Origin of the sequence: Marinicauda sp. Alg238-R41 (assembly GCF_947331485.1) — a bacterium.
In the GTDB taxonomy this organism is placed as follows: Bacteria; Pseudomonadota; Alphaproteobacteria; order Caulobacterales; family Maricaulaceae; genus Marinicauda; species Marinicauda pacifica.
In genome coordinates this window covers 563,772-676,120 of sequence record NZ_CAMZOJ010000001.1, presented here as the reverse complement: position 1 = coordinate 676,120, position 112,349 = coordinate 563,772, and the positions used below count along the sequence as shown (strand labels likewise).

Annotated in this window: 108 protein-coding genes (1 of these 108 only partly in view); 57 read left to right on the top strand and 51 right to left on the bottom strand. The window is 65.6% G+C overall.

The genetic code is table 11. The features are described 5' to 3' along the window. From zapE to PGP17_RS03130, 7 genes are all read left to right on the top strand, one after another. A protein-coding gene (gene zapE, locus PGP17_RS03160; RefSeq protein ID WP_270374221.1) for a cell division protein ZapE crosses the window boundary here: on the top strand, positions 1-225 show its end. Its footprint begins 885 nt before the window's first position; the window shows 225 of its 1,110 coding nt (coding positions 886-1,110); the start codon falls outside the window, past its left edge; it ends in the stop codon at positions 223-225. Between the two features lie 76 nt (positions 226-301). Continuing rightward, on the top strand, positions 302-877 hold the full coding sequence (locus PGP17_RS03155) for a hypothetical protein (RefSeq protein ID WP_270374220.1): 576 nt from the start codon (positions 302-304) through the stop codon (positions 875-877). 88 nt (positions 878-965) lie between these two features. Then, a complete protein-coding gene (locus PGP17_RS03150; RefSeq protein WP_270374219.1) occupies positions 966-1,532 on the top strand; it encodes a hypothetical protein in 567 nt (188 codons plus the stop codon). Between the two features lie 141 nt (positions 1,533-1,673). Continuing rightward, positions 1,674-2,642 (top strand): malate dehydrogenase, encoded by a 969-nt coding sequence (mdh, locus tag PGP17_RS03145; RefSeq protein ID WP_135945492.1) that lies wholly within the window; start codon positions 1,674-1,676, stop codon positions 2,640-2,642. A 132-nt stretch (positions 2,643-2,774) separates the two neighbouring features. After that, positions 2,775-3,800: an aspartate-semialdehyde dehydrogenase gene (locus PGP17_RS03140; protein ID WP_270374218.1), complete on the top strand. Its 1,026-nt coding sequence runs from the start codon at positions 2,775-2,777 to the stop codon at positions 3,798-3,800. Between the two features lie 300 nt (positions 3,801-4,100). Beyond that, positions 4,101-6,509, top strand: coding sequence for a TonB-dependent receptor plug domain-containing protein (locus tag PGP17_RS03135; protein ID WP_270374217.1), 2,409 nt, complete (start codon positions 4,101-4,103; stop codon positions 6,507-6,509). A 106-nt stretch (positions 6,510-6,615) separates the two neighbouring features. Further along, a complete protein-coding gene (locus PGP17_RS03130) occupies positions 6,616-7,887 on the top strand; it encodes an aminotransferase class V-fold PLP-dependent enzyme (RefSeq protein WP_270374216.1) in 1,272 nt (423 codons plus the stop codon). A 53-nt stretch (positions 7,888-7,940) separates the two neighbouring features. Here PGP17_RS03130 and PGP17_RS03125 read toward each other — a convergent pair whose 3' ends face one another. The 3 genes from PGP17_RS03125 to PGP17_RS03115 all read right to left on the bottom strand — a co-directional run bounded on the left by PGP17_RS03125 (position 7,941) and on the right by PGP17_RS03115 (position 9,620). Further along, positions 7,941-8,267: a hypothetical protein gene (locus PGP17_RS03125; RefSeq protein ID WP_135945496.1), complete on the bottom strand. Its 327-nt coding sequence runs from the start codon at positions 8,265-8,267 to the stop codon at positions 7,941-7,943. Between the two features lie 138 nt (positions 8,268-8,405). Then, complete coding sequence (locus PGP17_RS03120; protein WP_135945497.1) at positions 8,406-8,936, bottom strand: carboxymuconolactone decarboxylase family protein; 531 nt, start codon at positions 8,934-8,936, stop codon at positions 8,406-8,408. A 132-nt stretch (positions 8,937-9,068) separates the two neighbouring features. Then, a complete protein-coding gene (locus tag PGP17_RS03115; RefSeq protein ID WP_135945498.1) occupies positions 9,069-9,620 on the bottom strand; it encodes a peroxiredoxin in 552 nt (183 codons plus the stop codon). A 153-nt stretch (positions 9,621-9,773) separates the two neighbouring features. On the opposite strand from PGP17_RS03115, the gene PGP17_RS03110 reads away from it, so the two are divergent. The 6 genes from PGP17_RS03110 to PGP17_RS03085 all read left to right on the top strand — a co-directional run bounded on the left by PGP17_RS03110 (position 9,774) and on the right by PGP17_RS03085 (position 15,779). Continuing rightward, entirely contained in the window at positions 9,774-10,694 is a 921-nt protein-coding gene (locus PGP17_RS03110) for a hydrogen peroxide-inducible genes activator (protein ID WP_270374215.1), read from the top strand. Beyond that, positions 10,691-11,518, top strand: a complete 828-nt coding sequence (gene dapF, locus PGP17_RS03105; RefSeq protein ID WP_270374214.1) for a diaminopimelate epimerase — start codon at positions 10,691-10,693, stop codon at positions 11,516-11,518. The genes PGP17_RS03110 and dapF overlap by 4 nt, the downstream gene beginning before the upstream one ends. Beyond that, entirely contained in the window at positions 11,515-12,108 is a 594-nt protein-coding gene (locus PGP17_RS03100) for a DUF4166 domain-containing protein (RefSeq protein ID WP_135945500.1), read from the top strand. Before dapF ends, PGP17_RS03100 begins: the two co-directional genes overlap by 4 nt. A gap of 159 nt (positions 12,109-12,267) precedes the next feature. Continuing rightward, on the top strand, positions 12,268-13,593 hold the full coding sequence (gene mtaB, locus PGP17_RS03095) for a tRNA (N(6)-L-threonylcarbamoyladenosine(37)-C(2))-methylthiotransferase MtaB (RefSeq protein ID WP_135945501.1): 1,326 nt from the start codon (positions 12,268-12,270) through the stop codon (positions 13,591-13,593). A 14-nt stretch (positions 13,594-13,607) separates the two neighbouring features. Continuing rightward, complete coding sequence (gene ftsY, locus PGP17_RS03090; RefSeq protein ID WP_270374213.1) at positions 13,608-14,939, top strand: signal recognition particle-docking protein FtsY; 1,332 nt, start codon at positions 13,608-13,610, stop codon at positions 14,937-14,939. 138 nt (positions 14,940-15,077) lie between these two features. Next, positions 15,078-15,779, top strand: coding sequence for an inner membrane-spanning protein YciB (locus tag PGP17_RS03085; protein WP_270374212.1), 702 nt, complete (start codon positions 15,078-15,080; stop codon positions 15,777-15,779). Here PGP17_RS03085 and arsC read toward each other — a convergent pair whose 3' ends face one another. Together arsC and PGP17_RS03075 are read right to left on the bottom strand one after the other, a co-directional pair. Beyond that, positions 15,780-16,142 (bottom strand): arsenate reductase (glutaredoxin), encoded by a 363-nt coding sequence (gene arsC, locus PGP17_RS03080; RefSeq protein WP_270374211.1) that lies wholly within the window; start codon positions 16,140-16,142, stop codon positions 15,780-15,782. Then, positions 16,139-17,023, bottom strand: coding sequence for an HpcH/HpaI aldolase/citrate lyase family protein (locus PGP17_RS03075; protein ID WP_270374210.1), 885 nt, complete (start codon positions 17,021-17,023; stop codon positions 16,139-16,141). Before PGP17_RS03075 ends, arsC begins: the two co-directional genes overlap by 4 nt. Positions 17,024-17,053: 30 nt before the next feature. On the opposite strand from PGP17_RS03075, the gene PGP17_RS03070 reads away from it, so the two are divergent. After that, the gene (locus PGP17_RS03070) at positions 17,054-18,631 is read left to right on the top strand and encodes a PfkB family carbohydrate kinase (protein ID WP_158291301.1); all 1,578 of its coding nucleotides are present in this window, start codon (positions 17,054-17,056) and stop codon (positions 18,629-18,631) included. 39 nt (positions 18,632-18,670) lie between these two features. Beyond that, entirely contained in the window at positions 18,671-19,813 is a 1,143-nt protein-coding gene (locus PGP17_RS03065; RefSeq protein ID WP_270374209.1) for a serine hydrolase domain-containing protein, read from the top strand. A 58-nt stretch (positions 19,814-19,871) separates the two neighbouring features. Here the strand turns inward: PGP17_RS03065 and PGP17_RS03060 are convergent, their stop codons facing one another. Continuing rightward, positions 19,872-20,084, bottom strand: coding sequence for a cold-shock protein (locus PGP17_RS03060; RefSeq protein ID WP_135945508.1), 213 nt, complete (start codon positions 20,082-20,084; stop codon positions 19,872-19,874). A 243-nt stretch (positions 20,085-20,327) separates the two neighbouring features. Between PGP17_RS03060 and PGP17_RS03055 the strand changes: the two genes are divergently transcribed. Then, positions 20,328-20,636: a hypothetical protein gene (locus tag PGP17_RS03055; protein WP_270374208.1), complete on the top strand. Its 309-nt coding sequence runs from the start codon at positions 20,328-20,330 to the stop codon at positions 20,634-20,636. On the opposite strand, the gene PGP17_RS03050 is transcribed toward PGP17_RS03055, so the two are convergent. Beyond that, positions 20,626-21,123, bottom strand: a complete 498-nt coding sequence (locus PGP17_RS03050; protein ID WP_135945510.1) for a TspO/MBR family protein — start codon at positions 21,121-21,123, stop codon at positions 20,626-20,628. The genes PGP17_RS03055 and PGP17_RS03050 overlap by 11 nt on opposite strands. Before the next feature lie 323 nt (positions 21,124-21,446). On the opposite strand from PGP17_RS03050, the gene PGP17_RS03045 reads away from it, so the two are divergent. From PGP17_RS03045 to PGP17_RS02995, 11 genes are all read left to right on the top strand, one after another. Further along, positions 21,447-21,668: a hypothetical protein gene (locus PGP17_RS03045; protein WP_270374207.1), complete on the top strand. Its 222-nt coding sequence runs from the start codon at positions 21,447-21,449 to the stop codon at positions 21,666-21,668. Positions 21,669-21,729: 61 nt separating this feature from the next. Continuing rightward, the gene (locus PGP17_RS03040) at positions 21,730-22,911 is read left to right on the top strand and encodes an alkaline phosphatase D family protein (protein ID WP_270374206.1); all 1,182 of its coding nucleotides are present in this window, start codon (positions 21,730-21,732) and stop codon (positions 22,909-22,911) included. A 210-nt stretch (positions 22,912-23,121) separates the two neighbouring features. Next, a complete protein-coding gene (locus PGP17_RS03035; RefSeq protein ID WP_270374205.1) occupies positions 23,122-23,655 on the top strand; it encodes a hypothetical protein in 534 nt (177 codons plus the stop codon). 109 nt (positions 23,656-23,764) lie between these two features. Beyond that, positions 23,765-25,021, top strand: coding sequence for an MFS transporter (locus tag PGP17_RS03030; RefSeq protein ID WP_270374204.1), 1,257 nt, complete (start codon positions 23,765-23,767; stop codon positions 25,019-25,021). Further along, the gene (locus tag PGP17_RS03025) at positions 25,018-25,338 is read left to right on the top strand and encodes a hypothetical protein (RefSeq protein ID WP_135945514.1); all 321 of its coding nucleotides are present in this window, start codon (positions 25,018-25,020) and stop codon (positions 25,336-25,338) included. The genes PGP17_RS03030 and PGP17_RS03025 overlap by 4 nt, the downstream gene beginning before the upstream one ends. A gap of 123 nt (positions 25,339-25,461) precedes the next feature. Then, positions 25,462-26,658: an ADP-forming succinate--CoA ligase subunit beta gene (sucC, locus tag PGP17_RS03020; RefSeq protein WP_135945515.1), complete on the top strand. Its 1,197-nt coding sequence runs from the start codon at positions 25,462-25,464 to the stop codon at positions 26,656-26,658. A gap of 5 nt (positions 26,659-26,663) precedes the next feature. After that, complete coding sequence (gene sucD / locus PGP17_RS03015) at positions 26,664-27,563, top strand: succinate--CoA ligase subunit alpha (RefSeq protein ID WP_135945516.1); 900 nt, start codon at positions 26,664-26,666, stop codon at positions 27,561-27,563. A gap of 201 nt (positions 27,564-27,764) precedes the next feature. Further along, positions 27,765-28,289 (top strand): GAF domain-containing protein, encoded by a 525-nt coding sequence (locus PGP17_RS03010; protein WP_270375003.1) that lies wholly within the window; start codon positions 27,765-27,767, stop codon positions 28,287-28,289. 118 nt (positions 28,290-28,407) lie between these two features. After that, entirely contained in the window at positions 28,408-31,395 is a 2,988-nt protein-coding gene (locus PGP17_RS03005; RefSeq protein WP_270374203.1) for a 2-oxoglutarate dehydrogenase E1 component, read from the top strand. A gap of 38 nt (positions 31,396-31,433) precedes the next feature. Next, positions 31,434-32,951: a 2-oxoglutarate dehydrogenase complex dihydrolipoyllysine-residue succinyltransferase gene (gene odhB, locus PGP17_RS03000; RefSeq protein ID WP_270374202.1), complete on the top strand. Its 1,518-nt coding sequence runs from the start codon at positions 31,434-31,436 to the stop codon at positions 32,949-32,951. 115 nt (positions 32,952-33,066) lie between these two features. Beyond that, positions 33,067-33,519, top strand: a complete 453-nt coding sequence (locus PGP17_RS02995) for a hypothetical protein (RefSeq protein WP_270374201.1) — start codon at positions 33,067-33,069, stop codon at positions 33,517-33,519. A 15-nt stretch (positions 33,520-33,534) separates the two neighbouring features. Here the strand turns inward: PGP17_RS02995 and PGP17_RS02990 are convergent, their stop codons facing one another. Then, the gene (locus tag PGP17_RS02990) at positions 33,535-33,801 is read right to left on the bottom strand and encodes a hypothetical protein (protein WP_270374200.1); all 267 of its coding nucleotides are present in this window, start codon (positions 33,799-33,801) and stop codon (positions 33,535-33,537) included. A gap of 199 nt (positions 33,802-34,000) precedes the next feature. Here PGP17_RS02990 and lpdA point away from each other — a divergent pair, with 199 nt between their 5' ends. The 4 genes from lpdA to PGP17_RS02970 all read left to right on the top strand — a co-directional run bounded on the left by lpdA (position 34,001) and on the right by PGP17_RS02970 (position 38,626). After that, the gene (gene lpdA, locus PGP17_RS02985) at positions 34,001-35,404 is read left to right on the top strand and encodes a dihydrolipoyl dehydrogenase (protein WP_270374199.1); all 1,404 of its coding nucleotides are present in this window, start codon (positions 34,001-34,003) and stop codon (positions 35,402-35,404) included. Positions 35,405-35,499: 95 nt separating this feature from the next. Next, positions 35,500-36,078, top strand: a complete 579-nt coding sequence (locus PGP17_RS02980) for a GNAT family N-acetyltransferase (RefSeq protein WP_270374198.1) — start codon at positions 35,500-35,502, stop codon at positions 36,076-36,078. 152 nt (positions 36,079-36,230) lie between these two features. Then, a complete protein-coding gene (locus PGP17_RS02975) occupies positions 36,231-37,373 on the top strand; it encodes an acyl-CoA dehydrogenase family protein (RefSeq protein WP_270374197.1) in 1,143 nt (380 codons plus the stop codon). An 86-nt stretch (positions 37,374-37,459) separates the two neighbouring features. Continuing rightward, positions 37,460-38,626 carry a hypothetical protein gene (locus PGP17_RS02970; protein ID WP_270374196.1) on the top strand — a complete coding sequence of 389 codons (1,167 nt, stop codon included), beginning with the start codon at positions 37,460-37,462 and terminating at the stop codon, positions 38,624-38,626. A 282-nt stretch (positions 38,627-38,908) separates the two neighbouring features. On the opposite strand, the gene rplS is transcribed toward PGP17_RS02970, so the two are convergent. The 10 genes from rplS to PGP17_RS02920 form a co-directional block, all read right to left on the bottom strand. After that, positions 38,909-39,310 carry a 50S ribosomal protein L19 gene (gene rplS, locus PGP17_RS02965; RefSeq protein ID WP_270374195.1) on the bottom strand — a complete coding sequence of 134 codons (402 nt, stop codon included), beginning with the start codon at positions 39,308-39,310 and terminating at the stop codon, positions 38,909-38,911. Beyond that, entirely contained in the window at positions 39,307-40,011 is a 705-nt protein-coding gene (gene trmD, locus PGP17_RS02960) for a tRNA (guanosine(37)-N1)-methyltransferase TrmD (RefSeq protein WP_270374194.1), read from the bottom strand. The genes rplS and trmD overlap by 4 nt, the downstream gene beginning before the upstream one ends. Then, positions 40,008-40,541, bottom strand: a complete 534-nt coding sequence (gene rimM / locus PGP17_RS02955; RefSeq protein WP_270374193.1) for a ribosome maturation factor RimM — start codon at positions 40,539-40,541, stop codon at positions 40,008-40,010. Before rimM ends, trmD begins: the two co-directional genes overlap by 4 nt. A gap of 120 nt (positions 40,542-40,661) precedes the next feature. Then, positions 40,662-41,156 (bottom strand): 30S ribosomal protein S16, encoded by a 495-nt coding sequence (rpsP, locus tag PGP17_RS14940; RefSeq protein ID WP_442915119.1) that lies wholly within the window; start codon positions 41,154-41,156, stop codon positions 40,662-40,664. Between the two features lie 24 nt (positions 41,157-41,180). Beyond that, entirely contained in the window at positions 41,181-42,719 is a 1,539-nt protein-coding gene (gene ffh / locus PGP17_RS02945; protein WP_270374192.1) for a signal recognition particle protein, read from the bottom strand. Positions 42,720-43,058: 339 nt separating this feature from the next. After that, a complete protein-coding gene (locus PGP17_RS02940) occupies positions 43,059-43,325 on the bottom strand; it encodes a hypothetical protein (RefSeq protein WP_270374191.1) in 267 nt (88 codons plus the stop codon). Between the two features lie 8 nt (positions 43,326-43,333). After that, positions 43,334-44,236: an SDR family oxidoreductase gene (locus PGP17_RS02935; RefSeq protein ID WP_270374190.1), complete on the bottom strand. Its 903-nt coding sequence runs from the start codon at positions 44,234-44,236 to the stop codon at positions 43,334-43,336. Positions 44,237-44,349: 113 nt separating this feature from the next. After that, on the bottom strand, positions 44,350-45,150 hold the full coding sequence (locus PGP17_RS02930) for a hypothetical protein (RefSeq protein ID WP_270374189.1): 801 nt from the start codon (positions 45,148-45,150) through the stop codon (positions 44,350-44,352). Then, positions 45,143-46,486: a DNA cytosine methyltransferase gene (locus PGP17_RS02925; RefSeq protein WP_270374188.1), complete on the bottom strand. Its 1,344-nt coding sequence runs from the start codon at positions 46,484-46,486 to the stop codon at positions 45,143-45,145. Before PGP17_RS02925 ends, PGP17_RS02930 begins: the two co-directional genes overlap by 8 nt. Positions 46,487-46,515: 29 nt before the next feature. Further along, positions 46,516-46,959 (bottom strand): very short patch repair endonuclease, encoded by a 444-nt coding sequence (locus tag PGP17_RS02920; protein WP_135945559.1) that lies wholly within the window; start codon positions 46,957-46,959, stop codon positions 46,516-46,518. A 242-nt stretch (positions 46,960-47,201) separates the two neighbouring features. Between PGP17_RS02920 and gshB the strand changes: the two genes are divergently transcribed. Together gshB and PGP17_RS02910 are read left to right on the top strand one after the other, a co-directional pair. Next, positions 47,202-48,149, top strand: a complete 948-nt coding sequence (gene gshB, locus PGP17_RS02915; protein ID WP_270374187.1) for a glutathione synthase — start codon at positions 47,202-47,204, stop codon at positions 48,147-48,149. A gap of 5 nt (positions 48,150-48,154) precedes the next feature. Beyond that, on the top strand, positions 48,155-48,919 hold the full coding sequence (locus tag PGP17_RS02910; RefSeq protein ID WP_270374186.1) for a hypothetical protein: 765 nt from the start codon (positions 48,155-48,157) through the stop codon (positions 48,917-48,919). Between the two features lie 22 nt (positions 48,920-48,941). Here PGP17_RS02910 and PGP17_RS02905 read toward each other — a convergent pair whose 3' ends face one another. The 4 genes from PGP17_RS02905 to PGP17_RS02890 all read right to left on the bottom strand — a co-directional run bounded on the left by PGP17_RS02905 (position 48,942) and on the right by PGP17_RS02890 (position 52,111). Next, entirely contained in the window at positions 48,942-49,259 is a 318-nt protein-coding gene (locus PGP17_RS02905; RefSeq protein ID WP_135945562.1) for a hypothetical protein, read from the bottom strand. Positions 49,260-49,317: 58 nt separating this feature from the next. Next, the gene (locus PGP17_RS02900) at positions 49,318-50,643 is read right to left on the bottom strand and encodes a dicarboxylate/amino acid:cation symporter (protein WP_270374185.1); all 1,326 of its coding nucleotides are present in this window, start codon (positions 50,641-50,643) and stop codon (positions 49,318-49,320) included. Between the two features lie 84 nt (positions 50,644-50,727). Then, on the bottom strand, positions 50,728-51,267 hold the full coding sequence (locus PGP17_RS02895) for a hypothetical protein (RefSeq protein WP_270374184.1): 540 nt from the start codon (positions 51,265-51,267) through the stop codon (positions 50,728-50,730). A 100-nt stretch (positions 51,268-51,367) separates the two neighbouring features. Continuing rightward, the gene (locus tag PGP17_RS02890; protein WP_270374183.1) at positions 51,368-52,111 is read right to left on the bottom strand and encodes a creatininase family protein; all 744 of its coding nucleotides are present in this window, start codon (positions 52,109-52,111) and stop codon (positions 51,368-51,370) included. Between the two features lie 155 nt (positions 52,112-52,266). Between PGP17_RS02890 and acs the strand changes: the two genes are divergently transcribed. From acs to PGP17_RS02865, 5 genes are all read left to right on the top strand, one after another. Continuing rightward, on the top strand, positions 52,267-54,213 hold the full coding sequence (gene acs / locus PGP17_RS02885) for an acetate--CoA ligase (protein ID WP_270374182.1): 1,947 nt from the start codon (positions 52,267-52,269) through the stop codon (positions 54,211-54,213). A 740-nt stretch (positions 54,214-54,953) separates the two neighbouring features. Further along, positions 54,954-56,057, top strand: coding sequence for a phenylalanine--tRNA ligase subunit alpha (pheS, locus tag PGP17_RS02880; RefSeq protein ID WP_270374181.1), 1,104 nt, complete (start codon positions 54,954-54,956; stop codon positions 56,055-56,057). Further along, positions 56,057-56,698, top strand: coding sequence for a hypothetical protein (locus PGP17_RS02875; protein ID WP_270374180.1), 642 nt, complete (start codon positions 56,057-56,059; stop codon positions 56,696-56,698). Before pheS ends, PGP17_RS02875 begins: the two co-directional genes overlap by 1 nt. A 28-nt stretch (positions 56,699-56,726) precedes the next feature. Further along, positions 56,727-59,123 carry a phenylalanine--tRNA ligase subunit beta gene (gene pheT / locus PGP17_RS02870; RefSeq protein WP_270374179.1) on the top strand — a complete coding sequence of 799 codons (2,397 nt, stop codon included), beginning with the start codon at positions 56,727-56,729 and terminating at the stop codon, positions 59,121-59,123. A 33-nt stretch (positions 59,124-59,156) separates the two neighbouring features. Next, positions 59,157-60,497, top strand: a complete 1,341-nt coding sequence (locus PGP17_RS02865) for an MFS transporter (RefSeq protein ID WP_270374178.1) — start codon at positions 59,157-59,159, stop codon at positions 60,495-60,497. Here PGP17_RS02865 and PGP17_RS02860 read toward each other — a convergent pair. Then, complete coding sequence (locus tag PGP17_RS02860; protein WP_270374177.1) at positions 60,494-61,108, bottom strand: DUF1134 domain-containing protein; 615 nt, start codon at positions 61,106-61,108, stop codon at positions 60,494-60,496. The genes PGP17_RS02865 and PGP17_RS02860 overlap by 4 nt on opposite strands. Before the next feature lie 192 nt (positions 61,109-61,300). Between PGP17_RS02860 and PGP17_RS02855 the strand changes: the two genes are divergently transcribed. Together PGP17_RS02855 and lepA are read left to right on the top strand one after the other, a co-directional pair. Then, positions 61,301-63,172 carry a monovalent cation:proton antiporter-2 (CPA2) family protein gene (locus PGP17_RS02855; RefSeq protein ID WP_270374176.1) on the top strand — a complete coding sequence of 624 codons (1,872 nt, stop codon included), beginning with the start codon at positions 61,301-61,303 and terminating at the stop codon, positions 63,170-63,172. Positions 63,173-63,253: 81 nt separating this feature from the next. Then, a complete protein-coding gene (lepA, locus tag PGP17_RS02850; protein ID WP_270374175.1) occupies positions 63,254-65,062 on the top strand; it encodes a translation elongation factor 4 in 1,809 nt (602 codons plus the stop codon). Here lepA and PGP17_RS02845 read toward each other — a convergent pair. The 8 genes from PGP17_RS02845 to mutS all read right to left on the bottom strand — a co-directional run bounded on the left by PGP17_RS02845 (position 65,059) and on the right by mutS (position 77,098). Continuing rightward, a complete protein-coding gene (locus PGP17_RS02845; protein WP_270374174.1) occupies positions 65,059-66,267 on the bottom strand; it encodes a type II restriction endonuclease in 1,209 nt (402 codons plus the stop codon). The two genes, lepA and PGP17_RS02845, sit on opposite strands and share 4 nt — an antisense overlap. 4 nt (positions 66,268-66,271) lie before the next feature. Beyond that, positions 66,272-66,718: a very short patch repair endonuclease gene (locus tag PGP17_RS02840; RefSeq protein WP_270374173.1), complete on the bottom strand. Its 447-nt coding sequence runs from the start codon at positions 66,716-66,718 to the stop codon at positions 66,272-66,274. Then, positions 66,711-67,970 (bottom strand): DNA (cytosine-5-)-methyltransferase, encoded by a 1,260-nt coding sequence (gene dcm, locus PGP17_RS02835; protein WP_270374172.1) that lies wholly within the window; start codon positions 67,968-67,970, stop codon positions 66,711-66,713. Before dcm ends, PGP17_RS02840 begins: the two co-directional genes overlap by 8 nt. A 144-nt stretch (positions 67,971-68,114) precedes the next feature. Further along, positions 68,115-68,717 carry a copper chaperone PCu(A)C gene (locus tag PGP17_RS02830; protein ID WP_270374171.1) on the bottom strand — a complete coding sequence of 201 codons (603 nt, stop codon included), beginning with the start codon at positions 68,715-68,717 and terminating at the stop codon, positions 68,115-68,117. A gap of 113 nt (positions 68,718-68,830) precedes the next feature. Next, positions 68,831-69,868, bottom strand: a complete 1,038-nt coding sequence (trpS, locus tag PGP17_RS02825) for a tryptophan--tRNA ligase (protein WP_270374170.1) — start codon at positions 69,866-69,868, stop codon at positions 68,831-68,833. Positions 69,869-69,946: 78 nt separating this feature from the next. Beyond that, a complete protein-coding gene (gene murJ / locus PGP17_RS02820; RefSeq protein WP_270374169.1) occupies positions 69,947-71,539 on the bottom strand; it encodes a murein biosynthesis integral membrane protein MurJ in 1,593 nt (530 codons plus the stop codon). A gap of 3 nt (positions 71,540-71,542) precedes the next feature. Beyond that, positions 71,543-74,371 (bottom strand): [protein-PII] uridylyltransferase, encoded by a 2,829-nt coding sequence (locus PGP17_RS02815; RefSeq protein WP_270374168.1) that lies wholly within the window; start codon positions 74,369-74,371, stop codon positions 71,543-71,545. A gap of 33 nt (positions 74,372-74,404) precedes the next feature. After that, on the bottom strand, positions 74,405-77,098 hold the full coding sequence (mutS, locus tag PGP17_RS02810; RefSeq protein ID WP_270374167.1) for a DNA mismatch repair protein MutS: 2,694 nt from the start codon (positions 77,096-77,098) through the stop codon (positions 74,405-74,407). A gap of 151 nt (positions 77,099-77,249) precedes the next feature. Here mutS and PGP17_RS02805 point away from each other — a divergent pair, with 151 nt between their 5' ends. Next, positions 77,250-79,562, top strand: a complete 2,313-nt coding sequence (locus PGP17_RS02805; protein ID WP_135945581.1) for an NADP-dependent malic enzyme — start codon at positions 77,250-77,252, stop codon at positions 79,560-79,562. A gap of 4 nt (positions 79,563-79,566) precedes the next feature. On the opposite strand, the gene PGP17_RS02800 is transcribed toward PGP17_RS02805, so the two are convergent. Further along, a complete protein-coding gene (locus PGP17_RS02800; protein ID WP_270374166.1) occupies positions 79,567-80,976 on the bottom strand; it encodes an AmpG family muropeptide MFS transporter in 1,410 nt (469 codons plus the stop codon). A 38-nt stretch (positions 80,977-81,014) separates the two neighbouring features. Beyond that, positions 81,015-82,910 (bottom strand): ATP-binding protein, encoded by a 1,896-nt coding sequence (locus PGP17_RS02795; RefSeq protein WP_270374165.1) that lies wholly within the window; start codon positions 82,908-82,910, stop codon positions 81,015-81,017. 184 nt (positions 82,911-83,094) lie between these two features. Between PGP17_RS02795 and PGP17_RS02790 the strand changes: the two genes are divergently transcribed. Next, positions 83,095-84,429, top strand: a complete 1,335-nt coding sequence (locus tag PGP17_RS02790; RefSeq protein ID WP_442915130.1) for a M28 family metallopeptidase — start codon at positions 83,095-83,097, stop codon at positions 84,427-84,429. A gap of 42 nt (positions 84,430-84,471) precedes the next feature. Here the strand turns inward: PGP17_RS02790 and PGP17_RS02785 are convergent, their stop codons facing one another. The 3 genes from PGP17_RS02785 to PGP17_RS02775 form a co-directional block, all read right to left on the bottom strand. After that, positions 84,472-86,010, bottom strand: a complete 1,539-nt coding sequence (locus PGP17_RS02785) for a YifB family Mg chelatase-like AAA ATPase (protein ID WP_270374163.1) — start codon at positions 86,008-86,010, stop codon at positions 84,472-84,474. 210 nt (positions 86,011-86,220) lie between these two features. Then, entirely contained in the window at positions 86,221-86,820 is a 600-nt protein-coding gene (locus PGP17_RS02780; RefSeq protein ID WP_270374162.1) for a BON domain-containing protein, read from the bottom strand. 136 nt (positions 86,821-86,956) lie between these two features. Further along, the gene (locus tag PGP17_RS02775; protein WP_270374161.1) at positions 86,957-87,352 is read right to left on the bottom strand and encodes a YraN family protein; all 396 of its coding nucleotides are present in this window, start codon (positions 87,350-87,352) and stop codon (positions 86,957-86,959) included. 78 nt (positions 87,353-87,430) lie between these two features. Between PGP17_RS02775 and PGP17_RS02770 the strand changes: the two genes are divergently transcribed. Continuing rightward, positions 87,431-88,816 carry a penicillin-binding protein activator gene (locus PGP17_RS02770; RefSeq protein WP_270374160.1) on the top strand — a complete coding sequence of 462 codons (1,386 nt, stop codon included), beginning with the start codon at positions 87,431-87,433 and terminating at the stop codon, positions 88,814-88,816. On the opposite strand, the gene hemW is transcribed toward PGP17_RS02770, so the two are convergent. Next, the gene (gene hemW / locus PGP17_RS02765) at positions 88,813-89,964 is read right to left on the bottom strand and encodes a radical SAM family heme chaperone HemW (protein ID WP_270374159.1); all 1,152 of its coding nucleotides are present in this window, start codon (positions 89,962-89,964) and stop codon (positions 88,813-88,815) included. The genes PGP17_RS02770 and hemW overlap by 4 nt on opposite strands. Beyond that, positions 89,961-90,584 (bottom strand): RdgB/HAM1 family non-canonical purine NTP pyrophosphatase, encoded by a 624-nt coding sequence (rdgB, locus tag PGP17_RS02760; RefSeq protein ID WP_270374158.1) that lies wholly within the window; start codon positions 90,582-90,584, stop codon positions 89,961-89,963. The genes hemW and rdgB overlap by 4 nt, the downstream gene beginning before the upstream one ends. Before the next feature lie 450 nt (positions 90,585-91,034). On the opposite strand from rdgB, the gene PGP17_RS02755 reads away from it, so the two are divergent. The 3 genes from PGP17_RS02755 (at position 91,035) to PGP17_RS02745 (ending at position 93,127) form a co-directional block, all read left to right on the top strand. After that, positions 91,035-91,595 (top strand): DUF2975 domain-containing protein, encoded by a 561-nt coding sequence (locus PGP17_RS02755; protein ID WP_233342183.1) that lies wholly within the window; start codon positions 91,035-91,037, stop codon positions 91,593-91,595. 13 nt (positions 91,596-91,608) lie between these two features. Continuing rightward, a complete protein-coding gene (locus PGP17_RS02750) occupies positions 91,609-91,839 on the top strand; it encodes a helix-turn-helix domain-containing protein (protein WP_135945589.1) in 231 nt (76 codons plus the stop codon). A 106-nt stretch (positions 91,840-91,945) separates the two neighbouring features. Beyond that, positions 91,946-93,127: an APC family permease gene (locus PGP17_RS02745; RefSeq protein ID WP_270374157.1), complete on the top strand. Its 1,182-nt coding sequence runs from the start codon at positions 91,946-91,948 to the stop codon at positions 93,125-93,127. Between the two features lie 7 nt (positions 93,128-93,134). On the opposite strand, the gene rph is transcribed toward PGP17_RS02745, so the two are convergent. Further along, positions 93,135-93,848 carry a ribonuclease PH gene (gene rph / locus PGP17_RS02740; protein WP_270374156.1) on the bottom strand — a complete coding sequence of 238 codons (714 nt, stop codon included), beginning with the start codon at positions 93,846-93,848 and terminating at the stop codon, positions 93,135-93,137. 131 nt (positions 93,849-93,979) lie between these two features. On the opposite strand from rph, the gene hrcA reads away from it, so the two are divergent. Together hrcA and grpE are read left to right on the top strand one after the other, a co-directional pair. Beyond that, entirely contained in the window at positions 93,980-95,047 is a 1,068-nt protein-coding gene (gene hrcA / locus PGP17_RS02735; RefSeq protein ID WP_270374155.1) for a heat-inducible transcriptional repressor HrcA, read from the top strand. A gap of 46 nt (positions 95,048-95,093) precedes the next feature. After that, positions 95,094-95,753 carry a nucleotide exchange factor GrpE gene (grpE, locus tag PGP17_RS02730; protein ID WP_270374154.1) on the top strand — a complete coding sequence of 220 codons (660 nt, stop codon included), beginning with the start codon at positions 95,094-95,096 and terminating at the stop codon, positions 95,751-95,753. 85 nt (positions 95,754-95,838) lie between these two features. On the opposite strand, the gene PGP17_RS02725 is transcribed toward grpE, so the two are convergent. The 4 genes from PGP17_RS02725 to PGP17_RS02710 form a co-directional block, all read right to left on the bottom strand. Next, the gene (locus PGP17_RS02725; protein WP_135945594.1) at positions 95,839-96,033 is read right to left on the bottom strand and encodes a YqaE/Pmp3 family membrane protein; all 195 of its coding nucleotides are present in this window, start codon (positions 96,031-96,033) and stop codon (positions 95,839-95,841) included. Between the two features lie 107 nt (positions 96,034-96,140). Then, complete coding sequence (locus PGP17_RS02720) at positions 96,141-96,509, bottom strand: YMGG-like glycine zipper-containing protein (protein ID WP_270374153.1); 369 nt, start codon at positions 96,507-96,509, stop codon at positions 96,141-96,143. Between the two features lie 92 nt (positions 96,510-96,601). After that, on the bottom strand, positions 96,602-97,216 hold the full coding sequence (locus tag PGP17_RS02715; protein WP_270374152.1) for an alpha-ketoglutarate-dependent dioxygenase AlkB: 615 nt from the start codon (positions 97,214-97,216) through the stop codon (positions 96,602-96,604). A gap of 89 nt (positions 97,217-97,305) precedes the next feature. Next, positions 97,306-97,668 carry a glycine zipper domain-containing protein gene (locus PGP17_RS02710; protein WP_135945597.1) on the bottom strand — a complete coding sequence of 121 codons (363 nt, stop codon included), beginning with the start codon at positions 97,666-97,668 and terminating at the stop codon, positions 97,306-97,308. A 385-nt stretch (positions 97,669-98,053) separates the two neighbouring features. Here PGP17_RS02710 and dnaK point away from each other — a divergent pair, with 385 nt between their 5' ends. The 3 genes from dnaK (at position 98,054) to dapB (ending at position 102,234) form a co-directional block, all read left to right on the top strand. Further along, complete coding sequence (gene dnaK, locus PGP17_RS02705) at positions 98,054-99,985, top strand: molecular chaperone DnaK (protein WP_135945598.1); 1,932 nt, start codon at positions 98,054-98,056, stop codon at positions 99,983-99,985. Positions 99,986-100,137: 152 nt separating this feature from the next. Further along, positions 100,138-101,316, top strand: a complete 1,179-nt coding sequence (dnaJ, locus tag PGP17_RS02700; protein WP_270374151.1) for a molecular chaperone DnaJ — start codon at positions 100,138-100,140, stop codon at positions 101,314-101,316. A gap of 90 nt (positions 101,317-101,406) precedes the next feature. After that, positions 101,407-102,234 carry a 4-hydroxy-tetrahydrodipicolinate reductase gene (gene dapB / locus PGP17_RS02695; protein ID WP_270374150.1) on the top strand — a complete coding sequence of 276 codons (828 nt, stop codon included), beginning with the start codon at positions 101,407-101,409 and terminating at the stop codon, positions 102,232-102,234. Between the two features lie 23 nt (positions 102,235-102,257). Here dapB and PGP17_RS02690 read toward each other — a convergent pair whose 3' ends face one another. Next, positions 102,258-102,566: a hypothetical protein gene (locus tag PGP17_RS02690; protein WP_270374149.1), complete on the bottom strand. Its 309-nt coding sequence runs from the start codon at positions 102,564-102,566 to the stop codon at positions 102,258-102,260. A gap of 391 nt (positions 102,567-102,957) precedes the next feature. Here PGP17_RS02690 and PGP17_RS14935 point away from each other — a divergent pair, with 391 nt between their 5' ends. Beyond that, positions 102,958-103,146: a hypothetical protein gene (locus tag PGP17_RS14935; protein ID WP_442915117.1), complete on the top strand. Its 189-nt coding sequence runs from the start codon at positions 102,958-102,960 to the stop codon at positions 103,144-103,146. Positions 103,147-103,183: 37 nt separating this feature from the next. Here the strand turns inward: PGP17_RS14935 and PGP17_RS02685 are convergent, their stop codons facing one another. The 4 genes from PGP17_RS02685 to PGP17_RS02670 are packed head-to-tail and all read right to left on the bottom strand — an operon-like array spanning position 103,184 to position 105,680. Continuing rightward, on the bottom strand, positions 103,184-103,648 hold the full coding sequence (locus PGP17_RS02685) for a VOC family protein (protein WP_270374148.1): 465 nt from the start codon (positions 103,646-103,648) through the stop codon (positions 103,184-103,186). After that, on the bottom strand, positions 103,648-104,208 hold the full coding sequence (locus PGP17_RS02680) for a hypothetical protein (RefSeq protein WP_135945602.1): 561 nt from the start codon (positions 104,206-104,208) through the stop codon (positions 103,648-103,650). The genes PGP17_RS02685 and PGP17_RS02680 overlap by 1 nt, the downstream gene beginning before the upstream one ends. 10 nt (positions 104,209-104,218) lie before the next feature. After that, the gene (locus tag PGP17_RS02675) at positions 104,219-105,076 is read right to left on the bottom strand and encodes a methylated-DNA--[protein]-cysteine S-methyltransferase (RefSeq protein ID WP_270374147.1); all 858 of its coding nucleotides are present in this window, start codon (positions 105,074-105,076) and stop codon (positions 104,219-104,221) included. 19 nt (positions 105,077-105,095) lie between these two features. Continuing rightward, a complete protein-coding gene (locus PGP17_RS02670; RefSeq protein ID WP_270374146.1) occupies positions 105,096-105,680 on the bottom strand; it encodes a DUF2244 domain-containing protein in 585 nt (194 codons plus the stop codon). 109 nt (positions 105,681-105,789) lie between these two features. Between PGP17_RS02670 and PGP17_RS02665 the strand changes: the two genes are divergently transcribed. Further along, entirely contained in the window at positions 105,790-106,563 is a 774-nt protein-coding gene (locus tag PGP17_RS02665; RefSeq protein ID WP_270374145.1) for a LolA family protein, read from the top strand. A gap of 9 nt (positions 106,564-106,572) precedes the next feature. Here PGP17_RS02665 and PGP17_RS02660 read toward each other — a convergent pair whose 3' ends face one another. Then, positions 106,573-107,259 carry a YggS family pyridoxal phosphate-dependent enzyme gene (locus PGP17_RS02660; protein ID WP_270374144.1) on the bottom strand — a complete coding sequence of 229 codons (687 nt, stop codon included), beginning with the start codon at positions 107,257-107,259 and terminating at the stop codon, positions 106,573-106,575. Here PGP17_RS02660 and PGP17_RS02655 point away from each other — a divergent pair. Continuing rightward, positions 107,253-107,930, top strand: coding sequence for a thiamine phosphate synthase (locus PGP17_RS02655; RefSeq protein ID WP_270374143.1), 678 nt, complete (start codon positions 107,253-107,255; stop codon positions 107,928-107,930). The genes PGP17_RS02660 and PGP17_RS02655 overlap by 7 nt on opposite strands. Here the strand turns inward: PGP17_RS02655 and PGP17_RS02650 are convergent. Both PGP17_RS02650 and PGP17_RS02645 read right to left on the bottom strand, forming a co-directional pair. Beyond that, positions 107,927-108,484 (bottom strand): NtrZ family periplasmic regulatory protein, encoded by a 558-nt coding sequence (locus PGP17_RS02650; protein ID WP_135945607.1) that lies wholly within the window; start codon positions 108,482-108,484, stop codon positions 107,927-107,929. The genes PGP17_RS02655 and PGP17_RS02650 overlap by 4 nt on opposite strands. 95 nt (positions 108,485-108,579) lie before the next feature. Beyond that, positions 108,580-109,788, bottom strand: coding sequence for a porin (locus tag PGP17_RS02645; RefSeq protein ID WP_270374142.1), 1,209 nt, complete (start codon positions 109,786-109,788; stop codon positions 108,580-108,582). Positions 109,789-110,142: 354 nt separating this feature from the next. On the opposite strand from PGP17_RS02645, the gene PGP17_RS02640 reads away from it, so the two are divergent. Genes PGP17_RS02640 through holA form a run of 3 tightly spaced genes read left to right on the top strand, consistent with a single transcriptional unit; the run spans position 110,143 to position 112,226 of the window. Next, the gene (locus PGP17_RS02640; RefSeq protein WP_135945609.1) at positions 110,143-110,631 is read left to right on the top strand and encodes a DUF3576 domain-containing protein; all 489 of its coding nucleotides are present in this window, start codon (positions 110,143-110,145) and stop codon (positions 110,629-110,631) included. A gap of 48 nt (positions 110,632-110,679) precedes the next feature. Continuing rightward, complete coding sequence (lptE, locus tag PGP17_RS02635) at positions 110,680-111,183, top strand: LPS assembly lipoprotein LptE (protein ID WP_270375002.1); 504 nt, start codon at positions 110,680-110,682, stop codon at positions 111,181-111,183. After that, complete coding sequence (gene holA / locus PGP17_RS02630) at positions 111,180-112,226, top strand: DNA polymerase III subunit delta (RefSeq protein ID WP_270374141.1); 1,047 nt, start codon at positions 111,180-111,182, stop codon at positions 112,224-112,226. Before lptE ends, holA begins: the two co-directional genes overlap by 4 nt. The last annotated feature ends 123 nt before the right edge of the window (positions 112,227-112,349 follow it).

The following is a 112,349-nucleotide window of genomic DNA, read 5'->3' as shown; positions in this document are numbered from 1 at the left end:
CGCGATGCGGCGGCCCGCTTCGTGACCCTGATCGACGCGCTTTACGAGATGAAGACCAAGCTGGTGATGAGCGCGGAGGCCGAGCCTGACGCGCTCTACCCCGCCGGCGACGGTGCGTTCGAGTTCCAGCGCACCGCCTCACGCCTGATGGAGATGCGCAGCCAGGATTATCTTGCCGCCCGTCACCCGGGTCAGGATGAGGGCAGCGACAGCGGCACCGCCTGAAGAGCGCGATTTGGGATGCGCGGCCAGCCGGCGAATGGCATCATGGGCTCCGCAGTCGCACAAGGGGGGCTCATCCATGAAACGACTCTGGCTCGCGGCCGGCCTGGCGGTCACGCTTTCAGCCTGCGCGCAGCAATATCCGCACGCCGTCCAGCCGTCCGGATTTGCCGCATCCTCCGGCAGCACGAACAGCGCGGGCGCGGCCCGCTGGGCCCCGGGCTATGACGTCTCCGGCCTCTACAGGCCTGCCATTGAAATCGACAATGCCAGCTGGCGCATCGACCACGTCTTCGTCGGCATGCCCGAGGAGTTCGACGCCTGGCGCGCACAGGGCAGCGAACGGTACGCCGTGCCGCTCTGGATCGAGTTTCATGCCACTGACGGGCCCGCGCGCACCAACGCCCAGGGTCGGGAGACGGCGGGCGAGCGCACCCGTGTCCACGCTCAGAGCTTCACCCTGGCCCCCGGCCGTTTTGCCTTTCGCGGCGCCAACGGCACGATTGGAGAGGTCGTCCTGTCCGGCCGGATCGACGCCCACACGCCGGGCCGCCGGGGCCGGGCCACGGACGAGCCGGCAGCCCTGAGGGCAGACACATCGATCGGCAACGAACGCGTCGGCGAGATCGTCTTCGTTCAAATCCCGGGCGAATAGGCGGGCCAGAAGGCCGAACCCGCGGACCCGTTTAAGGTTAACGCCACGCCCAGGCCGCCCTATAAGGACCGGCAGGGAGGATACAACCATGCAGATACTGACCACGATGGCCATTCTGGCCTTTGCCGCCGCCTGTTCGCAGGCAGAGGACAATTCGCCGCCGGCGCAGGCCGATACGGCCGAGGCACAGGCCGAAGCCGACTATGTCTGGACCATCAGCGTGGATCCCAGCGGCTTCTACCTGCCCTCGACCACGCTCTCTGCCAATGGCTGGACTGTCGATATGCTCGTCCTGCCGCGCGAATTCGAGTTCGAGGCCTGGCGCGCGGGCGATAGCGATTATGAGAATATCGCCCTCTGGATCGAAGCCTATCCCAACGATGCCGAGCCGCAGATCAATGCCATGGGGCAGGAATACTACCCTGACAGCATCCGGGTCCGCCCCGACCGGCTGATTATGGAAGACGGCCGCTTCGAGTTCTACGCGGCCGAGTCGCCGATGGGCGCGGTGTTGGTGTCCGGGCAAATCCGGGCGGAGCATCTCCAGGGCGACTCCATGGAGCCGCAGGCCGACGAGCCGGCGCTGATCGCCGGCGCGGAGATCGGCGGCGAGCGCCTGCGCAATGTCTCCTTCATGCACTGGCTCGGCCACTAGGCGACGACAAAAACCCGAGCCCGCCAAAGCGGCGCGCAGCGGATTGCTCTTCGAGCGCGAGAGGTTTATCCCTTCGCTCAGAACAGCTTCGCGCGTGCAGCATGGCGCGTGTGTGCGGCAGAACCCAAGACGGAGAACCCCATGGCTCGCAAGAAGATTGCCCTTATCGGCGCCGGCATGATCGGCGGCACGCTCGCCCATATCGCGGCGCGCGAAGAACTCGGCGATGTCGTCCTGATGGACCTGGCCGAGGGAACGGCCAAGGGCAAGGCACTCGACCTGTGCCAGGCCAGCCCGGTCTTCGGCATGGACTCGCACCTGACCGGCGGTTCGGTCGAGGATTACACCCCGATTGCCGGCGCGGACGTCTGCATCGTCACCGCCGGTGTGCCGCGCAAGCCGGGCATGAGCCGCGACGACCTGGTGGAGATCAACCTGAAGGTCATGAAGGCCGTCGGTGAAGGCATCGCCAAGCATGCGCCGAATGCGTTCGTGATCTGTATCACCAATCCGCTCGACGCCATGGTCTGGGCTCTGCGCGAATTCTCCGGCCTGCCGCAGGAGAAAGTCGTCGGCATGGCCGGCGTTCTGGATTCTGCGCGCTTCCGCTGGTTCCTGGCCGAAGAGTTCGGTGTGTCGGTCGAGGACGTGACCGCCTTCGTCATGGGCGGCCACGGCGATACGATGGTGCCGCTGACGCGCTATTCGACCGTTGCGGGCATTCCCGTTCCCGATCTGATCAAGATGGGCTGGTCGACACAGGCCAAGATCGACGAGATCGTTCAGCGTACCCGTCAGGGCGGCGGCGAGATCGTCAAGCTTCTCGGCAACGGTTCGGCCTTCTACGCGCCGGCCGAGAGCGCCATCGCCATGGCCAAATCCTACCTCCACGACAAGAAGCGCGTCTTCCCGTGCGCTGCCCATCTGACCGGCCAGTTCGGCGTCAACGACATGTATGTCGGCGTGCCGATCGTCATCGGCGAGAAGGGCGTGGAGAAGATTGTCGAGATTTCGCTCAACAGCGACGAGCAGGAGATGTTCGATCACTCCGTCGACGCGGTGAAGGAACTCGTGGCCGCCTGCAAGAAGCTCGACTCCTCGCTCGCGTAACGCCCCTGGCTGACAGCATTACAGCTGCAACCCCCGGGGCCGGCGCCCCGGGGGTTTTTCATGGGACTTTGTCCCTGCATGGTAGAGCGCGCGCCCGGCAGCGGGTCAAAGCGCGCGGATTGGAGACACGATATGGGTTTGAAAATTGCGGTTTACGGCGCCACCGGCGCGGTCGGCAAGGAGATGCTGACCATCCTGGAGGAACGCCTCTTCCCGGCCGAGGAAGTCTTCGCCCTGGCCACGCGCAAGTCGATCGGCCGCGAACTGTCCTACGGCGACCGCACGCTGAAGGTGAAGGACGCCGCGACCTTCGATTTCTCCAAGGTCGACCTCGTCCTGATGAGCGCGGGCGGAGATGTGTCGCGCGCCGAAGCGCAAAAGATTGCCAAGGCCGGCGCCATCGTGATCGACAACAGCTCCGCCTGGCGGATGGATCCCGACGTGCCCCTGATCGTGCCCGAAGTGAATGCCGACGCGCTCGAGTCCCGGCCGAAGAAGGGAATCATCGCCAATCCGAATTGCTCGACCATTCAGACCGTCGTCGCGCTCAAGCCCATACATGACCGCGCAAGGATCAAGCGTGTCTCCTGCGCGACCTATCAGGCGGTGTCGGGCGGCGGTCAGGCGGCGATGGACGAGCTGTGGCACCAGACGCGCGCCATCTACGTCAATGATCCTATCGAACCGGACGCCCTGCCCAAGCAGATCGCCTTCAACGTCATCCCGAAGATCGATGTCTTCATGGAGGATGGCGCGACGAAGGAAGAATGGAAAATGACGATGGAGACGAAGAAGATCCTCGATCCGTCCATCAAGCTGTTTTCCACCTGCGTGCGGGTCCCCGTTTTCGTGGGTCACTGCGTCGCAGCGCACCTGGAGCTGGAGGAGGAACTCTCTCCGGAAGAAGCCCGGGACATCCTGCGCGAGGCGCCCGGCCTGATGCTGATCGACCGCACCGACGAGGACGACCCGATGTACGTCACGCCGATCGAGTGCGTCGGCGAGTTCGCCACCTTCGTCAGCCGGGTTCGCAGCGACCCGACGGTCGAGAACGGTCTGGCGATGTGGATCGTATCCGACAATCTGCGTAAGGGCGCGGCACTCAACGCCGTGCAGATCGCGGAGGTTCTCCTCAACAAGGGCATCCTGAAAGCCTGACCGACCTGCGGTGGGTCCGGAGCAGTTATATGAGCTCCGGACCCATCGAAACTATCATGTAAAATTCACATAAATACATATTTTTCAATCATAAATCGACAATTTCCCCTCCCGCGCTTTTCGTCATCGCACTGTGATGAATTATTCATCGCGACGTCTTCGAAATGCCGGTTCACCGTCATCACTGCTGCCTAAAGGCCCTCTGTGTCGAACCCTGCATCCGGGGGACGGACATGTACGGCGCGCGCATTCGGCGCGCGCTGGCGGCACCGGTTCGGCGTCTAAGGAGGGATATTCTCAATGCGCACGATTCTTCTCGCCGGCACGGCGTTTGCCGCGCTGGCCCAACCCGCACTTGGCCAGACGGATACCGAAATCCAGACCCGCCCGGTCGAGGACACGATCATCGTCACCGGGACACGCGGCCAGAGCCGTACCGCGATCGAGTCCCTGGCGCCGGTCGATGTCATCACGGCCGACGCGATCGACACGGTCGTGTCCGACGAGCTGGTGGATTCGCTTGCCGCGTTGAACCCGGCCTTCTCCGTCCAGCGCCTTCCCATGGCCGACGGTGCGATCTACGTCCGCCCGGCGCGCCTGCGCAGCCTGTCGCCGGATCAGACGCTGGTGCTGGTCAACGGCAAGCGCCGCCACCGCGCCGCGCTGCTGGGCCGACGCGGGGCGCAGTCGGCGGACCTGGCCACGGTGCCGTCTTTCGCGATCAGCCGTGTCGAAGTGCTTCGCGACGGGGCCTCGGCCCAGTACGGCTCGGACGCGATCGCCGGTGTCATCAACATCATCCTGGACGAGACCGAGGGTCTTCGGGCCTTCGCCCAGACCTCGCAATACTTCGAAGGCGACGGACAGCAGGACCAGCTCGGCGCTCAGCTCGGCTTTGAGCTCGGTGATGGCGGCTTTGCCACCGCCACGCTGGAATACACCACCGCCGAGCCGACCTCGCGCAGCCGTCAGCGGCCTGACGCCATCGCGTTCGAAGAAGCAACCGGCATCCAGGTCGACGACCCGGTCCAGAACTGGGGCCAGCCCGAACGCGAGGCCGTCAAGTTCGCCTTCAACGCCGCCGCGCCGATCACCGGCGCCATCGAATTCTACAGCCACGCAACCTATGCCCAGGGCCAGGGCGTAAGCGACTTCAACTGGCGCAACCCGGCCTTCACGACCGCTTACCAGACCACGCCGCTCGACCCGGACTATGACCTGTCGCAGATCTTCCCGGCCGGTTTCAGCCCGCAATTCGGTCAGGAAGACCAGGACTACGAAGTCGTGGCCGGCCTGCGCGGCGAGGTGCTTGACGGTCTGGAGTGGGATCTGAGCGCGGGCCGCGGCCGCAACGAGATCGACTACTTCATCTACAACACGATCAACGCCTCGCTGGGCTCGAACAGCCCGACCAGCTTCAATGCCGGCGTGCTGGCCCAGGAAGAGACCAACTTCAATCTGGACTTCGTCTACGGCTGGGATACCGGCCGGTTCGAAGCACCGGTCAGCATCGCCTTCGGCCTGGAGGCGCGCGAAGAGACCTATGAAATCGAGGCCGGTGACGAAGCCTCTTACGCGGTCGGGCCGCTCGCTGTCGAAGGCCTGCCGTCCGGCTCGAACGGCTTCCCCGGCTATTCAGACCTGCAGGCGGGCAGCTTCTCCCAAGACAGCTATGCCGGCTATGTCGATGTCGAGCTACCAGTCACCGAACAGCTGACAGTCGCCGGCGCCCTGCGTTACGAAGACTTCTCCGAGTTCGGCTCGACGACGGACTACAAGCTTTCGGGCCGTTTCGCTGTTACCGATGCGCTCGCCTTCCGGGGCACGGTCTCGACCGGCTTCCGGGCGCCGACGCCGGGCCAGATCGAGTCCGAACGTACCTCTCAGGGCCTGAACTCCACCACGCTCGTCCTGGTGACGTCCGGGCGGTTCAGCCCGACCGGCCCGGTGGCCGACATCATCAATGCGCGCGCGAACGGCCCGCAGATCCGGCCGCTCGACGCGGAGACCTCCCAGAACTACTCGCTGGGGATGACCTATTCGCACGATAGCGGGCTGACCGCGACGGTCGATGTCTACCAGATCGATGTCGACGACCGCTTCTCGACCCTGGGCAGCTTCACGCTCACCGATGCCGAGCGGGCGCAGCTGGCGGCGCTCAACGTCCCGGGCGGCGAGAGCATCACCCAGGTCTCCTTCTTCCAGAACCAGTTCGACACCCGCACACGCGGCATTGATGTGGTCGCCACCTACGGCTTCGATCTCGGCCAGGGCGCGATGAGCGTGACCGGGGCGTACAGCTACAACGAGACCGAGGTGACCGGCGAGGCGGCCAGCGGCGTGTTCAACGACGTCTCGCGCACCGTGTTCGAGGAAGGCCTGCCCCAGCACAATGTCGTGCTGACGGCGGACTATATGCTCGGGCGTTTCACGCTGAATGCCCGCGCGCGCTACTACGGCGAATGGACAGATACCGACGACAGCGCCGACGTGATCTTCCAGAACTTCGGATCGGAAGTCTTCGTCGATCTCGGCCTTCGCGCCGATATCAACGAGAACTTCGCGGTCCGGGTCGGGGCGGAGAATATCTTCGACACCTATCCCGACGGATCGCGCCGTCAGGCCAATCGCGGCCTGATCTATTCGCGCAACGCCCCCTACGATACCGATGGCGGGAAATACTATCTGCGCCTGGAAGCGAGCTTCTAGGCCAGCCTCCCGGTTCGGGCGGGCCGATGCCTTGCGCACGGCCCGCCCGCGCCAACCGCCCGGTCTTACCCTGCCGGGTTTTCTATGAATGAGAGGACGGATCGCGATGCCATCCCTGACCCGCCGTTCCATGCTGACCGCCGCCGCGGGCAGCGTAGCCCTGGGTGCCTCGGCCCGCGCCCTTCCCTCCACCTCCGAGGATGCCCAACGTGCCGCGCAGGACGAAGCGTTCTGGAGCGCGGTCGCCGGGCTCTACGATGTGACCGGCGAGGTCATCCATCTCGAGCACGGTAATTGGGGAATGATGGCGCGCCCGGTGCTGGAGGCGCACATCGCCCATGTCGAGGCCGTCAACCGGCGCAATTCCTATTATGCCCGGCGCGAGTTCTGGCCCGACGCCCAAGCGGTCCAGGCCAGGATCGCGGCCGTGCTGGGCTGCGAACCCGACGAGATCGTCCTCACGCGCAATGCGACCGAGGCGCTGCAGGCTCTGATCGGGGGATATAACCGGCTCTCGCCAGGCGATGGCGTGCTTTACGCCGATCTCGACTATGGCTCGATGCAGACCGCGATGGCCTGGCTGCGCGAGCGCCGGGGGGCCGATCTGGTGACGATGGCGCTGCCCGAGCCGGCCACGCGGCAGAGCCTGATCGATGCGTATGAACAGGCGCTGATCGCCAATCCGCATGTCCGCCTGATGCTGGTGACCCATCTCAGCCACCGTACCGGGCTGGTGCTGCCGGTCGCCGAGATCTGCGAAATGGCGCGGGGCCGCAGTGTCGACGTGATCGTGGATGCCGCCCATTCCTGGGGTCAGATCGACTTCACCGTGGCGGAACTCAATGCCGATTTCGTCGGATTCAATCTTCACAAATGGATCGGCGCGCCGCTGGGCGTCGGCCTCATGTATGTGCGAAAGCCGCGCATTGCCGACATCGACCCCTTCATGGGCGAGCCCTCGCGCGGTCCGCAGGACATTGGCGCGCGCGTCCATACCGGCACGACCGATTTTGCCGCCATCCTGTCCGTCCCTGCCGCGCTCGACGTCCATGAGGCCATCGGCCCGGCCCGAAAGGCGGCGCGCCTGCGCTATCTGCGCAGCCTGTGGACAGGCCCGGCACGCGAGGCAGGCTTCGAGGTGTTGACCCCCGAAGAGACGTCGCTGCACGCCGGCATCACATCCTTCCGGGCGGCCGGGCAGACGGGCGCACAGGAGAACGCCGCGCTGGCGGCGCGTCTGCTGAACGAGCACAACATCTTCACGGTCCACCGCACGGGGATCGCGTCAGGCGCCTGCGTGCGGGTCACGCCGGGCGTTTTCACATCTCCGGACGATGTGCGCGCACTGGCCGAAGCCCTGCCGCGCCTGGTTCCGTAGCAATGTCGATGATGGAGGTGCGGACAAGTTCGCAGCGCCCGCAGGCAGGATGCCTAGCCTTCGCGCCGGGCGCGGCGGTTTCTGACCGCCTTGTCGACCCATTTGATCAGCACGATACGCACAAGAAACGCGGCCCAGATCGCTCCGGCGACAAGGGCAAACGGCGCGAAGCCTTCTGCCGGGAACAGACGCGAGACGAGGATCAACGCGAGCGCGGCGCCGCCATGGCGCACGATCGCGCTCCATTCGAGGTCGCGGTAACGCTCCGCCCTCCGGATGGTCCGCCCGGAGAACCAGCGCCAGGCGCGCGCGACGCGTCCGGCGTCCTGACGTTGTCGGGGTCCGTGCCTGTCGTTATTGATCGGGGTCACCTCTTCCATAGCCCTCAGGATACGGACAAAAAGAGGTTAAGTCAAAAACGCCCGCCCGGCGCGCTCTGAGGGGACACGGGCCGGACGGGCGCTGGACGTCCGCGGAGGGGTATGGGGACAGGACTCCGGCGGGCGTGAGACAAGAAGTTAGTTCAAGGCGTCTTCTGCACGCACGACGGCAGCCACCGCGTTCACGACCGCCGCGATACGCACGCTCGCCTGGATCTGCTCGGAGGTCAGGCCCGCCTTGCGCAGCTCGGCTTCGTGGCTGTCCACGCACATGCCGCAGCCATTGATGGCGGACACCGCCAGCGACCACAGCTCGAAATCGGCCTTGTCCACACCGGGATTGGCGATCACGTTCATGCGCAGCTTGGCCGGCAGCGTGCGGTATTCCTTGGTCGAGGCCAGGTGGGTGAAGCGGTAATAGACATTGTTCATGCCCATGATGGACGCGGCCGCCTTGGCGCCGGTGCGCGCGTCATCGGACAGCTTGTCCTCCACCTCGGCCGCGATCGCCTTGAGGGTTTCGGGCTCTCCCACCGCATAGGCCGCGGCCAGGAAGGTGCCGAATTTTTTCTGATCGTCGAGAAGGGTCTCGCGCGCGAGCGAGGACAGGTTCAGTTTCAGGTCCTTGGCGTGCTCGGGCAGGCGCGATTTGAGAGCGTCGAGGCTCATGACGGGAGTCCTCCCTGGTTCGGGATAATATTGTTGAGTGCCGACGCGGTACCGCCGGAGAAAGATGCCCGGGACAAGGGCCTGGGCGAACCCAGGGGGGAGCCCCTCGTCCCGGACAGGACTGTGCAAGCGTTAGGCTGCAAGCGTGTCGCCGCCGACCGCGCGGTTGCACGGGCAGAGTTCGTCGGTCTGCAGGGCGTCGAGAACGCGCAGCGTGTCTTCCGGATTCCGGCCGACATTCAGGTTGTTCGCGTAGACGTGCTGGATCTCGCCGTGCGGGTCGACCACGTAGGTGTAGCGATAGGCCACGCCTTCAGGCGACCGGATGCCCAGGCTGTCGACCAGCGAGCCGGTCGTGTCGGCGAACTGCCACATGTCCAGCGATTTCAGATCCGGGTGCTCACGGCGCCAGGCGAGTTTGCAGAACTCGTTGTCGGTGGAGCCGCCCAGCACGACCGCGTCGCGGTCGGCGAACTCGTCAGCGAGATTGGCAAAGGCCACGATCTCGGTCGGGCAGACGAAGGTGAAGTCTTTCGGATAGAAGAAGATGATCTTCCACTTGCCCTCAAAGCTGTCCTGCGTGATCGGTTCGAACGCGCTTTCGCCGTTCTCTTCGTGTTGATTGAACTTCGGCTTCACGCCGACGATTTCAAATTCGGGGAGTTTGTCGCCAATACCCAGCATGGAATGCTCTCCTGTTTCTCGGTTCGGGGGTCTCTACCGCAACATGTACGGCCAGCCGGGAGTTCCCCGGCCGCTGAACGAGATATATCGCGCCTTGCGTGCTATTAATCCAATGGATTGTTTCTTAATGAGCCATAGTTTATCTCAATACGCATGAGTACAATTCTTCCGACCCTTCGCCAGCTCCGCTTTCTCGTATGCCTGGCGGACCAGGGCAGCTTCTCGCGGGCCGCGGAAGCCGCCTTCGTGACACAGCCCACATTGTCGGCCGGCATCAAGGAGCTGGAATCGGCACTGGGCGCCATTCTGGTCGAGCGCGGAGCGCGGGGCGCGACCCTGACACCGGCCGGTGAAGCCGCGGTCGAGCGCGCGCGCGTCGTGCTGACCGAGGCCGAAGACCTGGTCCACGCCACGCGTGCGGCCGGCGAACCCTTGAGCGGCGCGTTCCGGCTCGGTGTCATTCCCACCATCGCGCCCTTCCTGCTGCCTAAAATCCTGCCCGCACTGAGAATGCAGTTTCCCAAGCTCGAGCTCTTCCTGCGCGAGGATCTCACTCACCGGTTGCTGGATGCGGTCAAGGAGCGCCGTCTCGACGTTGCGCTGATCGCGCTGCCCTACGAGGATGCGGGCGTGGAGACGATGTCGCTGATGGAGGACGAGTTTCTGTTCGCCGCCCATCCAGACCATCCCCTGGCCCGGCATGACAAGCTGAAGACGAGCATGCTCGCCAACGAGCCCCTGCTGCTTCTCGAAGACGGCCATTGCCTGCGCGATCATGCCTTGTCGATCTGTGCGGCCACGCCCGGCGGGCCCTCTGCCGAGGTCTCGCGGTCCGACTTCGCCGCCACCAGCCTTCACACGCTGGTCCAGATGGTCAAAAGTGGTCTCGGCGCGACCCTGCTTCCCAGGCTGGCGATCGATGCTGGCCTGACCGACCATCTCGGCCTGGCCGTGCGTCCGTTCGACCCGCCCGTCGCCGGGCGCGCCATCGGGCTGGCCTGGCGCAAGGGCAGCGCCCGCGCCGAAGAGGCGCGCCAGCTCGCCGAGGCGATCAAAGGGGCGTTGTCCGCATGAAATCCTATGCCATGAACGGCGCCGGAAACGCCTTCGTTCTGATCGACGCGCGCGGCCGCTCGGCTCCGCTCAGCCTGCCGGCCGAGCGGGTCGCCGCGATCCATGCGCGCCACGCTTTCGACCAGTTGCTGACGTTGGAGACCCATCCGGTCGAAACAGCTTTGCTCAGGGTCTGGAACTCCGATGGCGGCGAGGTCGGCGCCTGCGGCAATGGCGCCCGCGCCGCCGCCTGGCTCCTTTTCGAGCAGGATGGCGGCGAGACACTCTCGATGTCGTCGCGCGGCGGGCGTCTGACCGCGCGCCGCCTTGAAGACGGACGTGCCGAAGTCAATCTGGGCCGCCCCCGCCTGTCCTGGCGCAATATTCCGCTATCCCGGGATATGGATACCGAAGCGCTGGACTACGAAGTTCACCTGCCCGGGGGCGGACGCCTCACCCGGCCCGGTGCGGTCTCCATGGGTAACCCCCACGTGACCTTCACCGTCAGCGATGTCATGGTCATTCCGATCGCGCAGATCGGACCGATGATCGAGCACGACATCCTGTTTCCCCAGCGCGTGAATGCCGGGTTTGCCGAGATTCACGGGAGCGACCGGATTCGTCTGCGCGTCTGGGAGCGCGGTGCCGGTCTCACACAGGCCTGTGGAACCGGCGCGTGCGCCGCGGTGGTGGCCCTGCACCGGCAGGGAAAACTGGGCCGCGCCGCCGAGGTGGAGGTCGATGGCGGACGGCTCGGCGTACGCTGGGCCGAGGACGACGATGTCTACCTGACCGGTCCGGTCGAGCTGGAAGGCGAAGTCGATCTTGGCGGCCTGCTGTCATGACCGGACACACCCCGGTATACCAGCGCGTGCTGGGCGAGGACTGGCTGCGCCTTCCCGAAGTGACCCGCCAGCTTCACAGCCCTGCCCCGGTATCCGTGTTTGAAGGCACGGCCGATATCGAGGGTGCCGAGCACCCGCTTGCCACCCTGATCGCCGGCCGGGCGGGCCTGCCTCAGTCCGGGGCGGGCGTCCCGGCTCTGATCCGCGTCTCCATGGACGGCGACACCGAAATCATCACTCGCGACTATGGCGGCACGGTCTTCGAGACCCGGCAAAGCGCGGTCTCGACACCGCGCGGCATGCGGCTGCGCGAACAGGTGGGATCGGTCGTCTTCACCCTGCGGCTTGAGGCCGGGCCGCACGGGCTCGATTTCCATCAGGAAAACGCGACCGTGATGGGCGTCCCCCTGCCGGGATTCCTGCGCCCCATACTGCACGCGCGCGAGCGTGCCGACGCGGGCGAGCACCTGTTCGAGGTGGAAGTCGCCCTACCTGGTCTCGGCCGCCTGGTGCGTTATCGCGGCCGCTTGCGCCCTTCCGGCACCGGCCCGGTTCTGCCGCGCTCTGACGAGATGAAAAGCCCGGTGTAATCGCCGCTGGGCAGGCGTATAAGCCCCTCGCGCCGGCTGGAAATCATCGTGATCCTGCTTCTATCCACGCTGCGCTTCTGGGGCCGTTAGGCCACGCTGGGCCGGCACACGCACAGCCTGGCTTGACCCTTGCTGCTGGCTCCCCCACTTTCCGCGCGCATGACCACCCCTGTGGAAAACCTGTCCCCTGCCACTCCCGGTGCCGATACGGCCCCGCGCGAAGATGGCGTGGAGATCGTGACGTTCGGCTGCCGGCTCAATAGCTGGGAGAGCGAAGTCATGCGCGATCATGCGCGCGCAGCCGGGATGACCGACACGGTGATCGTGAACACGTGCGCGGTTACCTCCAACGCCGTGCGCCAGGCGCGCCAGTCTATCCGCAAGCTGAAGCGCGAACGCCCGGACGCCACGTTGATCGTAACCGGCTGTGCGGCCCAGATCGACCCCGCGCAGTTCGGCCGGATGGCCGAGGTCGACCGCATCATCGGTAACGCCGAGAAGCTGCGCCCGGAAACTTTCAAGGCCCAGGTTTCCGGTGCCGGCGACCGCGTCAGCGTCGAGGACATCATGTCCGTGCGCGAGGTCGCCGACCATCTGGTCGACGGGCTGGAGGGACGCGCGCGCGCCTTCGTCCAGGTCCAGACCGGGTGCGACCACCGCTGCACCTTCTGCGTCATCCCTTATGGCCGCGGCAATGCGCGCTCGGCACCGGCCGGAGACGTGGTCGAACAGGTGCGCCGGCTCGTGGAGACAGGGCATAACGAGATTGTCCTGACCGGGGTGGACGTCACCAGCTGGGGTCAGGACCTGCCCGGAGCCCCCAAGCTCGGCCGCCTGGTGCGCGCCATCCTGAAGCAGGTTCCGGACCTGCAGCGCCTGCGCCTGTCCTCCATCGACGCCATCGAGATCGACGACGACCTGTTCCGGGTGATCGCCGAGGACGAGCGGCTCTGCCCCTATCTTCACCTGTCCCTCCAGGCCGGCGACAACATGATCCTGAAGCGCATGAAGCGCCGCCACATGCGCGAGGACGCGATTGCGCTCACCCGCCGCCTGCGCGCCGTGCGGCCCGGCATCGCGTTCGGGGCGGACCTCATTGCCGGTTTCCCGACCGAGACCGAGGACATGTTCGAAAACTCACTCCGTCTCGTGGATGAATGCGACCTGGCCTATCTGCACGTCTTCCCCTACTCGCCGCGGCCCGGCACGCCGGCGGCGCGCATGCCCCAGGTTGACGGTCTCGCGATCAAGGATCGCGCTGCCCGCCTGCGCGCGAAGGGCGAGGAGGCGCTGGGCCGGCATCTTCAGGCCATGGTCGGGCGCGAGTTCGACTTCGTGATGGAACGGGGCCAGCAGGGCCGGGCGGCGAACTTCGCCCCGGCCCGGATCGAGACCCCGGCGCGTCCCGGCGCACTGGTGCGCGCGCGTGTGACCGGCGTGGCCGGCGATACGCTGACCGCCGATCCGCTCGGCGTCAGCGCATAAGAAAAGAGGGCTCGATGAGCTGGTTTTCCTTCGGCTTCGGCAAGAAGAAAAAGGACGAGGAGGCGGGCAGGAGCGACTCCTCCCCGCCCGATGATAACGCAGCCCCCCCGCCCGAAGACGTGGCCTCGCAGGAGGCCATCCCTGAATCAGAGAGCGTGCGCGAACCGGACGACGCGCCCGGCGTGGAGCCGGTGAGCAGTCCGCCTGCCCCTGCCGGGGATGCAGAACCGGTGGAAATCGAGGCGGAAGCCGCCGGCCTGGTCGACCCTGAAGCCGGTGCCCCGCCCAACACTGGCGACGCCGCCAGGGACGGCGCCGCACAGAACACTGACACCCCCGAGACCGCCGACTTGCCGGAAGCGGCTCCCCTACCGGACACCGCCAGCCAGCCTGGTTCGCCGGAAACCGCAGACGGCGCGCCCTCCCAAGGCCTGTTTTCGCGCCTGGCCTCCGGCCTGAAGCGGTCCTCCTCCCGCCTGAGCGAGTCTGTCTCCTCCGTCTTCACCCGGCGCAAGCTGGACGACGAGGCGCTGGAGGAGCTGGAAGACCTGCTGATCGCGGCCGATCTGGGCGCGGTGACGGCTGCCCGGGTGACCGCACGCCTCGCCCGCGACAAGTTCGACAAGGATGTCACCGATATTGAGGTCCGCGAGGCCCTGGCCGAAACCGTGGCCGAGACGCTCAAACCCTACGAACAGCCACTGGACATGTCCGGAGAGCCGCCGCGTGTGGTCGTCTTCGTCGGCGTGAACGGCTCGGGCAAGACAACCACGCTGGGCAAGATCGCCGTGAAGATGACGCGCGAGGGCGGCAAGGTGCTCAACGTGGCAGGCGACACCTTCCGCGCGGCAGCTGTCGAACAGCTTCAGGTCTGGAGCGAGCGCGGCGGCGCCAATGCGCACTTCATGTCGCGCGAAATCGGCGCGGATGCGGCCGGCCTCACCTACGATGCGGTCGAGAAGGGCCGGCGCGAAGGCTTTGACGGCGTGTTGATCGATACGGCCGGCCGGCTGCAGAACAAGACCGAGCTGATGGACGAGTTGCGCAAGGTTCTGCGCGTGATCCGCAAGGTCGACGAGACCGCGCCCCATCACGTCATCCTGGTGCTGGACGGTACGGTCGGCTCGAACGCGATCAGCCAGGCCGAAGCCTTCCTGGAAGCGGCCAATATCACCGGCGTCATCATGACCAAGCTGGACGGCACCGCGAAGGGGGGCGCCCTGGTTCAGGTGGCCGAGCGCTTCAAGCTGCCCATCCACTATATCGGCGTGGGCGAGGGCGAGAGCGATCTGCAGCCCTTCGATGCCCGCGCCTTCGCCCGGGCCCTGGCCGGGCTGGAGAGCTGAGTACGCGCGAGACGAAGCGGCTCCGGAGGGGCTGCGCAGGACACAGGCGTCAGAGCCTCGTGTGCGATCCGTCTGGCCTTTCGGCGCGTATTGTTGCAAGCAGGCTTCAACCGAGCTGACCCGAAAGGCCATTCCCGCATGAGCGACGCCGAAACCGTGACCAAGGACTCCGCCAAGACTCTGGGGCAGGGCTCCAAGCTTCTGGTCGATGTCGGCCCGGCTGCGATCTTCATGATCACCTACAATGTCGCCGGCCGTCTGACGGACGCCGCGATCTACTGGGCCACCGGCGTGTTCATGCTCGCGACGGCCGTCGCGCTGGCCTGGGCCATCGTCGTGCAGAAGCGCACACCGCCCATGCTGATCGTCACCTTCGTCATCGTGACGCTGTTCGGCGGCATGACGATCTATCTGCAGGACCCGATCTTCGCCTACATCAAGCCGACCATTATCAACCTGATCTTCGCGTTCGCGATCCTGGGCAGTTTCGCGTTCGGCTTTAATGTCTGGAAGGCGCTGTTCGGCTCCATCTTCGAAATGCCGGAACGCGCCTGGTTCATTCTGGGCGTGCGCTGGGCGCTCTTCTTCATGCTCCTGGCACTGCTCAACGAGGTGCTGTGGCGCCATATCACCGACACCGTCGTCAGCGAGCAGGCCCGCTGGTTCGACGGCCTCGAAATTTCCGAAGCCTTCTGGGCCAATTTCCGCTTCTGGGGCACTTACCCGATCTTCTTCCTCTTCGTCCTGGCCAACATCCCGCTGACGCTGAAATATGCCCAGCCGGCCGGCGAAGGCGACGATGAGGAAGGCTCGGGCGAAGCCGGCGGAAGCGACACCTAGCTAGCGGCCCGAGGGCAGCGCCGCGAACAGGTTTTCTGTCGGCCGGCCGATCGCGGCTTTCTCGTCGCTGATCAGCACCGGGCGCTCGATCAGCTTGGGATGGGCGGCCATGGCTTCGAACAGGCGGTCCTCATCGGTCTCGTCTGCGAGATTGTTCGCCTTGTAGGCGTCTTCCTTGGTGCGCATCATCCCGCGCGCGCTGTCGACGCCCAGCTTTGACGCCACCGCCTTCAGTTCCTCCGCGCGCGGCACGTCCTTGAGGTATTCGCGCACCTCCGGCTCGATACCCTTTTCGCGCAGAACCGCCAGACCCTCGCGCGACTTCGTGCATCGGGGATTGTGCCAGTAGGTCAGCATGCTCATCCGGTCTCTCCCGTATCTTCCGTTGCGGCGGCGAGGATGGCGCGCGCTGCATCGAGATGCAGCCGCTCGACCATCTGGCCGTCCATCGCGATAGCGCCGCTTCCTGCATTCTCCGGTTCGTCGAACAGCGCCACAACGCGGCGGGCCCACTCGCGTTCCTGCGCGCTCGGCGAAAAGGCCCGGTTGGCCGCGTCGATCTGCGAGGGATGGATCAGCGATTTGCCGTCAAAGCCCAGCGTGCGCCCGGCGCGCGCCTCGAACTCGAACCCGGCGCGGTCCTGAAAATTGTTGAACACACCGTCTATGGCCAGAAGGCCGTAGGCCCGGGCGGCCAGCACGATCTGGGTCAGGTGCGCCTGGATCGCGCTTCGTTCCTGATCGAGCTTGCAGCGCAGGATGGCGGTGAGGTCGTTGGTGCCCGCCAGCAGCGCCTCCAGGCGCGTTTCCTGCGCCGTCTCCCCGATCAGGCGCATGTTCAGCAGCGCGGCCGGCGTCTCGATCATCGCCCAGACCGGCCCGTCATAGCCGGCCGCCTGCAGGCCGGCCCGGGCCTTCAGGAGGGTCTCGGCGCGATTGACCTTGGGCAGGACCACCGCATCGGGCCGCGCCTCGGCGGCGGCGGCCGTGTCACAGGCAAAGGCGGCATTATTGATCGTGTTCACGCGCAGCAGCGCACGCTTGCCCGCCTCGCGCCAGCGCGCGATCGAGGCCGGGGCGCTGCGTGCCGCGCCGGCCTTGCCTTCTTCGCCCACGGCGTCCTCGAGATCGAGGATCAGGGCGTCGGCATCCAGCCCGCACGCCTTCTCGATGGCCCGCGGCTTGTCGGCTGGCACGAACAGAACGGAACGGTGAGGTTTCAGAACCGGTGTCTCGTCAGTCATGAGTCGAAGGTTTATAGGACAATCATGGACTTGGACAGCAACCCCCCGGTGATTTTGCTCACCTCCCACGTGGCCGGAAGCCGTGTGGGCGGCTCGGTCACGAGCGAAATCCTGCTGCGGCGCGGCCATACGCCCGAACTGGTTCCCACTGTGGTGTTCGGACGCCACCCGGGGCGCGGCGCGCCGGGCGGAGGAGCCGTCCCCGACGCACTGTTTTCCGGCGCGCTGGACGGGCTGAAGGCGGAGCGACACGACCGCGCGGCGCAGGCGATACTCACCGGCTATTTTGCCAGCCCCGGCCAGGTGGAGGCTTCGGCGCGCTTCATCGAGGAGGCGCGCGCGCACAACCCGCATCTCTTCGTCCTGGTGGACCCGATCTGCGGCGACGGAACGCCGGACGGCACCGCCGGCGGACTCTATGTGGAGGCTGCTACCGCACGCGCGCTGCGCGACCGTCTCCTTCCGCTGGCCGACCTGATCACGCCCAATGCGTTCGAGCTGGCCTGGCTGACCGGCACGCCCATCGCCTCGCCGGAGGATGCAGCGCAGGCCGCGCAAACTCTCGGCCGCGATACGCTGGTGACATCGGTTCCTGGCTCGCCGGGTGCGCTCGGCGTGCTGGCGGTCGAAGCCGGCTCTTCAGGTGCCGCCTGGCTGGCCGAAACCGGGCGTCTCGACCGTGTGCCTTATGGCACGGGAGACCTGTTTGCGGTTCAGGCGCTGTGTGCCCGTCTGGATGGTGCGCCGCTGAAAACCCTCGCCCGCATCGCGACGCAGCGCACGCGCGCGGCCATACAGGCCACGGTACAGGCCGGCGCGAGCGATCTTGTGCTGGCCGCCAGCGAGGCCGGCGCGCAGTCCCTCGAACCGGTGCGCATGACGCGCCTCGGCGCGCGGAGCCCCGCCTGGGTCATGGGTTTGGACGGCTGTCCGGCCGGCTGGGTCGGTGTCATGATCGACCTGAACGGGCTCGAGGCGCCGCGTCTGTCCGTCTATGCCGGGATTACCGATGCCCTGAATGCGCCGGAGCACGCGCACGTGATCGCGGTGGACATGCCGATCGGGTTCGAAACTGCGCCGAGCGGACCGGGAGGCCGGGCCTGCGAGCGCGAGGCCCGCGCCCGTTTGGGCCAACGGCGCAGCTCGATCTTCGCCGCACCCCTGCGCACAGCTCTTCCCGCGCGAAGCCACGAGGAGGCCAGTCGCCTCAACCGCGCGGCGGGCGGGCCGGGCCTGTCACGCCAGAGCTTCAACCTGTTTGCGAAGATGCGCGAGATCGACGCCGTCATGAGCCCGGCGCTGGAGGGCTGTCTGCACGAGAGCCATCCCGAGCTGATCTTCGCCACGCTTGCCGGCCGGCCCATGGCTCACGCCAAGCGCACACCGGGCGGCCGGGCCGAACGGTTGGACGTGCTGGTCGATCAGGGGCTCGACCCGGCCCTGTTCGAGCCGCACCCGTTCAAGCACAAGGTCGCCGCCCCCGATGACGTGCTCGATGCGGCCGCCTGCGCCCTCGCGGCGGTGCGTCTCGCGGAAGGCAATGCACTCTGCCTGCCGGCCGATCCGCCGCGCGACGACACGGGCCTGCGCATGGCGATCTTCGCCTGAGCGCTTGAACAGAGGTCCCGGCGCGGTTAACTCGCTCTCATGAGCATCGAGATCAAAGGCCATGTCGAGCGCGGCTTCGAAGCTGTTGCCGACGCTTTCGCAGAAAACTTCGAGACCACCGACGAGCTCGGCGCCGGGTTCGCACTCGTGCGTGACGGGCAGAGCCTGGTCGACATTCATGCCGGCTGGGCGGACCGCAAGAGGTCCAGCCCGTGGACCGCGGACACGATCGTGCCGGTCTTTTCCACCGGCAAGGCGATCACCGCCCTGGTCATGGCCTGGCTCGTCGACCGGGGCCGGATCGACTACGCCACGCGCGTCAGTGCGGTCTGGGAGGCTTTCGGCGCGAACGGCAAGGATCGCCTGACGCTGGCCGAAGCCCTCTCGCACCAGTCCGGCGTGCCGGGCATCAGCGAAGAGATGGATCCCTCCGACTGGTTCGACCGCGAGACCATGGAGCGCCGCGTCGCCGAGGCAGAACCGCTCTGGGCGCCCGGCGACGGATCGGGCTATCATCCGATCACCTTTGGCGTCATTGCCGATGCCATTGCGCGCCGGGTCGACGAGAAGGGCCGCACCGTCGGGGCCATTCTCAAGGAGGAGATTGCGGGCCCGCGCGGTCTCGACTTCATGATCGGCGTGCCCGAAAGCGAGCATCGCCGTGCCGCCGAACACATGCTGCCGCCCAAGCCGCCATTCCTGGGCGCCGCCAACCCGGCCAAGGCGGCCGCCTTTCTCAAACCCTGGTCCTCGCCGGGCCGGCGCGGCACCGCCGTGTGGCGGTCGGCCGAACTTCCTGCGGCCAACGGGCACGGCACGGCCGGAGCGCTTGCCGCGCTGATGGGTCCCTTCGCCTGCCAGGGGCAGCTGCTGGGCGAGGCCTTCGTGGGGGCTGAGACGATTGCTCAGGCCCTGCGCGAGCAGACTTCGGGTCAAGACCGCGTCCTGCCCTTCGACCTGTCATTTGCGAGCGGGGTGATGATCAACCGCGATAGCGGGCATTTCGGCCCCGAACCACGCGCGGTGGGCCATTACGGCTTTGGCGGATCGTGCGCCTTCGCCGATCCGGTCCGGGGTGTCTCGGGCAGCTATGTCATGAATCGCCAGCGCGAGGTCCTGGTCGGTGACGAACGCGCCATCCGCCTCATCGACGCGGCCTATCGTTGTCTCGACGCCAAATGACATGAAAAGGGCAGGACATGTCTGTCCTGCCCTTTTGCGAAGCTCTGCGAACGCGTGCCTAGTCGGCCAGCTGCAGGTCCACGGCCTTCGGCCCCTTGCCGCGCTGATCCGGCTCGGTTTCGAAGGACACGCGCTGACCGTCATCCAGGCCGGCGAGGCCCGCGGCTTGCACCGCAGTGATGTGAACGAACACGTCTTTGCCGCCATCGTCCGGCGTGATGAAGCCGAAGCCCTTCTGGGTGTTGAAGAACTTCACAGTGCCAGTGGTCATTTCGGGAACCTTTCCCCAGTCACACCGCGTCCGGTAAACAGTAAATGCACCGCCCGGCGTCCCGGTTGCGGAGAACGGACTTGCATGTCGGGGAAAGCTGAAGTCTCTGGCATCCTGCCACTTCGGTAGTCCAGTATTTCCGCCGGGCCTTAGTCAATCGGCCGCCCGTACGGAGACAAATATGCCCCAAAATCGGGGGCCTCACAAGCGAAATGCGCGCGTTTTCGCGCGCTGGAGAGCACGATGAGCGAGAGACGCCGCGACCGGCTCAGACGCATGCGCGAACAGCGCATGCGACGGGACGACGCCGATGGCGCGATCTCCTCGATCAAGTTTGCCGGCTTCGGCGCCGCCTTGCTGGTCTTCCTGGCCGTCGCCGTCGGGTTTCGCAGCGAGACCCTGCAGCAGCTGGCCTCGCGGGAGGCCGGCGCGGAGCGCGCCGCCTGGCTGCTGGAGCCCGGCCTGTTCGGCGTGACATTGCTGGAATGGATCGCCGGGCTTCTGGCCGGTGCCTTCCTGGCCGCCGCACTGTGGCGCGGGCTCAGACGTTGAGCTGCCAGGTCGCGTAGCTCAGCGCGAGGGCAAAGCCGAGCCAGAGATTGAGCGGCAGCCAGACCAGCGCCGCCACGAGATTGGCCCGCCCGATCGCGATCAGCGCCCCGATTGCCACGAAGAAGGCGATCACGGTGACGTAGAAGCCGTTGGCCACGTTCTCCAGGCCGAAATAGAGCCAGGTCCAGCTGATATTGATCAGGTATTGCAGCACGACGAGGGCGCGGGCCGGACCGCGCGCCTCAAGCTGGCCCGCGCGGTCGACCAGCCAGAGGCTGAGCGCCATGAGGGCGAACAGAATCGTCCAGACAGCGCCGACCGCATAGCCAGGCGGCGACCAGGACGGGTTTTCCAGCGTGGACGACCACTGCGCCGCACCCGTGGAGAAGATCCAGGCATTCAGCGCGAGCGCAATACCGACAAAGACCACCAGATAGACGATGAGCCGGGCCACCCCGGCTCGCGGCTTGTGGAAAATGTCAGCCAAAACACGCCCTCTCGATCAGTTCGGTTTGCCGCCATTCGGCTATATGGCGGCCCGCCGGACGCCACAGGTGAAACTAAACGCCGCAAGTGTGACAAGGTTACGGCAGTCCGGCAAACTTGGCGCAGATGGGCGCAGCCTGCGTGGCTCAGCGCCGGACGATACGGTGCTTCCAGCACACGTCATTGGCGAAGCGCGAACGGCGGCGGCGCAGCATTCACGTTAGCGCCTCGCCCGTTCGCGAAGTCGCTCTTTCTCCGGGCTCGCGGACCGGTCATGGGTTGTGGCGCCGCACAGGCACGAACCCAGCTGTCAGGAGATATGCCATGGCCGACCTTGTCCGATCCGCGCTCGCGCTTGCCCTCGCGCTGGCTGCATTCCACACTGTGCTGCCGAGCCATTTACGCAGCGCTGCAACTGCCATCCACGAGGCCGTGATTTGCAGTGACGCGGCACCGAGTGAAATCCGCGGGGTTTCCCTCGAAGCGGGCGACCGGACCCGCAGGCGCGCCAGCGGCCCGCTCGCGGATCGCACGAAACCGTCATAGCCCTGTCGTGGCTTCGCGCTAGATCAGGGACGGACTCGTTCACAACCAGCGGAGACGTCTCATGCTACGCTTCAGCCTCCTCGTGACTGCCGGGGCCGTTCTGGCGGCCTGCGCGGCGGGCACTTCGCGCACCGCCTCCCCGGCCAGTACCGGTGAAGATACCGCACCCCCGCGCACCGTCGTCGAGGCGCTCGCCCCCTATTACGCGCAGCTTGAATACGTAGCCCCGATCGCGCCGGAAGGCCCGCCCCTCCCGTCGCAGGATCAGGCGTTGACCCGCATCGCCTTCGGCTCGTGCAATACCTCCGAGCGCGAAATTCCGATCCTGGACACGATCGCGGCCGAGGACGCGGAGCTGTTCATGTATATCGGCGACAATGTCTACGGCGACGCGTACAGCTGGAACCCGGATCTGGTGGAGCTGCGCGAGGCCTATCACATGCTCGCCAACCGCCCCGAATTCCAGCGCCTGCGCAGCTCGGTGCCCATGATGGCCACCTGGGACGATCACGATTACGGGCTCAACGATGCCGGCGCGGTCTTTCCCTACAAAGGCTTTGCCGAAACCCTGTTCGAGGACTTCTGGCGCGTGCCGCAGGACGATGCGCGGCGCCAGCGCGAGGGCATCTACACCGCGCAGACCTTCGGGCCGGAGGGACAGCGCGTCCAGATCATCCTTCTCGACACGCGCTATTTCCGCGGCGAGCTGACTCCGACCGACGAGCGCGGCGCGCCGGGCCGCGAACGCTACATCCCCAGCGAGGATGAAAGCCAGACCATGCTGGGCGAAACCCAGTGGGCCTGGCTGGAGGGCGAGCTGCGCAAGCCGGCCGACCTGCGTCTGCTGGTCTCCTCCATTCAGGTCCATGCCGACGGGCATGGCTGGGAAGCCTGGCGCACCCTGCCCCACGAGCGCGAGCGTCTGTACGCGCTGATCGGCGAGACCGGCGCGAACGGCGTGGTGATCCTCTCCGGCGACCGTCATTCCTCCGGTCTCTATGTGCGGGAGGATGTGGCGCCCTACCCGCTCTACGAAATCACGTCCTCCTCGCTCAACCTCGCCTTCGCCGCGGAGAATGATGAGCCCGGCCCGCACCGTATCGGCGACATGTACGCGCCGGAAAATTACGGCATGATCGAGATCGACTGGCAGGCCGGATCGCTGAGCCTGGACATTCGCGGCAGCGATGGCGAGACCGTGCGCACGGTCAGCGTCCCGCTCGGCGAACTCGCCATCGACTAGGACTTCGCAAAAAGCTGCCCCGCCTCGCGGCCGGGCCCCGAACACGGACCGGCAATCACAACCAGGATGGTGACCGGGCGGCCACGCCCGGGACCTGAAAGACCGGCCCGGCACCGGATTCAGATTGCGCCGACACAACGCAGGCGCTTAGGTCGCTCCGGTCCAGGCCGCATTGCGCCTGACGGCATGAACCACGGGGGTGGGGGACTCTTGCAGACCGAGACACGCTTCGACCGCCTGTTCCGTACAGATGCTGGTGAACGCGATGCGTTTGCGCTGGACGGTCCGGCATGCCCGCCACCGCCGCGTCCGGGCGGCACGCTCATCGATGCCATCACAGGACTTGCCATCCGCCTGTCCCTGGCAGCGCTGCTATGGCGGTGGGCAAGGTCGAACGCGCAGACCCCGCGCGACTGGACCGACCTGATGGCGTGGGCCTTGCCGGAAGAGGGCTTCGTCGCGGCTGTGTCGTACTGGCTGCCGGGGGGCGGGGACCAGGCTTTTGCCGCCGCGGCGATCCTTGCAGCGGTGTGTGTGGTCGCGCTTGCCCTCGCGGCAGGACTGCTGACGCGCATCGCCGGATTGCTGACCCTGGCCGGCGCGCTCTGGTATGCGGTGTTCATCCTGCCGGAGGCCTGGACCAGCGCCTTCATCCTTGCCGCTCTGGGCCTCTATCTGCTGCTACGCGGCGGCGGGCCGCTCTCGATCGACTTTGCCACGCTGCGCCTGACCCGGTTTCACTGACCGGCGAGGATCGCCGGGCGTGGCAGCCCTGCCTTGCGTGTGCCACAACACCGTGGTCTGAATGCCGCAAGATCGAACGGCAGATCCGAACCGGGAGAGGTGAGCACCCATGACAATTTACCGCAATGTCGCGACAGTCATGGGAGCGACCGTCCTGCTGCAGATTTCGGTCGGCGTGCTGGGCGTGGCCCTGCCGCTGGCGATGGCCGCGGCGGGCTGGAGCGGGCTCTCGATCGGTTTTGTCGTGGCCGGCTACGCGATCGGCTTCCTGTTCGGCGGCCTGCTTGCACCGCTGGTCATCCAGTCGATCGGGCATATCCGCGCCTACGCGGCCTTTGCCGGAGGCGCGGCCGCACTCACCCTGATGCTGGCCCTGAACAGCGATATGATCTGGTGGCTGATTGCGCGTATCGGCTTCGGCTTCTGTGCCGCGGGCATCTTCGCGGTGGCCGAAAGCTGGCTGGCCGACGCCACGCCCTCCGAAGCGCGCGGCGGAGTCATCTCGATCTATCAGATCCTGGGGCGGGCGGGACTCATCCTCGGACCCTTCCTGATCGCCCTGCCGGGGATCGAGCTGCTGGAGAGCTTCGTGCTCGGCGGCATCTTTCTCGCGCTGGCGCTGATTCCGATCACCGCGACCCGCCGCGGCCAGCCGGCCCTGCCGGCCGGCAACCGGGTGTCGCCCTTCCGCCTGCTCACGATCGCACCGGCCGCAGCCGTTGCCGCGTTCGGGGCCGGGGTGATCAATACCGGCGTGCTGGGATTCGTGCCGATCTGGGCCGAGACCCTGTCGACCACGACCACCGGGTCGGCCGCGCTCGTCATGGCTGTCATCTACGGCGTGTCGATTCTGGTCCAGTGGCCGGCCGGCAAGCTCTCCGACCATGTCGACCGGCGTCTGGTCATGGCCGGGGCCGCCGCGACCGCCGGCCTGTTTGCCGCCATCCTGGCCGTGTTCGTGACCCCCGGACTGTGGCTCGGCGCCGCTCTGGCCGGACTGTGGGGCGGGGCCAGCCTCTCCTATTACGGCATCTCCATCGCCCATGCGGCCGACCGGTCGCGCGCCGAGGAACTGCCCGCCATCGCGTCCGGCATTCTGGTGACCTGGGCGCTCGGGTCGATCGTCGGCCCGATCCTGGCCGGGCTTGCCTATGGCAGCGTGCTGGAAGGGCGCGGTCTCTTCCTGTTTGCCGCCGGGGCCAGCTTCGTGCTGACCGCCGTCCTGCTCTGGCGCAGCCGGGCACGCAAGCCGGTCAGGGAGGCCGAACGCGAGCCCTTCATCAACCTGCTGGCCACCTCGGCCGAGCTGGCCGAGATCGATGCCCATCCCGACACCCAGGACGCCTCACGCGAGAGCGCGGCGTGATCGCCCTCTACATTGCCCTGCCTGCGCTGATCGGCGCAGGCCTCGCGATCGCCATCCGCGCCCGTCTGGCGCGCCTGCGCCTGCTGACCTGGATGGGGGCAGCCCTGATCGGGACCGGCCTGCCGCTGCTGGCCGGTCAGCTGATCAGCCTGGCGCTGAGCGGCACCGCAGACGCACGCATGACCGAGTGCCAGCTCGCCGGCGGAGCCGATTGCGGTCAGGCGACGATGATCATGGTCCTGCCGCTCGTCGCGGGCCTGTCAGCCGGGCTCGGCTGGCTCGCCGGCGCAGTCACCGCCCTGTTATCTCGCCCTTAGCCGCGCCTCACGCGTTGCACCTGCGAAGCCGGGTGTTATAACCGCCCCCGATCGCCTCCCCCACCGGCCGGAAATCCCGGCCCTCGCGTTTTCGCCTTCACCGACTGCGAGAGATTGAACTCCATGAATATTCACGAGCATCAGGCCAAGGCTCTGCTGGTTCGCTTCGGCGCGCCGGTGGCCCAGGGTCATCCCGCCTTCACCGTCGACGAAGCCCGCAAGGCCGCGGAGCAACTGCCCGGCCCGCTCTGGGTCGTCAAATCCCAGATTCACGCCGGCGGCCGCGGCAAGGGCAAGTTCAAGGAACTCGGCCCGGACGCCAAGGGCGGCGTCCGCCTGGCCAAGTCGGTCGACGAGGTCGTCGCCCACGCCAAGGAGATGCTGGGCAACACGCTGGTCACGCACCAGACCGGCCCCGACGGCAAGCAGGTCAACCGCCTCTATATCGAGGACGGCGCGGACATTTCTCGCGAACTTTACCTGTCCCTGCTGGTCAACCGCGAAAGCGGCCAGGTCTCCTTCGTCGTCTCCACCGAGGGCGGCATGGATATCGAGTCGGTCGCCGACGAGACCCCTGAAAAGATCCACACCATCGATATCGATCCGCTGACCGGCGTGACCGATGACGACGCCAACGCCATTGCCGACGCGCTCGAGCTCGGCGAACAGGCCCGCGTCGACATGCTCGATCTGGCCCGCTCGCTCTACGAGGCCTTCACGGCCAAGGACATGAGCATGCTGGAGATCAACCCGCTGATCGTCATGGACAATGGCCGCCTGCGGGTGCTCGACGCCAAGCTCAGCTTCGACGGCAATGCGCTCTTCCGTCACGAGGACGTGCGCGAGCTGCGCGACATGAGCGAAGAGGACGACAAGGAGATCGAGGCGTCCAAGTACGACCTCGCCTACATCGCCCTCGACGGCAATATCGGCTGCATGGTCAACGGCGCGGGCCTTGCCATGGCGACCATGGACATCATCAAGCTGTATGGCGGCGAGCCGGCCAACTTCCTCGATGTCGGCGGTGGCGCCAGCAAGGAGAAGGTCACCGCGGCCTTCAAGATCATTACGGCCGACAAGAACGTGCAGGGCATCCTGGTCAACATCTTCGGCGGCATCATGCGCTGTGACGTGATCGCCGAGGGCGTGGTCGCCGCGGTGAAGGAAGTCGGGCTGAAGGTTCCCCTGGTCGTGCGCCTGGAAGGCACCAATGTCGACAAGGGCAAGAAGATCCTGAACGAGAGCGGTCTGGATATCACGTCCGCCGACGATCTCGACGACGCCGCGAAGAAAATCACCGACGCTGTGAAGAAGGGCTGATTGCCATGTCCGTACTCGTCAACAAAGACACCAAGATCCTCGTCCAGGGTCTGACCGGCAAGACCGGCACCTTCCACACCGAACAGGCCCTGCAATACGCCGGCACCAAGATGGTGGGCGGCGTGCACCCGAAGAAGGGCGGCGAAACCTGGAGCGGCGCGGGCCACGACCTGCCCATCTTTGCCAGCGTCGCCGAAGGCAAGGACAAGACCGGCGCAGATGCGTCCGTGATCTACGTTCCGCCGGCCGGGGCCGCCGACGCCATCATCGAGGCGATCGACGCGCAGATCGGCCTGATCGTGTGCATCACCGAGGGCATTCCCGTGCTCGACATGGTGCGCGTGAAAGCCAAGCTCGAGGGTTCCGGCTCGCGCCTTCTCGGCCCGAACTGCCCCGGCGTCCTGACGCCGGACGAGTGCAAGATCGGCATCATGCCAGGGTCCATCTTCAAGAAGGGCTCCGTCGGCGTGGTCTCGCGCTCGGGCACGCTGACCTATGAAGCGGTGTTCCAGACCACCAATGAGGGCCTGGGTCAGACCACGGCGGTGGGCATTGGCGGCGACCCGGTGAAGGGCACCGAATTCATCGACGTGCTGGAGATGTTCCTGGCCGACGACGAAACCAAATCGCTCATCATGATCGGCGAGATCGGCGGCACGGCCGAAGAGCAGGCCGCGCAATTCCTGAAAGACGAGGCCAAGCGCGGCCGCAAGAAGCCGACTGTCGGCTTCATCGCCGGTCGCACCGCGCCTCCGGGCCGCACGATGGGCCATGCCGGCGCCATCGTCGCCGGTGGCAAGGGCGGCGCCGACGACAAGATCGAGGCCATGAAGTCGGCCGGAATCACCGTGGCCGACAGCCCCGCACGCCTCGGCACGACGCTGAGCGAGCTGCTGAAGGGCTAGGCTCCCGGGCCTCGACCGAACGCCAGGCAAAAGCCCCCGGAGCGCACCGCTCCGGGGGCTTTTTTGTTCGCGCGCGGCGGCTGTCTTGCGCAAAGGACAATCGCCTCGCAATCAAACCTTTATCTTAAGAAACTGGAAAGCCGGGAGGCCTTAGACCGCTAAATTGAACTTGTTCAGTGAAGGAGTGTCTCCGTGGAGAAGATGAGGCTGGAGGCGTTGCGGTCCTACCGTATTCTCGACACAGATCCGCATCCCTCGTTCGACACCCTCACCGAAACGGCCCGGCTGGCCTTCGGTGCGCCGATCGCGTTCATCTCCCTGCTCGACGCGGACCGGCAATGGTTCAAGTCGATCCGGGGGCTCGACATCACGGAGACGGCACGCGCCCATGCGATGTGCGAAACTCCGGTGAGCACGGCGGAGACAATGGTGGTGCCGGACCTGCGCGAGCACGCAAAGCTCAAGGACCATCCGCTGGTGACGGGCAGCCCCAACGTGCGCTTCTATGCGGGCGCGCCCATTGTCGATCACGAGGGTCTGGCGCTCGGCGCAATGTGCGTGATGGACACACGGCCGCGCGATTTCGAGGCGCGAGACATCGCCCTGCTCGAAGGCCTGGCGGTGAACGCCATGACCGCGATCACCGCCCATCACCAGGGCCATCTCCTGCGCGAAGCGGCCCGCAAGCTGACCATGTGCTGCGACGCCGAACCGCTCTTTGCCTGAAGATCGCACACCTTTTGGAACATCATGGTCTTCCCTCGGCGTTGCATGCGGCATAGATGATGGTAAACCCACCAAAGGCGCACTCTCCGCGCGGTTACAATTGCCCTGAAGGGCCGCCATGCCAGACGAACGTTCAGTGACGAACCAGACCTTCCTCGAAACTTCCTTTCTTTTCGGCGGAAATGCCGCCTATATCGAACAGATGGCCGCACGCCATGCCGAAGACCCCGGCTCCGTGCCGGACTCCTGGCGCGCCTTCTTTGAAGAAGTCGGTGACGATGGCGAGGACCAGCGACACGCCGCGGCCGGGCCGAAATGGCGCCGCAGCGACTGGCCGCGTCCCGCCAATGGCGAGCTCGTCTCCGCGCTGGGCGATATCGGACCGGAGATGGCCGCCCTGCCCGACGCGGTCAGCGAGCGCCTCGGCGGCGAAGCCTCTCCCGAACAGATCCGTCAGGCGGTCAAGGATTCCATTTCCGCGATCATGCTGATCCGCGCCTACCGGATGCGCGGACATCTGGCGGCCGATCTCGACCCGCTGCGCCTGTCGAATTTCGGCACGCAGCCCGAGCTCGACCCGAAGACTTACGGTTTCGAATCCGGCGACCTGGACCGCGAAATCTACATCTCCGGCTATCTCGGCCTGGAAAGCGCGACGGTCAAGCAGATCCTCAAAGTACTCAAGCGCACCTATTGCGGGACGTTCGCCGTCGAGTACATGCACATCTCCAACCCGGACGAGAAATCCTGGCTGCAGGAACGTATCGAAGGGCCGGACAAGGAGATCGCCTTCTCCAAGAACGGCAAGCGCGCCATTCTCAGAAAGCTGGTCGAGGCGGAAACCTTCGAACGCTTCCTGCACAAGCGCTATCCGGGCACCAAGCGCTTCGGCATCGATGGCGGCGAGGCCATGGTCCCGGCGCTGGAGCAGATCATCAAGCGCGGCGGCGCGCTCGGCGTCACCGACATGGTGCTCGGCATGCCGCACCGCGGGCGCCTGAACGTGCTCGGCGCGGTGATGGCCAAGCCCTACCACGTCATCTTCAACGAGTTTCAGGGCGGCGATACGCTCGGCGCCGAGTACTCTTCCGGCGACGTTAAATATCACCTCGGCTCCTCGTCCGACCGCGAGTTTGACGGCAATACCGTCCACCTCTCGCTGACGGCCAACCCCTCCCACCTTGAGGCGGTCGACCCGGTCGTGCTCGGCAAGGTCCGCGCCAAGCAGGCCAAGTACCGGCGTCAGTCGGAGGACGATTCCAATACCGCCAGCCGCGTGCTCCCCTTGCTGCTGCACGGCGATGCGGCCTTTGCCGGCCAGGGCATCGTGGCCGAATGCCTGGGCCTGTCCGGTCTGAAGGGGCATCGCACCGGCGGATCCATCCACTTCATCGTGAACAACCAGATCGGGTTTACCACCGACCCGAAGGATTCGCGTTCTTCGCCCTATCCGTCCGACGTCGCCCTGATGGTTCAGGCGCCGATCTTCCACGTCAACGGAGACGATCCCGAAGCGGTGGTGTTCGCGGCCAAGGTCGCGACCGAGTATCGCCAGCTCTTCGGCAAGGACGTGGTCATCGACATGTTCTGCTACCGGCGCTTCGGTCACAACGAGGGCGACGACCCCTCCTTTACCCAGCCGCTGATGTACAACGCGATCAAGGACCACCCGTCCGCGCGTGAGCAATATGCCGAGCGCCTGGTCAAGGAAGACCTGATCTCGGCCGACCAGGTCGATGCCTGGATTTCGGAGTTCGAGGATTTCCTCGATGCCGAATTCGAGAAGGGCAAGGATTACACCCCGTCCAAGGCCGACTGGCTGGACGGTGTCTGGTCCGGTCTGGGCCTGCCCGAGGACGATGAGCGCCGCGGTCAGACGGCTGTCGATACCGAGACGCTGAAGTCGGTCGGGACGTCCATGACGACGATCCCCGACGACGTGAATGTGCACAAGACGCTCAAGCGCGTTCTCGACAACCGCGGCAAGATGATCGAGTCCGGCGAAGGCCTGGACTGGGCGACCGCCGAGCATCTGGCCTTCGGGACGCTTCTCACCGAGGGCTTCCCGGTCCGCCTGTCGGGTCAGGATTCGGGACGCGGGACGTTCTCCCAGCGCCACTCCCATGTCATCGACCAGGACACCGAAGCCAAGTACACCCCGCTCAACCACTTGCAGGAGGAGCAGGCGCGCTACGAGGTGATCGACACCATGCTGTCGGAAGAAGCCGTGCTCGGCTTCGAATACGGCTACTCGCTGTCGGCCCCGAACACGCTGGTGATGTGGGAGGCCCAGTTCGGCGACTTCACCAACGGCGCCCAGGTCATCATCGACCAGTTCATCTCCTCGGGTGAGCGCAAATGGCTGCGCATGTCCGGCCTCGTGATGCTGCTGCCGCACGGCTATGAAGGCCAGGGGCCCGAGCACTCCTCGGCCCGCCTGGAACGCTTCCTCCAGCAATGCGCCGAAGACAACATGCAGGTCGCCAACTGCTCCACGCCGGCGAACTACTTCCACATCCTGCGCCGCCAGATTCACCGCGGCTTCCGCAAGCCGCTGGTCATGATGACGCCGAAGAGCCTTCTGCGTCACAAGCGCTGCGTCAGCCCGCTCTTCGAGTTCGGGCCGGGCTCCTCCTTCCACCGCGTGCTGTGGGACGATGCCGACACGGCGGTGCGCGAGGGCCGCGACGATGTCGCGACCGGGCGGACCGAGACCCGGCTGGTCGAGGACAAGAAGATCCGCCGCGTCGTGATGTGCTCCGGCAAGGTCTATTACGATCTGCTCGAAGCGCGCGAACAGACCGACATCGACGATGTCTACCTGTTGCGCGTCGAGCAATTCTATCCCTTCCCGGCCAAGTCGCTGATCGACGAGCTGAAGCGGTTCAAGAATGCCGACATCGTCTGGTGCCAGGAAGAGCCGCGCAATATGGGCGCCTGGACGTTTGTCGAACCCTATATCGAGTTCTGCCTGGAAAAGGCGGGCAACAAGGTGTCGCGTCCGCGCTATGTTGGCCGTGCGGCGAGCGCCTCGACAGCCACCGGCGTCCTGTCCAAACACCAGGCCCAGCAAAAAGCCCTCATCGACGACGCGCTTGGCAAATAGCCCCGCGCGGTAGCGAAAGAAAGACGAGCTAGAAGCCCATGAGCGATATTACCGTCCCCCAGCTTGGCGAATCCGTATCCGAAGCCACCGTCGGTGAGTGGCAGGTTTCCGAAGGCGATGCGGTGAAGAAGGACGACATTCTCGTCGAACTCGAAACCGACAAAGTCTCCGTGGAAGTGCGCGCCGAAGCCGACGGCACTCTGACGAGCATCGCTGCCAAGGAAGGCGAGACGGTCGAGATCGGGGCCAAGCTCGGCGAACTGGGCTCAGGCGAGGCCAAGGCCTCCCAGCCGAAAGGCGACAAGGGCAACGACAAGAAAGAGGCCAGCGCCTCCAAGGCCTCCGACAACGAGGGCGGCGCTTCCGGCTCCGGAGAGCTGATCGACGCCAAGGTGCCGGTGATGGGCGAAAGCGTCTCCGAGGGGACGGCCGGCGAATGGGCGGTCAAGGTCGGCGACACCGTCGAGAAAGACCAGACCCTGCTCGAGATCGAAACCGACAAGGTTGCCGTCGAGGTGCCGTCTCCCGAGGCTGGCGAGATCGAGGAACTCCTCATCTCCGAAGGCGATTCGGTCGAGCCCGGTCAGGTGATCGCCAGGATCCGCGCCGGCGCCTCGGGCGGCAGCGCGTCGAAGTCCCAATCGAAGGACGAAGGCAAGTCCGCGGACAAGGAACCGGCCAAGGCCATGCCGTCCGCCCAGCGTGTCGCACGCGAGAACGATCTCGACCTGTCCAGGGTCGAAGGCTCGGGCAAGGATGGCCGCGTGACCAAGGGCGACGCCCTCAAGGCGCTGGAGAGCGGCGCGAGCGCGCCGGCAAAGAGCGAGAGCAAGCCGTCTGCACCGCGCGAGCTTGGTGAGCGAGAAGAGCGCGTGAAGATGACGCGCCTGCGCCAGACCATCGCCCGGCGCCTGAAGGAAGCGCAGAACAGCGCGGCCATGCTGACGACCTATAACGAGGCGGACATGAGCGCGATCATGTCCCTGCGCAAACAGGTCCAGGACGATTTCACCAGCAAGCACGGCGTGAAGCTGGGCTTCATGAGCTTCTTTGCAAAGGCCTGTGTGACCGCGCTGCAGGACATCCCGGCCGTGAACGCCGAGATCGACGGCACCGACATCATCTACAAGAACCACTACGACATCGGCGTCGCGGTGGGCACCGACAAGGGCCTTGTCGTGCCGGTCGTGCGCGATTGCGATACCAAGTCGCTCGCGCAGATCGAGAAGGACATCATCGATCTCGGCAAGCGTGCGCGCGACGGCAAGCTGTCCATCGACGACATGCAGGGCGCGACCTTCACCATCTCCAATGGCGGCGTCTACGGCTCGCTGATGAGCTCGCCCATCCTGAACGCGCCCCAATCCGGCATTCTGGGCATGCACAAGATCCAGGAACGCCCCATGGCCATCAATGGCGAGGTCAAGATCCGCCCGATGATGTATCTGGCGCTCTCCTACGATCACCGCATCGTGGACGGCAAGGAAGCGGTGACCTTCCTCGTTCGCGTCAAGGAAAGCCTGGAGAAGCCCGAACGGCTCATCCTCGACATCTAGGTTTCAGGCCCGATTCGCACTCGAAGACGCGCCCGGTTCGTCCGGGCGCGTTTTTTGTTGCCAATCGACAGCCTTTTTGCGCGTAATATAAAAAAACGTCAGGGGAGGACGCGTCATGTCACTTGCAGCGACCGATACGGGAGGCCGCACCAGAGCCCCGGTCTGGTTCTGGGTCATCGCCATTCTGGCCACGCTCTGGAACGCGGTGGGCGTGGTGGACTATGTGATGACGCAGTTCCGCGTCGAGGCCTATATGGCCAGCTTCAGCGAGGAACAGCTCGCCTATTTCTACGGCTTCCCGAGCTGGTTCGTGGCGATCTGGGCGACAGCCGTCTTCGCCGCCTTTATTGCGTCGATCGGATTGCTCGTGCGCAAGCGCTGGGCAGAACCGCTCTTCGGCCTCGCCTTCTTTCTCTTCCTGATCAACGCGGTCTACCAGTACGCCTTCACCGGCGCCTACGCGATGATGGGAGCGGCCGGGCTCACCCTGTCACTCTTCATCGGCGCGTCCCTGCTCGCGCTGTTATGGTTCTCGCGCTGGGCAGGCCAGAAGAAGATACTGCGCTAGCGCCCGCACCCTCGCTCACGATCCGGGCGGAGGACGCCTCTGGGAGCGGTGCCTGAGCGCGAACATCGCCGCCACGAGCGAACCGACGATCGCGCCGGCAAATCCGGCTTCAAAGGCGAGAAAAAGGATGGCGCGAGCGCCCATCGCGCCGCTCAGCGACACGGGCCCCAGGATGAGGGCCATCAGGACCCCCACGATTGCGCCGAGGACCAGCCCCCCTGCGCCGCCGATGAGAATGGCGCGCCAGAGGCTCTTGCGGGCTTGCGATACGGGTTGGCTCATGAGCAGGCCTCCTGTTTCAGCTTGGGCCTTCTCTCCAAGAACTCGCCGGACCGGCCTGGCGTTCCGCCCGCGCTTGGATACGCCGGTGAGTTGACGCGCGCGAGGCCGGGAGTAGGGTGCGCTGCAACACGCCAATTTTGCGCGTCTGCGGTGCGGCCCTTCTCCTCGCCCGCGCGCACTCAGACAAAGGATCTCACTCATGGCCGATCAATACGATGTCGTGATCATCGGGGGTGGCCCCGGCGGCTATAACTGCGCCATTCGCGCCGGTCAGCTCGGTCTGAAAACGGCCTGCATCGAGAAGCGCGAAACGCTGGGCGGAACCTGTCTGAATGTCGGCTGCATCCCCTCCAAGGCGCTCCTCCACGCCAGCGAGCTCTACGAGGGCGCGAAGAAGGACTTTGCCGGCTACGGCATCGAGTTCGACGCGCTCAAGCTCAATCTCGAGCAGATGATGGCCCAGAAGGCCGACGCGGTGAAAGGCCTCACCGACGGCGTCAAATTCCTGCTGAAGAAGAACAAGGTCGACCACCTGACCGGCACCGGCACGATCAAGTCGAAGACCGAGGTCGAGGTGACCGGTCCCGATGGCAAGACCCAGGTGCTGAAGACGAAGAATATCGTCATCGCGACCGGCTCCGAAGTGACGCCCCTGCCGGGTGTCGAGATCGATGAGGAGCGCATCGTCTCCTCCACCGGCGCGCTGGAACTCAAGGAAGTGCCCAAGAAGCTGGTCCTGGTCGGGGCCGGCGTTATCGGTCTGGAGCTCGGCTCGGTCTGGCGGCGCCTCGGCGCCGAGGTCGAGGTGGTCGAATTCCTCGATCACTGCCTGCCCGGCCTCGACAAGGAAGTCTCTAAGGCGGCCCGCAAGCTGTTCGAGAAGCAGGGCCTGAAATTCCATTTCAGCCGCAAGGTCACCGGCGTCGAAAAGCTCAAGACCAAGCTGAAAGTGTCCACCGAGGCGGCCGATGGCGGCGATGCCCAGACGATGGATGCCGACATCGTCATCGTCTGCATCGGGCGGCGGCCCTATACAAAGGGCCTCGGCCTGGAGAATGTCGGCATCGAGCCGGACAAGCGCGGCGTGATCGCCAACGAGCATTTCAGGACCGGCGTCGACAATATCTGGGTCATCGGGGACACCACGACCGGCCCGATGCTGGCCCACAAGGCCGAGGACGAGGGCACGGCCTGCGCCGAGCTCATCGCGGGCAAGGCCGGGCATGTCAATTACGACGCGATCCCGACCGTGGTCTATACCTATCCGGAAATCGCCGGGGTCGGCGCGACGGAGGAACAGCTCAAGGAGTCCGGGCGCGACTACAAGGTGGGCAAATTCCCCTTCCAGGCCAATTCGCGCGGGCGCACGAACCACACCACGGACGGTTTCGTGAAAATCCTCGCCGACGCGAAGACGGACGAAATCCTGGGCGCCCATGTCATCGGACCGAATGGCGGCGAGCTGATCGCCGAACTGGCTCTGGCGATGGAATTCAAGGCCGCCTCCGAGGATGTGGCGCGCACCTGCCACGCTCACCCGACCCTGTCCGAAGCGGTGCGTCAGGCGGCGATGGCGGTCGAAGGCTGGGCCATGCAGATGTAGCCCCTGCAAGACCGACACATAAGTTTTAGATTACAGGGAAGGCAAATCTGCCTAGATCGGTCAGGTAACCGAGGCAGTGAGGAAGGCTGACATCGATGGGTGTTTCCCCGTCAGGGACGCAGTTTGCAGGTCCGGTTGTCGAAACCGGGCGGCTGACCCTGATTGCCTTTGATCCCCATCTGGCCCGGCTGCAGAGCGAGGACCGCGAAGGCTTCTTCGCGGCGCTGGGGGTGAAGTACGAACCCTCCTGGCCGCCCGAGCTGACCACCGCCGAGACCATGGACTGGATGGCGGGACATCTGGAATCCCGTCCCGACAATGCCGGCTGGTATAGCTGGGTCTTCACCATGGATGTGGGGCCCGGCCAGCAGCCGCGCCTTGTCGGCATTGGCGGGTTTCACGGTCCGCCCGGCGATGGCGGCTGTATCGAGATCAGCTATTCCATGCTGCCCAGCTTCCGCGAGCAGGGCCTGGCCACCGAAGCCGTGCTCGGCCTGCTCAGCTGGGCGGAGGCTCAGCCCGGCGTGAGCAAGGTCACCGCCTCGACCCTCACCCATCTCTATGCCGCCCGGCGCGTCCTGGAAAAGGCGGGCTTTTCGCTTGTGGGCGAGCGCGATTCCGGCGAGGGCCGCGTCAGCGACTTTGCCCTTGATCTTCCCGCGTCAGCGGGCTGACGCGCGCAGCGCTAGAACCGGCCTGCGGCCCGCACGCCCGGTGCATATGCCTTGATGCCAAGGGGTTGCGCGCGACGGTTGCACCGCCGTATTTCGCGCTGACACGGCGCGAACGGGCAGGTTAACCTCCTCGCAAATCAGGAGGAGCTCTGATGAAGAACCCGTTCGAAACACCCGAGCGCGCCGCCTTTCGCGACAGCGTCGAACGCTTTGTACGGCGAGAGATCGAACCACATGGCGACGCGTGGGACGAGGCCGGCGACTTCCCCTGGGAGCTGCATGAGAAGGCGGGCGCGCTGGGCCTGTTCGGCTTCGGGATCGACGAGGCCTATGGCGGCCTGGGATTCGACGACGCCTTCATGCGTCTCGAAAGCGGCATTGCGCTGGCCTACGGCGCGCCGGGCGGTGTGAATGCCTCGCTGGGTGCCCGCAACATCATGACCGGCCCGATTGCCGCGCTGGCCAGCGACGCGATCAAGACCGAAGTCCTGCCCGGCATCGTCAGCGGCCGCGAGGGCGGCGCGCTGGCCATGACCGAATCCTCCGGCGGATCTGACCTCTCGCGCCTGACGACGACCGCCCGGCGCGACGGGGATTCGTTTGTCCTGGACGGGGAGAAGACCTTCATTACCGGCGGCATGAAGGCGCGCTGGTTCGTGGTTGGCGCGCGCACCGGGGGCGAGGGGTTTGGCGGCATCTCGCTCTTCCTGGTGGAGGCCGGCACGCCGGGCTTCACCCGCACCGCGCTCGACCGGAAGATGGGCTGGTGGAGCTCTGACACGGCGAGCCTGCATTTCGACGCCGTGCGCGTTCCGGCTCATCACCAGCTTGGCGAGGAGGGCGTGTGCCTGCTCGCCATCATGAATAATTTCAACTATGAGCGCCTCGCCCTCGCGGCCGGCTGCCTGGGCATGGCGCAGCGCTGCTTTGACGACGCGGTCGCGTGGGCGAAACAGCGCGAGACCTTCGGCAAGCCGCTGATCTCCCATCAGGTCATCCGCCACAAGATCGCGGACATGAGCGCGCGTATCGACGCGCTCAGGGCCTATCTTCTGCACATTGCATGGACTCTGAACGAGGGCGAGATCCCGGCCGCCGAGCTTGCCAAGGTGAAATTCACCGCCAGCCAGACCGTAGAATACTGCGCCAGCCAGGCGATGCAGATTCTCGGCGGGGCGGGCTATCTGCGCGGCCAGGCGGTCGAGCGCATCTATCGCGAGGTCAAGGTCATGGCGATTGGCGGCGGTTCGGAAGAGATCATGAAGGACCTCGCCTTCCGGCAGATGCGGCTTTAGCGCCGCGTTAACCGCGTTTGCTAAGCCGTCCTTAGCCCTTGTCTGACAGGCTCGAAACTCCTTGGCAGGCTAGCGGGGCGGCGCACGTGCTCATCCAGAAACCCAACGACCTCAAGCGCCTGGTGCGCGGGGGCTGCTCACCGCGAGTGCTGGATCTGTACGGGCTCCACCAGCGCTTTCCCGACCTGAAGGACTCCCCCAAGCCGTTGTTTCACAACGACCGGCTCAATCGCTGCTTCCTCATCAAGCACAATCTGCGCCGCCACGAGGCGAGCTTCGTCTATTCGCGCCGGCCCATCGTGACCAAGCTCGTCCTGCCGATCGACCGTCACGACCTCACGCTCGGCGCGTTCTGGATGTTTCTGGAAGCGGGCAATTTCGAAGCCCGGCTGGTCGAATTCATGGGCCGTCTCGACGGTCCGGAAGACGATCCGACCCTGAACGAACAATTCATCGACGACATGGAGACGCTCCAGATCCTGTCGCGCAGCCCGTCCTTCGACCCCTATCTGCTGAAGGTCCAGTTCGGCAGCCGCGAAATCGACCCGCGCTTCCTGACGCTGAACACGAACGATGAGTCCCACCTGCGCGCCTTCGTCTTCAAGCACATGGCCGAAATCGGCCAGCTGGCGACGAGCGGCCAGACCTCGCAGAAAAAGTCCGAGCGCCTGGCCAAGGTCCTGTTCGAGGAAACCGAAAGTCAGGCCCGCGACCAGCTGCGCTATGCCCTGCACATGGTGGAGTCCGAGTTCAACGAGGGCATCTATGGCTGGAAGGGCATCCTCTATTATATGTGGTCGGCCGACACGCTGGCGCGCAGCCTGACCCAGCTTCTGACCGATCTGGCGACGCTCGAACGCGAGGACCGGGTCTATCGCCACCGCCCGCTCCAGCGCCCGATCGTCAATATGCGCGAGAGTATCCGCGTGCGCTGGGACGAGCTGAAACAGGCGCGCATGACCTATCTGGAAACGGTCGCGCGCTTCGTGCGCGATGGCGAGCCGCAATCGATGTGCATGCTGCTGCTGCGTGCGCCCGACCTGTTCCGCTCGATCGGCGATCACGTCGCCGCGCTGACCCACCTGACCACCTACTGGACCTACTGGAAGCGCCAGAACCGGCTGGGCCGGGTCACCCATGAGGATGCCTGCCAGCTCCTCCCGAGCCTGTCGAGCGCCATCGCGCGCGAGGACGACGCGGCCCGCGTGGACTGGGCGGAGTTTGCCACCTTCCAGCGTCTGCGCACCGGTTGACGCTCGTCAGCCCGACCCCGCTTTTCCCGACTCTCCCTCTTTCCTGACGCAAGTCAGGACCCAGAGAGCGTGGGCGCCATCGCCTCCAGCGTGTGGGTCCGTCTGTGCGGAGACCCGGACGCCATCCCCGGTCGTGTCCGACGATCCCGGGATCCCAGCATTCGCTGGGAAAGAGGAGGAGCAAGGCTTCACCGCCTCTACGGAACGCCTCCCCGGCACAACGAAAAACGCCCGCCGGAGACCCGGCGGGCGTCTTCTTATCGGGTCGGCGGCACCAGCGGCTTAGGAATTGCCGCCTTTGGCCGGGCGCGCCTCGATACCGTGACCGGTCGTACGCTCGGAAATCCGGGCCGACTTGCCGCGGCGATCGCGCAGATAGTACAGCTTGGCGCGGCGCACATGACCTTTTTTCTTGATCTCGATGGACTCGATCAGCGGGGAGTAGAGCTGGAAAACCCGCTCGACGCCTTCGCCGAAGGAAATCTTGCGGACCGTGAAGCTCTGGTTGAGGCCGGAGCCGGACCGCGCAATGCAGACGCCGTCGAAGCGCTGAACACGCTGGCGCTCGCCTTCACGAATCCACACATTGACCGACAGGGTGTCGCCTGCGGAAAAATCGGGATGGGACTTCTCGCCCATCACGCGGGAGGCTTCTTCCTGCTCGAGCTGTTGGATCAGGTTCATCGCTCTTCTCCATCACGCCGCTGATATCTCGACCAGAGATCCGGCCGGCGCCGTTGCGTTATCTCTTCACTCTTCTCACGCCGCCAGCGTTCGACCTTTGCGTGGTCGCCCGAAAGCAGCACGTCGGGGATGTCCCGGCCCTCCCAGACCCGCGGACGGGTGTAGTGAGGATATTCGAGACAATCGCCCTCGAAACTCTCGTCTTCGGTCGAGGCCAGCTTGCCGAGCACGCCGGGGATCAGTCTCACGCAAGCCTCGATGAGGTATTGCGCGGGAATTTCACCGCCGGCCAGCACGGCGTCGCCGATACTCACCTCTTCCATCTGCCTGGCTTCGATGACCCGTTCGTCAAGGCCTTCGAAACGACCGCAGAACACCACAACGCCCGGACCGCCCGCCCATTCCCGAACCCGGGCCTGGGTCAGCGGTTTTCCGCGCGGTGTCATGTAGATCAACGGGCGCGAGCCGAGCTCGACGCTGTCGATCGCCGCCGCCGCCACGTCCGGGCGCAGCACCATACCAGGGCCGCCGCCAGCAGGCGTGTCGTCAACGGAGGCGTGCTTATGACGGGAAAAAGACCGGATGTCCACCGTCTCCAGCGACCAAATACCGTTCTTCCGGGCAGTTTCCAGCAGTGAAACCCCCAGCGCCCCGGGAAAGGCCTCCGGATACAGGGTCAGGCATGTCGCAGTGAAGGTCATGCGTCCCCGTCCCCTGCCTCCTCCGCCTCCTCCGCCTCTGGCGGGTTGGCGACCAGCCTGCCGGCCTTCAGGTCGAGATGGGGCACCGCCTCCTTGGTGAAGGGCAGATACCAGACGCCGTCCGGCCCGGTGATCTCCAGAAGATCGCCCGCGCCGAAATTCTGCACCGCCTTGACCTGACCCAGCGGCGCGCCGCCGGCATCTTCCACCGCCAGCCCGACCAGGTCGGAATAGTAGAACTCGTCCTCGTCCGGCTCGGGCAGCGCGGCGCGCGACACGTAGAGCAGCGTGCCCTTCATCGCCAGCAGGGCTTCGCGCGTCGTGTCCTCCTCGAACACGACGATCACCGTCTCCCCGCCCGAATGGCGCGCGCGCCGGGGCGTGAACACGACCTCGCCGGTCTCGTCCAGGAAGGGGCCGTAGCTCGCCAGCATGGCCGGATCGCCGAACGCGCGCACTTTCGCCTCGCCCTGCACGCCATGCGCGCCGGCGATGGCACCGATAACGACGAGGTCGGGTTTGGCAGCCATGCAGACAGTCTAGCCTCTAACGGCGAAATCCCGGAGCCTTGAAGGGCTCCGGGAGGTCACGATTCACGCGTCCCGCACACGCTGTCGCGGGGAGGGCGGCCAGGTCGAAGGCAAAAAGCCTTACGACTTGGTCTCTTCGGACGTTTCGGCTTCGGCCGGAGCTTCGTCAGCCTTGGCCTCTTCGGCCGGAGCTTCGGCAGGCGCGTCTTCAGCCGGGGCCTCTTCGGCAGCCGGAGCGGCCGCCGCGGCCTTGGCTTCTTCCTCGGCTTCCTTCTTGGCCGCTTCCTTCTCGGCGCGCTCGGCTTCGCGCTCCTTGGCCTTCTCGCCCGGCGTGCCCTTCTTCGGGTTGTCGCCGTGCTTCCACTCGACCAGGCCGGCATCGGCCAGGAAGCGCGCCACGCGATCGGTCGGCACCGCGCCGTGCTTCAGCCATTCGGCCGCACGCTCGGTGTCGATCTTGACGCGTTCTTCGCTGTCCTTGGGGAGCATCGGGTTATAGGACCCGATTTTCTCGATGAAGCGGCCATCGCGCGGATCGCGGGCATCGGCCACGACGATGCGGTAGTAGGGGCGCTTCTTCGCGCCACCGCGGGAAAGACGGATTTTAACAGCCATAGTTCAAGTCCTTTTAAGGTCAGATCATTTCTTTTTCGGCATGCCGAGCGGAAGGCCATCCGGCCCGAGTGGCCCGCCTGCCCCGAATCCGGGGGGCAGACCGCCTGAACTCCCGCCGCCCGGCAGACCGGGGAGTCCTTTCGCGCCTTTGGGCGCTTGTCCTTGCAGAAGATCGGCGGTGGCATCGTCAAAGCCGGGGGGCATCTTGCCGCCACCGGGCATGCCCGGCATTCCCGGCATGCCGCCCTTGGCGCCCTTCTTGCCCATCTTCTTCATCATGTCCGCCATCTGGCGGTGCATTTTCAACAGCTTGTTGACGTCCGGCACCTCGACGCCCGCGCCCTTGGCGATGCGGCGCTTGCGGCTGGCCTTCATCAGGTCCGGCTTGGCGCGCTCGGCCGGCGTCATCGACAGGATGATCGCCTCCTGGCGTTTCAGCATCGTGTCGTCGAACCCGGCGCTGGCCATCTGGCCCTTCATCGCCTTGTTCATGCCGGGCAGGAATCCCATGATCCCGGACAGGCCGCCCATCTTCTGAAGCTGTTTGAGCTGGTCGCGCATGTCTTCCAGGTCGAACTTGCCCTTCGCCATCTTCCTGGCGAGCTTTTCGGCCTTGTCCTGGTCGACGTCGGCGGAGGCTTTTTCCACCAGGGAGACGATGTCGCCGCGCCCGAGAATCCGGCCCGCCAGGCGTTTCGCGTCGAACGCGTCCAGCCCGTCAATCTTTTCAGACGTGCCGAGAAACTTGATCGGCAGCCCGGTGACCCAGCGCATGGACAGCGCCGCACCGCCGCGCCCGTCCCCGTCCATCCGGGTCAGCACCAGGCCGGTCAGCTTCAGGCGCTCGTCAAAGCGGCGCGCGGTTTCCACCGCGTCCTGGCCGGTCAGCGCATCGGCGACCAGCAGGGTTTCGCGCGGACGGGCGATCTCGGCGATCTTGGCCGCCTCGCCCATCATCTCCTCGTCGATCGAGGTGCGCCCCGCCGTATCCAGGATGACCACGTCATAGCCCTGCAGCCGGCCCGCACTCATCGCGCGCTTGGCGATCTCGACCGCCGACTGGCCCTTCACGATGGGCAGGGAGGCGACGCCGGCGCGCTCGGCCATCTGGGCGAGCTGCTCCATCGCCGCCGGGCGGCGGGTATCGAGCGAGGCGACCAGCACCTTCTTGCGCTGGGTCTCGGTGATGCGCTTGGCGAGCTTGGCCGACGTCGTCGTCTTGCCCGAGCCCTGCAGGCCGGCCATCAGGATCGCGACCGGGGGCTCGCCCTCCAGGTGCAGGCCTTCCGGCTCGCCCTCGCCGCCGAGCAGGTGAACCAGCTCGTCATGGACAATCTTGACGACTTGCTGACCGGGCGCCACGGCGCGGATCACATCCTCGCCGACCGCCTTCTCGCGCACGCGCTTGACGAAATCCTTGACCGCAGGCAGGGCGACATCGGCCTCGAGCAGCGCCACGCGGATTTCGCGCAGGGCCGCATCGACATCCTTTTCAGACAGCGAGCCGCGACCGGTAATCTGGTCGAATACCCCTGTCAGCCTCTCGCTTAACGCGTCGAACATGAAGTCCGCCTCTTCTGCCCGCCCTCGTGCTTCGAGGCCCGCTATGCGGGCACCTCAGCATGAGGGCTTACCGTTTCTGCCATCCTCTTCCCTCATCCTGAGGTGCCGGGCGTCAGCCCGGCCTCGAAGGATCGGAGGCAGCCCATCCAAAAACCCACGCGCCAAGAGCCCCGCTGAGCGAGCCTTCGCCGAGCGGGGGACCTCGCCGACCTCCAGGAGTGTGCTCCCACCGCCAGGTGGGCTCCGTGTGCCGGTAAGGCAAGCGCAATACGCCTGCAGATGTGAGCGGGTGGCTATATGGGAGGCACGCCGCCGAGTCAAGTTATCCACGGGGCGGACCTACGCCCATCCCCGTTCGCGCAGCCAGGTCAGCGCCCCGCTCTCATAGCCCTTGAATTTCGGCGCGGCATCCAGCGGCGCGACCAGCAGGGCGTCGGGCGCGCAGGCGCGCTTGATCGCGTGATAGACCTGCGACCTCGTCGCGCCGGTCTGGATCAGGAACAGGCCGGGGCCGAGCGCAAACACGTCATCGCCCGGCGGCCGCTCGCAGTTGGTGCCGTGCCAGTGCACGAGATAGAGGCAGGCCGGTTCGTCCATCACGGGCATGGCGCGCCTCAGCTGATCGGCTTGCCGCCGGTAATGCCGATGATCTCGCCGCACACATAGCTGGATTCGGAGGAGGCGAGATAGACGAAGGCGGGTGCGAGCTCGGCCGGCTGGCCGGGCCGGCCCATGGGTGTGCCCTTGCCGAATTCCTCCACCTTGTCCTGCGTCTGCCCGCCGGACGGCTGGAGCGGGGTCCAGAACGGGCCGGGCGCAATCCCGTTCACGCGAATGCCCTGTTCGATCGCGCCCTGGGCCAGCGCCTCGGTAAAGCCGCGAATGGCAAACTTGGTGGTGGCGTAGTCCAGCAGGTAAGGCGCGGGCGAAAAGCCCTGGTTGGACGTCACGGTAATGATGGCCGAGCCCGCCGGCATCGCCTTCAGGGCCGCCTTGGTCAGCCAGAACAGCGCGTAGATATTGGTCTGCACCGTCTCGTCGAACTGCTCGTCGGAAATCTCTTCGATGCCCGGCTGGCGCACTTGCTTGCCGGCATTGGCGACCAGGATGTCCAGCCCGCCCATCGCCTCGCGCGCCTGCTCGACGAGCTGGCGGCAGAACGCCTTGTCCTTCAGGTCGCCGGGCAGGCAATGGATCGTCCCGCCCTCGTCCTCGATCAGGCGGGCGAGCGAGGCGGCATCCTCCTCCTCGGCGTCGAGATAATTGATCGCGACCTCGGCCCCCTCGCGGGCATAGGCGATGGCCACGGCCCGCCCGATCCCGGAATCCCCGCCGGTAATCAGCGCCTTGCGCCCTTTCAGCCGGCCGTTGCCCACATAGCTCTCCTCGCCATGGTCGGGGCGCGGCGCCATCTCTTCGGTAAAGCCCGGCTTGTCCTGAGGCTGGCGCGGAAACGGCGGTGCGGGATACATCGTACGCGGATCGCGCAGGCGCGCATCGAAGCGGTCATCGGCCATGTCGGTCTCTCTTCACATCGCGGTCGGGGAGGCATGGCGATAACCGGCGAGAGCGAGGAGAGTTCCTATTCCGCCACAGCCCACTGATAATGGAAGGAGAACTTAATTAAGGATCAAACTGCTCGTGAATTGTAGGCTCGGAGCTCCTCGTCGCTGATCGCGCGCTCAGGCACCAGATCATAGTGCTTTTCCTGCACTATTTTCACCGAATCCCCGTCGATGGTCAGCTCAAAGAGCGCAATTGTCCCGCCTGTCATGAATTTTGCCGCGAGCGCGCGGCACACGAGGCTAGAATACTTTTCCTTGCAATAGGCTAGGTCTTGATAGAGCTGAGCATAACCGATCTTGTCGTTTCCAACTTTAGCCTGAGCGGGGATCACGAAATGGCGACCGTCCCGATCAACGCCGACATAAATCTCGTCGATCTCGATCTGGCCGATCGTACCGACCGTGGTTCTGAGATGGTTCTGCAGGGAATAGGTCGTAATTCCAAAGAATGTATCGATGAGACGGTTGTAGCGGATGCGCGCCAGGAGGGCCTGCTCGTCGCTGAACGCGTACCGTTTAATAATCTCAGGAGTAGCTTCCGGAATCTTTGTAGTAATAAGGCTCGCGTTGGGCGTGATATTACTCTTCGAGACAAGCCGAAACTCGTACTGTGAAATGCCGCGACCGAGAATAACCCACTCTTTCCCGGAAGGCTGAGTGTCGAGAATTTTCTGGGGGAGCTTGCTGCGGTAACGATATGAGTAGAGCGCGCCGTCTCCCATATTTGCGAGTGGTTCAATGCCATGTTTTTCACATGCATCGAAAAGGTCTGGCCTCGAGAATTGAATCGAAGAGTCGCCCTTTTTGTACCGATCGAAAAAGACTGCCTCAACGATCTGCCTCTGGCGGCTCGGTGGTTTAGCCATGAGCTACTCTCTGCGCTTCGAGCCGCTCGCGTTCGATATCGGCCTGTTTCCGCTTTTTCGCACCGCTCTTCATGTTGCGGCGGCTGGGCGGCGCCTTCACGCCGAAGTGAGCCGCGGCCTGAGTCAAGTCCATCCAAAGCAATGCTTCATCGCCGAGATTCAGAGCGGCGGTCGGGGCATCGACCTCCTCGCCGAGAGCGATGCGGACCTGCTCAGCGACCGCTCGCGCAAGAGGGGGAGGTACCGCATTTCCGATTTGCCTGGCGCCGTGCCACTTCGTGACATTGAATCTGAACCAATCGGGGAACCCATGAAGACGGGCCATCTCGCGGACCGTGACGCATCTTGGATGCTCGTAATGAATTGGACGAGGGCTGGTGAAGGCACCTCTCGCCCCATCGGTCCCGGCCCTTAGCGTATTCGAGACGCCAGAACGTGAGAGCTTGAAAAAGCGACTTACCGGCTCGACCTTACCTTCCCCAGTCTCTTCGAAGCGGCGGCGAGAAATTTCGGTGTGTCCCGTTCGCGCGCTCGAAGTCAACGTCGCCGGATCCCAATTGCGAGGTCGTCCAAGCTGCCAAGCGTCGTTGGAAAGGCATCGCATTTGCGCTGCATATTCGCTCGGATTGTCTCGAAGGCTCGCGCGAATGGAATCGCTCGAAAGCAATCCTGCGAACTGATCCGCGTCAGGAAGATCGTCCAATGCATCTTGGCACGTAGGGCCGAAATGCAGGTCGGCAAAGGTCTTCTTTTTTCCAGCAACGTTGGTGCTCGGCGCCGGGTAGGCAGGGAGTTTCTCCCCATTTTTTACGCCCATGAGAATAAGGCGTTCGCGGCTTTGCGGCGTACCGTAGTGCGCAGCATTGAGCACCTTCCAGGGCGTCACGACTTGATACCCCGCCGCCTCGAACTCGGCTACGACTTCTGCAAGGAAATGCTTGTGCTTTCCGACAGTAAGTCCTTTCACATTTTCAAAAACGAAGCTTCGAGCGTCGAGCTCAGAGACAATCCGGACAAAATCTTTCACCAAGCTATTTCTTGGATCGTCGATGGCACGGTGTCCGATGAGAGAGAATCCTTGGCACGGCGCACCGCCAAAGACGCAATCCACCCGGCGCTCTCCGATCCCGGCTGCCTTACGGATATCCGCGCCGGAGATATTTTGGACCGAATGCGGAATGACAGCCGTGTCGGGAAAGTTGAACTTGTGCGCCGCACAATGCACGGGATCGATTTCGACGGCGGCAGCGACATCGAAACCTGCCTGCTCAAACCCCAAACTCAATCCGCCCACGCCGGCGAACAGATCGATTCCGATTGGTCTGCGATTTGTCACGAGACTTCACCTCCGTTCCTGTGCAGACACTAGTGACTCGAGTCGCTCTCGTCGATCGGATTTTCTGCGTTATCCACAAAGGCGGTCAGCCTTGACGAAAGCGTTTGCCGATCTTTCGTCTCGCACTGCCAAACCACTAGAACCGACCAGCCCTCGACTTCCAGCTCTGCAATATTTCGAGCGTCGCGCTCAGTATTCTTCTTCCGCTTTTCTTGCCAGAATTCCTCTCGGCTACGTGGCGGCCTACCCTTTGGGCAGTCGTGCGCGTGCCAGAAACATCCGTGGACAAAGATCGCCTTCTTTTTCTTCCTGAAGACTATGTCCGGTGTTCCAGGCAACCGGCGATCGTGAAGGCGGTACCGATAACCGAGGCTATGAAGAAGGCGCCGAACCACCATCTCCGGGCCGGTATTTTGGCTAGCAACGGACTGCATTATTCGGCGACGCTGTGCAGGCGTCCGGGTATCAACCAAATCTCCGTCCTTTCAGGTTGCGGCTTTTCGTGCTTCCTCAGCCCTCGCACAACCACGGCTAGGCAGAAAGGTCGTTGACGGAGTCTCGCTGACTTTATCGGCGCATGCATATCCCATGTCAACAATATGTTCTTGTTATGTACTCATGACGCTTTTCGTCCCCTCCTTCCCTCGCGCGTCATCATCGCCTACCTCTCACACAACCGCCTTGTGATCCCTGCCTCGCGAAAGACACCCGCCCCATGCTGAACATTGCCTTCCAGATGGACCCGATTACCGGGGTCAATGTGAATGCCGACTCCACGTTCGACATTGCGCTCGAATGCTTTACCCGCGGCCATGCGATCTGGGTTTACGGGCCGGGCGACCTGGCGCTGAACGGACAGCGCGTCAGCGCGAGCGCGCGCAAGGTGACAAGGCTCCAGCGCGTGCAGGGCGAGCATGTCGAGCTGGAGGCGCCCCAGGAGCTGGACCTGCACACGATGGACGTGGTCTTCCTGCGCCAGGATCCGCCGTTCGACATGAGCTACATCACCTCGACCCATATCCTGGAGCATCTCCAGCCCGAGGTTCTGGTAGTCAACGATCCGCGCCATGTGCGCGACGCCCCGGAAAAGCTCTTCGTCACCCATTTCGAGGGGCTGATGCCCCCGACGCTCATCACGTCGAGCGAGAAGCGCATCCGCGCCTTCTTCGAGGCGCACGGGCGCGACATCGTGGTCAAGCCGCTCTTCGGCAATGGCGGGGCGGGCGTGTTCCGCGTGCGCGAGAGCACGGAGAATCTGGCGTCCCTGGTGGAGCTGTTCGCCCAGATCAGCCGCGATCCGCTGATGGCCCAGGCCTTCGTGCCGGACGTCACCAATGGCGACAAGCGCGTCATCCTGGTCGATGGCGAGCCGGCCGGCGCGATCAACCGCGTCCCGGCCAAGGGCGAGGTGCGTGCCAACATGCATGTCGGCGGGCAGGCGATGGCGAGCGAGCTCTCCCCCCGCGATCTGGAAATCTGCGCGGCGATCGGGCCGGAGCTGAAGCGGCGCGGGCTGGTGTTTGTCGGCATCGACGTGATCGGCGACTACCTGACCGAGATCAACGTGACCTCGCCGACTGGCATTCAGGAGCTCAGGCGCTTTTCGGGAATCGATGTCAGTGCCATGCTGGCCGACTGGATCGAAACCAAGCGCGCGGGGTAGACTTCATGATCTCGGACCAGAATCTGCGCATGCAGTGGGCGCTCGCCTATCCGTTCGCCCGTCCGCAATCCTCCTTCCTCTTCGTGGACGGCCACACCCTGCTCCTGACCGACACGGGCGCGGAGCGCTTCGGCGACTGGCGCGCCCATTACCGCAATCAGGAGGCCAAGGTGCGCGACCTGATCGGGGAGGAGCGCGCGAAAGTGTTCGAGCGCGGCGACTATCATGCCGTCGTCGCGGTCGGCTCCAATGCCGCGCCGGTACAGCTGCGCCGCAAGTATCAGAGCCGTCTGGACAATGTCGTGGTGCCGGTGCTGCGCGTGACGCTGCCGGATCACATCATCGCCTTCGGCAAGCATCTTGCCGCCTATGGCTCGATCGGCGCGACGATTGCCGAGCATGAGGGCGCCTCGGTCAAGGCGTATGCGACCCTGCTCGGCCCGGACGAGTTCGAGGTGATGAACGGGACGGAGAATCTGGGCGAGACCTATGACCACCACGACGTCACCGTCGCCGATGCGCCCGCCTGCGTGCCCGCCGGGATGGTCGCCTACCGCTCGCTCGCCGGGCATATGCCGCTGCTGGTCGAGGGCTTCGAGCACGAGCATGGCCCCCACCCCTATGGCGGTCAGTGGGAAGCCCAGCAAATGGCCATAGACGCGCTCGGCCTGCACATGAGCGTCGATCAATTCCTGGCCGAGAATGTCGCCGACCCGGAAATGGCCAAGGAACGCGACCGCCGCCTCGCCGCGTTCTCAGGCTTCGCCTGATCGCGCGGCTCTCGCGCGCGCCTCAGTCAGCACCCCGCAACCGCCCCGCCACGGCCTTCAGCCGCAGCGCGACCCACACGGCTGCCCACACATTGCCCAGCAGCGGCAGCGGCAAGATGAAGAGCAGGGCGATGCGCTTGTCCGGCTCCAGCATCCAGATCAGCACGGCAAGAAGCGCAAAGCCGAGATAGAGGTCAGCGAGCGTCACCACGCCCCACGGCCCGGACACCAGCCAGGCAATGGCTTCCGACAGGCTCTGGCCCGCCGTCATCATGGCCCAGACGATCAAGCCGGCGAGAAGAAGTCCGCCCGCGGCGGACAGAAGACGAAGAAGGGGCATGGGGCGCTCCGGCAGGGCTCTTGACTGTCCTGTCCTACGCGCGCCCGGTCCCGCCGGATCAGTCGCGATCGGCGCCCGCGACCTCCGGCGGCGCGGGTTCGGGCTTGTAGGGCACGTCGGCGGGATGGCGGTAGAGCTCCTCGTCCAGCTCGCCCTCCCACTTGGCCACCACGGTCGCCACGGTCGCGTCTCCGGTCACGTTCAGCGCGGTGCGCGCCATGTCCATGATCCGGTCCACCGGCAGGATGAAGCCGACAATGATCGCCGTCTGTTCGGGCGTGACCCCGAATGTCTCCAGCACGATGGCCAGCAGGAAGATCGAGGCCGAGGGAATGCCGGCCGCCCCGATGGACACGATGGCCGCGGTAAACGCGATCATCACATAGTTCATGAAGGTCAGGTCGTAGCCGAAGGCCTGCGCGGTAAACAGCGCCAGTATGCCCAGATACAGCGCGGTGCCGTCCATGTTGATCGTCGCGCCCAGCGGCAGGACCGAGCCGGCGATGGAGCGCTTCACGCCCAGGTTTTCGCTCGCATTGGCGATCGTCACCGGCAGGGTCGCGCTGGAGCTGGCGGTGGAATAGGCGACCGCGATCGCGTCGATCATGCCGCGCACGAAATTCATCACCGGCAGGTTCAGGACGAAGCGGATGATCCCGCCATAGACCACGACCGCATGGGTGATGAGGCCCAGATAGACCGCCGCGATCAGGATCGCGATGGCGGCCAGCGCCTCCAGCCCCTGCTGCGCCACGGTATGGGCCACCAGCGCGAAGACGCCGAAGGGCGCGATTTCCATGACCAGATGGGTGACTTTCAGGATGACGTCGGCGGCGCTGCCGAAGAAATCGCCCATCAGCTTGCCTTCGCGCCCGGCCAGCAGAATGCCGATGCCCAGCAGGATGGCGAAGAAGATGATGGCCAGCACATCGCCGTCGGCCAGCGAGGCGACGGGATTTTCCGGCACGATGGCCAACAGGCGTTCGGTCAGCGAGGGCGCTTCGGTCGAGACCGGCACCGCCTCGGCATTGCCCAGATCCACGCCCGCGCCGGGCCGGAAGGCGATGCCGTAGAGGATCCCGATGACATTGGCGAAGATGGTGGTGGTGAAATAGAGCGCGATCGTCTTCAGGCCGATCGAGCCGAGTTTTTTCGGATCGCCGAGCGCGACCACACCGGACACCAGCGTGGTCAGGATAAGCGGCACGATCAGCATCCGGATCAGGCGGATGAACAGGTCGCCGACCGGCTTGACGTAGGATTCAAGCCAGGCTGCCGCGTCGGTTCCGCCCATGATCTGGGCCAGGACCGCACCGAAGATCACGCCCAGGACCAGCGCGCCGAGCACCCGCTTCCAGAGCTGGGTTCCGAACCACCATTTCATCTGACACACCTCCCCGCGCGCATGATTTGACCGCGCAGCCTAAGCGCCGCGCGGCCAAAATCAATCGCCGGTGAAACGGCGCGCCTAGTTGTTCGCAGTGGGCTCGCTGCCGGCCGCCTGCTCGGCAGCCGCGCAGACGCGCTCGCTGATCTCGCGCTCGGTCTGGATGGCGCAGAAGCGCCCGTCGCGCATGCGGTAGACCCCGGTGCCCGCGCGATCGTCGTTCGGACGCAGGCCGAAACGCATGTGCTCGGCGGCCGCCAGGTCGAACGTGCTGCGCATGTCGCCCTCCAGCGCCGTGCTGTCGACGCGGTAGACCGACCCGTCGCCGTCCAGCTTGCAGGCCACGACCACCATGCCGTCCGGTCCGCGGCTGGAGAAGGCCGCGCCGTCCGGCAATGCGGCCAGCACCGCCGCGTCATCCCCGCCGCGGCAGGCATCCTCGGCGGCGTGGTCCAGCGCGAGATTGCCGACCAGGGCCTGCGTCGGGCTCTCCGCCTCGCCTGCGGCCTCGGTCCCCGCCCCGGCCGGCTGCGTGTCCGCCGGGGTGGCCTCGTCCTGTCCGCCACACGCGGTCAGCGCCAGAGCCGCCACGCCGGTCACCCAATATCCAACTGCCTTCATCGCACTCACTCCCGAATCTCGTGGCCCGCACACGTCCAGCCCGGTTCTACGACAGGATGGACCGCCGGGCCAAGCACTAGCGCCCCGCGTCGCGGAAACGTCACGCCTGACCTTCGAAAAAGGCCTTCACGTCGGCAATCATCGCCCGCTTGGCCTGCGCCACCAGCTTTGCGCCCTTTTCCGGGGTTGCCTGGGAGGGGTCGGAGCCGATGCGGCCGTCCGGGAAGCGGCGCCGGTAATCGGCGGCATCGCGGATCGGCCCGGTCGGGGCGATCTTCGGGCTCATCTCGACCTGTTTCTGCGCATCGGGATAGGCGTAATAGGTCACCGAGACTTCCGAGGCCGTGGCATGGCCGCCCTCGCCTTCGGGGAAAAGCTCGCGCACCAGAGTCTGGACGCCGGGCAGGGTGAACCAGTTTTCCAGCTTCAGCTGGTAGGGGCAGGCCTCGCCGTCCAGCGAATAGGCCGAATAGCTTTCGGAAAACGCGGCATTGACCGGCGCGATATTGCCGCCATGGCCATTGAAGAAATAGATCCGGGTAAAGCCGTGACGCACCAGGGAATCGATCCAGTCATTGACCGCCGCGATCATCGTGGTCGGGCGCAGCGTGATGGAGCCGGGAAAGGCCAAATGGTGCTGGGCGGACCCGACATTGAAGGTCGGCCCCACCAGGAAGCCCGCCTCGTCGCCGGCCTCTTTCGCGATCACTTCAGGACAGATCGCATCGGTGCCCAGCAGGCCGTTCGGCCCGTGCTGCTCGGTCGAGCCGATGGGGATCACGATACCTTTGGAGCGTTTGAGATAGGCCTCGACTTCGGGCCAGGAGGCTTGGTGAAGTTGCATGATCTGCCTTTCATGCCGTGCGCGTGAAAGGCGGACAGGACACCAGCCGGGCGCGCCGCGCAAGATGGCTTTTCAGCGGCCCGGCGCTTGTGCGCGCCCCCTGTCCTGACCCATGCTGAGGGATGAAGATCGACCCGAGCCAGGAGAGCCCAGCCATGGCGAACGACACCGTGAAGATTCCCGACAGCTTTTCCGACGCCCGCATCACGCCGGACACCTACCGGCAGATGTATGAGCGCTCGATCCAGGACCCGCAGGGCTTCTGGGCCGACGAGGCCAGACGCCTCGACTGGATCGCGGCGCCGGCGAAAATCTCCGACGTCTCCTTCGACAAGGACGATCTGCACATTCGCTGGTTCGAGGACGGGGTGCTCAATGCCTGCGTGAACTGCATCGACCGGCATCTGGAAACGCGCGGCAACAAGACCGCGCTGATCTGGGAGGGCGACAATCCGGCCTATCACCACGCCATCACCTATCGTCAGCTCTTCAACCATGTCTGCCGCTTCGCCAACGAGCTGAAGCTCATCGGCGTGAAGAAGGGCGACCGCGTCACGATCCACATGCCGATGATCCCCGAAGCGGTCTATGCGATGCTGGCCTGCGCGCGCATCGGTGCGGTCCATTCGGTCGTGTTCGGCGGCTTCTCGCCGGATGCCATTGCCGGGCGGATCGACGATTGCGGCTCCGACTTCGTTATCACCGCCGACCAGGGCGTGCGCGGCGGCAAGGGCATCCCGCTTAAAGACAATGTCGACCGGGCGATCGAACGGGCGAACCACGAGGTGCGCGGCGTGCTGGTCGTGAAACATACCGGCGCGCAGGTCGATTTCGTTGCCGGGCGCGATCACTGGCATCACGAGCTCGCCCTCGAGGTCGATGCGCGCTGCGAGGCCGAGCCGATGAAGGCCGAGGATCCGCTCTTCATCCTCTACACCTCGGGCTCGACCGGGAAGCCGAAAGGCGTGCTGCATACGACCGGCGGCTACATGGTCTGGGCCGCGATGACGCACGACTACACGTTCGACCATCGCGAGGAGGACGTGTTCTGGTGCACGGCCGATGTCGGCTGGGTCACCGGGCACACCTATATCGTCTACGGCCCGCTCGCGAACGGCGCGACCTCGCTGATGTTCGAGGGCGTGCCGACCTGGCCGGGCCCGGACCGCTTCTGGCGGGTCGTCGCCAAGCACCGCGTGACCACGCTCTACACCGCCCCGACCGCAATCCGCGCCCTGATGCGCGAGGGCGACGAGCCGGTGAAGAAGCACGACCGCTCCTCGCTGCGCCTGCTGGGCAGTGTGGGCGAACCGATCAATCCCGAAGCCTGGCGCTGGTATCACGAGGTGGTCGGCGAGGGGCGCTGCCCCATCGTGGACACCTGGTGGCAGACCGAGACCGGCGGCCATCTCATCACCGCCCTGCCCGGCGCGCACGATCTCAAACCCGGCGCCGCGAGCTTTCCCATGTTCGGCATTCAGCCGGCCCTGGTCGACAATGAGGGCAACCGCCTGCCCGACGAGGGCGAACAGGAAGGCAATCTGGTCCTGCTCGGCTCCTGGCCGGGTCAGATGCGCACCGTCTACGGCGACCACCAGCGCTTCTACGAGACCTATTTTGCCACCTATCCCGGCACCTATTTCACCGGCGACGGCGCCCGCCGGGACGCGGACGGCTACTGGTGGATTACCGGGCGGGTCGACGACGTGCTGAACATTTCCGGCCACCGGCTCGGCACGGCGGAAGTGGAAAGCGCGCTGGTCGCCCATGACCTCGTCGCGGAAGCGGCCGTGGTCGGCTACCCGCACGAGGTCAAGGGCCAGGGCATCTATTGCTACGTCACGCTCAATTCCGGCCTGGTCCCCACCGAGGAGACCGAAGCCGCGCTCAAGGCCCAGGTGCGCAGCGAGATCGGCGCCATCGCCACGCCCGACGTGATCCACTTCACCCCGTCTCTGCCCAAGACCCGCTCGGGCAAGATCATGCGCCGCATCCTGCGCAAGATCGCCGAGGGCGAATTCGACAAGCTCGGCGACACCTCCACCCTCGCCGATCCCGACGTCGTCGACAGCCTGATCGAAACCCGCCGCGAGATGGGGTGAGGACGACATCGAAGATGCTGAACCCCCGGACGCCAAAGGCGATCCGGGGCCTCGTGGTAACGGTGCGCGCCCGCCATCCGATGCTTCGAGGCCCGGCAAGCCGGGCACCTCAGCATGAGGGAGAGGGTTGGATAAAGACATTCACCCGATGTCGCCCATCCCCCTCACCCTGAGGTGCGAGCGAAGCGAGCCTCGAAGGGTCGGATGACGCGCTTCCCCCGATAGCCAAAAACCCTCTTTCCTGACGAAAGTCAGGACCCAGGAGAGGACAGGGCGACGTCATCGGATGACACCGCTCCACGCGCTCTGGATCCCGGATCAAGTCCGGGATGACGAAGCTTGTAAGATTTTGAAATCTATCAGACCTTCGTCATTCCGGGCGAGCAAAGCGAGACCTTAGAATCCAGACCGGCCAGAGCGCCAACGCCCGTCATCCGACCCTTCGAGGCCCGGCAAAGAGCCGGGCACCCTAGGATGAGGGGGATTGGGTTACATTGAGGTCTTGAGCTTCAACAAGACTGCATCTTTCCTTCCAACCCACTCCCCCTCATGCTGAGGCGCGAGCGCAGCGAGCCTCGAAGCATCGGAGGGCAAGTGCCGCGTGGGATGACGGCCATGACACCGAGCACAGGGATTGCGTGGCACCCCTCACCTTCACAAAGCCGCCGCGGGCGCTTCACTCCTTGGCCCGCGTCCTCTAAGAACCGGTCATCGCCTGACCTGCCTGTGAAAGACACGCCATGACCGCACCATCTTCCTCCGACACGGCCCCGGCCGACCTGGCCGCCCTCGAAGCGCGCATCGCCAAAGACATCGAGGCGGCGAGCGATCTGAAGACGCTTGACGACATCCGCGTCTCCGCGCTGGGCAAGAAGGGCGAAGTCAGCCTGAAAATGCGCGAGCTGGGCAAGATGAGCCCGGAAGAGCGCCAGGTCATGGGTCCTGCCCTGAACGGGCTGAAGGACCGGCTCAACACCGCCATCGAGGCCAGGAAGACCGCACTGGAGGACGCCGCGCTCGACGCCGCGCTCGCCACCGAGCGCGTGGACATCTCCATGCCGGCCGCGCGCGAGGCCAAAGGCTCGCTCCACCCGGTCGCGCAGGTGATGGAAGAGCTCGCGGTGATCTTCGCCGACATGGGCTTCGCGGTCGCCGAAGGCCCCGACGTCGAGGACGATTTTCATAATTTCACGGCGCTGAACTTTCCGCCCGATCACCCGGCGCGCGATACCCACGACACCTTCTTCATGAAGGCGGGCGAGGGCGAGACGCCCAAGGTGCTGCGCACCCACACCTCGCCGGTCCAGATCCGCACCATGATGAGCGAGACACCGCCGCTGCGCATCATCGCGCCGGGCCGGGTCTATCGCTGCGACTGGGACCAGACCCACACGCCGATGTTCCACCAGGTCGAGGGGCTGGTGATCGACAAGGAGACCCATATGGGTCACCTGAAAGGCTGCCTGATCGATTTCATCGCCGCCTTCTTCGAGACCGATGCGGTGGAGGCGCGCTTCCGCCCGCACCACTTCCCCTTCACCGAGCCGTCCGCGGAGATGGACGTGCGCTATGAGCGCGTCGGCGATGCGGTCAAGGTCGGGTCGGGCGACAAATGGATGGAAATCCTCGGCTGCGGCATGGTTCATCCCAACGTGATCAGGTCCTGCGGCCTCGACCCGGACGAATATCAGGGCTTTGCCTTCGGCATGGGCGTGGACCGTCTCGCCATGCTCAAATACGGCATGCCGGACCTGCGCCCCTTCTTCGAGCCGGATAGCCGCTGGCTCGCCCATTACGGCTTCTCGCCGCTCCTGCAGGCCAATCTCGCGACGGGGCTGAGCTGATGGACGAGAAAAGCCCGGCTGAGACAAAGCCCGCCTCGCCACCCGAAGCGCGGGACGAAACCTCGCGCAACGGCATGTTCGGCTCCTTGCGCTTTGAGACCATCGGCTCGATCACCGCGATCGTGGTGGGTGTCGCGGCGCTCTATGTGAGCTGGGACCAGGGACGCGTCATGCGTCAGGAAGTGCGCGCCAGCGTCTGGCCCGCCCTCCAGGTCGACGGCTTCTACGATACCGCCCGGGGCAATCTGGACATCGGTTTGCGCATCCAGAATGCCGGCGTCGGCCCGGCCCTGATCGAGCGCATCACCGTGCGTCATCGCGGCGAAATCGTGCCCGACCTGGCCGACCTCCGGTCCAGGATTGACGGCGAAGCCGACTTCTCGTTCGAGACGGGGGCGGGCCGCATTCTCGCCGCCGGCGACGAGGTCGTGCCCTTCGTCTTCCATTTCTCGCGGCCGGAGGACTTCTCCCCGGATGGCGAGGTCCTCGATACCGCGACCGGGACCGGCATGCTGTCGGACGCCTGGTCGGTCGAGGTGTGCTACTGCTCCAGCCTCGACCAGTGCTGGACGTCTGACACCAGCACCGCGCCCCCGACCGAAGTGACGGCCTGCGACGCCGTCCCCGCCACCGACCTGTAATTCCCGACCTGCTTGCGGACCCCGACCGATGAAATTCACGCTTTCCTGGCTCAAAGAGCATCTCGACACCGATCTGCCGCTCGACGCGCTCGCCGACGCCATGACGATGGCCGGACTCGAGATCGAGGAGATCGACAATCCGGCCGCTGCGCTGTCCGATTTCACGGTCGCGCACGTCACCGCCGCGGTGCCGCATCCAGATGCCGACAAATTACGGGTTTGCACCGTGGAGACCGTGGACGGATCGCAACAAATCGTGTGCGGCGCGCACAATGCGCGTGCCGGAATGACAGCGATCTATGCACCGCTCGGCGCCTATATTCCCGGCCTCGATTTCACCCTCGACAAGAAGCCGCGCAAGATCCGCGGGGTCGAAAGCTACGGCATGCTCTGCTCGACCAAGGAGCTCGGCGCCGGCGAGGATCATGACGGAATCGCCGACCTTGAGGGCGACTGGAAAGTCGGCACTCCGGCGGCCGAGGCGCTGGGCATGGACGACCCCGTCATCGATTTTGAAGTCACCCCCAATCGCCCTGACTGGCTTGGCGTTCACGGCATTGCGCGCGACCTCGCCGCGGCCGGTCTGGGCACGCTGACGACCCCCACGGTCGACCCGGTCAAGGGCGTGTTCGAGAGCCCGGTCGGCATTGAGCTCGACTGGCCGGAAGCCTGCCCGGTCTTTGCCGGCCGAGTGGTGCGCGGCGTGAAGAACGGACCCTCCCCGGCCTGGCTGCAGAACCGCCTTCTGGCCATCGGATTGCGCCCCATCAACGCCCTGGTCGATATAACCAATTATCTCAGCTACGACCGGGCCCGCCCGCTCCATGTCTACGATCTCGCAAAGATCGGCCAGACCATCCATGCCCGCCGCGGTCAGGGCGAAGCCGACCGCTTCGAGGCGCTCGACGGCAAGACCTACGACCCGGCCGAAAACCATTGTGTCATTGGCGATGAGACCCGCGCGCTCGGCCTCGGCGGCATCATGGGCGGCGAGCATTCCGGCTGCACGAACGACACCACCGACGTCTTCATCGAGAGCGCCTGGTTCGATCCGGCCATAACCCGAGTGACAGCACGCGAAACCGGCATCGAGTCCGATGCCAAATACCGGTTCGAGCGCGGTGTCGATCCCGGCTTCGTGGTCGACGGGCTGGAGCTGGCCACCCGCCTGGTCATGCAACTATGCGGCGGCGAGCCGTCCGACATCGTGCTCGCCGGCGAGATTCCGGCCAGCCCCGACGCGATCGAATTCGACCCGGCGCGGGTCAAACGCCTGCTCGGAATCGAGCTGGAAGCATCTGAAATCGAAGACATTCTCGATCGACTCGGCTTCACGGTAACCCGGGCCAATACGCCCTGGCAGGTGACCCCGCCGAGCTGGCGGCGCGACTGCTCCCAGGCCGCCGACCTGATCGAGGAAGTCGCCCGCATTGCCGGCTACGACACGCTTCCCACCGTCTCCTTCCGCCGTCCGGAGGGCGAGCGCTTCGAAGCCCCGGCGACCGAGCTGCAGACCCGCGTGCGCCATGCCCGCCGGGCGATCGCGCTGCGCGGCTACCAGGAAGCCATCACCTGGTCCTTCTGCCATCACAGCCAGGCCGGTCTGTTCGGCGGGGCGGGCGAGGGGCTGACCCTTGAAAATCCTATCAGTTCAGAGCTCGACGTGATGCGTCCGAGCGCGCTCGTCCATCTCCTGACCTCGCTTCAAAAAAGCGCGGACCGGGGCATCGAGGACCCGCGCTATTTCGAGGCCGGACCGATCTATCTCGACGACACGCCGTCCGGTCAGCAGACGGTCGCGGCCGGGGCAAGGCGCGTCATCGCCTTGCGGGACTGGCGCGGAGGCGCATTGCCGGACGTGTTCGACGCCAAGGCCGACGCGCTTGCCGCGCTCGAAGCGGCCGGGGCGCCGGTGGAGAATCTGCAGGCGGCCCCCGAGGCCCGCGACTGGTGGCATCCCGGCCGGTCCGGCGTGCTGCGCCTGGGGCCGAAGAACATCCTGGCCGAGTTCGGCGAGATCCATCCCAAGGTCCTGAAAGCGCTCGATATCGACGGCCGGGTCCTGGCGTTCGAAGTCTTCCTCGGCGCCATTCCGTCCCCGAAGAAGAAAGCACTCAAGGCGCGTGCCCCCTTTGCCGCCTCCGGTCTGATGCCGGTCCGGCGCGACTTCGCCTTCCTGCTCAGCCAGGACACGCCCGCAGCCGATCTGTTGCGTGCGCTGAAGGGCGCCGACAAGGCGCTCATCAGCGACGTCGTGCTGTTCGACCGTTATGACGGCAAGGGCGTGCCGGAAGGCGAGGTTTCGCTCGCCGTGGAGGTCGCACTTCAACCCGGCGAGAAGACCTTGACCGACAAGGAAATCGACGCTGTCGCGGACAAGATCGTCAAGGCAGGCGAGAAGGTCGGCGCCCGCCTGCGCGGGTAGCGCCGCCGCGGCAATCAGGACGAGAGTGCGTCGATGAGCCAGCCCTCCCATCCCACCGACCGGGCCGCCGACCGGGCCGCAGAACCTGTCTACAACCTCCTCTACGAGGATGAAGACGCGCGTGTGTGCAAGGACATTCCCGAGAGCGAATGCCGGCACCAGCCGCGCAATTTCGTCATGGCGTCCCTGGCCCTTTCGCTGACCAAGTCCGGCGACCGGCTGATGGATCCCAAGATCATGCTGGCCTGGCTCTTTTCGGTGCTGGGCGTGCCATCCGTCTTCGTCGGCTTTCTGGCGCCGATCCGGGAATCGCTTGCGCTGCTGCCGCAACTCTTCATTGCGCGGTGGATTCGCGAGCGTCCGGTCAGAAAGCTGTTCTGGACTGCAGGCTCACTGGGCCAGGCCTTGTGCCTGGCCGGTATGGCGCTTGTCGCCGTGAGCGCCGAGGGCGTCAGGGCCGGCGTCCTGATCCTTGCCCTGCTGGCGCTGTTCGCGATCTCGCGTTCGATCTGCTCGGTCACGCACAAGGATGTGCTGGGCAAGACCGTCTCGAAGACGCGGCGCGGCGCGGTTTCCGGTTATGCATCCAGCCTCTCGGGTGTCGCGGCGGGTCTGCTCGGCATCGCGCTGATCGCGGTGAATACGGAAGAGCCCGGCCCGCTTTTCTTTGCGGCAATTCTGGGGGTCGCGGCGCTCCTCTGGGCCCTGGCCGCAGGCGCCTACGCGTTGATTTCCGAGAGTCCGGGCGCGACTGAAGGCGGACGCAATGGCCTGGTCGAAGCAATCCGGCAAATGTCGATCCTGAAGACAGACGCGCCGTTTCGCCGCTTCGTCATTGCCCGCACCGCCTTTCTCGCAACCGCGCTGGCGACGCCGTTCTACGTGTCGATCACCCAGTCACGGACCGGGGCAGATCTCGCAGGTCTCGGCGGATTTCTCTTTGCCAGCGCAGCCGCAAGCGCGCTGGGCGGAGCCGTCTGGGGCCGGCTGGCCGACCGCTCCAGCCGGTGGGTGATGATCGCCAGCGGTCTCGTGGCCGCGCTGGCCGCGATCATCGTCCTGGGTCCGCTCGCCTTCAATCTGGCCTGGGCGGACCGGGCCGAACTCTACATCGCGGCCGTCTTCATTCTCTCCATCGCGCACCAGGGCGTGCGCCAGGGCCGGTCGACCTATATCGTGGATCTGGGTACGACGGACACGCGCGCGGCCTATACCGCCGTCTCCAACACCACGATCGGGGTCCTCCTGCTGGCAGCAGGGGCAGCGACAGGGCTGATCTATCAGATCTTTGGCGAGGCCATTGTCTGGGTGCTGGGCGGCAGCGCCCTGCTTGCCGCCCTGCTGTCGCTGCGCCTGAAGCCGGTCTCAGGCTAGAACGGCACCCAGTTACGCTCGCGCGAATAGGCGAGATAGCCCACATTCGCACCGAGCCGGAAGCCGACGCCGGAGCGGATCGGAGCCAGCGTGATGTCATCGGCGCGCTGGTAATTCACGCCGAGCCCGGCCACGAAATAGGCCGAACCGTCCACTCCGGGGAAGCGCTGGTACAGCCGGTCCACATCACGCAAATCGTAGACGAGGGTGAAGACCCGGCTGGCATTGCCGCCGGCATCGAAACCGACCGACGGGCCCGTCCAGTAAACCTTCTGGGGCTCGCCATCCGACTTCAGGGTCAGATAGCCCTCCCCGTAGCGAAGGCCGACACCGATCGCGCCCGACACTTCCTCGCCGGCGATGTAGCCGACCGGACGCCCGAGATCGACGAAGACACGCTCAAGCGCACTGGCTGCGGCTTCGGCCGTGACGCCGAAGAAGTCCGCGGTCGCCTCGACAATCTCGTCGCGCGAATAGGTGTCGATCTCGGCCTGGTACTCGCTCGGCTGACCGTAGCCGGGATCGCGTTCCTGCTGAGAGGCACACGCGGCGGAGGTGAGCGGCAGGCCCAGAGCGAGGGCGATCGTCATGCTTTTAACAAAACCAGCCATGGCTTTGCGTACTCCCTGTTTCTATCGTCCCGGAAACACTGATGCGCGAATGCGGCAGTGTCGGGGCGAGCTGTCGAGACCGGAGCAGAACGCGGTGTCATGGCTGTTCGATCCCCGCGGCGATGATTGCGGCGCCGCGAAAAACTGACAACACTGACCGGGTCTTGTGACCGGGCGCGAGGACGTGAAGGCATGACCGACTTCTTGATGCTGGCCTTCACCTTCCTGCTCGCGGGTGTGGTCGCCGTTCCCCTTGCGGCTCGGTTCGGTCTGGGCTCCGTCCTGGGCTACCTGCTGGCAGGGATCGCGATCTCGCCGCTGCTCGGCCTCCTGCATGTCGACGTCGTCTCGATCCAGCATTTTGCAGAGTTTGGCGTCGTGATGATGCTTTTCCTGGTCGGGCTGGAACTCGAACCGCGCCGGCTCTGGCGGCTGCGCGACCGGCTGCTCGGCCTCGGCGGGTTGCAGGTGGTCCTCACGACCGCGGCGGTAACCGCTATCGTGATGGCCTTCGGGCAGCCCTGGACAATCGCGCTGGCCGCCGGACTGGTGCTCTCCCTCTCCTCGACGGCGATCGTTCTGCAGACCTTGAACGAGCGCGGGCTGATGCGGAGCGAGGGCGGCCAGTCGAGTTTCTCGGTTCTGCTCTTCCAGGACATCGCCGTGATCCCGATGCTGGCGCTGATGCCCCTCCTGGCCGTCCCCGGCCTGGTTCCGGGCCCGGACTCAGGGTCGGGCGCCGACCACGGGTCGGGACTGAGCCTGGTCAACCATCTCAGCGGCTGGCAGGCCGCCCTCGTCACCATCGCCGCCGTCGGCGCGGTGATCCTGATCGGGCGCTGGCTGACCCGGCCGCTTTTCCGCTTCATCGCCCGGCCACGCCTGCGCGAGCTCTTCATCGCGGCCGCGCTCGTCATCGTGGTCGGAATCGCCCTTTTGATGTCGCTCGTCGGGCTGTCGCCCGCGCTCGGCACGTTCATCGCCGGCGTCGTGCTGGCCAACAGCGAATATCGTCACGAGCTGGAGTCCGACATCGATCCGTTCCGTGGCCTGCTGCTGGGCCTGTTCTTCATGACGGTCGGGGCCGGGATCGATTTTGCCCTGGTCTCCGATCAATTCGCGATCCTGATCGGGTCCGCGCTGGGCCTGATCGCCTTGAAGGCGGCCATCCTTCTGGCCCTCAGCTTCGTGTTCAAGGTCACAGGGTCGGACCGCTGGCTGATGGCGCTCGGCCTCGCACAGGCGGGCGAATTCGGCTTTGTCCTGCTGTCCTTTGCAAGTTCCAACCAGATCTTCCCGGGTGCGATCGGCGACCAGCTTGCGGCCATTGTCGCGATCTCCATGCTGCTCACCCCGTTGCTCTTCATCGTCCACGACCGCCTGATCGCGCCACGCTTTTCCAAGGTTCAGGCGCGGGAACAGGACCACATCGAGGAAGACAACGACATCATCATCGCCGGGCGGGGACGCATGGGCGGCATTATCGACCGGATGCTCAGCGCGGCGGGTTACAAGGCCACGGTCGTCGACTACAGCTCCAAACAGCTCGACGTGCTGCGCAGCTTCGGCATCAAGGCCTATTTCGGCGACGCCACCCGGCCCGACCTGCTGACCGCCGCCGGGATCGAGCGGGCCAAGCTGCTGATCGTGGCCATCGACGGGCGGGCGCAGATCACGCAGTTGGTCCGCTATGTCGTGCAGACCTATCCCGGGGTGCATGTCATGGCGCGCGCGCTCGACCGCGATCACGTCTTCGATCTCTACAATGCCGGGTGCCGCGACATCATTCGCGAGACCTATGACAGCTCCATCCGCATGGGGCGCTCCGCCTACGAGGCGCTGGGGATCGGCCCGGACCATGCGCGGTCGATGGCGCGGGCCTTCGACGAGATGGACCGGCGCGCCATGCTGCACATGGCCGAGGTGTACGACCCGGACACGCCGTCTCACGAGAACGGCGCCTATGTCGCCCGCGTGCAGGAAATCATGGGCGCGTGGGAGGGCGAGTTGCGCGTGCACATGGATTCCATCCGCGCTGACCGGGCGGACAAAGGGCACCGCTAGACTGCGCCCGCGGACACGGCTGGCTTCTCGCGCTTCACAAGCCACTTTGCGCGGCACGTCAGGATCGTTATATGCCCGACCATGAGCATCGATCCCAAATACATCCGCAACTTCTCCATCGTCGCGCACATTGACCACGGCAAGTCGACCCTGGCCGACCGCCTGATCCAGGTCACGGGCGGGCTGACCGAGCGCGAGATGAAGGAACAAGTGCTCGACAATATGGACCTCGAGCGCGAGCGCGGCATCACGATCAAGGCGCAGACCGTGCGCCTGAGCTACACCGCCAAGGATGGCGAGACCTATGCGCTGAACCTCATCGACACTCCGGGCCATGTCGATTTCGCCTACGAGGTCAGTCGCTCGCTCTATGCCTGCGAGGGCGCGCTGCTCGTCGTGGATGCCGCCCAGGGCGTCGAAGCCCAGACGCTGGCGAACGTCTATCAGGCGATCGACGTCAATCTGGAAATCGTGCCTGTCCTGAACAAGATCGACCTTCCCGCCGCCGAGCCGGACCGGGTGAAGGAGCAGATCGAGGACGTGATCGGCATCGAGGCCCATGACGCGATCGAGATTTCGGCCAAGACCGGGTTCGGCATCGAGGACGTGCTCGAAGCTATCGTGACCCGGCTGCCCCCGCCCGTCTCCGGCGATCCGGACGCCCCGCTCAAGGCGTTGCTGGTGGACTCCTGGTACGACCCCTATCTCGGCGTCATCTGCCTCGTGCGCATCATCGAAGGGACGCTGAGGAAGGGCCAGCGCGTGCGCCTGATGGGCGCCAGCGCGAGCTACAACGTGGACGGTGTCGGCGTGTTCACGCCCGCCAAGACCGAAACCGACACGCTGGGGCCCGGCGAGATCGGCTTCCTGAACGCCTCGATCAAGCAGGTGCGCGACGCGCGCGTGGGTGACACGATCACCGAAGAGCGCCGCCCGACCGACTCCATGCTGCCCGGCTTCAAGCCCGCCATTCCGGTCGTGTTCTGCGGCCTTTTCCCGGTTGACGCGGCGGACTTCGAAGACCTCCGCGATGCAGTCGAGCGCCTCGCCCTGAACGATGCCAGCTTCAGCTTCGAGATGGAGACCAGCGCCGCGCTCGGCTTCGGCTTCCGCTGCGGCTTCCTGGGGCTGCTTCACCTGGAAGTCATCCGCGAGCGGCTCGAACGCGAATACGATGTCGACCTGATCACCACCGCGCCCTCGGTCATCTACAAGATGCAGATGATGGATGGCAGCGAGGTGGACCTGCACAATCCCGCCGACATGCCCGATCCGGTCAAGATCGAGAGCATTGCCGAGCCCTGGATCAAGGCCACCATCCTGGTGCCCGACGAGTATCTGGGCGGCGTGCTGAAGCTGTGCGAGGACCGGCGCGGCATCCAGCGCGAGCTGACCTATGCCGGCACGCGCGCCATGCTGGTCTACGAGCTGCCGCTCAACGAGGTCGTGTTCGACTTCTACGACCGGCTGAAATCGGTCACCAAGGGCTATGCCAGCTTCGACTACCAGTTCATCGATCACCGCGTCGGCGACCTGGTGAAGATGAGCATTCTGGTCAATGACGAGCCGGTCGACGCCCTCTCCATGATTGTCCACCGCAGCCGCGCGGAGATGCGGGGCCGGGGCATGTGCGAACGACTGAAGGATCTCATCCCGCGCCACATGTTCAAGATTCCGATCCAGGCCGCCATCGGGGGCCGCGTGATCGCGCGCGAGACGCTCTCGGCCATGCGCAAGGACGTGACCGCGAAATGCTATGGCGGCGACGCCACCCGCAAGCGCAAGCTTCTCGACAAGCAGAAAGCCGGCAAGAAGAAGATGCGCCAGTTCGGCAAGGTGGAGATCCCCCAGGAGGCCTTCATCGCGGCGCTCAAGATGGATCAGGACTAGGAGGCTTCTCTTGCCCTCGCTAGCGCAATGAATTCTTCAACGGCCATCAACCAAGGCCGTTGGTCTGCTGAATATGTCTGATGAAGCCCTCGGGGGAGTACTAGCTGAAGACCAGATGTTCTCATCTCGTCAGTTTGGCTAGACGAAATACTCGGCTGTAGGGTAACGAGATGCTTTTGAGGCACTCGGGCGCCTTCAGAGAGCACTTGACGCCAACGGTCTTTGCAGCTCGATTTCGCGCCGAGAAGCGTCAAGCGTTCAACCGGAAACTCCGGGTCGTGGTAATTTTCTGCTGTTGGGAATAAAAAATCCGGCTTCTTATTTCCTTCGGTCTTGGCCCCATGAGAAAATTGGATGCCGGATGTTCGGAAGATTTCTGCCAAGTGGTTTTCCAGAGCGTGACCGGCCCGAGACTTCCGTCGGTTCTGAACGCTTAATGAAAATGATATAAATGCTTCAACATCAACCTCTTCCGAGGTCACGAACCCTGATCGCAACCGCTCATCAATCAGGTGGCGCTCCAAAGTGCGGAAGAGGGTCTCTTCGCGATTTAGGTAGCGCATAAGCGCGTCGTCTGCCGACTCTTCCTCCCATACGTAGGGAGCCTCCAGTTCACGTACAAAAGCTGAGAACTCAGAGGTTCTCGGAAATACGCTCCCAAATCGTTCGAGAATAATGCCGAGGTCATCGTCTTCGACACTATCGAAACCCAATACATCAAGGACCCATTGCTCCGCAAACCCAAGGTCTTTGTCGCGCTCGCCACCTATCTCGTGGCCAGAAAAGCCTTCGATGTCTTGTGCATGTAGATCGAACAACCAGAGAAGCTGTTGTTGAACCGTTTCATCTTCAGCCAAGATGAAAACAAGCTCTCCGTTTGGCATGCACGCGATCAGGAGAAGAGCGCCCTCAAGCGCCAACTCCATCACCGGGTTGGATTCAAAATAAAGCCGCCATTCGCTGCGGGTTGGGTGCCGCTCTCTTGCATCGTACCAAGTCACAAAGGCTTCGCAGTCAAAAGCATCTTCTTCGGAGCCTAGCCATATAAACCTGACGGTCTTCTGCTCGAAGCGCTCGTTGCCCAGAGCTTCCTTCAGCGCATTGGTGCCATTAAATTCATGCTGGTTCGATCGGGCCGGATCGGCCTCCACCGCGCGAAGTGCCTTCGCGACGACGTTCACGAAATAACTGGAAAGTTTTGTCATTAAATTAGGGAAACTCGGCGGTTTGTTGATTCGAATGAAGCCACTCGGAGACCCTATCTAACAATACAGTATGAGGCAGTTTTTCTTTGCCTTTTGTCGCGCATTCCCAAATTTGCGCGACACGCCAGCCCTCGCGGCTTAAGGCGACGAAGGCCGCCGCATCCCGTACGGAATTTGCTTCGATTTTATCCCGCCAAAAATTTTCCCGCGATTTTGGCCACCTGAATAGATGACAGTCATGTCCGTGCCAGAAGCAGCCTTGCACAAAAATGGCGGCATTGTACTTCGGAAGCACGATATCCGGATTTCCCGGCAGATCCCGTCGGTGTAGCCGAAACCTGTACCCGAGCCCGTGCAGCCCTCTGCGTACGATCATTTCCGGCTTGGTATTCTTGCCTCGAATACCCGCCATCATCTCGCTGCGCTTTTCCTTCGAAACAACGTCAGCCATTCACTCCGACCACAAGCGGCTCTTTCATTTCAGCGCTTCCAGATCGTTCAATGCCCAGCGCCTTGAAGAGATAGGGAGCCATGTGACGCGCAACGGCCTCCACCACAGGAACAACAACAGAATTACCGAACTGACGGTAGGCTTGGGTATCCGACACAGGTATCTGCCAAGGGCGTTCCGGCGTATCGAATCCCATCAGCCGCGCGCATTCGATGGGCGTCAGGCGTCGCGGACGGCCCGTCGGGGTTTCGATCAGAATTTCAGATCCGTCCTTGTGATACCGCGCTGACAGCGTCCTCGCTACGTCGTGCGGGCCGAACAGGCTGTATCCAAACCCGTTGCCATTCTTCGTGTGCTTCGCTTTGTAGGCTTGAAGATAGCCCCATAGATGTTCTGTCAGCGTATATTTCGGATCGACCTCGTTGTGGGACTGAAGAATGTCGCCCAGTGTCGGCCACTCTGATTCCGGTGGAAGCTGCTTCTCGAAGCCCTCGTAGCTGAAGCCCACATCCTCCCTGAAGCCAACGATGAATATCCGCTCCCGCTTCTGAGGCACCCACGGACGGGAGGATATGATCTTGGACTTGATCTTGTATCCCAAAACGTTTTCCAGCCGGTCCTGGATGACTGCGAATGTCTGGCCCTTATCGTGGCGCTCCAGATTCTTCACGTTCTCCAGCACGAAAGCCGCCGGGCGATGATGGGCAAGGATTCGCTCAATCTCGAAGAAGAGGTTCCCTTGGTCCTCACACTTGAAGCCGTGCGGGCGCCCTAGAGCGTTTTTCTTTGATACGCCGGCAAGTGAGAATGGCTGACAGGGAAAGCCGGCCAGAAGGACGTCGTGAGCGGGGATGCTCTCCGGGTCAGCGGCATACGGGCGAATATCACCAGCGGATTTGTGTGCGAACACGTCGTCCTTGAAGTTCGCCTTGTATGTCTGCTGAGAGAACTTGTCCCACTCGCTGGTGAACACGCATTCGCCACCTATGGATTCGAAGCCAAGGCGCAAACCACCGATACCCGCAAAGAGATCGATGAAGCGGAACTTGGGTTCGGACTTCGGCTCCCGTCCTCTCTGACGGCGCGCCACTTCAGCGAAGCGCCCGAGCATTTCGATTTCTGCAAAGCAGGGCTCTGATTCGCCGCTCTCATAGCGATATGCGGTCGCCGACGAGACACGGAGGAGCTTCGCAACCTCTTGGACCGGCATACCTAAAACTTCACGAAGGCGGGAAAACTCTGTCTGGTTCATGGCGTCCGAATCTCTGGGTCAATTTTTCTCAAACTGACATGAACCGACTCAGAGGTCCAGGGCAAAAGTACCCTTTTTGTTCTCTTTTTCAAGCTCGCGCGGCGAACCCGACCTCAGACGTGTCCCCCAGCCGGATTGGGCACCCTACTCCGGCATCGCGTCTTCGATCGGGAAGACGAGTTCCTCCGCGACGAGGCCGCTTTCGAAGGTGAGTGTCAGGCGGGCGGCGGCGTTGGTGCGGGCGCTTTCGGACAGGCCGAAAATCATCAGGTGATCGCTGCCGGGCGCGAGCCGGACGGGCTCGGGACCGGTCTCGAGCCGGTCGATGCGGCGCATGCGCATCACATTATCGTCCATCGTCATCGTGTGAAGCTCGACCCGCTCGGCATCGGGGGAGGTGACCTCAACGATCGCGTCCGGGTTCTGCGTGCGCACGACCAGATAGCCGGCCGCGACGTCGCGGCCCTGCGGCGGCGTGCGAATCCAGGTGCCGGCAAACATGGCGCTCTGGCCGTCTGCCTCGACCGTCACCGATTGGGGGCCGGTCAGGAGGTCGGCGGCTGCGGACGCGCCCATGACGGCGGCGTCGCCCGCCCCCTCATGATCCATGGCCGCCTGATCCATGGCGTCATGATCCCCGGACGCGGCGCCGGACGCGTCGGGCCGGGCCTCCCCGCTCGCGGGGTCCTCGGGCGAGCAGGCCGTCAGGAGAGCCAGGATGGAGGCAGCAGCGAGAAGGGCGCGCATGGGCAGAGCTCCGCTAAAATTGGATTGATGTCGCGATCCCGGTTTAGCCCCGGACCGGACCGAATGCGAGGCCTGCCCCGCGCGCCAGGCGCGGACATAGCGTCGCGGGACGCTCAGGGGCGCCAGTAGCCGACCCGGTCGCGGATCTCGGCCACGACCGGCACGGCCGCCTCGCGCGCCCGCTCGGCACCGCGTTTCAGGATGGCGTCGATCTCGGCCTTGTCGCCGATCAGGCGCGCATATTCCTCGCTGATCGGCGCGATATAGCTCACCGCCGCCTCGGCCAGCTTCGGCTTGAACGCGCCAAAGCCTTTGCCGCCGAACTCGGCCAGCACAGCCTCGACGCTGGTCCCGGTCAGCGCGGCATAGAGCCCGATCAGATTCTTCGCCTCCGGGCGGGTCTCCAGACCCTGCGCGGTTTCGGGCAGGGGCTCGGGATCGGTCTTGGCCTTCTTGATCTTCTTGGCGATCGTGTCGGCATCGTCGTGAAGATTGATGCGCGCATTATCGCTCGGATCGGACTTGGACATCTTCTTCGTGCCGTCCTTCAGCGACATCACGCGCGCCCCGGTGGGCAGGATGACCGGTTCGGGCAGCGGAAAGACGATCTCCCCGCCACCGAAGTCGCGGTTGAAGCGCGCGGCGATATCGCGCGACAGCTCCAGATGCTGCTTCTGGTCGTCGCCGACCGGAACGTGCGTGGCCTTGTAGACCAGGATGTCGGCCGCCATCAGCACCGGATAGGTGAACAGGCCGACGCTCGCGCGCTCGGAATCCTTGCCCGCCTTGTCCTTGAACTGGGTCATGCGCTCCATCCAGCCCATGCGGGCCACGCACTGGAGGATCCAGTTCAACTCCGCATGCTCGGGCACGGCGGACTGGGCGAAGATCGCGCTGCGCTCCGGATCGACCCCGGCCGCGACATAGGCAGCGGCAACCCCGCGCACCCGGTCGGGCAGCGCGGCGGGATCGTACTCGACCGTCATGGCGTGCATGTCGACGGCGCAGAAAAAGCATTCTGCGCCCGTGTCCTGCATCGGCACCCAGTTTTTCAGCGCCCCGAGATAATTGCCGAGATGCAGGCCGCCGGTGGGCTGCATGCCGGACAGGATACGGTCGGGACCGGAATAGGTCTGGGGCGCGTCGCTCATGAAAACTGGCTCTTGTCTGGAGGAAGGCTCGGACTGCGTGATAGCCCTCCCGGACGCGCCTCTCAAGCGCGCACTGCCTTACAGCTCCGGCGAGGTATCGGCCGGCACGGCGCGCGGGCGCAACGCCTCCCTGATCTCCGACACGCGCAGCGCCCGGGTGAGCAGGCACGCGCCCGCATAGGCGACACCGCCCGCCGCAATCACGATGAAGAGTATGGCGAGCTTGCCCAGATCGGCGCCCAGCAGCTGAATGACCGATGTAGCCCAGAGATCGCGGGTCGTCGCCAGGGTCCAGACGGCAAGGCCCATGATCAGCGACGCGCCGAGCAGGCGGGGCAGGCGCGCCTTCAGCCGGGCATCGATATGGAAGAGCTTGCGCCGGCGCAGCGTCAGCGCAAGAAGCGCGGTATTGAGCCAGCCTGCGAGGCTGGATGCGATGGCCAGCCCGACAAAGCCCATCCCGCCAAAGAAGAGCGCGATCGCCAGCACGAAGTTGAGCGCCACCGAGGCGAGCGCAAACCGCATGGGTGTCTTCGTGTCCTCGCGCGCGAAGAAGCCCGGCGAGAGCACCTTGATCAGCACGAAGGCGGGCAGCCCCGCAGCATAGGCCATCAGCGCGAGCGCCGTGGCATTGGTGTCCGCGCGCGTGAACGCGTCCCATTCGTACAGGCCCGCCACGAGAAATCCGGGCACGATCAGGAAGGCGACCGTGGCAGGAAGCGTCAGGGCGAGCGACAGCTCCAGCGCCCGGTTCATCGCGAACAGGCCGCCGGACTCGTCGCCGGATCTCACCCGCCGGGCAAGGTTGGGCAGAAGCGCCACCCCCATCGCGATACCGATCACCCCCAGCGGCAGCTGGTAGAGACGCTCTGCATAGTTGAGGTAGGAGCGGGCGCCTTCCTCCAGCGTCGCGATCGAGGACGTCACGAGGACGTTGATCTGCGTCGCCCCGGCCGCAAATGCACCGGGAATGCCGATGCGGATCAGCCGGCGGACCTGCGGGGTCAGCTTGGGCATGCGCAGGGTAATCGTGAGCCCGGCCGTGCGTGCGACGACCCAGAGCAGGCCGGCCTGCAGGACGCCGGATGCGGTGACGCCGACCGACAGCCAGATCGCCAGCCTGCGCCCCTCGGTAAAATCGAGCGCGAGAATGACGATAAGGACCAGGTTGAACAGGAGCGGTGCGCCGGCCGCTGCGGCAAACCGGCCATGGGTATTGAGCGCGCCGCCGACCAGCGCCGTGACCGACATGGTCAGCAGGTAGGGCATGGTGATCTGAAGCAGCAACGCGGCAAAAGCCAGCCCGTCCGGGTCCCCAATCTGCCCGGGGAAGAAGATGTAGGCCAGCCACGGCGCGGCAAGCTGGAAGCCGATGACGAGGATGAGGGTGACCGTGAACAGGACGGAGAGGGCCTGCGAGGCGAACCGGTCGGCTTCGCTGGGAACCTCACCCTCAAGCTCGCGCGCGTAGAGCGGCACGAAGGCGGAATTGAACGCCCCTTCGGCGAGCACGCGCCGGAAGGTGTTCGGGATGGTCAGCGCCTGAAAGAAGGTGTCGGCCACAGGCCCTGCCCCGAGCCGCGCGGCCATGAAGATCTCGCGCACCATGCCCAGAAGGCGCGAGGCGAGGGTGAGACCGGACACCACGCCCAGATTGCGCAAAAGCCGCATCGATTATCGTCCCGGACTGGCCAGGGCACGAGACAGCCCGTCCCCGGCATGGCGATCGGCGACCGCATTCTCCGGCTCCGCCAATATGCCCATCAAGGTCTCGCGAATGGCCTTCAGCCGGTCGGGATCGGTGACCTTCTCGCCGCCATCGGTCACATAGAAACTGTCGACGGCGCGCTCGCCATAGCCGTCAATGCGGGCCGCCTGCAGCGACAGGCCCATATCGGCCAGTCCCCGCGCCAGATCGTGCAGCAGGCGCGGCCGGTCACGGCCAGACGCTTCGATCACCAGCGCGTTGTCGGCAGCATCGGTGTCGAGCTGGACATAGGGGCTGACCGCGAAGGCAGCTTCACGCCGTTTGACCGCGCGTTCAGGGATGGTCGCGGTCTGGTCCAGGCCTTCGCCCGCCGCCCGGCGAACCGCCTCGCGCAGCCGGTCCAGGCTGTGATGATCCGACCAGCCAAAGGGTTTGCCGCCCGGTTCCTGCACATAAAAGACGTCGAAAGCGATGCCCCCTGCCGTGGTGGTGACCTGAGCGCCGACGACGTTCGCGCCGTTCAGCGCGAGCGCGCCGACAAGATCGGCAAAGAGACCGTCCCGGTCGGGAGCCAGCACAAGCACTTCGGCAGCGGAGCGTCGCTTGTCGATCCGCACCCCGCAGGCAATCTCCTGCTTTCGGCGCGCGGCGGCGCGCACGAAGGCGGCATGACGCAGCCGGTCGGACTCGCTGAAGGCGAGCCAGTACGGATCGTCCAGGTCCTGCGTCCAGCGCTCGGCAAAAGCCGGGTCCACCCGGTCCAGCCGGTCGCGGAACAGGCGGCGCGCACGGTCGGCGCGCCCGGCCAGACGCTCTCGCGCCTCTTCCTCTTCGGGCGATTTGCCTTCGCGCAGGACCGCCGAGGTGGCTGAATACAGATCGCGCAGGAGCTGGGCCTTCCAGCCATTCCAGACACCGGGTCCGACCGCGCGGATATCCACCACGGTCAGCACTGTCAGAAGGCGCAGCCGCTCGGGTGTCGCCACCAGGCTGGCAAAGTCGAGCACGGTGCGGGGATCGGACAGGTCGCGCCGCTGGGCGACATCGTTCATGTCGAGATGGTGGCGCACCAGCCAGGAGACCAGTTCACACTCCTTGTCCTCGAGGCCGAGGCGGGCACAGGCCGCCTTGGCACGCACCTCGCCCTCGATGCACTGATCCCCGGCGCCCTTGCCGGTATCGTGCAGCAGCACGGCCAGGTGCAGGGCGCGCCGGTGGCTGATCTCGGGAAGGATTCGCGTGGACAGCGGATGTTCGACCGGATGCTTGCCCTGTTCGATCTCGCGCAGGAAGCCCAGCGCATTCAGCGTGTGCTCGTCCACGGTATAGCGATGATACATGTTGAACTGGGTGCGCGCGACGATATCGCCGAACTCGGGGATGAAAGCGCCCAGCAGGCCCGCCTCGGTCATGGCGCGCAGAGTGATGCGCGGGTCGTCGGCCTCCAGCAGCACGGCGAAGAAAGCGCGCGCCGCCCGGCTGTCATTGCGCAAGGCGTCGTCGACATGGCGCAGCGAATGGCTGATCGCCGAGACCGCGTCGGGGTGCAGGTCGAGATGGCGGGCCGACGCGAACTCGAACAGGCGCAACATCAATACCGGATCGGACTCGATCGCCGTCGCATTGGCAAAATCCAGCCGTCCCGACCGGATCCGGAATCCGGCCTCGGTCAGCGCATCGTCGGCTTCCTGCACACCGTGGGCCGGCATGAAGCGGCCAATCCCCGCCGGCGGGTCTTTGAGTTCATCGGCTTCCAGCTTGGCACAAACCAGACGCGTCAGCGCACCGACATCGATCGCGGCGCGGAAATAGTCGCGCATGAAGCTTTCAACGGCGAGCACCTGATCGGCATCCTGATATCCCATTCGCGCGGCGACTTCAGGCTGCAGGTCGAAGGTCAGCCTGTCATCCTTGCGCCCTGTCAGGGCGTGCATGTGGAAGCGGACCGTCCAGAAGAAGTCCTCTGCGCTGAGATAGCGCTCCACGTCCTGCACCGAGAGCAGCCCGTTGGCCACCCAGCGTTCCAGCGCGTCATTGCCGTACAGGACCTGAGCCAGCCAGCGCAGGGTCTGAAGATCGCGCAGCGCGCCCTTGCCGTCCTTGACGTTGGGCTCGACCGCGTAGCGGCTATCGCCCTGCTTGTCGACGCGCGCATCGCGCTCGGCCAGCTTGGCCATGACGAAGCCGGCGGCTTCCTCGCCGCGTACATTGATGTCGAAGCGCTGCTTCAAGGCCGAGATGGGTTGATCGTCGCCGGCCAGAATGCGCAGGTCGAGCAGGGCGGTGCGTTCGGCCACATTGGTGGCCGCCAGTTCGATCGTCTCGCCGACCGTGCGCACGGCGCCGCCGCCCACCGTCAGCCCGCTGTCCCACATGGCGTAGGCGACCCGGTCGACGATGAGCTGATAGCCGGCCGGAGGACGCTCGCCGAGCAGGAAGAGAAGGTCGATATCCGATTGCGGCGCGAGTTCGCCCGCCCCGAAACCGCCGACAGCGCACACGGTCAGCCCTTCGCAAGGCTCGCCTTCGGCCAGAACTTCCACCGCGATGGAGTCGAACAGAGCCCGGACCACGGCGTTCATCACGCTGGACAGGACCCGCGCGGCCTCCAGCCCCCCGGTCTTGCCATCGAGACAGGAGCGGGCGTGAGCCTCGCCGCGCGCGACGAATTTCTTCAGCTTGGCCAGGCCCGCCTGGCGGGCCGAGGACGTGTCCCAGCCCGACCGCGTCGCCGCCGCGAGCTCGGCGCGCAGTCTCAAACCGTCAAGGGAGGCCGGCAGGGAGGAGGGTCTCATGGCACCGACTCATACGCGACTTGCCGGGCAGCGTCAGCCACTCTTGTCGGCGAGTGTTTTCAACGCATACAGCAGCTCATGCGCCTCGCGCGGCGTCAGCCCGTCCGGGTCGATCGACCGTAACCGGGTCTCGACTTCGCTAGGCCGGGCCTCGGGCTCAGGCGCGGCGGCCGAGAAGAGCGGCAGATCGGCCAGCGCCGAAGCAGGCGCATCGTCGGATTCCAGCCGCTTCAGGATCTCCTTCGCCCGAGCGACCGCTGCCCTGGGCAGGCCGGCGCGCTTGGCGACCTCCACCCCATAGGATCGGTCAGCGGGCCCGGGCTGGACTTCGTGTAGAAACACGAGCTCGCCCTTCCATTCCTTGGCCTTAAGCGAGACATTGCCACAGGCTTCCAGCTCGTCGGCCAGGCGTGTGAGTTCGTGATAGTGCGTCGCAAACAGGGCGCGGCAGCGATTGACGCCGTGCAGATGCTCGACCGCCGCCCACGCAATCGACAGGCCGTCATAGGTCGAGGTTCCGCGTCCGATCTCGTCCAAGATCACCAGGGCGCGCGGGCCGGCCTGGTTCAGGATGGCGGCCGTCTCGATCATCTCCGCCATGAAGGTAGACCGCCCGCGCGCCAGATCGTCGGCAGCCCCGACGCGCGAGAACAGCCGGTCGACCAGGCCGATCCTGGCCGAACCGGCCGGCACGAAGAGTCCAGCCTGCGCCAGGATCGCGATCAGCGCGTTCTGGCGCAGGAAGGTCGACTTGCCCGCCATGTTCGGGCCGGTCACCAGCAGCAAGCGGGCATGGGCCTCGCCCGCCCCGTCGAGCGCGCAGCTATTGGGCGTGAAGCGGCCGTCCGAATTGCGCCTCAGCGCATTTTCCACGACCGGATGGCGCCCGGCCTCGATCTCGAAGACGCAGCTGTCGTCGACGACCGGCCGCGTGGCAGCCGCCCGCTCGGCCCATTGCGCGTTGGCGCTTGCCAGATCGAGTTCGGCCAGAGCTCTGGCGGCGTCGCGCACCTGCCCGCTCAAGGCTTCCAGGCGGTCTCTCAGCCCTTCGAAGATTTCAAGCTCGAGTGCAACGGCCCGGTCGCCTGCCGACGCGATCTTGGCCTCCAGCTCACCGAGTTCCGGAGTGGAGAAGCGAACCGCATTGGCGAGGGTCTGACGATGGATGAAAGGCTCGCGCCCCATCAGCGCGTCGGCATTTTTCGCGCTCACCTCGATGAAATAGCCGAGCACGTTGTTGTGCTTGACTTTCAAGGCCGCGACGCCGCTTTCGTCGGCATAGGTTTTCTGCAATCCGGCCACGATACGCCGGCTGTCATCGCGCAGCTTGCGCAATTCATCCAGATCCGGCGCCCAGCCCGTCTGGACAAAGCCGCCATCGCGCACGAGCAGAGGCGGCTCTTCGATCATCGCCCGCTCGACATCCTGAACCAGGGCGGCGAGATCGGGGCGTGCCGCCAGCGATACTGCCTCCAGCGCCCGGGCGACCGCGTCGGGTGGAGACGAGAGCGGCGATTGGGCAAGATCGGCATTGAGCCGCTCGCCCTCGCGCAGGGCCCGCGCCAGCTGCAGGGCGTCACGCGGACCGCCGCGCCCGAGGCAGAGCCGGGAGAGCGCTCGCGCCGGGTCGCCCGCGCGCTTCAACCTGGCCCGCACGCTCTCGCGCAGATTTCGGGCATCGAGAAAGAACTGCACCGCATCAAGACGCGCATGAATACTGCTCAAGTCCATCGCTGGGCGGGCCAGGCGCTCGGCCAGCAGGCGGGCACCGGGGGCGGTGACCGTCTCGTCTATCGCGTCGATCAGCGACCCCTTGCGAGAGCCCGACATCGTGCGTTCGATCTCCAGGCTCACGCGCGCGGCTGGATCGATCGCCATGGCGGCGCCTGGGGCAATGGAAACCGGCGCGGACAGCTTGGCCGGCGCTCCGGCCTGCGTCAGCTCGAGATAGTCGAGCAGGCAGCCCAGCGCGGCGAGCTCCGCCTTGCTGAAATCGCCGAAGGATTCCAGCGTCTGGACCTCGAAGCGTTGCCTGAGCCGCCTGTCGCCGGACGCGGGATCGAACTTGGCGCGCGCCCGCGCAGTGACCGCCGATCCCGGGCACAGGATAGACACCGTCTTCGCGTCTTCGTCCGCGACCAGGATCTCGGCCGGATTGAGCGCCGCCAGCTCTGCCTCCAGCGCGTCGGCCGGCAGGGCGATGGACTGGAACAGGCCCTCGGAGACATCCGCCCAGGCCAAGGCCATCTCGCCGGTGGCCAGCCGGGCCAGCGCCCCGATCCGGTTGGCCTGGCGCGCATCGAGCAGATCGTCCTCGGTGAGCGTGCCCGGCGTGACGATGCGCGTGATCGCCCGGCGAACGACCGATTTTGACCCGCGCTTCTTGGCTTCGGCGGGATCCTCCATCTGCTCGCCGACCGCGACCTTGAAACCGGCCTTGATCAGGCGGGACAGATAGGCCTGCGCGTTGTGCACCGGAACGCCGCACATGGCGATCTTCTCGCCCTGGTGCTCGCCTCGCTTCGTCAGGGCGATATCAAGCGCCTCGGCAGCGCGCACCGCATCGTCGAAGAAGAGCTCGTAGAAATCTCCCATGCGGTAGAAGAGCAGCGCGTCCATGGGCGCCTGGGCCCGCAGGTCGAGAAACTGCACCATCATCGGCGTCGCGCCTTCCGGGTCCGGGAAGGTGCGGTCCATCATGGAATCAGAGGGGGCGCTCGTGCTCATGGACGCGCACGTTAATCCTGCCCGCGAGCCGGGCAAGAGGGGCAGGCCCGCAGCTTCATGCGAGATGGCACATTGCCCGCGCCGGTGAAGGCGTTAGGCTGCGGCGCAACTGTGATCTGAACGCCCATTTTATTGAGAAGAGCCCGACGCGATGAGCGACCGCAAATCCAAGATCGACGACGACGAAGCCCTGTCCTTCCACCGGTATCCGGAACCGGGGAAGATCGCTCTGCGCGCGACCAAGCCGATGGCGACCCAGCGCGACCTGTCCCTGGCCTATTCGCCGGGCGTTGCCGCGCCGGTCCGGGCCATCGCGGAGAACGAGGATGCGGTCTACGACTATACGTCAAAAGGCAATTTCGTCGCCGTGATCTCGAACGGCACCGCCATTCTGGGGCTCGGCGATCTCGGCGCAATGGCCTCCAAGCCGGTGATGGAAGGCAAGGCGGTCCTGTTCAAGCGCTTCGCCGATGTCGACGCGATGGACATCGAGGTCGAGGAAAACGACCCCGAGGCCTTCATCGAATGCGTCCGCCGTTTCGGGCGCACCTTCGGCGGGATCAATCTTGAAGACATCAAGGGGCCCGATTGCTTCATCATCGAGGAAAAACTTCGCGAATACCTCGACATCCCGGTATTTCACGATGACCAGCATGGCACGGCCATCATCTCGGTCGCCGGCATCATTAATGCGTGCGAGCTGACCGGGCGCAATCTGGAAGACCTCAAAGTCGTGGTGAATGGTGCGGGCGCGGCGGGTATCGCCGTGCTCGAGCTTCTCAAGGCAATGGGCGTGCGCGGTCAGAACGCGATTTTGTGCGACTCCAAGGGCGTCATCTACAAGGGCCGCGAAGGCGGCATGAATCAGTGGAAGTCGGCTCACGCAGCAGACACACAGGCCCGCACTCTGGAAGAGGCGCTGGACGGCGCCGATTGCTTCATCGGCCTGTCGGTCAAGGGCGCGGTGGACAAGAAGATGGTCAAGTCCATGGCCGCCGATCCGATCATCTTCGCCATGGCCAATCCCGATCCGGAGATCACGCCCGAAGAAGTGCGCGAGGCTCGCTCGGATGCGATCATGGCAACCGGCCGGTCCGATTATCCCAATCAGGTCAATAACGTCCTGGGCTTTCCCTATATCTTTCGGGGCGCGCTCGATGTCCGCGCGCGCACCATCAACGAGGAGATGAAGATCGCCGCGGCCCGCGCGCTCGCCGCCCTCGCCCGCGAAGACGTCCCCGACGAGGTCGCCGCCGCCTATCACGGCGCGCGTCCCACCTTCGGCCGCGACTACATCATCCCCGCCCCGTTCGATCCCCGCCTGATCAGCTATGTGCCGCCCTTCGTCGCCCAGGCCGCAATCGATAGCGGCGTGGCGCGCAAGCCGATTTCGGACATGGCCGGCTACAAGGCCGCGCTGGCCCGCCGGCTCGACCCGACGGCAGCCATCCTGCAATCGATCCAGGACGAGGTCCGCTCTCGGCCGAAGAAGACCATCGTCTTCGCGGAGGGCGAGGAGCCGAGCGTGATCCGCGCCGCCTTCGCCTTCCAGAACCAGGAGCTGGGCGAGGCCATCCTGATCGGCCGGGAAGAGACCACGAAGGCCAATATGCGCCTGGTCGGCGTACCTGAGGACGCGATCCGCATCGTCAATGCCCGCCTGTCCGACCGCAATGCCGACTATGCCGACTGGCTTCACAAGCGCCTGCAACGCCGGGGTTACCTGAAGCGGGACGTGCAACGCCTGGTTAATAACGACCGCAACGTCTTTGCCGCTTGCATGGTCGCGGGCGGCCAGGCTGACGGCATGGTCACCGGCACCACGCGGAACTACGCGCAGGCGCTCAGCGACGTCCAGCTCGCGCTCGACCCGCGCGCCGGCGAGCGGGTGATGGGGATGAGCCTGGTGCTGAGCCAGGGCCGCACCCTGTTCATCGCCGACACCAACGTGACCGAGTTTCCGGCCGCAGACGCACTGGCCGACATGGCCTGCGAAGCCGCGGCGGCCGCGCGCCGCTTCGGCGTCGAGCCGCGCGTGGCGATGCTGTCCTATTCCACCTTCGGCAATCCGGCCGGCGATCGCGCCGAGAAGATCCAGGATGCGGTCCGCCTTCTCGATGCGCGCTCGGTGGATTTCGAATACGAGGGCGAGATGAACGCCGATGTGGCGCTCGATCCCGACCACCGGCGGATCTACCCGTTCTCGCGCCTGTCCGGCCCGGCCAACATCCTGATCATGCCGGCCATTCACTCCGCCTCGATCTCCACGAAGCTGCTCAGAGCGGCAGGCGGCGCGACCGTGCTCGGACCGATGCTTCTGGGTCTGGAAAAGCCGGTTCAGATTGCACGCCTGGGCGCCGGGGTCTCCGACCTGCTCACCCTGGCCGTGCTGGCTGCCCATGACCTCTCAGCCGAAGCCGCCGCCGAGGAGGCCGCCGCCCGCCGCCAGGCCGGCTCGGAGTAAAGCGCTAGCCCTTCTCGGGCGGGTCGGCCGGTTCGCCGGTCGGCCCCGTGGCCGCCTCTGGGCTGTCGGCGCGGGCGTCTCCCGTGCGCCGCTCGGCAAAGCGATGCTCACCGCGCGCCGCTTTGGATCCCAAAGTGACGACGAACACAAGCAGCGCCGCCGCGGGAAGGGTCCAGGCGGCGGTGATGGCGAAAAACGCCACATAGCCGACCGCATCGGCCAGGAGACCGGAGAAGCCGGACAGGAATTTGGCGAAGAAGCCGTAGAAGGAGCTGAGCAGCGCGTACTGCGTCGCCGCGTTCTCCGGGTCCACGAGGCTGGACAGATAGGCGATGAAGACGGTCGTCACGAAGCCGCCGGCGAGATTGTCGCCGACGATTGCGATAGAGAGCTTCCACACATCCTCGGCATTGGCGGTCGCCGCCAGCCAGGCATATGCGCCATTGGTCACGAAGGTGATGACCAGTCCGATGATCAAGGCCTTCATCAGACCAAAGCGGAACGCGGCCACACCCCCCAGGAACAGGCCGAAAATCGTCGCCACAAGGCCGGGTCCGCCCTGAACCCCGCCGACAATCTCCTTGGCGAACCCGATGTCGGAATAAAGCGGGCTGGCCATGACGCCCATCGTGAAGTCGGACAGGCGGTAGATCGCAACCAACGCCAGAACCGGGATGAACCACAGGCCGAGCCGGCCCAGCATTTGGCGGAAGGGCTCGACGACCGCCTTGCCCACCTTCACCGCGAAATTGCCCGAGAGGGCGCGGCGCGCCTCTCCGGTGGCGGGCTCCTTCATGAGGAAGACCAGCCCCGCCGACAGCGCCATCGCCGACGCCATCGCCAGGAAGGACCAGTTCCAGTCCGTCCAGCCGGCAATGGCAAGCCCCAGGCCGGAGGTCATGTAGGCGACGCGGTAGCCCAGCGAGTAGGCCGCGGCCATGTTCGCCTGCATCTCGTTAGGCGCCGATTCAATCCGCCAGGCATCGATGGCCACATCCAGCGTCGCTCCCGAATAGGCCAGCAGGATCGCGCCGATGGCAACCGGGAGGAGACCGGCGGACGGATCGGTCTGCGAAATGATAATGAGCGCGATCACCGTCCCGCATATCGCCGTGACGATCCACGACCGGCGGGGGCCCAGCAGCGCGTGCAAGCCGGGAATCTGGACGCGGTCGATGACCGGGGCCCAGAGAAATTTGAGCGTGTAGGACAGCGTGACCCAGTAGAAGAACCCGATGGTCGAGCGCTCGATACCGCTATCGCGGAGCCAGAAGCTGAGCTTCTGGAACACCATGTAGAGCGGCAGGCCGGACGCGAAACCCAGCACCAGCATCGAAAGCATGACCGGCGTGAAGTAGACGCGCACGGTCTGCTTCCAGTCGCGTTGCTTTGCCTCAAGATGGGTCTCGGCCATGCGCCTGCCTGCTCTGATCGGTGTTGTCTGGTTTCAGATCAGCCGACCCTTGCCCGGTTTTCCCGCGGGCACAAGCGCGCAAGCGCATCGCACAGGCGCTCCTGATCGAGCGGCTTGGACAGGAACTCGTCCATCCCCGCGTCCAGGCACTCGGCCCGGTCAGCTTCGGTGGCATTGGCGGTCAACGCCAGGATCGGCACCGTCCGGCCATTGGGAAGCGCGCGTATCCGGCGTGCCGCCTCCCGGCCGTCGAGCCTGGGCATGCGCAGGTCCAGCAAGACCGCATCGAACTCCTGTTCTCTGACCGCGTCGACGGCGGCCTGCCCGTCAGCAACACGCACGGGGCGGGCGCCCAGGCGTGCCAGGATGCGTTCCCCGATCAAGCCGTTCACCGGATCGTCCTCGGCGACAAGAATTGTCCGTCCGGCCAGCCGGCCATCCGGTCGCGGGGGCGCGAGCGGGGGCGGTTCAGGCAGCGGCCGCCCCGGGCTCAGCGTGGCGGGCGCTGTGCGGCACGCATACTCGGCGAGGGAGCGGGCACGCACAGGGGCGACAAGCCAGCCATCAATCCCTTCCGGCCGCTGGTCGGCGGCGAACTGGTCCTTCGTGGACGGCCGCGCAAGGGCCAGAACCCGGATCGGCTGGTCTGCACCGCGCAGGGCCGCCGCATGCGCGGCCCATGCCTCGTCCAGCACCAGGACCGGCGTGCCTTTCGCCCGCTCCAGGCTCGCGGCAATATCGTCCGGATCGGCAATCGGCGATGTGCGCGCGCCGAGCGCGGTGGCCTGCAAGGCAATCGCCTGGCGCTGGATCGCGCACGGGCTCGCCACGAAGACATGGCGCCCGCTCAGGCAGGGATCGAGCGTGGCCGGGAGGTCTTCCAGGATCGGGAAGGCGAACCAGAAATGGGAGCCTTTTCCGAGCTCGGACGTGAAGCCGACCTCGCCTCCCATCGCTTCGGACAGGCGCTTGACCATGGCCAGACCCAGACCGGCACCGGGCGCATGGCTGCGTTCGGCGGCCCCCCGTTCGAACTGTTCGAACAGGGTGTTGCGGTCCTCGTCCGCTATGCCCGGACCGGTGTCCGTAACCGACAGGCGGACCATGTCCCCGGCGCGCTCCGCGCGGATCAGTATGCCTCCGGTTTCGGTGAATTTTACGGCATTGCCGGCCAGATTGAAGAGGACTTGTCTAAGCCGGGCCGGGTCAGCTTTCAGCCGGGCCGGAACGTCGGGATCGATCGCGTGCGCCAGGCTCAGATCCTTCTCCGCGGCCCGGGTGGCGAGGACCTCTCCCAGATCTTCGATCAGGCCACGCAGATCGACGGGCTCCTGGCGCAGCTCCAGCCGGCCCGCTTCAAGTCTCGACAGGTCGAGAATGTCGTCGATGAGGGAGAGGGCGTGTTCGGCGCTGGACGTCACGGCATCCAGATAGGCGGCCTGGTCCGGCTGGAGGCGCGTATCGCGCAGCAGGCGGGCCGCACCGAGCGCGCCGGATAGGGGGGTGCGCAATTCATGGGTGATCGCGGCAAAAAAGACTGACTTTCCGCGTGCCGCTTCGCTGAGCGCGGCGCGCGCGCGGCGCTCCTGCGTCACATCGCGGCCCACAGAGACGGTACCGCCGCCTTCCAGCGCCGTTTCCGTCCATTCGATCCAGGCCTCTCCCCGCCGGGTCGCCATGGCGACATCGTAGCGGCGCGATTCCCCCGGCTTCTGCGATCCCAGGGCCGATGCGAACCAGCGTCCGGTCCAGTCCGCCCTAGCGCCGCCGAAAGCCTCGAGGAAAGCCTGGTTGACCTCGGTCAGCCGGCCGGAGCAGTCGCGCACCATGACCAGCTCGCCCATTGAATCGAAGATGGCGCGCAGATTCGTCCCGGCCGCTACGGCAGGCGGCTCGGAATCCGGCGCGCAATGAGAGGGGCGATCGCGGGTCATGGATGAGCTTTTAGCGCGTGCCGCGTTAAGGAATCTTGGATGAGGTCGGGCGCCGGTCCGGAGGTGCGCGCCTTGACGGGTCGGGTCACTCCGACATGATGCCGGCCCAAAGACCACCGCTCACACGATCCCGGGGACGATTCATATGATCCGCATTGCCGCCTCGCTTGGCTTGCTTGTCGCCATGCCCGCTCTCGCTCAGGAGGAGGCTCCGGCCCCGGGCGAGGTGATGGCGATCTACGATATTGTCGATTCGGTTTCGGCCGGGCGGATAGAAGCCGACATCCGCACGCTTGTGGATTTCGGGACCCGGCACACCGCATCCCAGACGGAGTCCGCGACACGCGGTATCGGGGCTGCCCGGCGCTGGATTCATGACGAGTTCGAGCGCATCTCTGCCGAATGCGGCGGCTGCCTGGAAGTCGTCTACGTGTCCGACACGATTTCGGGTGAAACGCGCCTTCCCGAACCGGTCGAAGTCGTGTCGGTTCTGGCCATCCAGCGCGGCACACTCGATCCGGACCGCGTGGTCATGATGAGCGGGGACATCGACAGCCGCGTCAGCGATGTCATGGACGCCGAGTCGGATTCGCCCGGCGCCAACGACAACGCATCCGGCGTGGCGGGGGCGATCGAGGCCGCGCGCGTGCTCAGCCAGCATGAATTTGCCGGCACCATCGTCTACGCCGCGCTGGCCGGGGAAGAGCAGGGCCTGTTCGGCGGCGAGATCGTGGCCGACTGGGCGCTCGAGCAGGGCTGGCGCATCAAGGCGGTGCTTAATAACGACATGATCGGCAATATCGCCGGCATTGACGGCGTGATCGACAACTCCACCATCCGCGTCTTCTCCGAGGGCACACGCGCAGCGGAGACCGAGGACGAAGCCCGCCGGCGCCGCTTCACCGGCGGCGAAGTGGATTCCCCATCGCGCAACCTCGCCCGTTATATCGACCGTGTCGCCGACCAGTATGTGCGCAATCTCGATGTCATGATGGTCTACCGCCTCGACCGGTTCGGCCGCGGCGGCCACCACCGTCCCTTCAACGCCGTGGGTATTCCCGGTGTCCGCCTGATGGAGACCCACGAGCATTACGACCGGCAGCATCAGGACCTGCGCAATGAGGAGGGTCGGCACTACGGCGATACGATCGACTTCGTGGACTTCGACTACGCCGCCAAGGCCACCGCGCTCAACGCGGCCACGCTCGCCCTGCTCGCCGGCGCACCGCCCATACCGGCCAATGTGCAGGTTGAGGGCGCGGTCAGCCCGGACACGACGTTGAGCTGGGACCTGCCGGAGGGCGAAGCCGCGGCCAATCTGGCCGGCTACCGGGTCCACTGGCGCCTGACGGACGAGCCGCAATGGACCCATAGCCGGTGGGTCGGCCGCACCTCCAGCTACACGCTGGAGAATGTCGTCATCGACAATTATTTCTTCGGCGTTTCGGCCGTCGCCGAAGACGGGTCGCAGACCCCGGTCGTCTTCCCCGGCGCCGCCGGCAGCTTCGGGGGCTATTGACCCATTCGTCCGCCGGACCGGCCGGACCGCACGGTCTGCACGCTAGAAGCCCGCGGACGCCCGTGTCGCCGGGCGGGAAATCGCTTGGCCGGGCGGCTTCGCGCGCCGCGCGCTGAGCGCTTCGGCGACATGGATGCGGCGTACGCCATCCGCGCCATCGAGATCGGCGATGGTCCGGGCGGTCCGTAGAATGCGGTGATAGCTGCGCGCCGTCAGGCCCATCGCTTCGGCGGCCTGGCCCAGCAGCGCGGCGCCGGGCGCGTCGGGCGCGCAGACCTGGTCCAGACGGTCGCCGCCCAGATGGGCGTTCAGGCTGCCCCGTGCCATCTGGATATCGCGCGCTTGCGCAACGCGTGCCGCGCATTCTGCCGTGCCCTCGGCGGGCCGGGGCAAGGCGAGGTCGGCTGGCGTGACCGGCGGGACGTCGATCTGCAGATCGATCCGGTCGATCATCGGGCCGGACACCCGGGCCTGATAGGATTGCGCGCATTTGGGTCCGCGGGCGCACGCCTGTCCATTCTCCCCGCCCCACCCGCACCGGCAGGGATTCATTGCGGCGATGAGCTGGAAGCGCGCCGGAAAGCAGACGCGCGAGTTCGCACGCACAATGGCGATTTCGCCGGTTTCCAGAGGCTCCCGAAGCGAGTCCAGCACCTGGGGATGGAATTCGGGAAGCTCGTCGAGAAACAGAACCCCATGATGGGCCAGCGAGGCTTCGCCGGGCCGGACCCGGCTTCCGCCGCCGACCATGGCCGCCATCGAGGCGGAGTGATGCGGGCTGCGGAAGGGGCGTGTCCGGCTGAGCTCGCCGCGGTCGAGCATGCCGGCCACAGACTGGATCATCGAGACCTGGAGCAATTCTTCGGCTGTGAGCGGCGGCAGCAGGCCGGGCGCGCGCGAGGCCAGCATCGACTTTCCCGAGCCGGGCGGGCCGACCATGAGCAGATTATGGCCCCCGGCCATCGCCACTTCGAGCGCGCGCTTGGCGGTCTCCTGTCCGCGCACATCGCGTAAATCCTTCACGCCCGGACCATCGACCAGATCGCCGGGCGCGGGGCGGGAGAGCACCTGATTGCCCTTGAAATGATTGACGAGCTGGATCAGCGAGCGCGGCGCGAGTATGGGCAGATCGCCGCCCGCCCACGCCGCTTCCGGCCCGCTGGCCTGGGCGCAGATGAATCCGCAGTCGCGTTCGCTGGCCAGCATCGCCGCGGGCAGGGCGCCGGGGCTTGGCGCGATCGATCCGTCAAGCCCGAGCTCGCCCATGGCGAGATATTCCTGGCCCGCTTCGGGCGGCAGGACTCCAATCGCCACCATCAGCCCGATCGCGACGGGCAGATCGTAATGCGCGCCCTCCTTGGGCCGGTCGGCAGGCGCCAGGTTGACGATGACCCGCTGGCTGGGCAGCGCAAGGCCGATGGCGGCGAACGCGGCGCGGACCCGCTCCCGGCTTTCCGCCACTGCCTTGTCGGCGAGGCCGACAATGTTGAAAGCCGGCAAACCGCCGGCAATTTGGACCTGCACATCAATCCAGCGCGCTTCGGCGCCCTCAAACGAGGCTGAAGACGTCCGCGCTGTCATGGCCTTGCTCCGCTAAACGCAGTTGATGAACGAGCTCGAAGAGCCCCCAAGTTGTCGAATGTTTTCCACAAGATGAGAGCAACACCCGATCAAAACAGGAACATTATACGAACGGACAGGGATTTGAAGTCAAGAAACTTCTTTTAGAAATCGACAAGCTGTTGATAAGTGCAGGTTTAGAACCTGCTTCAGGCCGAGGCGGGTTAACGGTCAGTCCGCCGGATCGAGGTCGCAGAGTTCGGCGCGGCGCGCTCCCCGCGGCCCGAGTTCGGGCGCTTCGCCGGGCACGCGCATCAGCACAACGACCCGCTCCACCCCGTCAACGAGGGAGGCGTGACGCGAGGCGCGATCGCGTTCTCCTTCACTGCGGGCGAAACCAAGCAAATAGACCGTGCCGTTCTGCGTCTCGATATTCATGTTCACCGCGCGCACATCGGCGTCAGAGACCAGGCGTGCGCGGATCTGCTGCGTGATCCAGGCGTCCCGGGCGACGGCGCCCGCACCCTGGCTCGCGCCGACGACCACCTCGTTGACCACGTCACGCACGCCTGGGGAGGCCCAGGTCACGCATTCGGCATACACCTTGTCCTCGGCCCGGGGCACGCGGCCGGACAGGAGCGCGACGCCTTCGGTCACCTCGAGATCGACGCCGTTCAGGGCATAGCCCTCGGCGCGCAGCATGGTCGACTTGATCTGCGTCGAGGCATTGAAATCGTCGATGCTGCGGCCGACCGAGCGGCCTGGCTGAAGCGCGGCGCAGCCGGCAAGCAGGCTTGCGGTCGCAAGGGTTAGGGCGATGACACGCAGCATTTAAGGCCTCTTCTGTCTTGTCTTCGGGCGGGCCGGGTGCGGCTCTGGGCGCAGCCTTCCCACCCACCGAATCTCGCCTAGCGCTCCAATCGGGCAGAGGTAAGGCAAGCCGCCCGCCCGCAAGTGTAAATCCGCTTCAGGCCAGGCGCATCGCATCGGCGCCCTCTGCTGAAAACGCGCCCTTCAGGTGCCGCGGCCAGCGGCCCGGCACCACCAGCACCACGTCGAAGCGCGGTTGCAGCGCCGCCAGCCCGGTCTGGCGCGCCCGCCAGAGCGCCGCCGCCCGGACCAGACGCGCCGCCTGGCGGGGCGTCACCGCCTCGGCGGCGATGCGGTCGCTTGCGCGCGCCTTGACCTCGATGAAGGCGAGAACAGCGCCCCGGCGTGCGATCAGATCGATCTCCCCGGCCGCCGTGCGCGCCCGCCGCGCCAGGATTCTCCATCCTTTCAGCACAAGGCAGAGCGCCGCCAGCCGTTCGGCATTCCGTCCGCGGCGCTCGGCCCGCTCGCGTGAGTGAGGCCGCGCGCTCAAAACGCCCTGACAGGTTGCGGGCTGACGGGCGCAAGGCTAGCTTGCCGGCGTCGGGGGAAAAGGTTTCGGAGCGTCACCATGATTGCCACAGTCTCGCGCATGCGCGCTGTCTCGCCAAGCCGCTGGATGGCCGGACTGGTTGCGCTCCTCGCGATCGCCGCGTGCTCCACCACGCCGGACGGCCCCCGAGGGCCGGTCTCGCCGCAGCCGTCTTCGCCCGTGATCGGCGAGGCGCCGCCACCGGCGACACTGCCCGTACCGATCGCCGACCCGGCCTTCACGCCGGTGCATATGCGCGGACAGGACGACATCGCGCGCGTCGCGATCCTGCTTCCCTTCTCCGCAGACAATGAGGCGGCCCGGCGCGAGGCGACCAGCATATTGCGCGCCGCCGAGCTCGCTTTGTTCGAACGGGCCGGAGAGAATGTGCTCCTCCTGCCCAAGGATACCGGCGGCACCGCGCAGGGTGCGCGCGAAGCGGCGCGTTCGGCCCTGTCCGATGGCGCGCAGCTCATCCTGGGTCCGCTCTTCTCCCATTCGGTCGAGGCGGTCGGCTCGGTCGCGAGAGAGAGCGGCGTGCCCGTCATCGCCTTCTCCACCGAGTTGTCCGTGGCCGGGGACGGCGTTTATCTGCTCAGCTTCCCGCCCGGCGAGGAAGTCCGCCGCATCGTGAATTACACGGCCGATCTCGGCACGACACGCTATGCGATCATCGGCCCGGCCAACGAGTACGGAACGACGGTCGCCGCCGCCTACCGCGATGCAATCGCCGAGCAGCCGGGCGGCGCGCGCCTGGTGGCCGAGGAAGTCTATTCCGGCGGGGTGCAGGCGATGAATGAAGCCGCGACCCGCCTTGCCCGCCTCGGGGTCGAGCCCCTCGACGCCGAGGAGGCCGCCCAGCGCACCGGGCGCAACTGGGAACCGGACGACAGCGCACCCTTCCAGGTCATCCTGCTGCCGGAAAGCGGGGACCGGCTGCGCACGCTCGCCCCGGTACTGGTCTACCAGGACATCGATCCGCTTCTCATCAAGTTCGTCGGGACCGGCCAGTGGCATGACAGCGCCACGGTGCGCGAACCCGCACTGGCCAATGGCTGGTTTGCCGGACCCGACCCTCAGGCTCGCGCCCGGTTCGAAGCCGCCTTCGAACGCGTGTTCGAGACCACACCCTCCCGCCTGGCCGGTCTCGGCTACGATGCCGGGTCGCTGGCGGCCCTGATGGCCGCCTCGGGCCCGGAGGGCTTCCAGTCCAGCGCCATCGAGAGCGAAGAGGGCTTTCTGGGTGTCGACGGCTTGTTCCGCTTCCGCGAAGACGGAACGATCGAGCGCGGCCTCGCCGTCTACACCGTGCGCAGTGGCGGCTTTGAGGTCCTCGAACCGGCTCCGGCCTATTTCGGCGAGGGACGCGTGCTCGAAGACCCGGCCGGCCCGGCAACCGACATCGACGCCGCCGAGAGCTTCTAGGCCGGCGCCAGCGCCGCCGCGATGCCGTCCGCATAGAGCCGTCCGGCCGGTGTCAGGGTGACCCGCCCGGCGTCGAGCGTGACCAGGCCGTCTTCGGCAAAGCCCTCAGCCGCGCGCCGGTCAATCCCGTGCCCGGTCAGGGCCCGCAACCGGTCCAGGTCCAGGCCCTCTTTCAGACGCAGCCCCATCAGGACGCGTTCCTGCGCGTCCTCAAGTGCACTCAGCGCCTCGAACGTCTGAGCCTGCCCTTCGGCGATGCCCGCGATATAGGCCTCCGGCCTGCGCTCTGCAGCCGCTCCGATACGCCCGCCAAGCGCCGGGGCTCCGTAACGCGAATGTGCGCCCGGTCCGATCCCGATCCAGTCCGCCCCGGTCCAGTACAGAATATTGTGCGCCGACCGGTCGGCCTGGGTACGCGCATGATTGGAGACTTCATATCCGTCCAGCCCGTGGGCTGCGGTCAGGCTCTGCGTCAGCTCGTACATCTGCGCCGCGAGATCGTCCTCGGCCGGGACAAGCTGACCGCGCGCCACCTTGCGCGCGAACGCTGTGCCCGGCTCGATCGTCAGCTGATAGAGCGAGAGATGATCGAGCCCGAAGCCCAGGGCGCGCGTCAGTTCTGCCGACCAGTCCTCCAGCGACTGGCCCTGACGCGCATAGATCAGATCGATCGAGACACGGGTGAACAATGCCTGAGCCCGCTCCAGCGCCTCCAGCGCCCGCCGGGCGCCATGATCGCGCCCGAGCCGCGTCAGGCTCTCATCGTCCAGCGCCTGCACGCCGAGCGAGAGACGCTCGATCCCCGCCCCGGCCAGCCCGTCGAACCGCTCCATCTCGGCCGGGTTCGCTTCCAGGCCGATCTCCGCACCGGGCTCGAAGCCGAACAGCGACGCGGCCGCCTCCAGGATCGCTTCGATCTGGCCCGGCGCCATCAGTGACGGCGTTCCCCCGCCGAAGTGCACGCTGCGCAGGGGACGCGGCCCGACCCGCTCGCGCCAGGCCTGCAGGTCGGCCAGCATCGCGTCCAGCAGCGGCGCGGTATCGCGATCGCGATCGCGATACACATTGAAATCGCAATACGGGCAGATCCGCGCGCAATAGGGCCAGTGCACGTAGAGGCCAAGCGGGATGTCGGGTCCGGACGTCACTCTGCGAACACCGCCGAGACGAGCTGGGAGAAGGCATCCGCGCGGTGAGACATGGCATGCTTGGCCGCCGGCTCCATCTCGGCGAACGTGGCGGTGTGGCCCTCCGGAACGAAGACCGGGTCATAGCCGAAACCCCGATCCCCGCGCGGCGGCCAGACCAGCGCCCCGTCCACCGTCCCCACGAAGACCGCTTCCTCACCATCGGGGTGGACGAGCGCGAGCGCGCACACGAAACGCGCATTCCGGTTCGTCGTCCCGCGCTTTTCAAGCTCGGCTTCGACCTTTTCCATGGCACGGTAGAAATCGCGCGGCTCACCGGCCCAGCGCGCCGAATAGATGCCCGGCGCCCCGTCCAGGGCCTCCACCGCGAGCCCGGAATCGTCTGCCAGGGCGACCTTGCCGGAGACCCTGGCGGCGGCGCGCGCCTTGAGAAGCGCATTGCCCTCGAAGCTGTCTTCGGTCTCTTCAGGTTCGGGCAGACCAGCCTCCTCCGCGCCGATCGCGGTCAGGCCGAAGGGCTCTATCAGCGCGCTTATCTCCTTGATCTTGCCCGCATTATGACTGGCGATGACCCAGGTGTCAGCGGCAACGAAACAAGGGCTTACAGAGGGTCGTGTCATGGGGATTTATCACCTTTCGAAAAATTTATATTGTTTTTCGATAATTTTTTGTTGCGTACCGATATCGGGTTTGCTAGACAGGTTTTCGAGACGAGGGGAACACCTCGCTCACCGGCGAAAAGCCCCGGCGCGAAGACCGGGTCACACGCCAAACGGTTGGTCAAACTCAAGACAGGAGACATAGATATGGTCAGGTCCTCTTCCAATAACGGCTTCAACACCGCCGCCATGCTCGTCAACATCGTGCTGCTGAGCGGCGTCTTTGCCGGCATGGCCGTTGCGCTGACGTCCATGGTTGCCTGATGCGCGCCACACAGGACCGGCGTCTTCGGCTTGTCCTTTTCTCCCCGGGAGGATAGGTCAGAAGATGTCGGTCTGACGCGGCTTTTGCCGTATATGACACAATGAGACTACCACCCCACGCGGGACGGACATGAGGAAGCGGGGAGTATGGCACGTCTGAAGACACTCGGCCCCGGATCGCTGGCCGCGATACTCAAGCGTCTGCTGGACATTCTCTACTATCTGCTCTGGGCGGCGCTGGGCGTGGCCAGCCTTGTCACCCTGCTGATCTTTGCCGTCGGCATTTACGGCGTGACCGGCATCGGCCCGAGCCTTCCGCCCGAATTGCGCGACCTGCTCCAGATGAGCGTGGTCGTCGCCCTGCCGTTCGCGATCTTCGGGCTCGTTGCCCTCACCTTCATCGTTCACAAGCTGCGCAACGTGGCGGACACGCTGGTCCAGGGTGACCCTTTCGTGCCGGAAAACGCCGGCCATCTGCGCTCGATCGCGTTGGCGATCCTGGCCTACCAGTTGACCTCTTACGCTGCGCACGGCGTTCTGGGATTGCTCCTGACGCTCTTCGGCCGGCCCGTCGAGAGCGGGGTCAGTCTCACGCCGGAATTCAGCGTCAATCTGGGCGCCTGGTTTGCCGTGCTTGCCCTGTTCGTCCTGTCCGAAGTCTTCCGCGAAGGCACCCGCCTTCGCGAAGAACAGAAGCTGACGATCTAGGGGAGGCGCGCACATGCCCATTCAAGTCTCCCTCGACCGCATGCTTCTCGAGCGCCGGATGTCGCTGACAGAGCTGTGCGACCGGGTCGGAATTACCATGGCCAACCTGTCGATCCTCAAGACCGGCAAGGCGAAGGCCGTGCGCTTCTCCACGCTTGAAGCGCTGTGCCGGGAGCTCGACTGCCAGCCCGGCGATCTTCTCAGCTTCGTGGATGATCCGGACGAGGACGCAGAGCGAAGTTAGCGCGGGCACGACCAGGCGTGTGTGGTGAACTTTTCGCCGCCACTCGCATTGCCCCGGTATGGCCGAATCGGCACCTGAGACAGAGTCGCTCTCGCGATCGATCACCTTGCCCCGTCTTGTTCTGTACGGGGTCGGCACCATTCTTGGCGCCGGCATTTTCGTCGTCATCGGCGAGGTTATCGGTGAAAGCGGCACACTAGCCCCGCTGGCTTACCTCGCCGCGGGCGCTGTCGCCTTTCTTACTGCCCTGTCCTATGCCGAGATATCGGCGCGTGTCCCGACGGCAGGCGGACCGACCGACTATGTCGAGCGCGCGTTCCGCCACCGGCGTCTGGGCTCGATGACCGGCTGGCTCCTGATGACGGCCAACACGGTATCGGCCGCCACGATCACCAGTGGCTTTGTCGGATATCTCAGCATTTTCGTGGATGTCCCGGGCTGGCTCGTCGCTCTTCTGGTCGCGACCGGCATCGGTGCCATCGGGGCGGCCGGGATGCGTTCGAGCACCTGGTTCATGACCGTCACGACCGGGATCGGGATCGTCACGCTGCTCGCGGTCATATGGGCCACGCGCGAAGGACTGACGGCCATACCCTCCCGCCTGGGCGGTGAACTCTCAGGCGCGAACCCGGCCATGCTCACCGGTCTGTTTTCCGGCGCCTTCCTGGCCATCTATTCCTTCATCGGCTTTGGGGACATGGCCCTTACAGCCGAGGAAGTGAAACAGGTTGAACGCACGCTCCCGCGCGCCATCGTGATTGCCCTGGCAATCGTCTTCCTGTTCTACTTGCTGGTGTCCATCGCCGTTGTCGGAGCCGGGCCGGTCGAGGAGATCGCCTCGGCCCGCGCCCCTCTTGTGGCCGCCGTCGAACGGGAGGGCTGGCCAGCCTGGCCGGTCGGCCTCGCGAGCCTGTTCGTTATCGTCAACGGCGCGCTGACCCAGATCATCGGCGCCTCCAGATTGCTGATGGATATCGGACGCGACGCGCGCGGGGCGCCCGGCTTCTTCGGCCGTGTGAACCCGGTCAGCCGGACCCCGCTGATCGCGACGGCCACCCTGACCGCCATCGTCGCCCTGCTGGCTGCCTTCGTAGACCTTCAGCATCTGGCCGAAGCCACGAGCCTGATCATTCTCGCGGTCTTCTTCCTCGTCAATTGCGCCCTGATCGGCTTGAAACGCCGTTCCCAGCCCGACGAGGTCCCGGATATCTGGATCGGGATTCCGCTGCTCGGCGCGCTCTCCACGCTGGGTGCGATCCTGGCCCAGATCGCCTTCTGGTTCAGCTAAAAGGCTCTCAGCCCAGCGCCTGGCTCTGCAACAGGCACAACTCGCCGATTCCCTTGCGGGCCAGAGAGAAGACATCGGCAAACTGCTCGCTGGTGATCGGCCGGTCCTCGGCCGTCGCCTGGATTTCCACCACACCGCCATCGTTGGTCAGGACGAAATTGGCGTCCGCTTCGGCCACGCGGTCTTCCTCGTATTCAAGATCGAGGCGCGCCTGCCCGTCGACGATGCCGGCCGAGACCGCGGCAAGCTGGCCGAAGACCGGGTCGGCCTTGAGCACATCTTCTTCCACGAGCCATGCCGTGGCCTGCTTCAGGGCCAGCCAGGCGCCCGTGATCGCCGCTGTGCGCGTTCCGCCATCGGCCTGCAGGACGTCGCAATCGATCAGGATCTGACGCTCGCCCAGCGCGGACAGATCGGTGACGGCGCGCAGCGAACGCCCGATCAGGCGCTGGATTTCCTGGGTGCGGCCCGAGGGCTTGCCGGCGGTCACCTCGCGCCGGGTACGCTGGTGGGTGGCCCGGGGCAGCATGGCGTACTCGGCGGTGACCCAGCCGCGGCCCTTGCCGCGCAGCCAGGGCGGCGTGCTCTCGTCGACGCTCGCTGTGCACAGGACACGCGTATTGCCGAAGATGGACAGGCAGGACCCCTCGGCATAGGGGCTGGCGCCCAGCTCGAAGCGGACAGGACGCAGCGCGTCGGCGGCTCGGTTTTCAGGGCGCATGGGACAGCTTTCTTTGATATGCAGGGTTCTCGGGTCTGACGCCCACTCCTAGCTGAAGTTTTCCCGCTTGATAAGCGCGCCGGCCGTCAGGAAAATTGCATCCGGCCGCTGCCCTTCCTAACTGTCCGGACATGAGCATCGACACACCCGTTGCGTCTTCCTTGAGTGAACTGGACAAACGCTCGCGCGAGATCTTCCGCGAGATCGTCGAGACGTATCTCGATACCGGCGAGCCGGTCGGCTCCCGCACGCTCTCGCGCACGGGCCAGTTCACCCTGTCTCCGGCCTCGATCCGCAACACCATGGCCGACCTGGCCGCAGCCGGTCTGCTGACCGCTCCGCATGCCTCGGCGGGGCGCATGCCCACCCATGCCGGGCTGCGCCTGTTCGTGGACGGGTTGTTGCAGGTGGGCGAACTCGGTGAAGACGAGCGCCGCGAAATAGACGACCGGGTAGGCGGCGCGGGCCGGCGCCCCGGCGACGTGCTCTCGGAGGCTTCGGCGCTGCTGTCAGGCCTCGCAGGCGGGGCCGGTCTTGTCGCCTCGCCGAAATCGGACGCGGCGCTGCGTCACGTCGAGTTTGTTTCCCTGTCTCCGACCGAGGTTCTCGCTGTCCTGGTTCACGAGGACGGCTCGGTCGAGAACCGGCTGATGACCGCGCCTGCCGGCCTGCCCCCCGCCGCCTTGATCGAAGCGGGCAATTATCTCTCGGCGCGCCTGCGCGGACGTACGCTGTCCGAGGCGCTGAGCGAGATCAATTCCGAGATTGCCGAGAAGCGCGCCCAGCTCGACAGCGCGGCCGCCAGCCTGGTCGAAAGCGGCATCGCAGACTGGGGCGGAGCGGCCGACCGCACGCTCATCGTGCGCGGTCAGGCGCGGCTTCTGGAGAATCTCGACGCGGCCGAGGATCTCGAGCGCGTGCGCATTCTCTTCGAAGACATCGAACGCAAGGAAGACCTGCTTGCCTTGCTGGACGAGGCGCGCAACGGCCAGGGCGTGCGCCTCTTCATCGGATCGGAGAACTCCCTGTTCTCGCTGTCCGGCTCCAGCGTCATCGTTGCCCCCTATCGCGACCGGGATCAGAAGATCCTAGGCGCGCTGGGCGTTATCGGTCCGACGCGGCTAAACTATGCCCGTGTCATCCCGCTCGTGGATTATACAGCGCGCGTGGTGGGCCGGATTCTCGACAAGGGCCGCTGAGCCCGACCCTTTTATCCAAGTCATGCTGATGTAGAAGAGCAAACCTATGAGCGAAGAGTCCAAAAAACCCGAACCCGAGGCCGAGGATCTGTCTGACGACGCGCTTGAGGCGGAGGCCGCCGCGACCGTTGACGAGACAGAGACCGAGAGCCCCGCGGGCAAGAGCGTCGAACAGCTCGAAGCCGAGCTGGACGATCTGCGCAACCGCCTTCTGCGCGCTGCAGCCGATGCGGAGAACACCCGCAAGCGTGCCCAACGTGATGTGAAGGATACCCGCGATTACGCGATCACCGGCTTTGCCCGCGACATGCTCGACGTCGCCGACAACCTGTCGCGCGCCGTCGCCGCCATGCCCGACGATGCCCGGGCCGATGCGCCGGACTCGGTCAAGACCCTGATCGAGGGCGTCGAAATGACCGAACGCCGGCTTCTGTCCACGCTGGAGCGGCACGGGGTGAAGCGGATCGATCCCGAACCCGGCGACTCCCTCGATCCAAACCGGCACCAGGCCGCGGCGCAGATCCCGGCCGATCAGCCCAAGGGCAAGATCGCGCACGTCATGCAGCCCGGCTACATCATCGGCGAACGCACGCTGCGCGCTGCCATGGTCGTCGTCAGCGCCGGCCCTGCCGAGGGCGGAGCCTCCTCGCAAGCCGATGGCGACAAACCGGAAGCGCCCGATGGCGGTGTGGACGTCAGCGCCTAGACAGCCTTTCCCAGTTTCAGACACGAAAACGCCGCTTCGAACTCTCGAAGCGGCGTTTTTCTGTGTCGTCGGATCGGCCGCGGCGTCAGCGCCGGGCGATGATCCAGACCGCGTGGATGATACCGGGAATATAGCCCAGCAGCGTCAGCACGATATTGATGAAGAAATGCATCGTCAGGCCGACCTGGAGAAGGACGCCGAGCGGGGGCAGCAGCACGGCCACAATGATGCGGAGAATGTCGCCGCCGGTCGAGTCGCCGCCGGTATTGGGATCTGCCATGGATCAGGTTCCAGTTTGATGGGATCGGGGAAGGTGTATGAAGCGCGAGAGGGCCGATCCCCTCCCGCGCTCCAGTTCAGGATCGATCGCTACGGGTCGCGCCGGGGTTACCGGTCGCAGTAGCGCACCGTGCCGTCACGCCAATAGGTGCAGCCGGTCCGGTAGTTCTCGTAGTAATACCGGTCATACCGCTGATCGTAGACCAGCTCCGAGTGCTGGTCGTTGCTGCGGCTCCACGGGCAGGCATTGTCGCGCGAGCAGCCGACATAGGCGCCCGCCGCTGCGCCGGTGGCCGCGCCGATCGCGGCACCTTCGGCAACACCGACATCGCCGCTGATGGCCCCGGCGGCAGCCCCGACGGCGGCACCGCCGAGGGCACCCTGCATCGCACCGCGCTGCGTGCCTTGGCTCGTCTGGCAGGCGGCGGCGGTGACAAGGGTCGTCACGGCGACGGCAGTCATGGTCAGAATTCGCATGGGAACATCTCCCTTCCTTGTGTCTGGTTTCAGAAGAACGCAGGAAGCAAGAGGGCGTTCCGCCCGGCCGCGATTTTTGAATCCGGGCAGACCTAGTTCACCCGGCGCAGGGTCAGGTTGAGCCGCCCCGGCCGCCAGTCCTCGGGAAGAAGGCTCGACGTGCCCGGGAGAATCCGGTCCACCCCGTGCCGGAAGCGGCGCGAGGCCCCGGCCAGAACCACCACATCCCCGCTATCCAGGCGCATGGACGTGCTGGCATCCTTCAGCGCAGGGCCGCCGAGGCGGAATTTCGCACTATCGCCGAGCGAGATGGACACAACCGGCGCATCGCGCGCCGCCTCGTCGGCATCGACATGCTGTCCGAGCCGGGCCCCCTCCCCATACCAGTTGACCAGGCACGCCTGTGGCAGCGCTTCCCAGCCGGCTACCGCCTGCCAGATATCGATCAGGACCTGCGGCATGTCCGGCCAGGGCTCGTGCGTGACCGGATGGGTGGTCTGGTAGCGATAGCCCTGCGCCTTGTCGGTGACCCAGCCCAGCGGGCCGAAATTGGTCATCCGCACGCTCATCGGCTTGCCGCTGCGTGGCATGGAGGGCGTGTAGAGGGGGGAACGGCCGACCCGGCTCAGCACCGCATCGACCAGGCCGGTCTGAGCGGCCCGGTCGAGATAGGTCTTGTGAAGCGTGAATCCGTCATCGCGTTGCATGGCAAACTAGATGTCCGCATGAAGAGGCCCGATCAAGGCCGAAGCCTGTGACCGGGCCGATTCATGCGCGGCTCCCTCGATCGGAAGGGTCAGCGCGGGCGATAGCGCGTGCGCGGGGTGCCGTTTTCCCAGTAGGTGTCGCCCGTCCTGAGATCGGTATAGTAGTAACGCCCGGTCGCCTGATCGTAGACCAGCTGGGACTGGTTGGGGTTGTTCTGATTGAAGCCGCAACCGCCATCGCGCTGGCAGCCGGCATAGGCGCCGCCCGCCGCGCCGATCGCGCCGCCGATGAGCGCGCCGGTCGTCGCGTCGCCCGATCCGACATTATTGCCGATGACAGCGCCAGCCGCGGCGCCGGCTGCGGCACCGAGACCGGCCCCTTGCACAGCCGAATTGTTCGCGCAGGCCGTCAGGGCCAGGCCGCTGGCCGCAATTACCAGATATTTCAGCATGAAAGCTCTCCTTTGACCGCAATCCGCGGCAACGAACGCCCGGACGGCAGGCTCCGATCCTTCACATCATCCATGGCATGATTGGGGCAGGCTTCGTTTGACCGGTCCGATTGGCCCCATCGCCGTGCAATACCCGCGCTTTCATCAGGGATGATTCTCCACTGCGCCCTTGCACGTATTACGCGGCCTTCCTAAATCGCTGTTCAAAGCGCACCGCGTTCACGGTTGCGTGACACCATGCGGATTTCGGCCTCCCCAGGCTGTGATCCGGTTTTTTGAAAATTGACGAGCAGCAAAACCAAGGGGGGTGGTCGTCGGCGCAGGCTTCAGCGCTTCGGGCTAGGCCAACGTCTCCACCCCGCCGCTAAAGGGAGAAAAAGAACTCATGAGCAAGGTAATCGGCATCGACCTCGGCACCACGAACTCGTGCGTGGCCGTGATGGAAGGCGGCCAGGCCAAGGTGATCGAGAACGCCGAAGGCATGCGCACCACTCCTTCCGTCGTCGCTTTCACCGAGGACGGCGAGCGCCTGATCGGCCAGCCGGCCAAACGCCAGGCCGTGACCAACCCGGACTACACCTTCTTCGCCATCAAGCGCCTGATCGGCCGCGCGATGGGCGACCCCACGGTGAAAAAAGACAAGGACATGGTGCCTTACGCCATCGTGGAGGGCGCCAACGGCGATGCCTGGGTCCAGGGCCGCGACAAGAAATATGCGCCTTCGGAAATTTCCGCCTTCACTCTGCAGAAGATGAAGGAAACCGCCGAGGCCTATCTCGGCGAGAAGGTCGAGAAAGCCGTCATCACCGTGCCGGCCTATTTCAACGACGCCCAGCGACAGGCCACCAAGGATGCCGGCAAGATTGCCGGCCTTGAAGTCCTGCGCATCATCAACGAACCGACCGCGGCTGCCCTTGCCTACGGTCTGGACAAGGACGTCAACAAGACGATCGCGGTCTACGACCTGGGTGGCGGCACGTTCGACGTCTCCATCCTGGAGATCGGCGACGGCGTGTTCGAGGTGAAGGCCACCAATGGCGACACCTTCCTCGGCGGCGAGGACTTCGACCTGCGCATCGTCGATTATCTCGCGGACGAGTTCAAAAAAGAGCAGGGCATCGACCTGCGCAAGGACAAGCTGGCCCTCCAGCGTCTCAAGGAAGAGGCGGAGAAGGCCAAGAAGGAATTGTCCTCTGCCTCCTCCTACGAGGTGAACCTGCCCTTCATCACCGCCGATGCGTCCGGTCCCAAGCACCTCGCCATCAAGCTGAGCCGTGCCAAGCTGGAAACGCTCGTCGAAGACCTGATCAAACGCACGATCGAGCCCTGCAAGGCCGCACTCAAGGATGCCGGCGTCTCGGCCAGCGAGATCGACGACATCGTTCTGGTCGGCGGCATGACCCGCATGCCGAAAGTCCAGGAAGCGGTGAAGTCCTTCTTCGGCAAGGAGCCGCATAAGGGCGTGAACCCGGACGAGGTGGTCGCCATGGGTGCCGCCATCCAGGCCGGCGTCCTGCAGGGCGACGTGAAAGACGTTCTCCTGCTCGACGTGACCCCGCTTTCGCTCGGCATCGAGACCCTGGGCGGCGTGTTCACGCGCCTCATCGACCGCAACACGACGATCCCGACCAAGAAGTCCCAGACCTTCTCCACGGCCGACGACAACCAGACGGCCGTGACCATCCGGGTCTTCCAGGGCGAGCGCGAGATGGCTGCCGACAACAAGATGCTCGGCCAGTTCGATCTGGTGGGCATCCCGCCGGCCCCGCGCGGCATGCCGCAGATCGAGGTCACGTTCGACATCGACGCCAACGGCATCGTGAATGTCTCGGCCAAGGACCAGGCCACCGGCAAGGAGCAGCAGATCCGCATCCAGGCTTCCGGCGGTCTGTCCGACGACGAGATCGAGACCATGGTCAAGGACGCCGAGGCCAATGCCGAGGCCGACAAGAAGCGCCGTGAGCTCGTCGATGCGAAGAACAATGCCGAAGCGCTGGTCCACCAGACCGAGAAACAGCTCGAAGAGTATGGCGACAAGGTCGGTGCGGCCGAGAAATCGGCGATCGAGGATGCGCTGAAAGAGCTGAAGGACGTCAAGGACGACGAGAACGCGACGCCCGAGGCGATCCAGCAGAAGACCCAGGCCCTGATGCAGGCCGCCATGAAGTTGGGCGAAGCGATGTACGCCCAGCAGGAAGGTGGCTCCGGCGAGGGCGAAGACGCGAATGCCGGTGACGGCGAAAGCGAAGACGTCGTCGATGCCGAATTCACCGAGGTGAAGGACGACGACGACGGCGACGAGAAGAAGAGCGCCTGAGACCCCAGGCCCTCTTTCTAGTCAGAAAGGGCCCCCGATCCTTCTCCCGGCAACGTCCACGGCGGCCCGGGCAGGCGGCGGGGGCCTTTTTTCAAGGCGCGCAAGGCTGATGGCGGGCGCGCCGCTCACCAAGACGATATGCGGACTGGTTCATGAGCAAGCGCGATTATTATGAGGTGCTCGGCGTCGCGAAGGACGCGGACGCAAAGACGATCAAGAGCGCCTACCGCAAGCAGGCTATGCAATACCACCCGGACCGCAATCCGGGCGATGAGGAGGCAGAGGCCAGGTTCAAGGAAGTGGGCGAAGCCTACGCCATCCTGTCCGACGCGGACAAGCGTGCCGCCTATGACCGGATGGGGCATGCGGCATTCCAGAATGGCGGCGGCGGTCAGGGTCCGTTCGGCGCGGGCGGGTTCGCTGGTGCCGGCGCGGCCGATTTCGCCGATATTTTCGAGCAGGTCTTCGGCGACGCCTTTGCCGGCGGACGCCGCTCGCGGCGTACCGGTCCGGCGCGCGGCTCGGATCTGCGCTACGACATGGAGATCAGCCTGGAAGAGGCTTTCCACGGCAAGGATACCGCGATCAAGGTGCCCACAACCGTCACCTGCGGCCATTGCGACGGCAATGGCGCGGAGCCGGGCACCGATGTGAGCAGCTGCGATACGTGTGGCGGTGCCGGACGTATCCGGCGCCAGCAAGGCTTCTTCACCATGGAGCAGACCTGCCCCACCTGCGGCGGCCGCGGCCAGTATGTCGAGACGCCCTGCCGCGAATGTGACGGCGTCGGGCGCGTGCGCCAGACCCGCGAATTGAAGGTCGAAATTCCGGCCGGGGTCGAGGACGGCATGCGTATCCGCCTCGCCGGCGAAGGCGAAGCGGGTGCGCGCGGCGGCCCGCGCGGCGACCTCTACATCTTCATCTCGGTGGCCCCGCACGAGATTTTCGAGCGCGACGGACCCAATCTGTATTGCCGGGCGCCCGTGCCCATGACTGCGGCGGCATTGGGCGGCTCGATCGAGGTGCCCACGATCGATGGCGGACGCACCGAGATGCGCATCCCCGACGGCTCTCAGACCGGCAGGCGCATGCGCATGCGCGGCAAGGGCATGGCCCGGCTGAAGTCGGGCGGCGCGCGCGGCGACATGTTCGTGGAACTCTATGTGGAGACCCCGCGCAATCTCTCCGACCGCCAGAAAGAGCTGTTGCAGGAATTCTGTTCGCTCTCCGGCCATGACTGCAATCCGGAAAGCGACGGCTTCTTCAAGAAGGTCCGGCGCTTCTGGGAGGACGTCACCGGCGAGGACGAGGGCACGCGCCCGAACGCCTGATCCGGCCGGGAGCGGCCCGAGGCGTTCTCAAACCTGTCAGGCTCCGATAGACAGGAACGGGATATGAGTCGCTGACCGGAGCCGGACACCATGGCCGAGACCGCTGCATTGAAGATCTGCGTCGTCGGCGCGTCTGGCCGGATGGGCCGGATGATCCTGGCCGAGGTGATCCGGCGGTCCGATCTCGCCCTGGCAGGCGGCGTCGTCAGCCATGACTCGGCCCATCTGGATGCCGATCTCGGAGAGCTTGCCGGCCAGGGCCATCTCGGACTGGCCACACAGGTCAGCGTCGAGGAGGCCAGCCGGGACGCTGACGTCGTGATCGACGTGTCCACCGCCAGGGTCGCGCCGGCCGTCGCGCGCCGCCTCGGCGAAACCGGCGCCAAGGCGCTGGTCTGCGGCGTCACCGGTCTCGATGAAGCCGGCACCGAAGCCCTTGCGAGCGCGGCCGAAACCATCCCCGTCTTGCATGCGCGCAATTTCTCGCTCGGCGTCAGCGTGCTGGAGGCTCTGGTCGAGCACGCGGCCGGCGCACTGAAAAGCGACCAGTACGATCTGGAAATCCATGAAACCCACCACCGCTTCAAGGCCGACGCTCCGTCCGGCACGGCGATGATGCTGGGTGAGGCCGGTGCGCGCGGCCGCGGCGACGATCTGGGTGAGGTCGCGCGTTTTGACTATGCGCGCCAGGATGCCCGCCGGCCGGACGGAGAGATCGGCTTTTCGGTCAATCGCGGCGGCGGTATCGTGGGCGAGCATGCCGTCCGCTTCCTCGGCGCTCTCGAGGAGATCGAGCTTTCCCACCGGGCGCTGGACCGTTTCGTCTTTGCCCGCGGCGCCGTGGAGGCCGCTCTCTGGCTGTCGCGCCAGACGCCGGGCCGCTACTCGATGCGCGACGTGCTCGGGCTCAAGCTCTAACGCGGGCGCTCAGCCTGCCAGCCCTAGCCGAACAATTCCAGCTGACATACGGCGCGCGGCGCCATGGCAGGCGTGTCGCGCACAGGCAGAGGCGTGCGAGTGCCGCTGTGCCGCACCGCTCCCTCGCTCTCGTCGGGAAGCGAAAGCCCCAGGCCGCCCGCCTTGGTGCGGATCGCACTCTCGGGGCGGCCCAGCTTCAAGCTCATGACACGCAGCGGTGTGCCGCGGCGGACGAGCTGACGCAGCTCGGAGACGTCGCCTGCGCGCCATTTCCGGCCGGCATTGCGGCTATAGCCGCCCTTCAGGGAAGAGGCTTTGAAATGCTGAGCCATGTCCAACTCCTGTTCTCGATAATGAGAACATAAGCGGAACATTAATTGGAATCAAGAGCCTGTTTGGGCAGCTCAAAACAGACTGATTCGGGTTCTTGAAACGAAAACCCCTTTAAATATGAATCGCTTGAATCCTATATCATCCAGACTCCCAAAGGCTTAGCACTACCGGCTCCGTAGTGCTAACGGCCTGCTTGCATTTGAATTGTAAATCAGAGAGCTTCGATGAAGGGAGGGGGACAGCGTTGGCGCGCTGTCCCCCTTGGTTGATCCGTCGCGGTACAGGCCCGCCGAACCGGATCGGCCTCAGCGCGTAGAGCTAAGTGCCACCCAAACACTTCATCTCGCGTGCTGCCCCATTTTGTCAACACGGGCCTTAGAAAGTGAGCAGATGTTCACTCACGCAAGCGCATCAAAACCTCCCATCGGCACGACTGCACGGACTGGGCAGACATGCCCCGAAAGTGGAGTTTGGAAAGTAGTCGGCACTCCGACCACCACAGCACCGATTGCGAAGGGCAACACGATGCCGCCCTACAAAGGAAGCGCGGTTACCTGGAAGCTGACCCAGTACGCGTAAGGGCTCCGGCCGGCGGGCAATCGCCCGTCGGCCACGCCTACCAGCTGCCAGTGTTTTCCATGCTCGCCCAGGGCTCCTCGGGCGCCTGCGCCTCGCCGGCCTGCAACAGCTCGATCGAAATCCCGTCCGGCGAACGCACGAAGGCCATACGGCCGTCGCGCGGCGGCCGGTTGATCGGCACGCCCATCGATTGCAGGAAGGCGCAGACCGCATAGACATCCTGCACCTGGAAGGCGAGATGTCCGAAATTGCGGCCGCCGGTATATTCTTCCCGGTCCCAGTTATAGGTCAGCTCGACCAGCGGCAGGCCGGGCGGGAGGGGACGTTCCTTGCCGGTATATCCGCTCTCGCGCAGATCGTCCGGGCTGACCAGATAGACCAGCGTGAACCGGCCCTCTTCGCTGTCCATCCGGTGGATTTCCTGAAGGCCGAGGCCCTTGCAGTAGAATTCCAGGGAATCGTCGAGGTCGCTCACGCGGACCATGGTGTGGAGAAATCGCATCAGGTCTGGGTCTCTTCAGGCTGCGGATCGGGACGGGCGCGGCGCGCCCAGGCCGGACGTCGGCGAAAGCCGCCCGTCTCCGGAATGGGCTCGCCACGCGCTCGTGCGAGGGCATGGGTGAAAGGTTCGGGCGTCCGCTTGTGGTGCAGGCGCGCAAAGGCGCCGCCGATCAGCGCCCACAGGAAGACGGTGCCGAAGAATAGCGCGAACATGAAGACATATCCCGTCCGCCCGGCCCAGGCCGGCGCGCCGGCAGCCTGCCAGGCCAGCTCGTACACCCCGGTCACGAACAGCAGGACGAGCGGGCTCGCCAGCACCGCACTGGCCAGCGCCCCGGCCGCATAGAGCGCCCAGCGCGGCTGGAAGCTCGCGACATAAAGGCCGGTGAACGCCGTTTCGCTGACATTGGCGATGCTGGCCGGCTTGCTCACCGAGCGTTCGGCGTATTCGGCGCGCGCATCGCTTTTCAGGCTGCGGACGGCGAGGGCCCAGCGAAGCGCGAACAGGGCGGCCACACACAGGGCAAGACAGGCGATGATGTAGACATAGCTCGAGATCATGTCCCGTTATCTAATCCATCGCGGCCTCGTATGCGAGCATGGCGCGCTTGCGATTCAGCCCCCAGTGATATCCGGTCAGCCGCCCGTCGCTCGACAGGACCCGGTGACACGGGATCAGCCAGCTGATCGGATTGGCGCCGACCGCCGCGCCGACGGCGCGCGACGCCCTGGCTGTGCAGACCTGCTCGGCGATGGTGCGATAGCTGACGGCGCGCGCGGGAGGAATGGCGAGCAGCGCCCGCCAGACCTGACGCCGCCAGGGTGTCCCGTACAGCGCGACCGGCAGCGCCGCCTCGCCGGGACGCGCATCGAAGATCCGGCTCACCCAGTCCTGCGCCAGCACGTCGTCGCGCCGGATGGCGGCACCGGGAAATCTCGAGGTCAGGTCGCTGATCGCCTCGTCCTCTTTGCCTTCATCGGCAAAGGCGAGGCCGGACAGGCCCTTGGGCGCGACCAGCACGATCGCGCTGCCAAAGGGCGAAGCGGCGACCCCGACGTCGAAGACACAATTCCTGCCACCTGATTTGGCCTCGCCGGGGGTGACGGCTTCTTCGGCAATGAAGATGTCGTGCAGCCGGGACGGGCCGGACAGGCCGGTCTCCAGCGAGGCCTCCAGCACACTGGCCCCCTCGACCAGCATGCGCCGCGCGGTCGCGTGGGTCAGGGCGGAGACCATCCGCTTGGGACTGGTGCCGGTCCAGCGCTTGAAGACGCGCTGGAAGTGATACGGCGACAGCCCGGCCGCTCGCGCCACCGCATCAAGATCGGGCTGCTCGCTCCAGTGTTCGCTCAGATAGTCGAGGGCCGCCGTCATCCGCGGATAGTCGCGCGCGCGCTCGTCGAGAAGGGAGAGGGTATCGCTCATCATGGGGCGACGATGGCGCGGCCTAGCCCGGCGCGCCACCCGTTTCTTGCGGTCCGGGCTGCGGCCCGCGCGCCCTGCGTGCCGCGTCCAGCGCGCCGCGGATCGCGTCGGCCAGGCTTTCGCGCTCCTTCGGCGATAAAAGCGCGCCCACGATGAGCGAGCGGCCCTGCGAGTTCAGGCGCGCCTGGACATCCGGCTCGCCCTGGCCCACCAGCTCGACGCGTGTCCACGCGGAGGGCAGGCGAAAGCGCGTCTCCAGCCCGGTCGGGCCGCGCCGGGCGACGTGAATATCCTGCTCCGTCACGCGCACGATCTCGAGGCGGCGCCCGTCGCGGTAGTTCAGCTTGAAGAACAGCCAGACCAGCAGCACGTCCAGCCCGAAAAAGCCCACTACCGGCCAGGCCCCCATCAGCAGGAAGGCCATGCCGGCGGTAAAGCTCAAGGCCACAAGCGCGATCATCAGGGCATGAAAGCCGGGATTGGGCAGCGACCGGTTGGGCCGGATATGCGCGTCGAACAGGACGCGTCCCTCCGCGCCGGGCAGGGTTCCAAGCCCGCGTCCGGTCGCCTCGGCAGGCCAGGTCTCGTACGTTGCGCGCCGTTCCATGACCTCCAATATAAGGCAGCCGAACGCCCGCTCCCAGCCATCCGCCGCGTGAGCGGCAGATGAATGACGGGGCCTTTCTCGCGCCCCAATCAAAGGCTAGACAAAGCCCATGACCGGATTGACCTTTCTCCTCTCCACCGCCGCCGCGCTCCTGCAAGGGACTGCGCCGCTTGCCGCTTCGCAGCCGGACCCGTCCGAGCCGCAGTCCCCGCCCGCTCGGACAGAGGCCGAAACGCCCGTCGAGAGCGCCGTGGAGGCGTTCGGCGCCGAGGCGCAGGACGTGCCCCAGCGCATGGAACGCGAGTCCCAGCGCCCGCGCGAGGTGGAGCTGGCGCGCATCGACACCTACTTCTCCGGGCTGGACACGCTGCGGGCCGGCTTCGAACAGGTCGGCGCCGACGGGGCGGTCGCGACCGGCACGCTTTCGCTCGACCGGCCCGGCCGGGTGCGGTTCGAATACGAGGCGCCCACGCCCATCCTGCTCGTCGCGGACGGGCAGACCGTGGCGATCGCCGATTTCGACCTCGAGACGGTCGACCGCCTTCCGATTGCGCAGACCCCTCTGAAATGGCTGCTGGAGCCCGATCTCGACCCGGCCTCGTCCAGTGCGGTCGACGAGGTCAGCCGCTTTGACGGCGCCCTCTACCTCTCTTTGGTTGACCCCGATAACGAGATTGACGGGCGCGTCACGCTGGTGTTCGAGGATTCCGATCCTGAAGGCCCCGCCGAAGACATGCGTCTGGCCGGCTGGATCGCCGTCGACGCGATGGGAGGCTTTACCGAAGTGCGCCTCACCGGCAACGAGCGCGGCGTTTCCTTCAACCCGCGCCTCTTCGTGCTGGACGACGATCTGTTCGAGCGCTCGCGCCGCACACGGCGCTAGGCCGGCACGCTAGGCGGGATCCGGGCGCGGTCCGAACAGGGCCGACCCCACACGCACCGACGTGGCGCCGAGCTTTATCGCCGTCTCATAGTCCGCGCTCATGCCCATGGAGAGCTTTGCAAGCCCGCATTCGGCGGCAAGCTTTGCCAGCAGCGCAAAGTGAAGGCTGGCCGGCTCCTCCACCGGCGGAATGCACATCAGCCCTTCGATCTCCAGACCGTAAGCCTCGCGCATTCGCGCCACGAAATTGGCCGTTTCGGCCGGGGCGAGCCCCGCCTTCTGCTCTTCCTCGCCGGTATTGACCTGCACATAGAGGCGCGGCCGGCGCCCCGTCGCGTCCATCGCTTTCACCAGCGCCTTGGCGAGCTTCTCCCGGTCGAGCGTCTCGATCACGTCGAACAGTTCGACCGCATCCTGCGCCTTATTGGACTGCAATGGCCCGATCAGCCGCAATTCCAGCCCGTCATGATCGGCCCGGCGCCCGGCCCAGCGGGTCTGGGCCTCCTGCACCCGGTTCTCGCCGAAGACACGCTGGCCGGTGGCCAGGACCGCCTCCACGCGCGCGTCGGGCTGCTTCTTCGAGACGGCCACGAGGGTGATATCGCCCGCCGGACGGCCCGCCGCCTTGGCAGCCTGGTCCATACGCGACAGGATGGTATCGCGCGCGTCGCGCGGGGAGGAATGAGACTGTGTCATCGTGTGCCAAGACCTATGAGGGCGTTGCCGCGCTGGCAAGGGCCAGTGCCCGTCGTTTCTCGCCGCCGCCCGGCCTTCCGGCATTTTTCGCGCTCACCGACCCGCAGCGGACCCCCGATCCGGTCGCGCTGGCCCGCCGGCTGCCGCACGGCAGCGGCCTGGTGCTGCGTCATTTCGGTCTGCCTGGTCTGATGGACCTGGCTCCCGCGCTTGCGCGCATCGCGCGTCAGCGGAAGCTTCTGCTTCTGATCGCCAACGATCCCGGACTCGCCCTCCAGGTACGCGCCGGCGGAGTCCACTGGCCGGAAGCCGAGGCCGGACGGGCCGCCTATTGGGCCCGGCGCATGCCCCATTGGCGCATGACGGCGAGCGCCCACGGGCCGCGCACCCTGCGGCGCAAACTGCCGGTGCACGCCTGCTTCCTGTCTCCTGTGTTCGAGAGTGACAGCCCGAGTGCAGGCCCGGCGGTCGACCCGGTCCTCTCGAGGCGCTGGGCGAGAGCGAGCGCAAGCCCGGTCTACGCGCTTGGCGGGGTCGACACAAAGACGCTGAAAGAGCTGGATCGGACCGTATTTTCAGGTGCCTGCGCGGTGTCCGCGAAAACAGTAGGCCGTCCTGCCGAAAAGGCGGACGAGCTCGACTCTCTTATCCGGGAAGAGGCAGAACGCTAGAAGCGGAACGCGGATTCGAACTTCAGCTCGGGTGCGCGCTCTTCGCCCTGCTCGCCGAAAACGTCTTCGGTCGGCGAGGAGAAGCGCAGATTGGTGCCGACGCGGAAGCGATCGCTCAGCTCGTAGAAGGCCCCGGCCGACATGTCGTCGAGCTGGAATTGCGGTCCGCGCTCTTGTTCCGTGAACCCGAGGGTGAAGCCCCAGCGTTCGCCGGCCGAGAAGCGGAACTCGGTCGCATCGTCGCCCCAGGCGGAGCGGAAATTCGTCGGCGTGGAGACAGTGAAACGCTCATACCAGGGCAGTGCGCTGGCCGTGCCGGTGTCGTTGGCCGGATCGACCGCCTCGAGACCCGGCTCCTCGCCCGTCTGGGCATCGGAACCGGCATCGCCTGCCTGTCCCGCGGTCAGGGTCAGCGTCGGAATGCCTTCAAATTCGGAGAACTCGAACTCGCCGCCGCCCAGCCGGAACTCGCCCGATTGCGCATACGCCTGCCCCGCGGTCAGCAGGGCTGCCGCGGCAAGGCCGGTCGCGATGCGCAAACTCCAGGACGTCATCGTCTACTCCAATTCCTGAGATAACGAGATAAACCACGATATCTTACCGGAAAAGAGCGTTTTCATGGCAGCACGGCGAATCACCCGGGACCGTGTCAAAAACGCAACCCGGCCTCGGCAAATACCAGCGTGCCGGCGGTCGGCCGCCCCGATGCGGCCGCGAATCCGGCATTGGCCGGCCCCGGATCGACATCAAGCTCGCTATGTCGAACCCCGGCTCCGGCCACGAAGCCCGTGTCGAACACGCGCGAGCTTCCGATCTGCGCAGTCCATCCTTGCGCCTCGACCAGATCGCTTCGGGCCCAGGACAGCTCGAGCGCGCTCAGCCAGGGTCCGGTCTCGTACGCGGCCGATCCGGCCCAGCTGGTATAGCGGCCGTCATCTACCCCGTCATTGCTGCTCAGCCAGGCGGCGCCCAGCGAGACGGGACCCTTCGACCAGATCGCCCTCGCACCCACCGCCCACGGATCCTCATGGTTCGCAGCAAATTCGCCTGACGCCCGGCCCTGGCTGGCCGACAGGGCGAGAGTCCAGCGCTGGCCGCTGGTCCGGAAGCGGTGATCGAAGGACAGACCGGCCTCGATGACATCGTCGACCTCCCCGATCGCCAGTCCCGCGCGGTCCGGCCCCGGCCGGCACACGTCCAGCCCGCAATCGTCCGCCTCGGGCGTGTAGGAGAGTGAGGCGCGCAGGCCCGCCAGCCGGCGGCTCTGCACGGTGAGCTTTGCGCTGTTGGTCGACAGAGTGTTGGCCGTATCGGCGATGCTCAATCCGCCCGGGTCGACGCGCGGCCCGTCGGCGCGCATCAGGCGGAACGCGCCCGGAAGCGGGTCGGCTTCCAGCCGGGCCGCGCCCTCGCCCCGTCCCACACGCACGTCGAAATAGGCCAGTTTTACATAAGCATAGGCGCTTTCCAGCGCGACCCGGCTATCACCATCGTCAAACAGGTCGGCGCGGTGGAGCCCGGTCAGCAACCCGGCCTGCGCCGGTCCGGGCAGGGATGAGCAGGCCTCGGTCTCCACAGTGCAGGGCGTGATCTGCCGCGCCAGACCGCGGCGCTCGGAATCCGCCTGGGCGCGCACGGTCGCGGCCAATCCGTAACGGCGGCCGGCGGAATCGATCCGCTCGCCCGCGATATCCAGGGTTACATCCCCCAGGGGGGTCATCCCCGCATCGCTCGCCGGCTCGGTCGAAATCACCGCATCGGCAGCGATTTCAACAGACCAGTCGATTTGGGAAAAGGGCTCGACGGCGGCCTGCGACGAGGCCAGCGCGGAAATCATTGCAAGGCCGCTAATGTCCATGAGCCGTCCGCAAGAGGCGTGGTGCTGTGAAATATCGGCGGGCCGCGAACCGCGCGGCACCCCCGTGCCCAGCGCGAATAGTCATTGGCTCGCGGCCTCACCGATCGGCCCCGTCCCCCCGGACGCGGATGTAAGAGACAGGGTGTTCGGTGAAGACGCAAGCGGGCAAGCCCATGCCTGTGCGCCATACGCGACTGAACGTGGCAAAAAGGTCACGATACGAACCGCGTCCCGACAGCGTCGAGGGCTCTGGCCATGGCCGCCTGCCATGGTATAGAGGCAGGCAAGATTGATTGGTCCACATATCGCTGAATCCATTTGATTCGGCCATCTCCCCCAAGGAGGCTCTATTTCATGCGCGTACGCCCGTTGATTGCCGGCGCCAGCGGCCTTGTTCTTGCCGCCCTCCTGACTGGATGCAGCTCGCGTTCCGACGACGGTTCCGACCGGGGTCTCCTCGGTCGCCTGCCCGGCGGCGGGGGCGGGGGCGCGTCCAGTAACAGCGCCCAGCCCGGAATTGGCGTGAACAGCTTCCTGTGGCGCGCCACTCTGGACACGCTCTCCTTCATGCCGCTGGATTCGGTCGACCCGTTCGGCGGGGTGATCATCACCGACTGGTACGCCAGTCCCGAACAGCCGGGCGAGCAGTTCAAGGCGACGGTCTACATTCTCGACAGCCGCCTGCGGGCCGATGCGCTTTCGGTCCAGCTCTTCAAGCAGGTGCGCAGCAACGAGACCGGCCAGTGGGTCGATGCGAATGTGGATTCGGCCACCCGGATCCAGATCGAGAACGCGATCCTGACCCGGGCGCGCCAGCTGCGCATCGCCGGTCTGGACCAGTAATCGGCCGGCCCTCTCCGGGCTGGAGGTGAAGAAGGGGTGCGCGTGACCATGTCGGCCAGTCTGCTTGCACGATGGCGCCGGTTTGCGCTCGCCCTGACCCTCCCCGCGCTGCTGGGAGGATGTGGCTTCCAGCCGCTTTACGGCACGCCAGGCTACAGCCAGATTGCCGGTGTCGAGATCGATACCGGCTCCAGCCGTCTCGATTATCTCGTCGCCGACGCTCTTGAAGAAGAGTTCGGCGCGGGCCGCAGCCCCTACCGGCTCACGGTGAACAGCTCCTCGCGCGAATCCGCCGTCGGCGTCGCCGCCAATGCCGCTGTCACCCGCTACGAGCTGTCGGTGAGCGTGCGCTATTCACTGGAGCGAAGCGGCCAGGTCATCGTCACCGATTCCGCACGTGAAATCCTGTATTTCCCTGCTCCTTCAAACCCTTACGGACTCATCGCCGCGCGGCGCACGGCCGAGGAGCAGGCCGCTGCCGCGCTCGCGCGGCGCGTGTCTCGCGCCGTGGCTCTGGCCCTGCGCGAGGAGGCCGGCGAGCCAGGCTCGTGAAGGTCAAACCGCGCGATATCCCTGCCTTCATCTCTGAACCGCCGGGTGCTCTGGCTGTCTTTCTGGTGTTCGGTCCGGAGGGCGGGCTGGTGCGCGAGCGGGCTCAGACCCTCGTGCGGGCCCTGATCGAGGATCCCGACGATCCGTTTGCGGTCAGCCGCCTGTCGGAGGACGATCTCAAATCCGATCCGGCCGCGCTGGGCGACGCCATGGCCGCATTGTCGATGATCGGGGGCGACCGTCTGGTCCGGCTCCGCCTGTCGGGAGATTCGGCGCCTGCCGCGTCCTGGCTGAAGGATTTTCAGGCCGGTCACGCCCCGGCCGAGGCCCGTCTCGTCATCGAGGCGGGCGACCTGAAGAAGGGCTCCAGGCTGCGCAAGCTGGCCGAGGAGGGCGATCGCTGCGCCGCGCTCGCCTGTTACGCAGAAAGCGGCGGCGACATCGTGCGCTTCGCCGAGGAATTGCTTTCTGAAGAGCGTCTGAGCCTGGCGCCCGAGGCCAAGGCCTTCTTCGTGCCCCTTATCGAAGGCAATCGCCAGCTTGCCCGCGCCGAGATAGAGAAACTCATCCTCTACAAGGGCACGCTGGAGCAGCGCGGCCAGGAAGCCGGCCTGATCTCGCGCGATGACATTGCCGATGTCTGCGCCGCGGCCGGCGATGCCGCGCTCGATCAGGTGGTCGACCCGGCGCTCCTGGGCGATGCGGCCGGCGCCGATCGCGGCTATGGCCGGGCCATGGCCTCGGGCCTGTCGGCGGTCGGCGTGCTGCGTGCGCTCCAGCGCAAGATCGATCAGATCGATGTGGCCGCGGCCTCGGGCGGCGATACCGGCGCGATGATGCGCGCGGGCGTCCCGCGCTTTGGTCCGCCAGCCGACCTCTTCCGCCAGCAGAGCCGGCTCTGGACCGGGCGTCGGCTCGAGCATGCGCGCAAGCTCGCCTTCGATGCGGAACGTGCGGTCAAGCGCTCCGGCGCCCCGGCCGAAGCCATTGTCGGCGAACTTTTGATCCGGATCGCCCGCGGCGCCCAGTCGGCCCGCCGCTAGCCCGATTTCGACCCTAATTAAATCAATATGTTACGCGACGATTTCGATTCTGGCGCAGTGAAGCGTACCCAGCCCCGCCGTCTGGAATTTTAGCGCCCCACAGCGCCGCACGTTTGACGTGTA

Bases quoted from the DNA above. Each gene is read 5' to 3' on its own strand.
- PGP17_RS03155 (WP_270374220.1), top strand. From the start codon at position 302: ATGAAACGACTCTGGCTCGCGGCCGGCCTGGCGGTCACGCTTTCAGCC.
- PGP17_RS03150 (WP_270374219.1), top strand. From the start codon at position 966: ATGCAGATACTGACCACGATGGCCATTCTGGCCTTTGCCGCCGCCTGT.
- mdh (WP_135945492.1), top strand. From the start codon at position 1,674: ATGGCTCGCAAGAAGATTGCCCTTATCGGCGCCGGCATGATCGGCGGC.
- PGP17_RS03140 (WP_270374218.1), top strand. From the start codon at position 2,775: ATGGGTTTGAAAATTGCGGTTTACGGCGCCACCGGCGCGGTCGGCAAG.
- PGP17_RS03135 (WP_270374217.1), top strand. From the start codon at position 4,101: ATGCGCACGATTCTTCTCGCCGGCACGGCGTTTGCCGCGCTGGCCCAA.
- PGP17_RS03130 (WP_270374216.1), top strand. From the start codon at position 6,616: ATGCCATCCCTGACCCGCCGTTCCATGCTGACCGCCGCCGCGGGCAGC.
- PGP17_RS03125 (WP_135945496.1), bottom strand. From the start codon at position 8,267: ATGGAAGAGGTGACCCCGATCAATAACGACAGGCACGGACCCCGACAA.
- PGP17_RS03120 (WP_135945497.1), bottom strand. From the start codon at position 8,936: ATGAGCCTCGACGCTCTCAAATCGCGCCTGCCCGAGCACGCCAAGGAC.
- PGP17_RS03115 (WP_135945498.1), bottom strand. From the start codon at position 9,620: ATGCTGGGTATTGGCGACAAACTCCCCGAATTTGAAATCGTCGGCGTG.
- PGP17_RS03110 (WP_270374215.1), top strand. From the start codon at position 9,774: ATGAGTACAATTCTTCCGACCCTTCGCCAGCTCCGCTTTCTCGTATGC.
- dapF (WP_270374214.1), top strand. From the start codon at position 10,691: ATGAAATCCTATGCCATGAACGGCGCCGGAAACGCCTTCGTTCTGATC.
- PGP17_RS03100 (WP_135945500.1), top strand. From the start codon at position 11,515: ATGACCGGACACACCCCGGTATACCAGCGCGTGCTGGGCGAGGACTGG.
- mtaB (WP_135945501.1), top strand. From the start codon at position 12,268: ATGACCACCCCTGTGGAAAACCTGTCCCCTGCCACTCCCGGTGCCGAT.
- ftsY (WP_270374213.1), top strand. From the start codon at position 13,608: ATGAGCTGGTTTTCCTTCGGCTTCGGCAAGAAGAAAAAGGACGAGGAG.
- PGP17_RS03085 (WP_270374212.1), top strand. From the start codon at position 15,078: ATGAGCGACGCCGAAACCGTGACCAAGGACTCCGCCAAGACTCTGGGG.
- arsC (WP_270374211.1), bottom strand. From the start codon at position 16,142: ATGAGCATGCTGACCTACTGGCACAATCCCCGATGCACGAAGTCGCGC.
- PGP17_RS03075 (WP_270374210.1), bottom strand. From the start codon at position 17,023: ATGACTGACGAGACACCGGTTCTGAAACCTCACCGTTCCGTTCTGTTC.
- PGP17_RS03065 (WP_270374209.1), top strand. From the start codon at position 18,671: ATGAGCATCGAGATCAAAGGCCATGTCGAGCGCGGCTTCGAAGCTGTT.
- PGP17_RS03060 (WP_135945508.1), bottom strand. From the start codon at position 20,084: ATGACCACTGGCACTGTGAAGTTCTTCAACACCCAGAAGGGCTTCGGC.
- PGP17_RS03055 (WP_270374208.1), top strand. From the start codon at position 20,328: ATGAGCGAGAGACGCCGCGACCGGCTCAGACGCATGCGCGAACAGCGC.
- PGP17_RS03045 (WP_270374207.1), top strand. From the start codon at position 21,447: ATGGCCGACCTTGTCCGATCCGCGCTCGCGCTTGCCCTCGCGCTGGCT.
- PGP17_RS03040 (WP_270374206.1), top strand. From the start codon at position 21,730: ATGCTACGCTTCAGCCTCCTCGTGACTGCCGGGGCCGTTCTGGCGGCC.
- PGP17_RS03030 (WP_270374204.1), top strand. From the start codon at position 23,765: ATGACAATTTACCGCAATGTCGCGACAGTCATGGGAGCGACCGTCCTG.
- sucC (WP_135945515.1), top strand. From the start codon at position 25,462: ATGAATATTCACGAGCATCAGGCCAAGGCTCTGCTGGTTCGCTTCGGC.
- sucD (WP_135945516.1), top strand. From the start codon at position 26,664: ATGTCCGTACTCGTCAACAAAGACACCAAGATCCTCGTCCAGGGTCTG.
- PGP17_RS03010 (WP_270375003.1), top strand. From the start codon at position 27,765: ATGAGGCTGGAGGCGTTGCGGTCCTACCGTATTCTCGACACAGATCCG.
- PGP17_RS03005 (WP_270374203.1), top strand. From the start codon at position 28,408: ATGCCAGACGAACGTTCAGTGACGAACCAGACCTTCCTCGAAACTTCC.
- odhB (WP_270374202.1), top strand. From the start codon at position 31,434: ATGAGCGATATTACCGTCCCCCAGCTTGGCGAATCCGTATCCGAAGCC.
- PGP17_RS02995 (WP_270374201.1), top strand. From the start codon at position 33,067: ATGTCACTTGCAGCGACCGATACGGGAGGCCGCACCAGAGCCCCGGTC.
- PGP17_RS02990 (WP_270374200.1), bottom strand. From the start codon at position 33,801: ATGAGCCAACCCGTATCGCAAGCCCGCAAGAGCCTCTGGCGCGCCATT.
- lpdA (WP_270374199.1), top strand. From the start codon at position 34,001: ATGGCCGATCAATACGATGTCGTGATCATCGGGGGTGGCCCCGGCGGC.
- PGP17_RS02980 (WP_270374198.1), top strand. From the start codon at position 35,500: ATGGGTGTTTCCCCGTCAGGGACGCAGTTTGCAGGTCCGGTTGTCGAA.
- PGP17_RS02975 (WP_270374197.1), top strand. From the start codon at position 36,231: ATGAAGAACCCGTTCGAAACACCCGAGCGCGCCGCCTTTCGCGACAGC.
- rplS (WP_270374195.1), bottom strand. From the start codon at position 39,310: ATGAACCTGATCCAACAGCTCGAGCAGGAAGAAGCCTCCCGCGTGATG.
- trmD (WP_270374194.1), bottom strand. From the start codon at position 40,011: ATGACCTTCACTGCGACATGCCTGACCCTGTATCCGGAGGCCTTTCCC.
- rimM (WP_270374193.1), bottom strand. From the start codon at position 40,541: ATGGCTGCCAAACCCGACCTCGTCGTTATCGGTGCCATCGCCGGCGCG.
- rpsP (WP_442915119.1), bottom strand. From the start codon at position 41,156: ATGGCTGTTAAAATCCGTCTTTCCCGCGGTGGCGCGAAGAAGCGCCCC.
- ffh (WP_270374192.1), bottom strand. From the start codon at position 42,719: ATGTTCGACGCGTTAAGCGAGAGGCTGACAGGGGTATTCGACCAGATT.
- PGP17_RS02940 (WP_270374191.1), bottom strand. From the start codon at position 43,325: ATGCCCGTGATGGACGAACCGGCCTGCCTCTATCTCGTGCACTGGCAC.
- PGP17_RS02935 (WP_270374190.1), bottom strand. From the start codon at position 44,236: ATGGCCGATGACCGCTTCGATGCGCGCCTGCGCGATCCGCGTACGATG.
- PGP17_RS02930 (WP_270374189.1), bottom strand. From the start codon at position 45,150: ATGGCTAAACCACCGAGCCGCCAGAGGCAGATCGTTGAGGCAGTCTTT.
- gshB (WP_270374187.1), top strand. From the start codon at position 47,202: ATGCTGAACATTGCCTTCCAGATGGACCCGATTACCGGGGTCAATGTG.
- PGP17_RS02910 (WP_270374186.1), top strand. From the start codon at position 48,155: ATGATCTCGGACCAGAATCTGCGCATGCAGTGGGCGCTCGCCTATCCG.
- PGP17_RS02905 (WP_135945562.1), bottom strand. From the start codon at position 49,259: ATGCCCCTTCTTCGTCTTCTGTCCGCCGCGGGCGGACTTCTTCTCGCC.
- PGP17_RS02900 (WP_270374185.1), bottom strand. From the start codon at position 50,643: ATGAAATGGTGGTTCGGAACCCAGCTCTGGAAGCGGGTGCTCGGCGCG.
- PGP17_RS02895 (WP_270374184.1), bottom strand. From the start codon at position 51,267: ATGAAGGCAGTTGGATATTGGGTGACCGGCGTGGCGGCTCTGGCGCTG.
- PGP17_RS02890 (WP_270374183.1), bottom strand. From the start codon at position 52,111: ATGCAACTTCACCAAGCCTCCTGGCCCGAAGTCGAGGCCTATCTCAAA.
- acs (WP_270374182.1), top strand. From the start codon at position 52,267: ATGGCGAACGACACCGTGAAGATTCCCGACAGCTTTTCCGACGCCCGC.
- pheS (WP_270374181.1), top strand. From the start codon at position 54,954: ATGACCGCACCATCTTCCTCCGACACGGCCCCGGCCGACCTGGCCGCC.
- PGP17_RS02875 (WP_270374180.1), top strand. From the start codon at position 56,057: ATGGACGAGAAAAGCCCGGCTGAGACAAAGCCCGCCTCGCCACCCGAA.
- pheT (WP_270374179.1), top strand. From the start codon at position 56,727: ATGAAATTCACGCTTTCCTGGCTCAAAGAGCATCTCGACACCGATCTG.
- PGP17_RS02865 (WP_270374178.1), top strand. From the start codon at position 59,157: ATGAGCCAGCCCTCCCATCCCACCGACCGGGCCGCCGACCGGGCCGCA.
- PGP17_RS02860 (WP_270374177.1), bottom strand. From the start codon at position 61,108: ATGGCTGGTTTTGTTAAAAGCATGACGATCGCCCTCGCTCTGGGCCTG.
- PGP17_RS02855 (WP_270374176.1), top strand. From the start codon at position 61,301: ATGACCGACTTCTTGATGCTGGCCTTCACCTTCCTGCTCGCGGGTGTG.
- lepA (WP_270374175.1), top strand. From the start codon at position 63,254: ATGAGCATCGATCCCAAATACATCCGCAACTTCTCCATCGTCGCGCAC.
- PGP17_RS02845 (WP_270374174.1), bottom strand. From the start codon at position 66,267: ATGACAAAACTTTCCAGTTATTTCGTGAACGTCGTCGCGAAGGCACTT.
- PGP17_RS02840 (WP_270374173.1), bottom strand. From the start codon at position 66,718: ATGGCTGACGTTGTTTCGAAGGAAAAGCGCAGCGAGATGATGGCGGGT.
- dcm (WP_270374172.1), bottom strand. From the start codon at position 67,970: ATGAACCAGACAGAGTTTTCCCGCCTTCGTGAAGTTTTAGGTATGCCG.
- PGP17_RS02830 (WP_270374171.1), bottom strand. From the start codon at position 68,717: ATGCGCGCCCTTCTCGCTGCTGCCTCCATCCTGGCTCTCCTGACGGCC.
- trpS (WP_270374170.1), bottom strand. From the start codon at position 69,868: ATGAGCGACGCGCCCCAGACCTATTCCGGTCCCGACCGTATCCTGTCC.
- murJ (WP_270374169.1), bottom strand. From the start codon at position 71,539: ATGCGGCTTTTGCGCAATCTGGGCGTGGTGTCCGGTCTCACCCTCGCC.
- PGP17_RS02815 (WP_270374168.1), bottom strand. From the start codon at position 74,371: ATGAGACCCTCCTCCCTGCCGGCCTCCCTTGACGGTTTGAGACTGCGC.
- mutS (WP_270374167.1), bottom strand. From the start codon at position 77,098: ATGAGCACGAGCGCCCCCTCTGATTCCATGATGGACCGCACCTTCCCG.
- PGP17_RS02805 (WP_135945581.1), top strand. From the start codon at position 77,250: ATGAGCGACCGCAAATCCAAGATCGACGACGACGAAGCCCTGTCCTTC.
- PGP17_RS02800 (WP_270374166.1), bottom strand. From the start codon at position 80,976: ATGGCCGAGACCCATCTTGAGGCAAAGCAACGCGACTGGAAGCAGACC.
- PGP17_RS02795 (WP_270374165.1), bottom strand. From the start codon at position 82,910: ATGACCCGCGATCGCCCCTCTCATTGCGCGCCGGATTCCGAGCCGCCT.
- PGP17_RS02790 (WP_442915130.1), top strand. From the start codon at position 83,095: ATGCCCGCTCTCGCTCAGGAGGAGGCTCCGGCCCCGGGCGAGGTGATG.
- PGP17_RS02785 (WP_270374163.1), bottom strand. From the start codon at position 86,010: ATGACAGCGCGGACGTCTTCAGCCTCGTTTGAGGGCGCCGAAGCGCGC.
- PGP17_RS02780 (WP_270374162.1), bottom strand. From the start codon at position 86,820: ATGCTGCGTGTCATCGCCCTAACCCTTGCGACCGCAAGCCTGCTTGCC.
- PGP17_RS02770 (WP_270374160.1), top strand. From the start codon at position 87,431: ATGATTGCCACAGTCTCGCGCATGCGCGCTGTCTCGCCAAGCCGCTGG.
- rdgB (WP_270374158.1), bottom strand. From the start codon at position 90,584: ATGACACGACCCTCTGTAAGCCCTTGTTTCGTTGCCGCTGACACCTGG.
- PGP17_RS02755 (WP_233342183.1), top strand. From the start codon at position 91,035: ATGGCACGTCTGAAGACACTCGGCCCCGGATCGCTGGCCGCGATACTC.
- PGP17_RS02750 (WP_135945589.1), top strand. From the start codon at position 91,609: ATGCCCATTCAAGTCTCCCTCGACCGCATGCTTCTCGAGCGCCGGATG.
- rph (WP_270374156.1), bottom strand. From the start codon at position 93,848: ATGCGCCCTGAAAACCGAGCCGCCGACGCGCTGCGTCCTGTCCGCTTC.
- hrcA (WP_270374155.1), top strand. From the start codon at position 93,980: ATGAGCATCGACACACCCGTTGCGTCTTCCTTGAGTGAACTGGACAAA.
- grpE (WP_270374154.1), top strand. From the start codon at position 95,094: ATGAGCGAAGAGTCCAAAAAACCCGAACCCGAGGCCGAGGATCTGTCT.
- PGP17_RS02725 (WP_135945594.1), bottom strand. From the start codon at position 96,033: ATGGCAGATCCCAATACCGGCGGCGACTCGACCGGCGGCGACATTCTC.
- PGP17_RS02720 (WP_270374153.1), bottom strand. From the start codon at position 96,509: ATGCGAATTCTGACCATGACTGCCGTCGCCGTGACGACCCTTGTCACC.
- PGP17_RS02715 (WP_270374152.1), bottom strand. From the start codon at position 97,216: ATGCAACGCGATGACGGATTCACGCTTCACAAGACCTATCTCGACCGG.
- PGP17_RS02710 (WP_135945597.1), bottom strand. From the start codon at position 97,668: ATGCTGAAATATCTGGTAATTGCGGCCAGCGGCCTGGCCCTGACGGCC.
- dnaK (WP_135945598.1), top strand. From the start codon at position 98,054: ATGAGCAAGGTAATCGGCATCGACCTCGGCACCACGAACTCGTGCGTG.
- dnaJ (WP_270374151.1), top strand. From the start codon at position 100,138: ATGAGCAAGCGCGATTATTATGAGGTGCTCGGCGTCGCGAAGGACGCG.
- dapB (WP_270374150.1), top strand. From the start codon at position 101,407: ATGGCCGAGACCGCTGCATTGAAGATCTGCGTCGTCGGCGCGTCTGGC.
- PGP17_RS02690 (WP_270374149.1), bottom strand. From the start codon at position 102,566: ATGGCTCAGCATTTCAAAGCCTCTTCCCTGAAGGGCGGCTATAGCCGC.
- PGP17_RS14935 (WP_442915117.1), top strand. From the start codon at position 102,958: ATGTTCACTCACGCAAGCGCATCAAAACCTCCCATCGGCACGACTGCA.
- PGP17_RS02685 (WP_270374148.1), bottom strand. From the start codon at position 103,648: ATGCGATTTCTCCACACCATGGTCCGCGTGAGCGACCTCGACGATTCC.
- PGP17_RS02680 (WP_135945602.1), bottom strand. From the start codon at position 104,208: ATGATCTCGAGCTATGTCTACATCATCGCCTGTCTTGCCCTGTGTGTG.
- PGP17_RS02675 (WP_270374147.1), bottom strand. From the start codon at position 105,076: ATGATGAGCGATACCCTCTCCCTTCTCGACGAGCGCGCGCGCGACTAT.
- PGP17_RS02670 (WP_270374146.1), bottom strand. From the start codon at position 105,680: ATGGAACGGCGCGCAACGTACGAGACCTGGCCTGCCGAGGCGACCGGA.
- PGP17_RS02665 (WP_270374145.1), top strand. From the start codon at position 105,790: ATGACCGGATTGACCTTTCTCCTCTCCACCGCCGCCGCGCTCCTGCAA.
- PGP17_RS02660 (WP_270374144.1), bottom strand. From the start codon at position 107,259: ATGACACAGTCTCATTCCTCCCCGCGCGACGCGCGCGATACCATCCTG.
- PGP17_RS02650 (WP_135945607.1), bottom strand. From the start codon at position 108,484: ATGACGTCCTGGAGTTTGCGCATCGCGACCGGCCTTGCCGCGGCAGCC.
- PGP17_RS02645 (WP_270374142.1), bottom strand. From the start codon at position 109,788: ATGGACATTAGCGGCCTTGCAATGATTTCCGCGCTGGCCTCGTCGCAG.
- PGP17_RS02640 (WP_135945609.1), top strand. From the start codon at position 110,143: ATGCGCGTACGCCCGTTGATTGCCGGCGCCAGCGGCCTTGTTCTTGCC.
- lptE (WP_270375002.1), top strand. From the start codon at position 110,680: ATGTCGGCCAGTCTGCTTGCACGATGGCGCCGGTTTGCGCTCGCCCTG.